This is a genomic window from Sphingomonas sp. (assembly GCF_017304635.1).
GTDB lineage: Bacteria > Pseudomonadota > Alphaproteobacteria > Sphingomonadales > Sphingomonadaceae > Sphingomonas.
This window is the reverse complement of record NZ_JAFKMA010000004.1, coordinates 277,615-371,104: the sequence shown is the minus strand read 5'-3', so window position 1 is coordinate 371,104 and position 93,490 is coordinate 277,615. Positions and strand designations below refer to the sequence as shown.

The following is a 93,490-nucleotide window of genomic DNA, read 5'->3' as shown; positions in this document are numbered from 1 at the left end:
GCGAGGGACTTCACCTCCTGCGCGACCACTGCGAAACCGCGCCCGGCATCGCCCGCGCGCGCCGCCTCGATCGTCGCGTTGAGCGCCAGCAGGTTGGTCTGCCCGGCAATGTCGCGGATCAGACCGAGGATACTCTCGATCGACTTGGCATGATCGCTCAGCGCCTCCGACATGCCGACCGCGGCGCCGGCTTGCGAGCTCGCGCGGTTCGCGATCTCGGCCGCCGCCTCGACTTCGGTCCGCGCATCCTCGATCGCGCGGATCAGCCCGGCCGCCGTCTGCGCCGCCTCGCGCATCGCCACCGCCGACTGCTCCGCCGCCGCCGCCACTTCGCTCGTCTTGCCCAGCATCCCGCGGGCCAGCGTCGTCGTGCTCAACGCATGGTCGAGCAGCCCGGCGCTTTCACCCACCGCCGCGGCGATCGTGCCGCTCAGATCCTCGTCGAACGTCCGCCCCAGCGCTTCGCGCTGCGACCCCGCGTCGAACTCGATATAGGCGGCGTAGAGCGACGCGTAGACGTCGCATTCCAGGCTGCGCAGCCGCGTGAAGACGTCGTGGATGTGCTGCCGCTCTTCCTTGGTGCAATCGTGGCGGCGGCCGAGGATGTCGAGCGCGACCGACGCACCGGCCGAGGTCATCGCCAGCACCACCGTCAGCGGGACGTGCGACGAGATCGCGCCGGCGATGGTGCGCTCGGCCGATTCGACCCAATCCTTGCCGTCGGGATGAAGGAAGCGATTGCGGAGATAGGCGATGCCGAGCTGGACCAGCCGCTCATGATCGTGGTCGAGAAATATCGTCTCGCCGCGGAATTCGTGCCAGTGCGCCCAATGCGTTTCCGAAATCGCCCGCGCTTCGGGTTCGATGATGCTCCAGATCGTCTTGGCCGTCGCGATATCGTCGGCGGAGAAGCCGAACAGGCGCAGCCGCTCGGCGACATCGATGCGACGGCTGATACTGCCCGCCTCGGGCAGGATGCGCGCTTTGGCAGTGTCGACCAACTGAAATCCCCCGAACGTGAGCGTTCGCGGGAATAGTAGCGGGCGAACGAAAACAACCTCTTAACTAGACTCCGGCCCCTTTGCTCGCCCGCTCGATCCGCACCGGCACGCCCTTCGCCGCCGGGGTCTTCGAATCCTTGTCGTGGTACCACAGCGGCACCAGCGGATTGAGTTCGGGATAATAACCGGCGACGCAACCGTCGGGCAGGTCGAACGGCGTCACCGCCAGCCCCTCGACCCGGCGCTCGACATTGTCGCCGGCGTCGCCGATCAGGCTGACCAGCTCGCCACGCCGCAAGCCGTGCTCGGCCATGTCGCGCGGGCTGATGAGCAGGACCATGCGGGTGCCGTGGATGCCGCGCAGGCGATCGTCATGGCCGTAGATCGTCGTGTTGAACTGGTCGTTCGATCGCAGCGTCACCAGGTGGAACCGTCCCAGCGCGTCGCCGACGCCCAGCGCGCTCAGGCTTTCGGGCACGGTGAACTCCGCCTTGCCGCTTTCGGTCAGCCAGATCCGCTCGCGCGCCTTGTTGCCCTTGTAGAAGCCGCCCGGCTGCCACATCCGCGCGTTGAAGTCGTGGAACAGCTCCGGATAGGTTTCCGCGATCTCATCACGGATCAGCGCATAGTCCGCGGTCCATTCGTCCCAGCGCAATTTGTCGCTAGTATACCCCAAGGCTTCGGCGATTCCCGCGACGATCGCCACCTCGGACTTCAGATGCGGGCTGGCCGGCGGGCGCTTGCCCCAGGACCCGTGGATGCAACTGAAGCTGTCCTCGATCGTCACCGCCTGCGGACCGGACGCCTGCACGTCGGCCTCGGGCCGGGCGAGGCAGGGGAGCAGGTACGACACCTTGCCGTGGATCAGGTGGCTACGGTTGAGCTTGGTCGCGACGAACACGGTCAGCGCCTGTTCCATCCACGGCTCCTCGACCGCGCGATGATCGGGCACTGCGCGCACCAGATTGCCGCCCAGGCTGACCAGCGCCTTGACCGATCCGTCGACCACGCCCTCGCACACTTCGACCGTGGTATGTCCCGTGTCGCGCGGGGGTTCGAAGCCGAACTGTTCGGCGATCTTGTCGAGGGGCACGAGCTCGGGCTTTTCGGAGATGCCGACCGTCCGCTGGCCCTGCACGTTCGAATGGCCGCGCACCGGGCACATGCCGGCGCCCTTCTGGCCGATATTGCCGCGCATCAGCATCAGGTTGACGATCATCCCGATGCTCTTGGTGCCGTGGACGTGCTGGGTGATGCCCATGCCGTAGACCGCGATGGTGCGCTCGGCATCGCAATAGACGTCGGCCGCCGCTTCCAGGTCGCCGCGTTTCAGACCGGATTCGCGTTCGATCGCGTTCCATCCGGTCGCCTCGGCCTGCGTGCGGAACGCGTCCCAGTCGTGCGTGTGCTGGTCGAGGAAATCCTGATCGAGCACGCGCGGTTCGCCCGCGGCTTGCGCGATCGCGTCGCGTTCGAGCACCCGCTTCGCCATGCCCATGATCGCGGCGATGTCGCCGCCGGGGCGCACCTGGAGATATTGATGCGCGAGCGGCGTCGGGTGCTGGGTCAGCATCTGCATCGGATTCTGCGGATTGATGAAACGGATCAGCCCGACCTCGCGGATCGGGTTGAACACGATGATCTTGCATCCGCGCTGCGCGGCCAGTTGCAGCGGGTGGAGGAAGCGCGGGCTGTTGGTCCCCGGATTCTGCCCGAAATAGAGGATGCAGTCGCAGCTCTCGAAATCCTCGAGCTTGCAGGTGCCGACCGGCGATCCGATCACCTTCTTGAGACCGACCGACGTGGTCTCGTGGCACATGTTCGAACTGTCGGGCAGGTTGTTGTTGCCGAACCGTCGCGCGAGCAAGGCGTAGAGATAGCTGGTCTCCAGACTGGCCTTGCCGGAGGCGTAGAACACGACCGACTTCGGCGGCAGCGGCCGGAGCGCGGCGGCGATCCCGGCAAACGCTTCGTCCCAGTCGCACGGTACATAGGTGTCGCTGGCGGCATCGTAGCGCAGCGGATGCGTCAGCCGCCCGGTCATCTCCAGGTCGTAATCCTCCCAGCCGCGCAGTGCGCTGACGGTATGCTGGGCGAAGAAGTCAGGCGTGCAGCGGTCGCGCGTCAAATCCCACAACGTCGCCTTGGCGCCGTTCTCGCAGAATTCGAACGTGTGCGGGCTGGCCGGTTTCCCCCACGCGCACGACGAGCACATATAACCTTCGGTCTTGTTCTGGTGCGCTAGCGTGGTGAGCGCGCCGGCGATCGGCCGCTCGCGCCGCGCGACCTTGGCCATGCCCTTGACCGAGCCGAACCCGCCGGCCGACCCGGTATAGCGCACGGTGCCCTCGGCCATCATATTCTCCTCTTCGTCCGATCGTCGCAGCGCGGCGGCGGGATGGCAATCCGTCAGACGCTCTCGACGACGGGCTCGTGATAGGGACAATGATTGAACCGCGCCCGGAAGTCCGCCGAACGGCGATAGGGTTCGTTGCGCGCGCGGTTGATGTTGCCGAGCGGCTGGTGCGCGGCAAGGCCCGTCCAGATACTGAAGCGCATCTCGTCCTGGACCTGCTTCACCAACGCGGGCGCCCAACTGTCCTGATGTCGCGCGCGGAGCGTACCGACACGGCGGAACGGAAACTTCTCCTCGTCCCACGGCACCGTCGAATCCTCGATCGGTTGCTCGTCCAGGTCGTAAGCGAGCTGCACGCCGAATTCCCATTCGGCGTCGATGTCGCGCATCTCGGTCTGCACTTCCTCGCGGATCGCATCCTCGCGGCCGGCGACATCGATGATCTCGCCGCTCAGCGCGGTCATCGCCGGGGCGACCGGGCGCAGGCGGAACTTCGCGATATAGTCGCCGTAGCGAAACGGCGTGACCGAGTAATAGGTCTCGCCCAGCGGCTCGACATTGGGTGCGCCGCCCAGCGTGTCGATCGTCGCCGGCGGTTGCAGCCCGACCGCCTCGATCGCATTGTGCACGCCGCGCAGCGCCGCCGACAGCACCTTCTTGGTGCCCTCGATCCGATCGGTGGTCTTGGCAAGCAACTTCAGATTGCCGAGGAACTTGGCCGCGGTCTTCGCCTGGAACGCCGGCGCGTTCACCATGATGAAGTCCTGCGTCGTGCCGTCCGACCCCGGCAGCCGCTCGCCCGCGACGTCGAGCACCTTGAGCGCGAAACCGCGCGGCAGGCTGATCGCGTCGGGCAGGATATCGCCGGCATTGGTCGACAGGCGGAGAAAGGCGGGATGCGTGCCCGGCGTCGCGAACAGGCCCTGCGCGAGGTCGGGCGGCAAGTCGCCGTCGATCGTCAGTTCACCGCGCAGGATGCCGTGCGCCTTGGCATGGACCGAGCGCACCGCATGGCCGTAATCCTCGGCCGTCTTCTTCAGGATGACGTCGAAGGTTTCGTTGAGTTCGCGGATCGTCTCCGCCTCGTCGGGCTGGACCTGTTCGACGTGCGGGGTGAAACGGACGGGGGCTGGCATCGGCGCGATCTCCTAGAGGCTAAATGGTCGAACGCGCAGGGTTCCTGAATTGCTACACGCAATAATGCTGATCTCGATCAGTCGGTTAGCTTGGCAAGATCGTCGGGGCGGTTGATATTGGGGGGCAGTTGCGCCGCCACTAACGCGATCGGGGTGGCGCCGATCGCCGCCGCCCAGCCCCGGATCGAGCGCGTGCCGTCGGTCGCCAGATGGGCGTCGAGCGCTGCGGCGAGCGTGGCCGGCCAGATACCGACCACCGGCATGTCGGCAAGAAAGGCCGCGTCGTCCCGCATCAGGAGAACATCCAGCAAGGCTCGATCGATCGTCGGCACATCGCACGGCACGGTCAGGATGCGGTCGAACCCCGCGTTTCCTGCGCAATGCAAGGCCGCGTTGATCGCGGCGAGCGGGCCGAGGTCGGGCGCCGGTCGATCGGCGAGCGCCGGCAGATCGCGATAGGATCGTCCGCAGATCACGACGGCATCGACCGTCGCGGCGAGCGTATCGATGACGTGATCGATCAACGGCCGTCCGCGCCAACCGGCCAGCGCCTTGTCGCTGCCGAACCGACTCGATCGCCCGCCGGCCAGCACCGCACCGAGCGTCCTCATGGGTATGCCAGCAAGGCATCGGGGCGCGCGAGGGCGACGAGTCGCAAGCCGGCCGCCTCCGCTCGCGCGACCGCCAGCGCGGTCGGGGCAGAGATCGTCGCGAGCAGCGGACATTGCGCGATCGCCGCTTTCTCGACCAATTCGTACGAGCAGCGTGAGGTCAGCAGCGCGAAGCCGCCCTCCCACGCGGTTCCGGCTCGCAGCATCGCGCCGATCAGCTTGTCGAAAGCGTTGTGGCGCCCGACATCCTCGCGCACCGTCAACACGCGTCCGGCCGCATCGCAGTGCGCAGCGGCGTGCACCGCGCCGGTCGCGGCGTTGAGCGGCTGCGCGGCCGAGAGCGCGCCGAGTGCGGCGAACACCGCCGCCTCCGTTCCCGCAAACCGCACGGTGACGGGCGGCAACGGCCGCATCGCCTGCGCCAGATTCTCGATGCCACACAGCCCGCACGACGATTCGGACACGCGATGCCGCACCCGCTCGACCACGCGGTCGGCGACTCGCGCACCCACGCTCAATCGCACGATCACGCCATCGGGCTGGGGGTGGACCAGGCAATCCTCGACATCGTCGGCACCGTCGATCAACCGTTCGGTCAACGCGAAGCCGTATGCCAGGTCGACCAGGTCGGCCGGGCTGGCCATCAGGACGGCATAGCCGATGCCGTTGACCTCGATCGCGATCGGCGTTTCCGCGGCCAGCGCGCGTTCGACCGACGTGACGATGCCGTCGGCCGCATGGCGATCGAATCGCGTGACGATGCTCGGCGGCGGGACATGCATCGCGCGACGATAGCCTAGAGCCGCGCCAGCGTCGCCGGGTCGCGTTCGCCGCCGTAGAATGCGTCGAGACAGGCTGCGTACGGGTCGCTGCCCTCACCCGCCGCCGCTTCGAACAGGGTCAGGCTCGAGCGCAGCTTGACCGCATCGATCCCGCCCAGGATCGCGTCGGCCGACCGCCGCCCCGCCCAGCCGAGCATCGCCGCGACACCCGCCTCCAGCCGTTCGCGCAACACCGGGTCGGCGAGATAGGCGCGTGCCTCCGCCAGATCGCGGATCGCATAGCGCCGCGCCATGTCGCTCGCGCCCAGCCCGGCGATCTGCGGGAACACGAACCACATCCAATGGCTGGACTTGGCCCCAGCGCGCAGTTCGGCGAGCGCACCATCGATCACGCCGGCTTGCGCGGCGTGGAAACGCGAAAGGTCGGTCATGCGTATCGCAACGATCCGACCGCCTGCCTGCTCCCGATGCCGACGGATTCGACTCGTCGGACGCAAGAACATATCATGAACATATCATCCGATTCGGAGTTCGCGCCATGGCCAAGTTCGGCGACCGCTTCTTCTTCGCGCTCAAGCCCGCCGCCGCCGCGTTGCCGCAGCTGGCAACGGCCCGGCGCGACCATTGTCCCACACACGCCATTCCGGACGAGCATTGGCACGTCACGCTCGACATCCTCGACGACGTCGCCGCGGCGGACAGGCAGTTGGTCGATCGACTCGTCACCGCGGGATCGCGCGTCGAAAGCGATTCCTTCGCCTTTGCGCTGGAGCGGATCGTCGGGCTGGGCGGCTGGATCGGCTTGCGCGTCGGCCGCCGGCCCGCGGCGTTGATGCGGCTCCACGCCGCGATCCGCGCCGCGCTGCTGGCGGTCGGGCTGGCGCCGCGCCGGGACTGGGCGTTCAATCCCCACCTGACCCTGGGCTATCCGCACGGCGCGCCGTTCTCGCACGCCATCGCCCCGATCGGCTGGCAGGCCGAGGAGATCGTGCTGATCCACAGCCATCTGGGCGAGACGCGGCATCAGGAAATCGGTCGCTGGGCGCTGATGCCGGAGCGGCAATTATCCCTGTTCTAACGCTGGCAGCGCCCAGTCGATCGGCGGTTCGCCATGCTCGATCAGGAACGCGTTGGCGCGGCTGAACGGCTTGCTGCCGAAGAACCCGCCATGCGCCGACAGCGGCGACGGATGGACCGACTTTATGACGAGATGCCGCCCGCCGCGATCAACCGAATCGACGAACGCCGCCTTCTTCTGGGCATGGCTGCCCCACAGCATGAAGACGGTCGGCCGCGTCTGCGCGTTGACCAGCCGGATCACCGCATCGGTGAAGCGTTCCCACCCGCGCCCCTGGTGCGCCGCCGCGCGGCCCATCTCGACCGTCAGCACCGCATTGAGCAACAACACGCCCTGCTGCGCCCAATGTTCGAGGAAGCCGTGCCGCGCCGGCGCGATGCCGAGGTCGCTTTCCAACTCGCGATAGATGTTGGCGAGGCTCGGCGGGACGCGGACGCCGAGCCGGACCGAGAAGCTGAGGCCGTGCGCCTGGCCCTCGCCATGATACGGATCCTGCCCCAGGATGACGACGCGGACTCGATCGAGCGGCGTCAGGTCGAGCGCGCGGAACCAGTCGTTGGGGGCGGGAAAGATACGTTTGCCGGCGGACCGCTCAGCAACCAGAAACGCGCGCAAAGTTGACATGTAGGGTTGCGCGAACTCGCCGCGCAACGGCTCCAGCCAGCTCGGGTGCAGCCTGATCTCGCCCATCGCCGTGCTTGACCCCAGCCGGGGTGGCGCTGTCAATGCACGGATGCTGCGACCCGAGGGCGGCGACGGTCCCGCTCATGCGAACGGGACGACCGAGGTGGCGGCGTTGATGAGGGCTGCCGAGCACAGCAGCGCCGCGACGAGCGAGAAGAACGCCTGACCCGAGATCGAACGAACCGACATGACTGATATCCCTTTATGACCGGCCGCCGTTCATTCGGCGGCCTTGCCCAGGACTTTGCACCAGTCGTGCCAATTCTATATGTGATTGTAAAAGCTAGATATTATTTTGACGAGCACAGTAAGGTCGTGATAACCGCCAAACTTTGATGTGCCACCCGCCGACTATTGGCGCGATTTCCTACGCGGCGTCGCGCTCGATCAGGTTCCGGCCGCCGTCCTTCGCGCGATAAAGCAGTCGGTCGGCCCGCCCCATCACCGATCCCAGCGATTCGCCGTCATTATGGGCACTTACCCCGCCGGAAAAGGTGACCGCGCCGAGCGGGGCGTCGGTCTCGCGCAGGCGATAGCGCTTGGCCGCCACGGCATCGCGTGCGGTATCGAGCGTATCGGCCGCGACGTCGACCGCACAACCAGTGAACAGCACCGCGAATTCCTCGCCGCCATAGCGTGCGACCAGATGCTCGCCGCACGCTTCGCGCAACGCGCCGGCGATGACCTTGAGCACACGGTCGCCGACGGCATGGCCGAAGCGATCGTTGACCGACTTGAAGCGATCGACGTCGCACAATGCGACGCAGATCGGCGCGCCGGCGCCGCTCGCCGCTTCGAACGCTTCCTCGAAGGCACGGCGATTGGCGAGGCCGGTCAGCGGATCGGCCTTGGCATCGTGGCGTGCGGTCTCGAGCTCGCGCCGCAACGCGTCGGCTTCCTCGTTGGCGCTCGCCATCCGCGCTTCGGCGGCCCGCACGCGGTCGAGCATGGTGCTCGCCAGCCGCGTGATGTCGATCGCCTGTTCGGCGCCACCGCGCATCGCCGCTGCGCTCGCTTCGAGATCACGACCGAACCCGCGCGTTTCCGCCCGGATCGCGGCGACCGTATCGGCAAAGCCTTCGACCTGCATCTGCGTGCGCGCGACCAGCGCCTGCATCGCTTCCTCGGCATTGCTCGCGTCGACGCCGTCGCCCGGCGACGTGCCGGTCGCGACCGCGCTGCCCAGTTCCTCGATATCGCGCGACGTCAGCCGGACCCCGCCATCGGTGATCTGCGCGACCGCGGCGGCCAGCGGCCCGGTCGGCGCGCTCAGCACGCGATGCACGAAGGCGTAATTGACGGGATCGACGCTCAGCCGATGCGCGAACAGGAAGTCGCCGATCGCTGCATACAGCCGATCGGACACCCCTGGCTTAAGATTGAACTGCGGCGCGCTTGCCACCCATTTGCCCCGATTGCCCGTCCCTGCGGCCAGCCGGATAACGCCAAAGCGCTAAGAATAGGTTGTGCGACCTGTCCGATGGGTCCGCTTATTTGAGCGCGCGCACCGCATCGAGCGTCAGGCGAACATGATCGGCCGCACTCAGGTTCGAATGGACGAACGTGATCTTGCCGTCGCGCGCGATGACGTAGCTGGTGCGGTTGGTGACGGCGCGCAACTGCTTGGTCTCGACGTCCGGGATCATGCGGTCGAGCGCGACGTCATATGCCTTGACCACGCGCGGCCCCGCGCTGGCGACGGTGAACTTGCCCGCGCACTTCTCCTTGCTGAACTTGACCAGCCGCTCGACCGTATCGGTCGACATGCCGATCACGGTCGCGCCCGCCGCCTTGAATTGCGGCATCGCTTCCGAGAAATCATGCGCTTCCTGGTTGCACCCGCCGGTATAGGCGGCCGGGAAGAAATACAGCACGACCGGCCCTTTCCTGAGCTCGTCGGCCAGATGCAGTTTGACGATGTTGCCGTCGAGCGCACCACGCGTGGTGAAGTCGGGCGCCTTCTGCCCCGGCGACAGCGCCGCGGTGGCGGGAAGCGCGATGGCGATCGCGGCGGCGGCGAGGAAGGGACGAAGGCGCATCGGGGCTCTCCTTGAAACGATGGCCGCCTTCCTAGACCGCGCCGGGCCGCGCCGCTAGGGCCAGCCGATGCGCATCACCGACGCCGACATCGCCCTTGCCCACCGCCTCGCCGACGCCGCGGGCGCCGCGATCCGCCCGCATTTCCGCAACGTCGCCGTCGAGACCAAGGACGACCTGTCCCCCGTCACCGCCGCCGACCGCGAGGCGGAGCAGGCGATGCGCGCCTTGCTCGCCGCCGAAGCGCCGCGCGACGGTATCGTCGGGGAGGAGTTCGGCACCAGCGAGGGCGCGACCGGCCGGCAATGGGTGCTCGACCCGATCGACGGCACGCGCGCCTTCATCGCTGGGCGGCCGCTGTTCGGGACCTTGGTCGCGCTGGTCGTCGACGGCTGGCCCGCGATCGGGATCATCGACCAGCCGATCATCGGCGAGCGCTGGATCGGCGCGATCGGCCGCCCGACCCTGTTCAACGGCGCCCCCGCGCGCACGCGCCCATGCCCCAGCCTCGCCGGCGCCAGCCTCGCCACGACCAGCCCGCATCTGTTCGACCCGCACCAGGCCGAGCACTACATGGCGCTGATCGAGACCATCGCCGACGGCAATCTGCGCCAGGGCCCGCTCTATGGCGGCGACTGCTACAATTACGGCGCGCTGGCGAGCGGGCATATCGACGTCGTGATCGAGGCCGGGCTCAAGCTGTACGACTTCGCCGCCCTCGTCCCGATCGTCGAGGGCGCAGGGGGGCATATGTGCGACTGGTCGGGCGACCCGCTGACGGCCGCGAGCAGCGGCGAAGTGCTGGCGATCGGCGATCCCGCGCGGACCGAAGAGGTGCTGGAAGCGCTGGCCTGCGGGCATTGATTCGACGCGCTCCCGCGCGTGGGCGGCGCCGGCCCGCTCCCCCACCCGACCGCCCACAGGATATGCTATCTGGGCGGTCGGGTGGGGGAGCGGGCCGGCGCCGCGACAGACAATCATTGCTTTCTGCGAGACTCGCCGCTATGCGCGCCAGCTTCTCGCAAGCGAGGTGAACGAACCGCCCGGCCACAAGGGCTGCCGCGGCGGTTCCAGTCTCGCTTCAAACGAAAGGACCAAAATGCCCAAGCTCAAGACGAAGAGCGGCGTCAAGAAGCGCTTCAAGCTCACTGCCACCGGCAAGCTGAAGCACGGCGTCGCCGGCAAGCGCCACCGCCTGATCTCCCACAACGGGAAGTACATCCGCCAGAACCGCGGCACCACCGTGCTGTCGGACGCCGACACCAAGACGGTGAAGGCCTGGGCGCCGTACGGCCTGAACTGAGGAGCTAGAGAGATATGGCACGCGTCAAACGGGGTGTAACCACCCGCGCCAAGCACAAGAACATCCTGGAACAGGCCAAGGGCTATTCGGGGCGTCGCAAGAACACCATCCGCATCGCGCGGCAGGCGGTCGAAAAGGCCGGCCAGTACGCCTATCGCGATCGCAAGGTGAAGAAGCGGACCTTCCGGGGTCTGTGGATCCAGCGCATCAACGCCGGCGTCCGCGCCGAGGGCCTGACCTATTCGCAGTTCATGCACGGGCTGAAGCTCGCCGGCGTCGAACTCGACCGGAAGGTGCTCGCGGACATCGCGATGCACGAAGGCGAAGCGTTTAGCGCCATCATCGCGCAGGCGAAGGCGGCGCTGCCCCAGGCCGCCTGAAGAGACCTGTCGCGCGAAGAAATCGGGGCGTCGGTGGTTTGCCACCGGCGCCCTTTTCGTTAAGCACGCCGTCATTCCCGCGCAGGCGGGAATCCAGAATTTTGTCGGCCTGAAGAGAGCGATGGAAAAGCAGCCCTGCGTTTACATGATGGCCAGCCGCCGTCACGGCACGCTCTACATCGGCGTCACCTCGAATCTGGTCGGCCGCATCCTACAGCACCGCGAAGGCAGGTTCGACGGATTCAGCAAGCGCTATGGCTGCGTCCGGCTGGTCTGGTTCGCCGTTGCCGATACGATGGAAGCGGCAATCACGCGCGAAAAGCAGATGAAAAAATGGAACCGTGACTGGAAGGCGCGTCTGATCGAAGAGGACAATCCGCAGTGGGACGATCTGGCGATCGGCCTGGGTTTGCCGCCGTTTATCGCCGATCTGCGATCATCAGAAGAAGCGCTGCTGGATTCCCGCCTGCGCGGGAATGACATTTAGGGACGAAATCGTGACCAATCTCGACCAATTGAAGACCGACCTGCTCGCGCAGATCGACGCGGCGGCGACGCCGGAGGCGATCGAGGCGGTACGCGTCGCCGCGCTCGGCAAGTCGGGCAGCGTGACCGGTCTGCTCAAGACGCTCGGCGCGATGAGCCCCGAGGAGCGTCAGGTCGAAGGGCCGCGCATCCATGGCCTGCGCGAGGCGGTCACCGCCGCGCTGACCGCGCGCAAGGCCGAGCTCGACCGCGCCGCGCTCGACGCGAAGCTAGCGAGCGAGACGCTCGACATGACCCTGCCCGCCGACCTCGCGCCCGCCGGCACGGTGCATCCGGTCAGCCAGGTGATGGACGAACTGGCGGAGATCTTCGCCGATCTGGGGTTCGCGGTCGCGACCGGGCCGGAGATCGAGGACGACTGGCACAATTTCGCCGCGCTCAATATTCCGGACACGCATCCGGCGCGGGCGATGCAGGACACGTTTTATCTCGAGGAACCGAGAGCGGCCGGCGACGGGCAAAGCCCGTCGTCGGACGGCGAGCTTCGTTCGCCGCCGGCAGGGCTCGATTCCTCGCCGATGGTCCTCCGCACCCACACCTCCCCCGTGCAGATCCGCACGATGGTCGAAGTCGCGCGGCGCACGCAGAATGCCGGCGAGGGCATCCGCATCATCGCGCCCGGCCGCGTCTATCGCAGCGACTGGGACGCGACGCACACGCCGATGTTCCACCAGGTCGAGGGGCTGGTGATCGACAAGGGAATCACGCTCGGTCACCTGAAATGGACGCTGGAGACGTTCCTGCGCGCCTTCTTCGAGCGCGACGACGTCGTGCTGCGGCTGCGCCCGAGCTATTTCCCGTTCACCGAACCCTCCGCCGAGGTCGATGTCGGCTTCTCGATCGAGAAGGGCAAGCGCGTAATCGGCGGCCAGGACGGCTGGATGGAAGTGCTGGGCAGCGGCATGGTCCACCCCAAGGTGATCGCCGCCTGCGGGCTCGACCCGGCGGAGTGGCAGGGCTTCGCGTTCGGCTGCGGCATCGATCGGCTGGCGATGCTGAAATACGGCATCGACGATCTGCGTCCGGTGTTCGAGGGCGACGTCCGCTGGCTGAAGCATTACGGGTTCTCGGCGTTCGACGTGCCCACGCTGAGCGGGGGAGTCGGGGCATGAAGTTCACGTTGAGCTGGCTCAAGCGGCACCTCGACACCGATGCATCGATCGATACGATCGTCGACACGCTGACGCGGATCGGGCTGGAGGTCGAGGGCGTCGACAATCCGGCGGCGAAACTCGACGGCTTCACCGTCGCCCGCGTGCTGACTGCCGAGCGTCATCCGCAGGCCGACAAGCTGCAGGTGCTGAGCGTCGATCGCGGCGATGGCGTGCCGTTGCAGGTCGTGTGCGGCGCGCCGAACGCGCGCGCGGGGCTGGTCGGCGTGCTCGGCCTGCCCGGCGCGGTGGTGCCGGCGAACGGCATGGAACTGAAGGTGTCGGCGATCCGCGGGGTCGAATCGAACGGCATGATGTGTTCGACGCGCGAGCTCGAACTCGGCGAGGACCATGACGGCATCGTCGAGCTGCCGGCCGACGCGCCGGTCGGCACGTCGTTCGCTCGATACGCCCATCTCGACGACCCGGTGATCGACGTCAGCATCACGCCCAACCGCCAGGATTGCATGGGCGTGCGCGGCATCGCGCGCGATCTCGCGGCGGCGGGGCTGGGGACGCTCAGGCCGCTCGATGTCCCGGCTGTGGCGGGCGAGGGTGCAGGTCCCGACGTGCGGACCGACGACACCGCTGGCTGTCCCGCCTTTTACGGCCAGGAAGTGCGTGGCGTGACCAACGGCGCGGCGCCCGAGTGGATGGCGCGTTATCTGCGCGCGATTGGGCAGAAGCCGATCTCGGCGCTGGTCGACATCACCAATTTCGTGTCGGTCGATCTGGACCGGCCCTTGCACGTCTACGATAAGGCCAAGCTCAAGGGCGGGCTGGTCGCGCGCAAGGCGAAGCAGGGCGAACAGGTGCTGGCGCTCAACGGCAAGACCTACACGCTGTCGCCCGACATGACGGTGATCGCCGACGATGCCCAGGTCCACGACATCGCCGGCATCATGGGCGGCGAGGAATCGGGCGTGTCCGACGCGACCACCGACGTCGTCATCGAATGCGCCTGGTTTGATCCCGACCATATCGCGCGCACCGGCCAGAAGCTGCAACTGACCAGCGACGCGCGCCAGCGGTTCGAGCGCGGGGTCGACCCGGCGTTCCTCGACGAGGGACTCGCGATCGCGACGCGATTGGTGCTCGATTTGTGCGGCGGGACGGCGAGCGGGGTGACGCGCGCCGGGCAGCCGCCGCTGGAACCGCGCGCGATCACCTATGACACCGCGCTCGCCGAGCGGCTTGGCGGCCTGGCAGTGGCGGCGGATCGCCAGCGCGACATCCTGACGCGACTGGGCTTTGTCGTCGACAGCGACTGGCGCGTGACGATCCCGACTTGGCGTCGCGATATCGACGGCCCCGCCGATCTGGTCGAGGAAGTGATCCGGATCGAGGGCATCGACAAGGTGCCGTCGACGCCGTTGCCGCGCATGCCCGGCGTCGCCCGGCCGACCGCAACCGCGGCGCAGCGCCAGGAGCGCAAGCTGCGCCGTGCCGCCGCCGCGCGCGGGATCGACGAGGCGGTGACGTGGTCGTTCGTCAGCGAACCCGCCGCCGCCGCGTTCGGCGGCGGCGCCTGGCGCCTCGCCAATCCGATCAGCGAGGAACTCAAGGTCATGCGCCCGTCGCTGCTGCCAGGGCTGCTGTCCGCCGCGGCGCGCAACCGCCATCGCGGGGCGGGCAGCGTGCGGCTGTTCGAGCTCGGCCGGCGCTATTTCGCCGGCGCCGACGGCCAGTCGAACGAATGCGCGACGCTCGGCCTCGTCCTCGCCGGGGACAAGCGCATCCGGGGCTGGCAGTCGGGCAAGGCCGCGCCGTTCGACGCGTTCGATGCCAAGGCCGAGGCGCTGGCGCTGCTCGCCGCCGCCGGCGCGCCGGTCGACAACCTTCAGGTGATGGGCCCGGAGTCGGACGGGGCAGCCGATCACTGGCATCCCGGCCAGTCGGGCACGCTGCGGCTAGGGCCAAAGACGGTACTGGCGGCATTCGGCGTGCTGCACCCCGCGACGTTGCGCGCGTTCGACCTCGACGGACCGGTGGCCGCGGTGGAGCTCTACCTCGACGCGATCCCGGCGAAGCGGGGGTCGGGCTTCATGCGCGCCGCTTTCGCCCCGCCGGCGCTGCAAGCCGTCACCCGCGACTTCGCCTTCACGGTGCCGGCCGAGCTCACCGCCGACGCCCTGACGCGTGCGGTACGTGGCGCCGACAAGGCCGCGATCACCGCCGCTCGCGTGTTCGACCGGTTCGAGCGCGACGACGTCCGGTCGATGGCGATCGACGTGACGCTGCAACCCGGCGACAAGAGCTTCACCGAGCCCGAACTGAAGGCGATCGCCGACAAGATCGTCGCGGCGGCCGCGAAACTCGGCGCGGTGCTGCGGAGTTGAGGTTCACCCGGTCGGGCACTGCCGCGACGACCGACGGAGATTGAGATGAAGACAGCCCTCATCACGGGTGCGACGTCGGGGATCGGCGAGGCCGCCGCGCGGGCGTTCGCCGGCGCGGGGTGGCGCGTGGTCGGGACCGGGCGGCGGGCCGATCGGCTCGATGCGCTGGCGAGCGAGCTCGGCGACGCCTTCCACGGTTGCAGGTTCGACGTCACCGACGAAGCGGCGCGCGACGCGGCGCTGGATGCGCTGCCGGCCGATTTCCGTGGGCTCGACCTGCTCGTCAACAATGCCGGTCTCGCGCTGGGCACGGCGGCGGCGCAGGACGCCAGCCTCGACCAGTGGCGGACGATGATCGACACCAATGTCGTCGCTTTGGTGTCGCTGACGCGCAAGCTGCTGCCCGCGCTGATCGAGCGCCAGGGCGCGATCGTCAACCTGTCGTCGGTCGCCGCGACCTACCCCTATTCCGGCGGCAACGTCTATGGCGGGACCAAGGCGTTCGTCCGCCAGTTCAGCCTGGGCCTGCGCTCCGATCTCGCCGGCACCGGCGTCCGCGTCACCTCGATCGAGCCGGGCATGGTCGAGACCGAGTTCACCGCCGTCCGCACCGGCAGCCGGGACGCGTCGGACAAGCTCTATGCCGGCGCACACCCGATGACCGGCGACGACATCGCCGCGACGATGCTGTGGATCGCCGAACTGCCCGCGCACCTCAACGTCAACGCGATCGAACTGATGCCGGTCAGCCAGTCGTTCGCCGGTTTCGCCGTGGCGCGCGACCAATGATTACGATCGGCACCGACGCCCTGACCGCGGCGATCAACCCCTTCGGCGCCGAACTGACGTCGTTGCGCGACGCCGAGGGACGCGAGCTGATGACGAGCGCCGATCCGGCATATTGGACGGGACATGCGCCGATCCTGTTCCCGATCGTCGGCCAGCTGAACGACGATACGCTGCGAGTCGATGGGCGCCCCTATGCGATGAAGAAGCACGGTTTCGCGCGCCGCAGCACGTTTGCGGTCGTCGACCATGCGGCGGATCGCGCGACCTTCCGGTTGCAGGCCGACGACGAGACGCGCGCCCAGTATCCGTTCGATTTCACGCTCGATCTGGCCTTCGCGCTGGCCGGTGCGACGCTGAGCGTGACCGCGACGATCGCCAATCCCGGCGACGTGCCGCTGCCGGCGAGCTTCGGCTTCCACCCCGCCTTCGCCTGGCCGCTGCCCTATGGCCGGCCCCGCGCCGACCACCGCATCGTCTTCGCGTCCGACGAGCCCGGCGAGATCGTCGTGCTGGCCGACGGCCTGTTCGCGCGGACCCGGCCGTCGCCGCTCGACGGCCGCACGCTGCACCTCGCCGACGCGCTGTTCGCGGACGATGCGCTGATCTGGAACCCGGTCGCCGCCCAGAGCGTGACCTATGGCGCGAGCGACGGCCCGTCGCTGCGAGTCGACTTTCCCGACACGCCCGACCTCGGCATCTGGACCAAGCCCGGCGCGGCATTCGTCTGCATCGAGCCGTGGCACGGCCATGCCGATCCGGTCGGCTTCACCGGCGATTTCCGGACCAAGCCCGGCGTGTTCGAGGTCGCGCCGGGCGACCGCAAGACGTGCCGGGTGGCGATCACGCTCCAGCCCTGACCTTGCGCCGCTGCGTCGGCGCGCCATATCGCGGCGCAAGGGGGACGTCGGCATGCTGATCGTGATCGCACTGGGAGTTTGGCTGCTGTTGCACGCCAGCGAGGGCACGCCGACCGGGCGCGTCCTGCATCGCTGGCTGGTCGAGCGCCCGGCGGCGCGACTGTCGCGGATCTCGCGCGGGCAGGTGCTGCTGATGCTGACGCTGGCGGTGATGGTGGTGACGATCATCTGGCTGCTCGAGGATGACGGCCCCGCGCTGGTCGCGTTCGGCCTGCCCGATATCGCCGGGCTGGCGGTGGCGATCGACCTCGGCACCCTGCTCGACGTGGCGCTGGTCGCGGTGGTTGCGTTCTCCACCGTCCGGGTGCGCGCGGCCGGCCGCTGGATCGCCGCGCGGCTCGCCCCGCGTCGCCCGCGCCGGCGGAGCATCCGCATTCGTCGCACTACCCGGCCCGCCAACGACGACGAGGACCGATGGGCGCTCGCCGCCTGAGTCCGATCGCGCTTGCAATGTTGGGTTTCACCTGAAACCCCCTCCTCATCCCCAGCCGATCGCGTCGATGCGCCGATCGGCGCGAACCGCGCTACCCCCGTCAAGTTTGTCAACTTTGGATCGCCTTCCCTCGACCTGAACCCCTGGCGCGGGTAGGAGCGCGCGCATCATGACCGTTTCCGATCGCCGCACCTTCGCCATCATCTCGCACCCCGACGCCGGCAAGACCACGCTGACCGAGAAGCTGCTCTATTTCGGCGGCGCCATCCATCTGGCCGGTGAGGTCAAGGCGCGCGGCCAGAACCGGCGCGCGCGATCGGACTGGATGAAGATCGAGCAGCAGCGCGGCATCTCGGTCACCTCGTCGGTGATGACGTTCGAACGCGCCCAGGAAGACGGAAGCGTTATCACGTTTAACCTGCTCGACACGCCGGGGCACGAGGATTTCAGCGAGGACACCTATCGCACGCTGACCGCGGTCGATTCGGCGGTGATGGTGATCGACGCGGCGCGCGGCATCGAGGCGCAGACCCGCAAGCTGTTCGAGGTGTGCCGGTTGCGCTCGGTCCCGATCATCACCTTCGTCAACAAGGTCGACCGCGAGGGCCGCAGCCCGTTCGAGCTGCTCGACGAGATCGCCGACGTGCTCGCGCTCGACGTGTGCCCGATGTCGTGGCCGGTCGGGATGGGCGGCACGTTCCAGGGCGTGCTCGATCTCCAGAACCGGACGATCAGCCGGCCCGAGGGCGACAGCCGTACCTTCCAGGGCAAGGTCGAACCCGCGCCCGATCTGCCCGCCGATGTCGCCGAGGAAATCGAGCTGGCCCAGGCCGGCTATGCCGCGTTCGATGCCGAGGCGTATCGCCACGGCGACCTGACGCCGGTCTATTTCGGATCGGCGCTCAAGGATTTCGGTCCGGCCGAACTGATCGCCGCGCTCGCGTCCTATGCTCCGCCGCCGCGCGCGCAGCCGGCCGAGCCTGCCCCGGTCACCCCGGACACCGACGAAGTCACCGGCTTCGTGTTCAAGGTGCAGGCCAACATGGATCCGCAGCACCGCGACCGCATCGCGTTCATGCGGCTGGTGTCGGGCACCTTCAAACGCGGGATGAAGCTGACCCCGACCGGGCACGGCAAGCCGATCGCGGTGCACTCGCCGATCCTGTTCTTCGCGCAAAACCGCGAGATCGCCGACGAGGCCTTCCCGGGCGACATCATCGGCATCCCCAACCACGGCACCTTGCGCGTCGGCGACACGCTGTCGGAGCGCGCCGACGTGCGCTTCACCGGTCTGCCCAATTTCGCGCCCGAGATTCTGCGCCGCGTCGCGCTGAAGGATCCGACCAAGACCAAGCAGTTGCGCAAGGCGCTCGACGACATGGCCGAGGAAGGCGTGACTCAGGTCTTCTATCCGGAGATCGGGTCGAACTGGATCATCGGCGTGGTCGGCCAGCTCCAGCTCGACGTGCTCGTCAGTCGGCTGGAGGCGGAATACAAGGTCGCGGCCGGGCTGGAGATGGCACCGTTCGACACGGCGCGCTGGATCTCGGCGGCGGACCCGGCCGACCTGAAGGCGTTCGCCGACCTCAACCGCGCGGCGATGGCCAAGGATCGCGACGGCAACCCGGTGTTCCTGGCGAAGACCGCGTGGGAAGTCGGCTACGTCGCCGACCGTTATCCGAAGGTGAAGTTCGCCGCGACGCGGGAGCGTTAAGCCACCGCTCGCCCCGGCCGCGCGAGCATCACGACCCCACCAATCGTCATCAGTGCCGCGAGGAGGCGAATAGGCCAGATCGGAAACAGCACCAGCGCGACGATCCACACCACCAGCGCGGCCATCAACACGATCGCGCCGGCCACTTGCGATCGCGGCGGGGGCGGCACGTCCGCGCCCTCCTCGACCCAGCCCCGCTTGAGCGGTCGGATCGCCAGCAGCGCGAGCACCGCGGCGACGAGGTAGAGGCACACGCCGATCATCGCCGCGATACCGAGCGACTGGTCGCCATATTTCGCCTTCAGCGCGACCGACAACGCGCCCATCAGCCACGGCCCCAGCCCGAGCCCGAGCAGGTTGTTGATGAGCAGGAACGTGCCCGACGTCCCCGCCCGCATCTTCGCCGGCGCCAGATGCTGCGACGCGGTGATGATCGGCCCCAGCCACAACGTATTGAGCGCGTTCGGGATCAGCAGGACGACCCATGCGAGCATCGGCGTGTGGATGTTGAAGCCCAGGATGAACATCGGCGCGGTAATGAACCAGGCGATCGCCGGCACGCGGGCATACCAGGCGCGGTCGATCTTCCCCAGCCGGTCGGACACCACGCCGCCCAGGAAGATGCCGAGCGACCCGCCGATCAGCAGCAGCGCGCCCATGAACTGGCCGACCTTGACGAGGTCGCTATGCTCGGTCCAGCCGAACTGGACCGCGATGATCTTGGGCGCCCACAACGCCAGGCCATAGCCCGCCATCGAGCTGCACCCCGCGCCAACCGACAGCAGCCAGTACGCCGGCTTGCGCATCAGGATCGGCATCACCGACAGCGGCGACGGCGCGCCCTTCACCGCGACGGCCGGCGGATAACGGTCGCGCACGACCGCGAGAAAGATCGGCGCGACCAGGATGCCGGCGACGCCCATGACGATGAACGCCGTCTGCCAGTTGACGTTCTGCGCGATGTACGCGCCGAGCAGCACGCCGCAGCCGAGTCCGATCGGAATGCCCATCGAATAGATCGCCAGCGCCCGCGCGCGGCGCTCGACGGGGAAGTAATCAGCGATCAGCGCATAGGACGGCGCCGCGCCCCCCGCTTCGCCGGTGCCGACGCCGAGCCGGTACAGGAACAGCTGCCAGAACCCGGTCGCGGTCCCGCACAGGGCGGTGAACCCGCTCCACACCACCAGCGACCCTGCGATCACCCGCGTCTTGCCCCAGCGGTCCGCCGCCAGCGCGAGCGGCACGCCGAGCACCGAGTAAAGGATCGCGAACGCCGTCCCGCCGATCGCGCCGAACTGCGCGTCGTCGAGATTCAGGCTGGCTTGGATCGGCTTCGCCAGGATGCCCAGGATCTGACGGTCGAGAAAGTTGAACGTATAGACGACCAGCAGCATCGCCAGCACCACGCCCGGATAGCCGGGTCGCTCGGTCCGTGTCGTCATTCGCTTTCTCCCCACACGAAAAGGGGCCGGACACGCTTGGCACGCGCCCTGGCCCCTTCCCCCTGTATCAACGCTTTAGAACTTGAGCGAGAAGGTTCCGAACACCTGCCGCGGATTGCCGTAGAAGGCGGTCGCGATGCCTTCCTTGCCCAGCGTCGGGGTGACGCCGCCGGTCGACGTGTAGTTGATCGCGCCGGTCGCCGCGTTGGCGGACAGATACTGATATCCCGACGTCTTGTAATGAACGTTGGTGATGTTCTTGGCGTGCACGCCGACCGAATAGCGGCCACCGCCGAACGTGTAGGTCAGGTTGGCGTCCCACAGGGTGTAACCGGGCTGGTCGAGGAACGGGCTCGCCACCTCGAACTGGTGCGTCAGGCTGCGATAGGCGACCGTAGTCGACGCGTTGACCGCGCCCTCGCCGGCCGGGACGTTGGCCGCGAGCGTGCCCGTGGCGGTCCATTTCGGAGTGTTCTGGAACTGGCGGTATTGCGAGACCTCGGCGCCGGTCGGCCCGATGTAATTCTTGTACTTGGGATCGATGTAACCGATCGCAGTCGACAGCGTAACGTTCGAGCCCGCACCCGCGAACCCGCGCGCCAGCACCGCATTGCCTTCGAACTCGATGCCCTGGATGCGCGCCCTGGCGGCGTTGGTGGTGATGCCGCAGAAGCTCTGCACCCCACCGATCACACACGCGACCGAGCCCGGAATCTGGACGTTGGTATAATCGGCGTAGAAGCCGTCGAGCGCCCAGCTCAGCCGCTTGTCGAGCGCCGAACCCTTCCAGCCGATCTCGTAGCTCTTCACCGATTCGGGCTTGAACAGCAGATAGTTGTAAATGTCCTGATAGGTGCGACCCGCCGCCGCATTGCTGATCGGCGCCGAGGTACCGGAGCCGCGCGGATCGAACCCGCCGCCCTTGAACCCTTCCGAATAGGACACGTAGAACAGGTGGTTGGCATTCGGCTTGAACGCCAGGCTGGCGCGCGGCGTGAATCGCTTGAACGTCGCCTCGCCACGGAAATTGGTCGATGCGCCGAGGTTCAGCGCCGGGTTGCCGCCGAACTCGCTGGTCGCACCATAAAGCGGCCCGCCGAGGAAGTTCGCCTTGTAGATATAGGCGTTACGGTTGTCCCAGGTGTAGCGGCCGCCAAGCGACAGGCTGAACTGCGGCGTGAAATCATAGGTGAAGTCGGCGAACACCGATTCGGTCTCGGTCCGCACGTCGCCGGCCGTATAGGCGTCGAGATTGGCCAGAGTGGTGTTGAGCAGCACGTCGAACCCGGTCGAGGCCTTGGCGCCGAGATAGTAGAAACCGACCAGGCCGTTCAGCTTCGGGCTCGCATAAAGCAGCTGGAATTCCTGGCTGGTCTGCTCGTTGCGATAGACGGCGGGCACGTCGACGTCGACCGACGGAGTCGAATCGAAATCGATCGGCGTGAAGCTGCGATCCTGGCGCCATGCGCTGATGCTGCGCAACGTGAAGGCATCGCTGAGCTTGGCCGTCACCGACATCGACAGGCCGCCTGCCTGGATATCCTGCTTCGGGAAGTTGAGCCCGGCATTGGTGTCGTACACGTTCGAAAGGACCGGCGATCCCGTCAGCAAGCCGGCGAACAGGCGATGGCCGTTGCGCGGCGCCGACATGTCGTGTGTGTAGTCACCGGTCAGGCGAACGAGCAGGCCGCTATCGGGCGTCTCGAACTCGATCGTGCCGCGCCCGGCCCAGATGTTCTTGTTGTAGTTCGGAATATTGAGCGTCAGGTCGCGCCCGAACCCGTCTCGCGTCAGTCGCGCGCCTGACACGCCGACGCGCAGCATGTCGCCGATCGGGGTCGAGACGCTGACGATGCCGTCGGCCTGATTATAAGAGCCGTACGTACCCTTGACCGTCGCCTCGAAATGGTCGGGCAGCCGCTTGGTCACGTACTTGATCGCGCCGCCGATCGTGTTGCGGCCGTACAGCGTGCCCTGCGGCCCGCGCAGCACTTCGATCCGGTCGACGTCGTAAATGTCGAGCACCGCCGCTTGCGGGCGGTTGAGGTACACGTCGTCGAGATAGATGCCGATGCCCGCCTCGAACCCCGGCACCGGATCCTGCTGGCCGACGCCGCGGATGAAGGCGGCAAGGGTTGAGTTGGTGCCGCGCGCATCCTTGATCGTGGTGTTGGGCGACACCGCCTGCAAATCGGTCAGGTCGATCGCGCCGGTCTTTTCGAGCTTGTCGGCAGTGACCGCCGTGACCGCGATCGGCACGTTGAGCAACGTTTCCTCGCGACGGCGCGCGGTGACGACGATGTCGGTCTGGTCGTTGCCATCGGTCGCCTGGCTGGTCGACGGCGCGGCGGCGGTCGGCGTTTCCTGCGCGAAGGCGGGTGAGGCGAAGAGAGCGGCGGCAGCGGCGCCGACATAAAGTGCGCGAGCGCGAGGCGTGCGAATCATCGATATCCCTCCCAAATAGATGTCTCGTCGTCCGGCCAACGAACCGGTTGAACGCTTGTCGGCGATGCGTATAGTGAAACCTGAACCGGGTTTCAACTTCGGTTTGTGGGGAGGGTGCGATCAATGGCGGAGCGTGGCGGATCGGCAACGCCTGTCGAGGCGGAGGGCTCGGAGACGGCGGTCGTGCCGACAAGCGATGCGGCGCGCCCGATCGATGCGACGGCGAGCGCCGGCAAGGCACCGCGGACCGAGCGCGGCCGACGGACGCTGCGTGCGATCCTCGATGCTGCTGCCGCCGAGTTCGGCGACAAGGGGTTCCACGATGCCTCGATCAGCGGGATCACGCGCCGCGCCGGGGTCGCGCTGGGCAGCTTCTACACCTATTTCGACTCGAAGGACGCGGTGTTCCGCGCGCTGGTCCGCGACATGTCGGAACAGGTCCGTGTGACCGTTGCCCCGGCGCTACGCGCCGCATCGAATCAGATCGATGCCGAGCGCGCCGGCCTGCAAAGCTTTCTGGAGTTCGTGCGCGGTCACAAGGAAATCTACCGCATCATCGACGAGGCCGAGTTCGTCGACCCGGCGAGCTTTCGCGCGCACTACGCAACCACGGCCGAGCGTATTGAACAGCGCCTGCGTGCCGCCGCCGAACGCGGCGAAGTGCGTGACGACGTCGATGCCATCCACGCTTGGGCGATCATGGGGATGAACGTGTTCCTGGGGCTACGCTTCGGCGTATGGGACGACGACCGCACACCGAGTGAGGTGGCCTCGACGGTCGAGGACATGCTTCGTCGCGGGCTCGCGCCGCGCGATTAGGTCAGCCGGCGGCGAGCGCCTGCGCGAGCAGCGCGCGGATCGCGGCAAGCGCGGACCAGTCGACCCCTGCGCCGCCGTTCGCGACTGGCGCCGCCGGCGTCGGCACTACGCTCGGGCCGCGCGCTTCGCTTGCCAACAATTTCTGCACGCCGCCGATCGTATAGCCCTGCACGTTCAACAGATCGTCGATCCGCCGCACCAGCGCGACGTCGTCGGGGCGGTAATAGCGACGGTTGCCGGCGCGTTGCAGCGGTCGGAGCTGAGCGAACCGCGACTCCCAGTAACGCAGGATATGTTGCGGCACGCCGGTGTCACGCGACACCTCGCCGATCGTGCGGAAAGCGCCAGCCGCCTTGTCCGGGCCGGCCACGGCCGATTCCGTCAGCCCGCCTGGACGATGCGATCGCGCATCATCTGGCTGGCGCGAAAGGTCAGCACGCGGCGCGGCGCGATCGGCACTTCGACCCCGGTCTTGGGATTGCGCCCGATCCGCTGGCTCTTGTCGCGAAGTACGAAGGTGCCGAAGCCCGAAATCTTGACGTTCTCGCCATTGGCGAGCGCCCCACACATATGGCCCAGGATATCCTCGACCATCTGCGCCGAATCGGCTCGCGACAGCCCGACCTCGCGCTGGATCGCGTCCGCCAGGTCCGCCCGCGTCAAGGTACCCACTTCCGACATTCACGCCCTCCCCAGGTGCTGGATTGCGAGCCTAACACAATGAGGCCGCGCAAGAAAAGAGATAGTTACGCAAGCGTGACGGAACCGTTCCACGATGGGTCAGGTCCGCAATACTGCCGCCCCCCAAGTAAAGCCCCCGCCCATTGCCTCGAGAACGACGATCTGACCAGGCTTGATCCGCCCATCGCGCGCCGCGACGTCGAGCGCGAGCGGTACCGACGCGGCCGAGGTATTGGCGTGCTGGTCGACCGTCACGACGACCTTTTCGGCCGGGAGCGACAATTTGCGCGCGGTCGCGTCGAGGATGCGGGCATTGGCCTGATGCGGCACCACCCAGTCGACATCGGCGGCGGTCAGCCCGGCCAGCCCGAGCGATTCGTCCATAACCGCCGCCAGGTTGGTCACCGCGTGGCGGAACACTTCGCGCCCCTTCATGCGAAGCTTGCCGACCGTGCCCGTCGTCGATGGACCGCCATCGACGTAGAGCAGTTCGTTGTGCCGCCCATCGGCGTGCAGCTTGGTCGACAGGATGCCGGGACCGTCCGCCGCGACCTCCTTCGCCTCCAGCACGATCGCGCCGGCGCCGTCGCCGAACAGCACGCAGGTGGTGCGATCTTCCCAATCGAGGATGCGGCTGAACGTTTCCGCCCCGATCACCAGCGCGCGGGCCGCCGCGCCGCCGCGAATCATGCTGTCGGCAACCTGTACCGCGTAGAGGAACCCCGAGCACACCGCCGCCACGTCGAACGCGACGCAATCGTCGATGCCGAGCATCGCCTGCACCTTGGTCGCGGTGGCCGGGAAGGTCTGGTCGGGTGTCGCGGTCGCCAGCACGATCAGGTCGATGTCCTGCGCGGTCACGCCGGCCGCGGCGATCGCCGCGCGGGCGGCATCGGCGGCCAGCGTGCCGGTCGTCTCGTCGGGTCCGGCGATGTGGCGAAAGCGGATGCCGGTGCGCTCGACGATCCACTCGTCGGACGTCTCGACCGTCTCCGCCAGTTCGGCGTTCGACACGCGCCGCGCCGGCAACGCCGAGCCGGTACCGGTCAGGACAGCGCGCCTCATGCCGCGGCGCCTTCCGGCTCGGCTCCGGCGAAGTGCCGGAGATCCTCGGCGATCCGTCGCGCCAGGTCGTCGCGCACGCTCTTGGCGGCGACCGCGATCGCGTTGGCGACCCCGGTCTCGTTCGCACCGCCATGGCTCTTCACCACCAGCCCGTTGAGACCGAGAAAGACCGCGCCGTTGTGGTTGTTGGGGTCGAGATGATGCCGCAGCAGGTCGGTCGCCGGGCGCGAGATCAGGAAGCCGATCTTGGAGCGCAGCGAACTCGAAAACGCGATGCGGAGCAGGTCGGCAACGAACCGCGCGGTGCCTTCCGCCGTTTTCAGCGCGACATTGCCCGAAAAGCCATCGCACACGATCACGTCGACGTCGCCGCGCGACAATTTGTCGCCCTCGATGAACCCCGAAAAAGTGAGCGGCAGGTGTGTCGCGTCGCGCAATGCCTGCGCCGCCTCGCGAATCTCCTCGGTACCCTTCATGTCCTCGGTGCCGATGTTCAGCAGCGCGACGCGGGGCGATTCGAGGTCGAGCATGGTCCGCGCATAGGCGGCGCCCATGATCGCGAACTGCTCGAGATTGCGCGCATCGCATTCGGTATTGGCGCCGAGATCGAGCACGACGGTATCGTGATCGCCCATGCTCGGCATCAGCCCGGCGAGGGCGGGGCGGTCGATCCCCGGCATCGTGCGCAGCGACAGCTTGGCCATCGCCATCAGCGCGCCGGTGTTGCCCGACGAGACGGCGGCGGCAGCGCGTCCCTGCTTCACCAGATCGATCGCGACGCCCATCGACGTCGTCTTGGCGCGGCGCAGCGCCTGGCCCGGCTTCTCATCACCCGAGATGACGTCGGGCGCGTGGACGATTTCCGAATTGGCGGTAAGGTTCGGGTGCTTCTTCAGCCCCTCGGCGATCGCCGCCTCGTCGCCGACCAGGAAGAAATGCGTCCCGTCATAGCGGCGGCGCGCTTCCGCGACCCCCGCCAGCATCACCGCCAGCCCCTCGTCCCCGCCCATGGCGTCGACGGCGATCCAGGAGCCGGTGGTCACGGTCGCAATGTCCTCGACGGTCAGCCTTCGGCCGAAACGATCTCGCGACCGTTATAGTGCCCGCACGACGCGCACAGGTTGTGCGGACGCTTCAGCTCGCCGCAGTTCGGGCACTCCTGGAACGCCTCCACCGACAGCGAATCGTGCGCGCGGCGCATGCCACGGCGGGAGGGCGAGGTCTTTCTCTTGGGAACGGCCATTGCGGCGACAACCTTCTAGCGTAAGCGCGTTGATCGGAAGCGTTAGGCCCGAAAGCGAACCAGCACAACCGGCGGGTGCCGGCCGCGCGGTCAGCGGGTCTGAACGCGGAAAGGCGCGCCTATAGCGATTTTGCCCGCCGTTGCAACCCGCCGACCGGCGTGGCACGGTCGATCGGTCCATCTGGGGGAATGCGCCATGATCCTGCCCGTCACGCTCGCCATCGCCGCGGCGGTGGCCCTCATCAACCTCTGGCTGGCGCTGCGCGTCACGCGGGTGCGGGTTTATGGCAAGCACATGCTGGGCGACGGCGCCGACCCTGCAGTCATCGCCAAGATGCGGGCGCACGCCAATTTCACCGAATATGCGCCGACGATCGTCATCCTGATCGCGCTGATCGAGCTGGCGCGCGGGCCGAGCCTGTGGCTGTGGCTGGTGGGCGCGGCGTTCATCGTCGCGCGGCTGGCGCATGCGATCGGCATGGATCGGCCGGCGCCCAATCCCTTTCGCCTCGTCGGCGCGCTGGTAACGTGGCTGGCGTTGCTGGCGCTCGCGGTCTGGGCGCTGGCGATCGGGTATCAGGCGAGCGCCGACAAACCGGTGCCGGCCGAGCGCACCATCTATCTCGGCAATCCGAAGGGCTGAGACCCGTCTAGGCCAGCACCGAATCGGCGACGAACGGGTTGCTCGCCCGTTCCTGGCCGAACGTGCTCGGCTGGCCGTGGCCGGGCAGGAACACGGTATCGTCGCCCATTGGCCACAGCCGCGTGACGATCGAGTTGACCAGTTGCTGGTGATCGCCGCGCGGGAAATCGGTCCGGCCGATCGATCCTTGGAACAGCACGTCGCCGACGATCGCCAGCTTCGACGGCGCGTGGTGGAACACGACATGCCCCGGCGTGTGGCCGGGCGCGTGGTGCACCGCAAAGCTGAGCTCGCCTACCGTCACCGCATCGCCCTGGTCGAGCCAGCGCGCCGGCACGAACGACCGCCCCGGCACGCCGTACCGCAAGCCGTCTTCGTCGAGCTTTTCGAGCAGCCAATTATCATCGGGGTGCGGCCCCTCGATCGCGACGCCGAGGTCTTCGGCCAGTTGCGCGGCGCCCGCCGCATGGTCGAAATGGCCGTGCGTTATCAATACCTTCTCGACCGTAACACCATGCTTCTCGATCGCCGACTTGATGAGCGGCACGTCGCCGCCGGGATCGACCACCGCGCCGCGCATCGTCGCGGTGCACCACAGCAAGGTGCAATTCTGCTGGAGTGGGGTGACGGGGATGATGACCGCGCGGAGCGGCGTCGCTGGATCGGCCATGCGGCGGCGGTACGTGGGAAGGCGAGGCACGGCAAGCGCTTGCGGCTCGCGCCATGGCGGGGCATGCCCGGTTGGTGATCGCTCGCGACCGCCCCTTCGTCCTGCTCGACGACGCCCGCGCGACCGGTGCAGCACCGGCGCGGCTGTACCCGGGGCCGGTCGAGGTGATCGCGGCACGGAACGTGGCCGAGGTCGCGCCGGCGCTGGAACGACTGCGCGCTGCCGGCAAGCGCGGCCTGCACGCGGCGGGCTATCTCGCCTATGAAGCCGCGGCGGCGTTCGAGCCTGCGGTTGGCGACCTACCCGCGCCCGATTTACCGTTGCTGTGGTTCGGGCTGTTCGAAAACTACGAGGAGATCGCGCCGGCCGACGTGCCCGCCTTGCTCCCCGATCCGGCCGGCGCGTGGCTCGGCGATCCGCGACCCGATATCGATCGCGCGACCTATGCCGATCGCTTTGCGCGAACGAAGGCACTGATCGAGGCGGGCGACCTGTACCAGGCCAACCTCAGCTGGCGCGCGCGGGTACCGATAGCGGGCGATCCGCTGGCCGCTTACGCGCGGCTCCGCGCCACGGCGCAGGCCGGTTATGGCGCGGTGGTTGCGACTGGTGAGCAGTGGCTGCTGTCGCTGTCGCCCGAACTGTTCTTCGCGCTCGACGACGATCGCCTGACCGCCCGGCCGATGAAGGGCACCGCGCGTCGTGGCGCGACGCCCGATACCGATCGCGCCGCCGCCGCGAAATTGCGCGAGGATGCCAAGCAGCGCGCCGAGAACCTGATGATCGTCGACCTGCTCCGCAATGATGTGTCACGGGTCGCACACGGTGTCGCGGTGCCTAAGCTGTTTGCGGTCGAGACCTATCCGACGATCCACACCATGACGTCGACGATCACTGCGACGTTGGACCCGAAACGCGACGCTGTCGATGTGATCGCGGCGCTGTTCCCCTGCGGATCGATCACCGGCGCCCCCAAGATCCGCGCGATTCAGGCGCTGGCCGAGATCGAGGCATCGAGCGCGCCGCGCGGCATCTACACTGGCGCTATCGGGCGGATCGACGCGGACGGAGATGCGATGTTCAACGTCGCGATCCGCACCTTGGCGATGGCCGACGGCGAGACCGAAGCAGTGGTCGGCGCGGGGGGCGGCATCGTCGCCGATTCGGTCGAGAGTGAAGAATGGGACGAAGCACTGGCCAAGCTCGCCTTCGTCTCCGCCGGCGCGCCGACCGTCGACCTGATCGAGACGATGGCGTTCGACCCTATCGATGGCATCCTCCGCCTCGAACGCCATCTTGCGCGGATGAAGGCGAGCGCACTGGCGCTAGGCTTCGCCTTTGACCGCCACGATGCCCGCAACGAATTGCAGGCGGCGACTTTCCGTCTGCGCGAGGCCAAGCGAATCCGGTTGCTGCTCGCGCGGTCGGGCGCGATCGCGATCGAGGTCGCGCCGATGCCGGCGCCGGTCGAACGAGTCGAGGTCGCGATCGCGCCGTTGCCGGTCGCATCCACCGATTACCGCCTGCGTCACAAGACCAGCGACCGTGCCTTCTACGACGATGCCCGCCACGAATCGGGCACGTTCGAAGTGCTGTTCGAGGCGGACGGCATGCTGACCGAGGGCAGCTTCACCGATCTGTTCGTCGAGCGTGACGGCCTGCTCCTGACCCCACCGCTGGCCGCCGGTCTCCTTCCCGGCGTGCTCCGCGCCGAGCTGATTGAGGACGGTCGCGCGGTCGAGGCGCCGCTGACGCGCGCCGACCTCGCCGACGGTTTCTGGATCGGCAATGCCCTGCGCGGTCTCATCCACGCGCATGTTGCGGTTGCGAAGGTGGAGCCGGCCTGATTATAGGCGCCCCGACATTTGGGGGTTCCGACCATGCAACCATCCGCTGCGCTCAATCGCATCAAGCCGTCGCCGACATTGGCAATCACCAGCCGTGTGCAGGAAATGAAGCGCGCCGGAATCGACGTGATCGGCCTGGGCGCCGGCGAGCCCGACTTCGACACGCCCGACTTCATCAAGGAAGCCGCGATCAAGGCGATCCGCGACGGCCAGACCAAATACACCAATGTCGACGGTACGCCCGAGTTGAAGGAAGCGATCGCGCTGAAGTTCAAGCGCGACAACGCGCTCGATTATTCGCCCGCGCAGATCAGCGTGAATTCGGGCGGCAAGCACACCCTGTTCAACGCGATGATGGCGACGCTCGATCCGGGCGACGAAGTCATCGTGCCGGCGCCGTACTGGGTCAGCTATCCCGACGTCGTGCTGGTCGCGGGGGGCACGCCGGTGTTCGTCGCGGCGGGCGCCGATCAGGGCTACAAGCTGCGTCCCGACCAGCTCGAGGCGGCGATCACCCCCGTCACCAAGTGGGTCATCCTGAACTCGCCGTCCAATCCGACCGGCGCCGCCTATACAGCCGAGGAGCTGCGCGCGATCGGTGCCGTGCTCGAACGCCATCCGCACGTCTGGATCTATGCCGACGACATGTACGAGCACATCGTGTTCGACGATTTCGCCTTCACGACGATCGCGCAGGTGTGCCCGTCGCTCTACGATCGCACGTTGACCGCGAACGGCTGTTCGAAGGCCTATGCGATGACCGGCTGGCGGATCGGGTTCGCCGGCGGCCCCGCCTGGCTCATCAAAGCGATGGCCAAGTTGCAGTCGCAATCGACCAGCAACCCCTGTTCGATCGCACAGGCTGCATCGGTCGCCGCGCTGACCGGCGACCAGGCGTTCCTGAAGGACAATGCCGCCCTGTTCCAGTCGCGCCGCGACCTGGTGGTGTCGATGCTGAACCAGGCGACCGGCATCCGCTGCCCGCGACCCGAGGGCGCGTTCTACGTCTATCCCGACATTTCCGGCCTGATCGGCAAGGCGACGCCCGCCGGCAGGACGATCGCCACCGACGAGGATTTCGTCGGCTATTTGCTCGACGATGCCCGGGTCGCCGCAGTGCAGGGCGAAGCGTTCGGCGTATCGCCGGCGATGCGGATCAGCTACGCCACCTCGGACGACATGCTGCGCGAGGCGTGCGAGCGGATCCAGACGGCGTGCGCCGCGCTGCGGTGACTCTTAGGTTCGGCTGACGCCGAACGGGCGGCACCGGCCCGCTCCCCCACCCGACCTCCCACGGCAGTATCATATGGGAGGTCGGGTGGGGGAGCGGGCCGGTGCCGAACCCAAGATTAACGTCCTCGCCACGGCGCGTTCAGTTCCGGAAACCTATTGTTCACTTCTTGATGGTTGAAGCGAGGGTCGAATTCGCCACCTCGCGGCCGGAAGAAGGGACCGACCGATGAAACATCTTATCAAGTCCGCCACCCTGTGGCGTTTCCTCGGCGGCTTCGTCGCCGGTGGCGTCGGCGTGCTCGCGCTGCATCCGGCGACCGCCGAGCCGGTGGTGCCCGCTGCCAGCCCGATCGCGATCACCGCCGCCCGCTGATTACCCCGCATCCTTGGCCTCGCCGCTCGCGTTCCTATATCGTGCGCGAGCATCGAAGAGGCTGAGATCATGAGCAAGTTCGCCGTTCCCCTGACTGCCGCCGCCGCGACCTTGGCCGTTGGCGCCTTCCTGGTATCGAGCGCCCCCGCCGCGGCCGAACGCGCGGTGCCGATCGCCGCGCCCGCGCACGATGTCCCCGCCGCCGACCAGCCCCATGTCGCCGTATTCGCCGGCGGCTGCTTCTGGGGGATGGAGGCCGTGTTCGAGCGGGTGAAGGGCGTCACCAACGTGACCGCGGGCTATGCCGGGGGTGGTGCGGGCGATGCCACCTACGACCGCGTCTCGACCGAGACGACCGGCCATGCCGAGGCGGTCCGCATCACCTACGATCCGAAACGGGTAAGCTACGGCACGTTGCTCCGCGTCTATTTCTCGATCGCGCACGATCCGACCCAGCTCAACCGCCAGGGCCCCGACACCGGCCCCAGCTACCGCTCGGCGATCTTCCCGCAGAATCCGGCGCAACGCGCGGTCGCGGCCGCATACATCGCGCAATTGAGCGCGGCGAGGTCATTCCCGCGTCCGATCGTGACCAAGCTGGAGACGGGCCGCTTCTACCCGGCCGAGGCGTATCACCAGAACTTCTACGACAAGAACCCCAACCACCCGTACATCGTGCACTGGGACAAGCCGAAGGTCGCCGCGTTCAAGGCCGCCTTCCCGCAACTCGCGAGCTGACGGCAGATCGCCAGGACGCCGCGCCGAACGAAGGCGACGCGGCGTTAATCGAACGAACACGACCCGTCAGTTCGGCGTCCTGCTGTCCTGACGACCGCTGCCGAGCGACGGCGGCGTGGGCGGAGTCGCGCTGCGCGCCTCGCTCACCGCTTCGTCGTACCAGCGATCGAGATCGGTCCGCATCTGGTGCAGCGCGTCGGGATTCAGATAGACCATATGCCCGGCGGGGTAATAGCGAAAGCTCAGATTGGGCTGCTGGTTACGCTCCAGCATCATGTGGCCGAGATCGTTTTCGGTGCCGAAGAACGGCGTCGCCATGTCGTAATAGCCGTTGAGCGACAGTACCTTGAGATACGGGTTCGCGCGCATCGCCGCGCCGAGATCGACGGCAGTATTGGGATTGTTCTGCTGACCGCCGAATCCGCGCACCGGAGCGCGGTGCTTCCAGTTCCAGTCCCACCCGGCGGCGTCACGTGCCGACAGGCGATAGGGCAGGTCGGTCTTGTAGCCCAACGTCGTCGTCACATAGTCGTTGAACGACGCGATGAACGCGCCGGAGATGGCATCGGACGACGCATCGGTCTCCGGGCTGTCGCCGGCGGCGTCGGTGTCCACGCCGGTGTAGCGCGCGTCGAAGCGGCCGATCGTCTGGCGACGGTCGCGCAGCAGTTCCTTCTGGAACCGCGGCAGATCGATGCGCAGGTTGGCGCGTTTGATGAATTCCGGGCTGAGCCCGATCAACTGGCTCATCTGGCTGGCGACCGCGTCCTCCTCGGCTTCGCTGATCGACTGACCCTTGGCGAGCGCGGTGGCGTAGGGGCCCGCCGCGAAGGCACGCGCCTGGGCAACGACGGTCGCGACATCTGCCGGACGGTTGGCGAGGCGATTATGGTACCAGGCCGTTGCCGCGAAGCTCGGCAGATAATTGATGTAGACTTCGTCGAGGCCGGGCTGGCGATATCCGTAGTTCATGATCGAGGACAACAGCACGACGCCGTTCAGCGCCATCCCGCGATCCTGCAACTGGTATGCGAGCGCCCCCGACCGCAGCGTGCCGTAGCTCTCGCCGAACAGGAATTTCGGGCTGTTCCACCGTCCATATTTGGACACGTAGCGCAGGATCGCCTTGGCGAACGCATCGGCATCCTCGTCGACGCCGTAGAATTGCCCCGGCTTCATGTCGCCGAGCGGCCGCGAATAGCCGGTACCGATCGCGTCCAGGAATACCATATCGGTCCTGTCGAGCAGCGAGTCCGGATTGGGGCCGACATCGTAGGGGGCCGGCTTGATGAATTCGGGATTGGCGGTCTTCAGCCGGACCGGCCCGAACGATCCCATGCGCAGCCAGAAGGTCGGGCTGCCCGGCCCGCCATTGTAGAAAAAAGTCACCGGCCGCTTCGTCCCCGGCCGCATGCCGTCGAGCGTATAGGCGGTGTAGAACATGCTCGCGGTCGGCTTGCCCTCGATATCGCGCAGCGTCAGCGTGCCCGCGGTCGCCGTGTAGGGATAGGCGCGCCCGTCGATCGCGACCGAGCCCCGGCTCTTCACTTCCTGCTCGACGACCGGCGCGTTCGCGTAAGCGGCCTCAGCTTCGGCCTTGACCTTGTCGGCGTTGGTCTGGGTGACGCTCTTGTCCGACCCCTTGCCGCCGCCGGACGACGGCGAGTCCTGTGCGACCGCCGGCATGGCGGTTGCGGCCAGCAGTAACATGGCAAGGGAGTGAGCGAACCGCATCGGCAGGCCTTTCGATTGGGACAAAGACGTTGTCGCTATCGATGCGGCCAAGCAGGGCACTTGGCAAGTGCCGGAAATCAGTCGTCTTCGTCCTCGTACCCGACCAGCGCCAACGCGCGCGCCTTGATCTGGCGCGTCATGCACCAGTGGATCAGCGCTTCCTCGCGGCCGTGCGTCACCCACACCTCCTTCGGCGCGATCTCGAGCAGGGTTTCGGTCAGTTCGTCCCAGTCGGCGTGGTCGGAGAGGATCAGCGGGAGTTCGACCAGTTTCTGCCGCGCGCGCTGGCGGACGCGCATCCACCCCGATGCCATCGCGGTGATCGGGTCAGGCAAGCGGCGCGACCAGCGATCGTTCAGCGCGCTGGGCGGGCATATGACGATCCGGCCTTGCAGTTCGGCCTTGGCGACGCCGGTTGCGGGGCGAAGCTCGCCCAGGTCGACGCCGAGCTCGACATACAGGTCGCACAGTCGCTGCAACGCGCCGTGGATGTAGATCGGATCGTCGAACCCCATGTCGCGCAGTTCGCGGATCACGCGTTGCGCCTTGCCAAGCGCATAGGCGCCGACGACCACGCACCGCTCCGGATTGGCGCGGAGAGTCGCGAGCAATTTGTCCATCTCGTCATGCGTTTCCGGATGGCGGAACACGGGAAGGCCGAAAGTCGCTTCGGTGACGAAGATGTCGCATTTGACCGGCTCGAACCGCGCGCAGGTCGGGTCGGGGCGGCGCTTGTAGTCACCCGACACGACGACGGTCTCGCCGCGATGGCGGAGCACGATCTGCGCCGAGCCGAGCACGTGGCCGGCAGGCACGAAGCTGACCTCGATGCCGTTCAGGTCGATGATCTCGCCATAATCGACCGGGATGCCGGTCTGCGGACCATAACGTGTCGCCATGATCGCCAGCGTCTCGGGCGTCGCCCACACCGCCTGGTGCCCGCCGCGGGCATGATCGGCATGGCCGTGCGTGACGAGGGCGCGAGGGGACGGGACCGACGGGTCGATCCACGCATCGGCCGGCTTGACGTAGATGCCCTGAGGCTTGGGATCGATCCAGTCGCCGAGCTTGGCCATGCATCCTATATGGATGGGATGCTTTTGAGTTCCCAGTGATCGACCTTCCTCAGCCCTTGACCGATTGGTTCGCCGCGCGCGGGTGGCGGCCGCGGCGGCATCAATTGGAGATGCTGGCGGCGGCGCGTGGGGGGCGACATGCGCTGCTGGTCGCGGCAACGGGCGCGGGGAAGACGCTCGCAGGGTTCCTGCCGACGCTCGCCGAGCTGATCGAGACGCCGACCGACGTTCTCCACACGCTCTACGTCTCGCCGCTCAAGGCGCTGGCGGTCGACGTCCAGCGCAACCTGCTGACGCCGATCGAGCAGATGGGTCTCGACATCCGGGTCGAGACCCGCACCGGCGACACGCCGAGCGATCGCAAGGCGCGGCAGCGAGTCAAGCCGCCCAACATCCTGCTGATCACGCCCGAATCGCTGTCGCTGCTGCTAAGTTATCCCGACAGTTTCCTGTTGTTCGCCGGGCTCAAGCGGATCGTGGTCGACGAAGTTCACGCCTTCGCCACGGGCAAGCGCGGCGACCTGCTCAGCCTATGCATGGCACGGTTGCAGCGGATCGCACCGGACCTTCGCCGCGTCGCCTTGTCGGCGACGGTCGCGGACCCCGACGCCTATCGCGCCTGGGTCGCGCCCGACGGCGACATCGATGCGGTCGAGCTGGTGCTGGGCGAGCCCGGCGCCGATCCCAACATCGCCATCCTGTTGCCTGAGGGTCGCGTGCCGTGGTCGGGCCATTCGGGCCGCTATGCCGCCGAGCAGGTGATGGCGGAGATCGAGACGCATCGCACGACGATCGTCTTCTGCAACACGCGCAGCCTCGCCGAACTGATCTTCCAGGACCTCTGGAAGGCGAACGCGATGTCGCTGCCGATCGGCATCCACCATGGCAGTCTCTCGAAGGAAGCGCGGCGCAAGGTCGAGGGGGCGATGGCGGACGGCCGACTGCGCGCGCTGGTCGCGACCGCCAGCCTCGATCTGGGTGTCGACTGGGGCGACGTCGATTGCGTGATCCAGATGGGGGCGCCGAAGGGATCGTCGCGACTGTTGCAGCGGATCGGTCGCGCCAACCACCGGCTCGACGAATCGTCGGAGGCGATCCTCGTTCCCGGCAATCGCTTCGAATATCTGGAGGCGCGCGCCGCGCTCGACGCGGTCGAGGAGGGGGCGCTCGACAGTGATCCGTTCCGCACCGGCAGCCTCGACGTGCTGGCGCAGCACATCATGGCGTGTGCGTGCGCCGCGCCGTTCCGCGCCGCCGACCTGCTGCCCGAAATCCAGTCGGCGCTGCCCTATTCGGCACTCGATGCGGAAACGTTCGATCGCGTGCTCGGCTTCATCCGCGACGGCGGCTATGCGCTGAAAGCGTACGACCGATTCAAGCGGTTGGCCGAAGACCCGGACGGCACCTGGCGTGTCAGCCATCCGCGGTTCGTGACGCAGCACCGTCTCAACGCCGGGATCATCGTCGAGGCGACGATGCTCAACGTGCGGTTCAAGAACGGGCGGCTGCTGGGCAAGGTCGAGGAAGGGTTCGCCGCGACGCTCAGCCCCGGCGACACCTTCTTCTTCGCGGGGATCAGTTGCGAGGTGATCCGCATCGACACCGAGGATCTGTTGGTGCGCGCCTCGACGCGGCCGGCGCGGATCCCGACCTATGGCGGGGCGCGAATGCCGCTGTCGACCAACCTCGCCGACCGCGTGCGGCGATTCCTGGCCGATCCGCAGGAGTGGCAGCGTTTCCCCGACGACGTGCGCGAATGGCTGGAGGTGCAATCGGTTCGCTCGCAACTGCCCGAACCCGGGCAATTGCTGGTCGAGACCTTCCCGCGCGAGGGGCGGCAGTACTTGGTCGCCTACAGCTTCGAAGGGTGGAACGCGCACCAGTCGCTCGGCATGCTGGTAACGCGAAGGATGGAGACGATGGGGCTGAAACCGCTCGGTTTCGTCGCCAACGACTATGCGATCGCCTGTTACGGTCTGGAAAAGGTGACCGACCCGGCGGCGTTGTTTTCGGCCGACATCCTCGAACATGAGTTCGTCGACTGGGTGCAGCAATCGCACTTGCTCAAGCGCGCGTTCCGCGAGGTCGCGGTGATCGGCGGGCTGGTCGAGCGCCAGCATCCGGGCAAGCGCAAGACGGGCAAGCAGGTCACCTTCTCGACCGACCTGATCTACGACGTGCTACGCAAGTATGAGCCCGGCCACCTGCTGCTCCAGGCCGCGTGGGCCGATGCCCGCGCGCGAATGACCGATGTCGGGCGGCTCGCCGACCTGCTCGATCGCGCCGCCGACACGATGGTGCATGTCGACCTCGACCGCGTGTCGCCGCTAGCCGTGCCGGTGCTGACGCTGATCGGGCGCGAGAAGGTGGCGACCGGCCTCGCCGACGACGCGCTGCTGGTCGAGGCAGAAGCACTGGCGCAGGAAGCGATGCGGCTGGATTAGACGCCTCGATTATTCGCTTTGAGTACGCCCAAATGAGGCGTATTCTCCATGTCATAATGAAGAGGGGATGGGCCTTTGCCGCCTTGCTGGGCGCCGTGGCCGGACCAGTCGTCGCGCAGACGCAGTCCGCGACCCCGCCTGTCGCCACCGCAACGTCCCCAACCCCCGGCTCGGCGACGGCTCCCACGACCGATAGCGGCTCGCTGATCGTGTTCGGCAACGACGAGCGGCGGATGACGGTGCCGGTCTCGATCGCCAAGAACGGTCCCTTCCACTTCATCGTCGATACCGGGGCCGAACGCACCGTGATCTCGCGCCAGCTCGCCGATCAGCTGACGCTGTCGCCCGGGCGGGCGGTGCGAGTCACCGCGATGGCGAACATCACCAACGTCCCGACCGCGCTGATCCCCAGCCTGTCGGTCAGCCGGATCGCCAGCCCGCCGATCGAAGCGCCGATGATGGAGACCGCCAATCTTGGCGCGGCCGGCATGATCGGTATCGACGCGCTGAAGGGGCATGTCGTGCTGATCGATTTCGACCGCAACGAAATGACGCTGAAACCCTCCAGTCGCCGCGTCCAGCATTACGATCCCGGCGACATCGTGGTACGTGCGAAAAACATGTACGGCCAGCTGATCGTCACCGATGCGCGCTATCACGGCAAACGCATCTCGGTGGTGGTCGATACCGGTTCGCAAGTCACGATCGGCAATAGCGCCCTGCGTAACATATTGAAGACGCCGCCGCAGGACGCTCAGCAGGTCGCTTTGCTGTCGGCTACCGGTGCTTCCTTGCAGGCCGAGCGCGGATTGGTCGATTGGATCGAGATCGGCGGCATTCGGTTCGATCACGTGCCGCTCGCATTCGCCGACGCCAAGCCGTTCGAACGCTTCGGCCTGTCCAAGACGCCGGCGATCATGCTGGGGATGGACACGCTCCGGCTGTTCCGCCGCGTGCGGATCGACTTCGCCAATCGCGAAGTGATGTTCACCATGCCCCGCGGATCGGTCCCCGATTCCGCACCCCGGGGAATCTGACGGGGACTTGCCTGTAACTTTCGATCCAGCCCGGAGACGTTGATGAAGCCGATCGGCCGTGTGTTTGCCCTTGCCGCCGTCCTGTTGGGATCGACCGCCCATGCGCAGGCGCGGCCCGATCAGAAGCCGTTCTTCGATCTCTACAAGGAACTGGTCGAGACCAATACGGTGGTCGATGTCGGCAGCTGCACGCAGGCGGCGGGCCAAGTCGCGGCACGGCTGAAGGCGGCGGGGTATAGCGACCGCGACATCACGTTGTTTTCCGTGCCGGAGCATCCCAAGGACGGCGGTCTGGTCGCGATCCTGCCCGGCAGCGACGCCCGCGCGAAGCCGATCCTGTTGCTTGCGCACATCGATGTCGTCGCCGCCAAGCGTGAGGATTGGGTGCGCGATCCGTTCAAGCTGACCGAGGAAGGCGGCTATTATTACGGCCGCGGCACCGTCGACGACAAGGCGATGGCGGCGATCTGGGCGGATGCGATGATCCGGTTCAAGCAGACCGGCTATCGCCCGAAGCGGACGATCAAGCTCGCGCTGACCTGCGGTGAGGAGACGACCTTCGCGTTCAACGGTGCCGAATGGCTGGCCAAGAACAAGCCCGATCTAATCGCCGCCGAATTCGCGCTGAACGAAGGCGGCGGCGGCCGCTACGACAAGAGCGGCAAACGCGAGATGCTCGCGATCCAGGTCGGGGAGAAGGCCGCGCAGAATTTCACGTTCACCACGACCAATCCCGGCGGCCATTCGTCGCAGCCGGTGCCCGACAACGCGATCTACGAACTGGCCGACGCGGTCGAGGCGGTGCGGCGCTACGAATTCCCGATCCGCTTCACCGACACGACACGCGCGTTCTTCACCGCCGTCGCGGGTGCGGCGACCACGCCGAAGCCGATGAGCGATGCGATCCGGACGCTGCTCGCCAACCCCAACGACGCTGCGGCCGACAGGATCGTCAGCATGGACAAGGCGATGCACTCGACGCTGCGCACGACCTGCGTCGCGACGCTGCTGAGCGCGGGCCATGCCGAGAATGCGCTACCGCAACGGGCGACCGCCAACATCAATTGCCGCATCTTTCCCGGCGAGACGGTCGATGCCACGCTCGCGAAGCTGAAGGAACTGGCCGGGCCGAAGGTGAGGGTGACTGCCAACACCCCGATCCGCCCGATCGGTATTCCGCCCAAGCTCGACCCGAAGATCACCGGTCCGATGAAGACGCTGGCCGACAGATATTTCCCCGGGGTGCCGATGCTACCGTCGATGTCGACCGGGGCGACCGACGGCATCTTCCTGGAGGCGATCGGCATCCCCGTCTATGGCGCGCCGGGCGTGTTCATCGATTCCGACATGGGCGGCATCCACGGGCTGAACGAGCGGATCCGGGTGGAGTCGCTCTATGCCGGGCGTGATTACCTGTACGATCTGTTGAAGGCGTATGCCGGCTGACCGACAGCGGCACCCGGCTGGGTTCGCCGCCATGTGCGGAATAGCGGCGCTGTTCCGCTGCGACGAACCTAGACCGTCACCTGCTCGCCCAGCTCCAGCACCTTGCCTGGCGGGATGCGCAGGAAGTCGGTGGGGTCGCTCGCATTGCGTTGCAGGAACATGAAGATGCGGTCCTGCCAGATCGGCATGCCGACCTCGGCATCGGCCTTCAGCGTGTTGCGCCCGATGAAATAGCTCGCCTTCATCGGATCGAGCGCGAGCAGCCCGGCTTTGGCCGCCGTTTGCAGGTCGGCCGGCACGTCGGGACTTTCCATGAAGCCGTAGCGCAACACGATGCTGGTGAAATTGTCGTCGAGCCGCGTGATGACCAACCGGTCGGCGTCGTCGATCTGCGGGCGATCGGCGGTCTTCACCGTCGCGATCAGATTGGCGGCGTGGAGCACCTTGTTGTGCTTGAGGTTGTGGAGCAGCGCGCCGGGTGCTGCCTCCGGATTGCCGGTCAGGAAGATCGCGGTGCCCTCGACTCGCTCCGGCCCGCGGCGCGCGAGCGCGGCGGCCAAGTCGGCGAGCGGCACGCTCTGGCGCTGTTCGAACGTGCGCACGATGCTCTTGCCGCGCACCCAGGTGTAGATGACGAAACCGATCGCCGCGGCGATCACCAGCGGCACCCAGCCGCCCTCGATCACGCGCAGGATGTTGGCGCCGAAGAAGATCAGGTCGAGCGTCAGGAACGGCGCGATCAATGCGATCGCCCAATGCCGCGGCCAGTTCCAGCGATGCCGCACGACGATGTAGGCGAGGCACGTGGTGATGACCATCGTCCCGGTCACCGCGATCCCGTAAGCTGCGGCCATGTCCGACGAATTGCGGAACTGGATCACCAGCACCAGGATGCCGATCAGCAGCAGCCAGTTGACCGACGGCAGGTAGATCTGTCCGGCATAATCGGCGGAGGTGTTGCGCACCCGCAGCCGCGGCAACAGGCCGAGCTGTACCGCCTGCTGCGTCAACGAATAGGCACCGGTGATGACCGCCTGGCTGGCGATGATCGTCGCCAGCGTCGCCAACCCGACCAGCCACGGGCGGAACGCATCGGGCGCCATCAGGAAGAACCAGTCGGCATTGTCGTTCGGCCCGAATGCCCGTCCCGACGCCTGGATCAGCTCGAGCGACTTAAGCGCGTAGGCGCCCTGCCCGAAATAATTCAGACAGAGTGCCGGCGCGACCAGCACGAACCAGCCGATGCGGATCGGCAGCGGCCCGAAATGCCCCATGTCGGCAGTCAGCGCCTCGGCGCCCGTCACCGTCAGGAACACCGCGCCCAGCACGAACAGCCCGAGCGTGCCGTGATGCGCGAGGAAGGCGACCGCGTGCGCCGGGTTGATCGCGCCCAGAATGTTGGGCTCGTCGGCAATGTGCCACGCGCCGAGCGCGCCGATGACCAAGAACCACAGGATGCAGACCGGGCCGAACAAGGTGGAGACGCGCGCGGTGCCGTGCGACTGGATCAGGAACAGTCCGACCAGGATGGCGATGGTAATCGCCATGATCGTCCCCTCACTGATCGCGTTCTGCATGCCGGGCAACGTGCGCAGGCCCTCGATCGCGGACAGCACCGACAGCGCCGGGGTAATCATCGCATCGCCGTAGAACAGGCTGGCGCCCGCCGCGCCCAGCACGATCGCCGTCATCGACCGCCAGCCGAGCGCGCGCCGCGCGAGCGCCGCCAGCGCCAGCACGCCGCCCTCACCCTGATTGTCGGCGCGCATCAGGAAGATGACGTATTTGACCGTCACCACCAGAAACAGCGACCACAGGGCCATGCTGAGCACGCCGAAGATTTCGCTCGCCACCAGCCCGTCGTCGGCGGTCAGCTTCAGCGCCTCGCGGAAAGCATAAAGTGGGCTGGTGCCGATGTCGCCGAACACCACGCCGATCGCGCCGACCGTCAGTCCGAACAGCGCGGACTTGGCGACGACGTGATGGGAGGAGCCGGAATCGGACGACGCGGACGACATTGACGACGATGGCCTGCCGTGATTGGACGGCGCGCTTTACGCCTGTCGGGGCGTCAGGCAAACGCTTTTATTGCGCCGCACCTAACCTGTTGATCCCGCGACTCGAATGCGGCAAGGGCGGGGCCATGGTTCGCTTTTCGTTCGCCGGTCACGAACTCGCCGCGCTGGCCGACGGCGCGCTGTTCTGGCCGGCCCGGCGCGCCCTGATCCTGGCCGATCTGCATTTCGAGAAAGCAAGCTGGTTCGCGAGCTTCGGGCAGATGCTGCCGCCCTATGACAGCGCGGCGACGCTGGACGCGGTCGAGCGGTTGGTCGCGCAACTGCAACCCGCCGAAATCTGGTGTCTGGGTGACAGTTTCCATGACGTGCGCGGGTGCGAGCGATTGCCGGCGACCGAGCAGGTGCGGCTGCGCACGCTGACCGACGGATGCCGCTGGGTGTGGGTGGTCGGCAACCACGACCGCTCGATCGGCGATCCGTGCGGCGGCGAGGTGATCGACGAGGCGCTGGTCGAAGGACTGGTGCTGCGGCACGAGGCCGATCCCGCCGACGCGCGGCCCGAACTGTCGGGGCATTTCCACCCGAAATTGCGCGTGCGCGTGCGCGGCAAACTGGTATCGCGCCGCTGCTTCATCGCGACCGGCCGCAAGCTGATCCTGCCCGCGCTCGGCGCGCTGACCGGCGGGCTCGACGTCCACCACCCGGCGATCGTCAAGGCGATCGGGCGGTCGGGCGAAGCATTGGTGCCGGTCGCGGACCGGCTGCTACGGTTTCCACTGGCGGCCTGAGAGAGACCCTTCTAGCGCGCCGCTCCGTCGCGGATCGTAATACTTATCCCGCCCTCGCCAACGCCTTCTGCCGGCGGCGCTGGACCGAGCTGCCGATGCCCATCGCCTCGCGATATTTGGCGACGGTGCGGCGGGCGATGCCGAAGCCCTTGGCGTTGAGCAGGTCGACGAGCGTGTCGTCCGACAGGATCGCCTTCGGCTCCTCCGCCGAGATCAACGCGCGGATCGCCGCCTTCACCGCTTCCGCCGACACCGCGTCGCCGCCATCGGCCGCCTGGATCGCCGAGGTGAAGAAATATTTGAGCTCGAACAGCCCACGCGCGCAACTCAGATACTTGTTCGACGTCACGCGGCTGACGGTCGACTCGTGCATCTCGATCGCATCCGCGACCTGACGCAACGTCATCGGTCTCAGATGCGCGACGCCGTGGAGGAAGAACGCTTCCTGTTGCTTCACGATCTCGGTCGCGACCTTGATGATCGTACGCTGGCGCTGATCGAGCGCCTTCACCAGCCAGTTGGCGCTGGCGAGCATGTCGCCCAGCCACGCCTTCGACGCCTTGTCCTGCGGCCCCGCCGACAGCTCGACATAATAGGAGCGATTGACCAGCACGCGCGGCAGCGTGGCGGCGTTGATCTCGATCGCCCAACCCGACTTGCGCCGCGCGACGAACAGGTCGGGGGTCACCGCCTGCATCGCCTCGCCGCCGAACCGGCAACCGGGCTTGGGGTCGTAGTTGCGCAATTCGCGGATCATGTCCGCCAGATCCTCGTCGTCGACGTTGCACAGCCGCCGCAAACGGGCGAGGTCGCCGCGCGCGACGAGGTCGAGATGATCGATCAGCCGCGCCATGCACGGGTCGTAGCGATCCGCCTCCTTCGCCTGGAGCGCGAGACATTCGGCCAAGTCGCGCGCGCCGACCCCGGTCGGATCGAAAGTCTGAATCGTGCCGAGCACGCGCTCGACCTCGACCAGCGGCACGTTGAGGCGCGTGGCCACGTCGAGCAGCGAGGTCTGGAGATACCCCGCCTCGTCGATCAGATCGATCAGATGCTGCGCCACGAACAGAGCGCGCCCGTCGAGCACCTCGCCCGCCTGATGCAACAGATGGTCGGCGAGGCTGAGCGAGGTATCGGCCAAGGCGTCGAGATCAGGACCGTCCTCGGGCATGCCGCCGCTGCTCGCGCCGTTCATCCCCAGCGAGCCGTCGATCCCCGCCTGATCGGTCGCACTGTCGTGGTGGAAGCTCTCCGCCGCGAAATCGACGTCGAGCGCCGCTTCGCCGGTGCCCTCCCCGTTGAGCAACGCGTCGGCGCCGACCGGCTCGTCGGTCGCGACGACCGGTTCGGGTTCGGCGACCGGCGCATCGCCCTCGGGCGCCGCGCTGTCGAGCAGCGGGTTGCGCTCGATCTCCTCGGCGATGAACCCCTCGATCTCCAGGTTCGACAGCGCGAGCAGGCGGATCGCCTGCTGCAACTGCGGCGTCATCACCAAAGATTGCGACTGCCGGAGATCGAGGCGCGGGGCGAGACTCATCTCAGTGCGTCGCCCCGGCGCGGGCCGGGGCCGCCGGCGGCGAGAATACCGAACCCCACCCAGCGGTCCCGGCCTGCGCCGGGACGACGATGAAAGAGGTCAACCGCATGGCTACAGCGAGAAACTCTCGCCCAAATAGAGGCGGCGCACATTCTCGTCCGCGACTAGTTCGGCGGGCGATCCGGCGAACAGCACGCGGCCGTCATAGATGATGTAGCCACGATCGACGATGTCGAGCGTCTCGCGTACGTTGTGGTCGGTGATGAGCACGCCGATGCCGCGCTTCTTCAACTCGACGATCAGGTCGCGGATGTCGCTGATCGACAAGGGGTCGATCCCGGCGAATGGCTCGTCGAGCAGCATGATCGACGGATTGGCGGCCAGCGCGCGCGCGATCTCCGCCCGGCGGCGCTCACCGCCCGACAGCGCCATCGCCGGGGCGTCGCGCAGCCGCGTGAGGCCGAATTCCTCGAGCAACTGGTCGAGCCGCTTGGCCCGCGCGGCCTTGTCGGGTTCGGCAAGTTCGAGCACCGCGAGGATGTTCTTCTCCACGCTCAGGCCGCGGAAGATCGAGGTTTCCTGGGGCAGGTAGCCGAGGCCCAAGATCGCGCGGCGGTACATCGGCAGGCCGGTGATGTCGTCGCCGTCGAGCATGACGCGACCCGAATCGGGTTTCACCAGCCCCATCACCGAATAGAAGCATGTCGTCTTGCCCGCGCCGTTGGGGCCGAGCAGGCCGATCACCTCGCCCTTGCCGACCGACAGCGACACGTCGGTCAGCACCACGCGCTTGTCGTAGCTCTTGGCGATCGACACGACCGACAGCCCGTTCATCGTTGGGGCGGCGGCGATCGGCTCGGGCGGGGTCAGGGTCGCAACGTCGTTCATGGCGGCTCCATCTCTGCCCGCTCGATGGTTAGCGAAAGATTACCGCCGGACCATCTGGCAGGGTTCCTGCATGTGCCCTAGCGCGTGGGTGGACCCGGCGAAAGCGCGCGCGCGACGATCCGCGACTTTTTGGCGATTCGATGCGAGTTTCGGTCGATTTCGCGTGAAATTCGGTCGGGTCGGGCAGCGGTGTTCCATATACCCCAATCCGCCGTCGCGCGATCGCCGGCCTATTTGCTGTCGTTGCGCTTGGGCACCGTGAACGTGCCCGTCACGCGGCCGCCCGAGCTCGAGGTCGTCCCCGGCGTGCCACCGACCGCGCCGCTGCCGCCGTCGATCACCGCCTTGCCGGTATCGAGGTTGATCGTCAGGCGACTGCCGCTCACGGTATTGCCGCCCTGCGTCAGCGTGACGCCGCCCAGCATGATGACGGTGCGACGATTGATGTCATAGACGCCATAGGCGCCACGCGCGGTCTGGTCGGGCCGCGTCACGACCACGTTTCCCGACGCATCGATGCGCGAGGCCTGGGGCGACGCGCCGTTGAGCGCCTGCCCCGAATAGGCGATCGTCATCTTGGACGCGGTCAGCGTCATTTCGGCCTGCACCACCTTGACCCCGCCGGACAGGATCGCGCGGCCCTGCTTGTCCTGCAACTCGATATGACCGGCGTCGAAGTTGAGCGGCGCGTTGGAGTCGTGGCGTTGCTGTGCCACGGCGGCGGTGGCGCCGGCCGTCGCGGCCAGGACGATCAGGGGAAGGGCAATACGCATGTCGGAGCCTATCTCGCGCGTCGCGGGTCGATGCGCAAGCGCGCGTGACCGTCCAGGCTGACCGAGCGGTTGTCGAGATCGGCATGCATCGAATCGGCGGAGAAGGTTCCTTGTCTCACCGTACCGGTAACACCGCCTTCGCTCTGCATCGTCTTGGCCTTCAGGTCGAGCGTCGCTGCGTTGGTTTGCAGGCTGTAGCCCTTGGGTCCGGCGAAGGTGATCGGCCCGTCGATCGCGACTTGCTGGTTGGTCGGGTTGAACCGCCCGCCCGGCGCCCGCAACGTCGCGGGACCGTCGGTCATCTGCAACTGCGCGGCCAGCGTCTGCATGGCGATGATCGGGTCCTTCGCACTCTTCTGCAGCGCGCTTTCCGCGGTCAGCAGGAACGGCTGGCCCTTGTTGTCCTGCCCGCGATAGCTCGCCGTCTGCACCTTCAAACGTTCCTTCGATACCTCGACCTTGTTCTTGTCGAGCACGAAGCTGACTTCCTGCCCGTGCGTCAGCGGCAGGAACACCATCATCGCCGCGACCACGCCGACCGCGGCGGGCAGCACGATGCGCAGCGTCGCGACGAGGTGGTCGTGGTTGCTCCCCGGCGCCGCCCAATGCTGGCGCTTGGACCGGATGTCCCGCGCGAGTTCAGACACGCGCCATCCCCACTACCGCTAGATGCGAGCCATCAGGCATGCGCGAAGATATCGATTTCGGGCCAGCCGGCCAGGTCGAGCTCGGCACGCGCCGGCAGGAAGTCGAAGCACGCCTGCGCCAGCGAAGTGCGGCCCTCGCGCGCCAGCCGGCGGTCGAGCTCGTCGCGCAGGCGATGGAGGAACCGCACGTCGGACGCGGCATAATCCTTTTGCGCCTCGCTCAGTTCCGGCCCGCCCCAGTCGGACGATTGCTGCTGCTTGGAAATGTCGAAGCCGAGCAGTTCGCGTACCAGTTCCTTCAGCCCGTGGCGGTCGGTGTACGTGCGCACCAGCCGCGACGCGATCTTGGTGCAATAGATCGGCCCGGCCTCGATCCCGAGATAATGTTTGAGCGCGGCGACGTCGAACCGGGCGAAGTGATAAAGCTTCACGCGCGAGCGGTCGCTCAGCAACGCCTTCAGATTGGGCGCCGCGTAATCGCTGCCCGGCGCAAAGCGCACCAGATGCTCGTCGGGGCCGCCGTCCGACAATTGCACCAGGCACAGCCGGTCGCGCGGGGTGATGAGGCCCATCGTCTCGGTATCGACCGCGATCGCCGCGCCATCGGCGAACAGGCCGGCGGGAATGTCTTCTTCGTATAGATGTACTGCCATCGCTCAGCGCCTAGTCGCTTGCGGCTTAACGCTCAATGGCCGGGCGCGCGCCCCGCGCCGTCGCGCCGGGCGCGGGCGTTGCGGCTCCAGATGTTGAGCATCTCCACCGCTGCCGAGAATCCCATCGCGGTGTAGATATAGCCTTTGGGAATATGCGCCCCGAAACTCTCGCCGATCAGCACCATCCCGATCATCAGCAGGAAGCCGAGCGCCAGCATCACCACCGATGGGTTGCGCGCGATGAAATTGGCGAGCGGATCGGCCGCGATCAGCATCACGCCGACCGCGACGACGACGGCGACGTACATGATCTGGACGTATTCGGTCATGCCGACCGCGGTCAGGATCGAATCGATCGAGAAGACGATGTCGAGCAGGATGATCTGCACGATCGCGCCGGTGAAGGTCAGCGACACCGCCTTGCCGACGCCCTTTTCCTCGCCCGGCGAATCGTCGTCGACCGAATGGTGGATCTCGGTCGTCGCCTTCCACACCAGGAACAGCCCGCCCGCGAGCAGGATCAGGTCCTTCCACGAAAACGCCGTCTCGAACGCCGGCACGCCATGCTCGTCGAGCGCGCCCGAAATCCCCAGGTCGAACACCGTCGTCTTCAGGCTGATGATCCAGGCGATCCCGGTCAGCAGCGCGAGGCGCATGACGAGGGCGAGCCCGATCCCCACGCGCCGCGCGCGTGTCCGCACGTCTTCCGGCAGCTTGTTCGACAGGATCGAGATGAAGATCAGATTGTCGATGCCCAGCACGATCTCCATCACGATCAGCGTGACGAGCGCCGCCCAGGCGGCTGGACTGGCGAGCAATTCGAGGATCGACATGCCCGATGCTGTGCCTCCTGGGCAACATTCGCGCAAGTATCGCGACCGAAAGCGCCAGAACAGCGACGATTTCGTTCGCGAATCCCCCGTCTTTGCGATAGATGACGATAGAGGCGCTATGTCTGCGCTCGAAGGGCTGCGTCCGTCGTCCGGCGTTTGGGTCCTTGAATGATCGATTGGGCGGACCGGAAAGACGAACAGGGCATGAGTTTCGATAAAGGTGGCCGCGGCAACCGTGGTGGGCGCGGCCGGGACAAGCGCGACAGTTTCGGTGGCGGTGACGATTTCGGCGGCGGCTTCGGCGGCGGCGACTTCGGTGGTGGTGGTTTCGGCGGCGGCGATCGCTTCGGCGGTGGCGGCGGCGGTGGTGGCTATCGCGGCGGCGGTGGCGGCTTCGGTGGTGGAGGCGGCGGCTTCGGCGGCGGCGGCGGTGGTGGTTTCCGTGGCGGCGGTGGCGGCGGCGGGTTCCGTGGCGGCGGCGGTGGCGGCATGCCCCCGCAGGTCGTCGGCGAGGGCACTGGCGTGGTCAAGTTCTTCAACGCCCAGAAGGGTTTCGGCTTCGTCGTTCGCGATGACGGCGGCGAGGACGTGTTCGTTCACATCAGCGCGGTCGAGCAGGCCGGCCTGACCGGTTTGGCCGAGGGGCAGCCGCTCGGCTTCACCCTCGTCGATCGTGGCGGCCGCATCTCGGCGACCGACCTCAAGATCGACGGCGAGCCGATGCCGGTGACCGACCGCGGTCCGCCGCGCGACCGCGACGCCGCGCCGCGCGGCGGTGGCGGCGGTGGCCGCGAGCTGACTGGCGAGAAGGCGACCGGCACGGTCAAGTTCTTCAACGCGATGAAGGGCTTCGGCTTCATCCAGCGCGACGACGGCCAGCCCGACGCGTTCGTTCACATCTCGGCGGTCGAGCGTGCCGGCATGACCAACCTCAACGAGGGCGACCGGCTCGAGTTCGAGCTCGAGGTCGACAATCGCCGCGGCAAATATGCGGCCGTGAACCTGACGCCGCTGCAGTCGTAAGACTTCGGCGATAGCCCTGAGAAAATACCCGGTCCGCGCAACCGCGCGGGCCGGGTTTTTCTTTGCTCCGTCCTTCCGCTTCGTCAGGCGGGACGATCAGGACGCATCCGGAATCAATCGCCCGACTTTGACATCCCCTGATCGGCCGGCGGCGCGCAAATGCCCGACCGGTTCAACAATTCGGTCAGTTCCTGAACGGCCTTGGTAAGGTAGAGGACTTCGGTTTCGCGCAGCTGGTCCAGCTTGTCGTGCAACGCCTCGATCTCCAGCTCCGCCTTGATGTTGATCTTGTAGTCGTTCTCGGCCGCAACGCGATCGATGTCCTGCTGACGATTCTGACTCATCATGATGAACGGCGCCGCATAGGCGGCCTGAAACGACAGCGCGAGATTGAGCAGAATGAACGGATAGGGGTCCCAATGCTCGATGAAGACGGTGATGTTCAACACGATCCAGAAGAGCAGCACCGCCGACTGGATGATGATGAATCGCCACGATCCCATCGTCGCAGCAACGGCATCGGCGATCCGCTGGCCCAGCGTCAGCTGGCGGGCGGTCGGATCGGCGACATGCGCCTCGCGCGCCGTCCGTCGCAGATGCCGGAGGTCTGCGAGCAGCTTCTTCTCCGCTTCCTGCAACTCCTGAGGGGGACGTGTGATCTGCATAGCCAACTCCGTCTGCCGTTCCGACGATAAGCCGGGAGCAGGCGCGCCCTCAATGATTTTCGTGATGGTATCGGGCGGGGCTATCGCCGCCGATAACAGCGCTGTCGGAACCGCGTCATCCGGTCACGTCACCATTCGCCGCAGGGTGTCCAGTCGGTCCGCCTCCGCCGCCGGCTTGTCGGTACGGATGCGGTGGATACGCGGAAAGCGCATCGCGACGCCCGATTTGTGGCGTTTCGATTCATGGATCGAATCAAATGCGACCTCGAGCACCAGCGTCTTCTCGACCTCGCGCACCGGGCCAAAGCGGTTGAGCGTGTGGTTGCGCACGAAGCTGTCGAGCATCTTTAATTCGTCGTCGGTGATCCCCGAATAGGCCTTGCCGACCGGCAGCAATTCGCCATCATCGGTCCAGCACCCGAACGTATAGTCGCTGTAATAGGACGAGCGGCGGCCGTTGCCGCGCTGCGCATACATCATCACGCAATCGGCGGTGAGCGGGTCGCGCTTCCATTTGTACCACAATCCGGTGCGGCGGCCGGCGACGTAATCAGAATCGCGTCGCTTGAGCATCACGCCCTCGATCGCGGCGTCGCGGGCACCGGCGCGGATCTCCTCCAGGGCTTTGAAGTCGGCGGCGTCGATCAGCGCGCTGACGTCGAATCGGTCAGGGTCGAGCCGCGCAGCGAACGTCTCCAGTCGATGGCGGCGGTCGGTCCAGCTCAGCGGACGCACATCCTCGTCGCCATCGAACAGGATGTCGTACAGCCGCACGAACGCCGGGAAGTCGGCCAGCATCTTGCCCGACACGATCTTGCGCCCCAGCCGCTGTTGCAATGCGTTGAAGCTTGCGGCCCCTCCGCCTTCCTCCAGCGCACCGCCCTGCACCTCGCCCTTCACCATCAACTCGCCGTCGAGCACGCCGGGCGTCGCGAACGCGCTTGCCACCTCCGGGAAGCTCCCGGTGATGTCGTCGCCCGCGCGGCTGTAGAGCCGAGTCTCGCCGCCGACATGGACAAGCTGCACGCGGATACCGTCCCACTTCCACTCGGCGGCATAGTCGGTGAGGTCGACGCGCAATTCCTCGAGCGGATGGGCGAGCATGAACGGGCGGAACACCGGCACGTCGGCGGCGGTCGGCTGTACGCCCCGCCCCTCGACCCAGTCGAACAATTCGGCATAGGGCGGGCGGATCGCGTGCCACACTTCTTCGACGGCATCGACCGCGACGCCGAACGCCTGCGCCAGCGCCGTCTTCGCCAGCCGCGCCGACACGCCGATGCGCAACGCCCCGGTCGCCATCTTGAGCAACGCGAACCGCTCCTCGGCATCCATCCGATCGAGCATCGCGGCAAGCGCGGCCGGGGCGTCCGACCGCGACAGCGTGTTGAGCGTATCGACCACCGCCGCCACCGACAGCGGCTCGCCGGCGCCATCGTCGGTGCCCGGCCACAGCAGCGCGATCGTCTCCGCCGTGTCGCCGACATAATCGCGGCTCATCCGGAACAGGACGGGATCGACGCGCGCCTCGATCAAGCCGCGGATCACGGCGGGCTTGACCGCCGGCAGATCGAGGTCGCCGGTCAGCGCCGCCATCGCCCAGCCGCGATCGGGATCGGGCGTCGCCTTCAGGTAATCGCCGATCAGCTTGAGCTTGGCGTTGCGCGACCGCGTGTAGATCAGCGAATCGAGAAGCTGCGCGAAGGCGTGCATGCCACGTCAACCGAGCGCGAAACCAGGAGTTCCGCCGCCCGTTACGCCGCGCTAACGGTCCCGCCATGCGCAAGTTGCTGATCGTCGTTCTCGCCCTGTTGCTCGTGGGCATCGGGCTGTTCCTGTTCGGACTGAGCGAGGCGCGGCGCGACCCGCTGGTGCGACAGGCGATGCTGTCGCTGCCGAATTGGCCGGCCGATGCCAAACCGATCCGTGCCGTGCTGATGAGCGACATCCATGTCGGGTCGTGGGCGATGGATGCGACGCGACTGAACCGCATCGTCGGCCAGGTCGCGGCGCTCAAGCCCGATATCGTCTTCATCGCCGGCGATTTCATCAACGGGTCGCGCGCCGATAGTGCGGCTGCGATCGGCCCCGCTTTGATCGCGCCGCTCGCCCGGCTGAAGCCGCCGCTCGGCATCGTCGCCGTACTCGGCAATCACGACAACTGGACCGGCGCGACAGCCGTTCGCGAGCAGTTGCGCCGCGCCGGGGTCACCGTGTTGGAGAACGAGACGCTGGTACGCGGTCCGCTCGCGATCGGCGGGGTCGGCGACCAATTCTCACATCACGCGCAGGTCGCCGCCGTCGTGGCGCAGTTGCGGCAACAGCCCGGAGGGCACCTGTTCCTGACGCATTCGCCCGGCATCGCGCCGTTGCTGCCCGACGCCAGCGTCCTGCTGGCCGGGCACACGCATTGCGGTCAGGCGCGTATCCTCGGCTGGTATCCAGGGCGCCAGCCGTACGAGAAGCGCTATCGCTGCGGCATCATTCGCGAGGGCGCGCGCACGGTGGTCGTCACCGGCGGGCTCGGTACCAGCAGCGTGCCGATGCGGATCGGCGTGCCGCCCGACATCTGGCTGCTGACGCTGGGGCGCTAGGCGGTTCGGCCGACCCCGAGCTGGAATCAGGCGCGGTGTTCGGCGATGTCCTTCGGTCGCGCAGCGTCTCGCTGAAATTTGCGGCTGCTGTGATCGCCCCGTTAGATCAGGCGGAACGCCGACAGCGCGATCCAGGCGCCGGCGACCAACAGGATGGCGCCAAGCACGATGCCGATCGCGCGACGCGGCAGTTGCGCCAGCACGATCTCACCGGCGATCGCCGCGCCGCTCAGCACGATGCCGCCGCCGATCGCGCCGCCGATGCCGGCCAGCGCAGGAACGCCGCCGGCCGCGATCGCAAAGGTGACGAAGCCGGCGCGGTCGCCGAGACCGCTCGCGATCAGGCGGACGATCGTGGTCGTAAAGGGGCGGTGAACGGTATCGATCGTCACCGGCTTGAACGGCACCAGCGCCGTCGCGCCCGCCGCCAGCAAGGTCATCGCGAGCAGCAGGCGAGCGGCGTTGGGCGAGAGATGCGGCGCGACCAGCAGGCCCGCCGCCGCGGCGACACCCTGCGTGGCGGCCATGGCCAGCCAGACGCCCGCCACCGTCGCGCCGATTCGCTGCGACCGGTCGCTGATGACCGCGACCAGCCCCGGCGAGGGATCGCTCGCGCGAACCAGCAATGCCGCGACCAGCGCAGCCATCAGCGAATCCATCGGGGGCCGTTAATGCGCCAGCCGGACCGCCGCCGCGGCAAGGTAGATGCCGGTGCAATCGGCGTCGCTGCGCTCGCAACCGATCGCCTCGCGCATCATCGCGATCCAGCCGTCGATCACCACGCCGCGTTCGCCTCGCGCCAGCGCCGCCTCGATCGCGCGGGCCAGTGCCACCACCGGCAATCGCCCCTCGGCTTGCGCGGTGCAGCGGATCGCATCGACCGCGCCCGCCATCTCGGCCGGGCGGGCATGCCCGGTCATCATGCTCAACCGCGCGACACTGGCGGCGAGATCGTGTGCCTGTATCCCCATCGCCCGAACTCCTGTTGGGACGAATCGGAGCTTGCGCCGAATTGGTAAACGGGTGCTTAAGCGGGCCGGGTTGCCGGTCGAGTCACGTCGACGAACGGTTCCACACCCCGAACTTGACAAAGCGCCGGGCACCGGGCATTGGCCCGCGCCTGACAAGCGGCGGCGCGTTTCCGCCGCTTTTGCATTTCACAGATACAGGATTCGGGTCATGGCCAAGCCGACCACCGTCAAGATCAAGCTCGTCAGTTCGGCCGATACCGGCTTCTTCTACGTGACGAAAAAGAACCCGCGCACGCAGACCGAGAAGCTGTCGTTCCGCAAGTACGATCCCGTCGCGCGCAAGCACGTCGAGTTCAAGGAAGCGAAGATCAAGTGACGTAGCAGGCGGCCGTCAGGCCGCCGCCATGTCGTCCCCGCAAAAGCGGGGATCCAGGGCCGCGAGGGATTCCCCGCGGCTCTTTTCGTGTCCGCCGAAGCCCGGCGCCGGCAAAGCCGCCGCCGTCGACCGGATCGGGCTTTGCCCGTCCGTCGCCTGGGCTGCGCGCGCGTTATCGCGCAACCCTGATGAGCTAACGCTCATCATGGGCGAGCAACCCGGTCACTTCATCCACGAATCGCACCACCGAGATCGGCTTAGACACGTACGCATCCGCCCCCGCCGCGCGGATCCGCTCCTCGTCCTCGCGCCCGGCATAGGCCGTCACCGCCATGATCGGCGTCGCGCGCAACGTCGGATCGCGCTTGATCTGCTCGATCAGCTCGAGCCCGCTCACATGCGGCAACTGGATGTCCATCACGATCAGGTCCGGCGCGAACGCGCGAGCACGCTCCAGTGCCTCGCGCCCGTCGCGCACCGGCTCGGTCGCGAACTGGTGCGCGCGCAACAGGTCGCAAAACAACTTCAGGTTGAGCTCGTTGTCCTCGACAACGAGCACGCGCTTTGCCACGGGGGTTTCGTCCTCCATGTCGGTCACGTCTTCCATCCCGCCCACGATAGCAATGCCCGCGCCAGACGCCAGCCACGATCCCGCGACGCTCGCGCTGCATGCGCTGGCGTGGACGCTCGCCGAGCCGCAACGCGCACAGCGGCTGCTCGACACGACCGGGCTGTCGGTCGCCGACCTGCGCCAATCGGCCAGTGATCGCGCGACGCAAGCGGCGTTGCTCGGTTTCCTCGCGGCGCATGAACCCGACCTGGTCGCCTGCGCCACGGCGATCGGCGTCTCGCCCGCGGCTTTGGTCGCCGCCTACACGGTACTCGACGCATGACGCGGCCGCTGCTCATCTGCGACTGCGACGAAGTCCTGCTCCACATGGTGCGGCATTTCGGCACATGGCTGCGCGAGCGCCACGACATCGCCTTTGCGCACGAAAGCGGCAGCTTCGTCGCGATGACGCACGCCGACGGCAGCCCGGTCGAGCACGAACGTATCTGGGGCATGCTCGACGAATTCTTCCCGGCGGAGATGGAGCGCCAGACGCTGGTGCCCGGCGCGGCCGAGGCGCTGGCGACGATCGCCGAACGCGCCGACATCGTCATCCTGACCAACCTGGGCGACCATTGCCGCGATCATCGCATCGCGCAGCTCGCCACGCACGGCATCAACCACCGGGTCGAGACGAATCGCGGCGGCAAGGGCGGTCCGGTCGCCGCGCTCGTCGCCGAATATGGCAATCCGGTCACGGTGTTCGTCGACGACCTGCCCGGCCACCACGAATCGGTTGCCAATCACGCCCCCACGGTGCACCGGCTGCACCTCGTCGCCGAACCGGCCATGGCGCCCAACGTGCCGCCCGCGCCGTTCGCGCACGCCAGGATCGACGAGTGGGAGGGGGCCCGCAACTGGATCGTCCAGCGTTTCGCCGACAATCTGCCAGCCAACACAGAGGGAATAACCGCATGACCGACCGTATCGACCGCAAGCTGGAGGAAATGGGGCTGAGCCTGCCCGCCGCCGCCGCGCCGGTCGCTTCCTACGTGCCTACCGTCGATGCCGGCGGCCTGCTGCACATTTCCGGGCAGCTGCCGTTCAAGGACGGCAAGGTCGTGACCGGCAAATTGGGCGACGGTGTCGACAAGGTCGCGGGTCAGGAAGCCGCCGAATTGTGTGGGCTGATGCTGGTCGCGCAGATCAAGGCGGCGCTGGGCGGCGACCTCAGCCGGGTCGAGCGCATCGTCAAGCTGGGCGTGTTCGTCAATTCGGCGCCCGACTTCACCGACCAGCCGGAAGTCGCGAACGGCGCGTCGAACCTGATGGAAGCGCTGTTCGGCGATGCCGGCAAGCATGCCCGCAGCGCAGTCGGCGTCGCCGCCCTGCCGCGTGGCGCGGCGGTCGAGGTGGACGCGGTAGTCAAGCTTCACGCCACGATCTAGCGCGGGCTAGATCGCGCCAAGCATGCCGCGCGACCGGCGCTGGCGAAGCCCGCAATCGACGACGCGGCTTGGCCGCGGCGCCCTCACTTTCCACAATGCCGGACTTGTCCCGGCATCTGCCCATCCGCATATCCGACGCATGCAGGATCGGCGGCACGATGAACCCCGGCACGAGGCCGGGGTGACGAAAAGGCGCGGCGGATGAGCCGTGCCTCCGTCACCGCGCGCATCGCCAATGGCGTGTCCGGCATTCCGGCGGCGCAATGGGATGCCTGCGCCGGGACCGCCAATCCGTTCATCGGCCACGACTTCCTGTCGATCCTCGAACAATCGGGGAGCGTCGGACCGGGCTCGGGCTGGCAACCGCTGCCGATCATCGTCGACGGAGCGGACGGCGCGCCGGCGGCGATCGTGCCGGCCTATGGCAAGAGCCACAGCCAGGGCGAATATGTCTTCGACCATGCCTGGGCCGATGCGTGGGAGCGGGCGGGCGGGCGTTATTATCCCAAGCTTCAGATCGCGGCACCGTTTACCCCGGTGCCGGGCCCGCGATTGTTGTTGCGCGATCCGGCGCAAGCCTCCGCGCTGATCGCGGCGATCGAGGCCGTCACCGACCAGAACCAACTATCCTCGGCGCACGCTACCTTCGTCGCGCCCGACCAACTGCCGCTGTTCGAAGCGGCAGGCTGGTTGATCCGCACCGGTACGCAGTTCCACTGGCGCAACCACGGCTATCGCAGCTTCGAGGACTTCCTGAGCGCACTGTCGAGCCGCAAGCGCAAGTCGATCCGCCACGAGCGGGCGAAAGCGGTCGAGGGCCTGACGGTCCGCCACCTGACCGGTCGCGACCTGACCGAGGCACAGTGGGACGCGTTCTGGGGATTCTACCAGGACACGGGCAGCCGCAAATGGGGCCATCCCTATCTCACCCGCGCCTTCTTCTCGCTGCTCGGCGAGCGGATGGCGGACCGCACGCTGCTGATCCTGGCCGAACGCGACGGGCGGCCGATCGCCGGGGCGCTCAACCTGATCGGCGCCGACACGCTCTACGGCCGCTACTGGGGCGCGACCGAGGACGTGCCGTTCCTGCATTTCGAACTGTGCTATTACCAGGCGATCGATGCCGCCATCGCGCGCGGCCTGACCACGGTCGAGGCAGGTGCGCAGGGCGAGCACAAGCTCGCGCGCGGCTACGTCCCCGTCCCGACCTGGTCGGCGCACTACGTTCCCGACCGCAATTTCCGCCGCGCGATCGCCGATTTCCTCGAACGGGAACGGGACGGCGTGGCGGACGACCGCGACCATCTCGCGAACTTTACCCCGTTCAAACGCGGTCAGTAGAGCGGGACGGTCGCTCGCGGCGGGATCGGGAAGTCGCTCCGCCGGCTTTCCGGCACGACCTCGATATGCGTCACCTTGAACAGCATGCTGGTGCCGTCCTGCCACACCGGGGTCAGGTCGGACGCATAGCGGATATGGTAAGGCGGCGGCTGGATCAGCCAGACGTAATCGAACGCCGCGCGCGGAAACAACGCGAGGCTGCGGTCGATCGGCCGCCACCATTCGCGCGCGCACTGCGATTCGGTGACGATCTGCGACGGATCGTGCGAGAAGCGCGCGGCGGCATAATAGCGCGTCGTCAGTAACTGCGCGCCAGGCATCGACCATTGGTCGTTGGTGTAGGCCAGCCGGCGCTCCAGCGCGAGCGCGGGGAAATGCTCGAGCCGGCTCATCTTCCAGTCGACGTTGCAGTCGTGCCCGACGAAGCTGACCAGCCGCGCGCCGACCGGCACCTGGTCGAGCGCCTTCAACTGGCGATCATAGACCTGAGCGAATTGCAGGAAGCTGACCGTGGTCGCCGCCGTGCGCACCACGACGAACACCAGTCCCAGCACGGCGAGCTGTGCCATCGTCCGCCGCCGCCGCGCCTGCGCGAGGTCGCGGAGCTGGTCGGCATCGAGCCCCGGATGCCGCGCCGCCAGCGCGTCGAGCGCGGCGAACCCGGCGCGCGGCCGGATCGCGATGATCGCGATCGCCAGCATGAACGGCGCCAGCCGCATGTCGGCATAGGCCGACCCGAACACGATCCGCGGCAGGAACACGAACACCGCCAGCAGGAACAGCGCCGACAGGCCGAGATTGCGCGAATATTCGATCGCCGGGTCGCGGAATGCCTTGTACAGCACCAGCGCCATCACCGCGACCGACGCGATGTCGAACGCCATCCAGCGATCGCGCAGCATCATCGTCAGCCACGTGATCTTCGCGCGCCAGTTGAACCAGTCGCCGGTCTGTCCGGTAACGTGATCGCCGCTTCGCCATGCGACCATCAGGAACAGCGGCAGGATCAGCGGCAGGCAGTGCAACCCGCCGCGGAACCATGCCAGCGCCCAGCGTCGGGCGCCATCCCTGCTGATGGGGCCGAACTGCTGCGCCGCCGCTTCCTCGCCCAACTCGTCGCGCTTGATGCGGTCATGCTCGCGGACCATCTCGGCGGAAAAGGCCAGCACGCCGAGCACGCCCCAGCCGAACGTGTGGCAGACCCACAGCGCGCACGACAACGGCACGAACATGGCAGCGCGGAACCGCATCCGTCCCTGCCGCGCCAGCCGCAGCCACCAGGCGAACGCCGGCAGCGCGAGCGCCATCGACAGTTCGAAATTGACGAAACCGAACTGGAACGGGAAGCAATAGGCGATCGGCAGCGCGAACAGCGCGGTGGCCGGAATCCGCCCATGCACCTCGCGCGCGATCCACAACAGCCCGACGACGATCAGCGGCGGGATCGCCAACACCACCAGCTTGACGGTCAGTTCGAGTCCCAACAGCGGCCCGAAGATCTCGACCAGCAGGTCGACGCCGAGATTGCCGATCAACGCCCACTGGAAATTGTACCAGTCGCCCAGCCAGCCGTAGCGGTGCAGATCGAGCTGGACGCGGTAACGTCCCATATGCCCCGGCAGGTCGACGAGCGGCGGGATCGCCGGCCACAACAGCGGCACCATCGCCAACAACGCCATCGCCACGACGAAACGCCGCGTCTGCCACCATCGCACTGTGCCGCCGCCGGTCATCGCCGCGCTTGTAGGCGGCGAGACGTGGCCGCCGCAAGCGACCAATCAGCGAACGCGATAGAACCTCATCGGGGTATCGCGGAGCGGCACGGGGACGAGCCAATCGGGCGGGCGGTTTGCCCGCAACGCTGCGGCAAGGCTGTCGGGATAGGCGCGGCCGACATGCAGTTCGTCGAAATCGTTCGGGCACCACAACACGTAATTCACCTTCCACGCCCGAGCGATCGCTATCGACTGATTCGGGGGCGACAGGAAGAAGCGATACATCGCCATGTTGCCCTGGTTGCTGCGATGGTATCCGGCGCCGACCGTCGAATGGCGGGTGTCGCCGATCACGTATGCCGCGACGCTGGTGCCGGCCATGATGACGCCGGCCGGATAGCGGTCGACCTGTGCCCAACTATCGCCCGCGCTGCATTTCACGCGTGTCGTTGGCAACGCATCGGCCGACGCAGCACTGGAACTCGGCGCCGCGACGTGCACAATCCGCCGCGGTAACTCGGAATAGGACATGCCGGCGCAGGCCAGCCAGGCGGCGATCACCGCCGGCGTCTGCCAGCGCGTCCGCCGTCGCGCCGCGAGTACGACCCCCGCCAGTATCGGCGCTGCCAACGGTGCTCCGATATAGGCGCTGCGCACCTGAAACAGCATCAGTCCCGCCGATACCAGCACGACCGCGGCAACCGGCAATGTCACACCCCATTGGCGGGGTGCACGATACAGCATCCATATCGCCGCCATCGCGCCGACGGTCATGAGCCCGCCGATCGCCAGGATACGCGTCACCTCGATTTGGCGGAACAATCCGTTGGCCTCGTCGATGAACGGCAGGAAATTGGCGCGAAGGAACGGGTCCATCACGCCGTAGGGCCCGTTCACGCAAGCGGGGAAGGCGATCACGGTGGCAACGACGGTCAGCGCGCCCAGCGCCAACCCGCTGCCGGCGCGCCATCGCCAGTTGGTCAGTCGTGGCGTCGCGAGCGCCAGCGCGCCAAGCGCAGCCGCGCCGATCAACGTCCCGGTCGACGACGCGGGAGTGAATGCATCGCAATAATTCGGCGACCAGAAGTCCGGCCGCAAGAAAATCAGAAACGCGAGAGTCGTCGCGCCGAGCCCGACGGCAAATCCGCCGAGCCGCGCCCGTTCGCGAACGCCGAAAACGATCCAAGCCAATGCCATCGCGCCGATCAGCACGGCGATCTGCAACGCGGTTTCCAGCCCCACGACCAGACTGACCGCCGTCACGGCGCCCGCCGCCATGCCGTTGCCCCAGGTCGGCTTGCGCATTTGCAACAGAACGAACAGCTGGACGAGGACGACCTGCAACGCGTGATGATCGATCCGCCCCGGGATGAAGACGGTCGTCCCCGGATACGCGAGCGCCATCAGCACGATCGCGACCGGACCGGCCGATGGCCCCCACAGCCGCCGAGCGATCCGCGCCGACAGATAGAGAGCGGCGGCGAACAGCAATGCCGGATACGTCAGCACCGCGAACAATTCGGCACCGTGCCGCCCCACGATCGGCGTTGCCGCCAGGATCAGCGCCGCAATGCCGATATCGTTGACGCGCGACCAATGCATCGGCGCGCCGAGCGGCGGCGCCATACGATGCTGCGTCCAGTCGTTGATCCCCTGCCCGCCCAGCCAGTCGCGCACCTGCGCCAACCGCATCACGTCGTCCGGATCAGGCAGCAGCATCCGGCTGAGTTGCCACCAATCGTGGATCGCCCAGCCGAGTGTCAGGATCACGGCCAGCGCGATCGCGACGGCAAGGTCGAGTCGGCGGTCGCGGCGAATCCGGGCCGCCGCCTCGATCGGTTGCATTATACTCACCGAGGGCTGGTCAGCGCGACAGAATCGCCACAAAATGCAGGCGGCGCCCGAACAACCACGAGAACGGCCGCGGGTACAGCGGCAGCCGAGTCGTGAACTCGCTCGCCCCTAGCCGCAATCGCTGCCAGATCGCCTTCCACTCGCGATGCGAAAGATAATTATAGGGCAGGCGCACGCCATGCGCGGCATTGCCTACCCAATCCATGAACCGCAGCGTCGGGCCGGCGGCAATGCCGTCGCGCAGATGGTCCTTGATGACGACCATCGGCGCGACGCGTGCGATCTCGGCCAGGACCAGCGCAGGGTCGTCGGTGTGATGCAGCACGTCGACCACCATTGCCGCGTCGAACGCATTGTCCTCGAACGGGATGTGCGATCCGTCATATTCGGTAACGGGGATGGCGGTATTCGGGCGGACGAGCACGTCGATCCCCTCGATCCGGACGTCCGGTCGCTGCAGCATGACCAATTGCGCGAGATCGCCGCTGCCGCAACCGACGTCCAGCACGCGCGCACCTTGCGGCAGTCGTTCGGCAATCGCGGTCGCCAGGCATCGCACGCGCCGATCGAATACCAGCTTTCCATGAACCGACGCGAGCATAGTGATCCCCTTCGTTGTCGAAACTCCCGAACGAAGATGACCGGGATTGGTTAATACCGGGTTGAAGGGGATGTACCGGCCTGATCGATCGCGCCGGCGAGCGTTAACCAAAATTTTCCCATCGATACGGCACAGGAATGCGTCCGAAGGGGGAATCCATGTCCGCAGCATCGCTGTTGAAATCCTATCCGACGCCGAAACACCGGTCGACGGCGCCGACCGCCGAACCAACGATCGAGCTGTCGATCGTCATGCCTTGCCTCAACGAGGCGGAGACGCTGGCGGTGTGCATCAAGAAGGCCCAGACTTTCCTGCGCGAGCACGACGTCGCCGGCGAAGTGCTGGTCGCCGACAATGGCTCTACCGATGGGTCGCAACAGATTGCGAATGCGATGGGCGCACGGCTCGTGCCGGTCAGCGAACGCGGTTACGGCGCGGCACTGATCGGGGGGATCGCGGCGGCAAAGGGCCGGTACGTCGTCATGGGCGATGCCGACGACAGCTACGATTTCACCGCGCTGATGCCGTTCGTCGAGACGCTGCGCGATGGCGCCGACCTCGTCATGGGCAACCGCTTCCGCGGCGGGATCGCCGATGGCGCGATGCCGCCGCTGCATCGGTATCTCGGCAATCCGGTGCTGAGTTTTCTCGGCCGCACCTTTTTCGACATTCCGGTCGGCGATTTCCATTGCGGCTTGCGCGCGTTCAATCGCGACAGCATCCGCGCGCTCGGCCTGGCGACGCCGGGGATGGAGTTCGCGAGCGAGATGGTCGTCAAGGCGGCGATCGAGAAGCTCGACATTCGCGAGGTACCGACCACGCTCCAGCCCGACGGGCGCAGCCGGCCGCCGCACTTGCGCACATGGCGCGACGGCTGGCGGCATCTGCGCTTCCTGCTGATCTACGCGCCGAAGTTCCTGTTTCTTTACCCCGGCGTCACGTTGGGCTTGAGCGGGGCGGCTGGGTTGGTCGCACTGATGCCGGGCGACCTGCACGTCGGCGAGGTCGAGTTAGGCGTGCACACGATGATCTTCGCCGCGATGGCGGTGCTGATCGGGGCGCAGTTGATCGGGCTGAGCGTGATGGCCCGCCGCTACGGCACGATCGCCGGGATGTGGCCCGAAAGCGGCGTCATGCGCCGCGTGCGCAACTGGTTCTCGGTCGAGCGTGCCTGCCTGCTCGGCGGTGGCATGCTCGCGGTCGGGATCGGCGGCGCGGTGAGCGCGACCGCGATCTGGGCGACGAAAGGCTTCGGCGCGCTCGATCCCGCCGCGCTGATGCGGCTGACGATTCCGTCGATGGTGTTCGCGTGCCTGGGCGTGCAGATGGCGGTGACCGCCTTCTTCATCGGCCTGCTCGATCAGCCACGGCGCTGAGTATTTGAGGACACGCCGAGAAGCGTCCTACGGTATCGCCTCAAAATAGTTCACCGATCGCGACGGCCCAGCAGGCGCAACCGCAACGCGTTGAGCTTGATGAAGCCCGCGGCGTCGCGCTGGTCGTAGGCGCCCTGGTCGTCCTCGAACGTCACCACTTTCTCGCTGTAGAGCGAATTCGGCGACTTGCGCCCGACGATATAGACGCCGCCCTTGTAGAGCTTGAGCCGGACGGTGCCGGCGACCTTTTCCTGGCTGTAGTCGATCGCCGCCTGCAGCATCTCGCGCTCGGGCGAGAACCAGAAGCCGTTGTAGATCAGCTCGGCATAACGCGGCGCCAGTTCGTCCTTCAGATGCGCGGCGCCGCGGTCGAGCGTCAGTTGCTCGATCCCGCGATGCGCGAGGTGATAGATCGTGCCGCCCGGCGTCTCGTACATGCCGCGCGACTTCATGCCGACGAAGCGGTTCTCGACCAGGTCGAGCCGGCCGATGCCGTGCCTCTTGCCGAGTTCGTTGAGCTTGGTCAGCAACGCCGCCGGGCTCAGCGCCACGCCGTTGACCGCGACGCCGTCGCCACACTCGAAATCGATCGTGATGAATTCGGGCTCGTCCGGCGCGTCCTCGGGATTGTCGGTGCGCGAATAGACGTAGTCGGGCACTTCCTCCCACGGATCCTCGAGCACCTTGCCCTCGGACGAGGTGTGGAGAAGGTTGGCGTCGGTCGAGAACGGCGCTTCGCCGCGCTTGTCCTTTGCCACTTGGATCTGGTGCTGTTCCGCGAACTCGATCAGCTTGGAACGGCTGGTCAGGTCCCATTCGCGCCACGGCGCGATCACCTTGATATCGGGCGCCAGCGCGTAATAGCCGAGCTCGAACCGGACCTGGTCGTTGCCCTTGCCGGTCGCACCGTGGCTGACCGCGTCGGCGCCGACCTGACGCGCGATCTCGATCTGGCGCTTGGCGATCAGCGGCCGCGCGATCGAGGTGCCGAGCAGGTACAGCCCCTCGTACAGCGCGTTCCCCCGCATCATCGGGAAGACGTAGTCGGCGACGAATTCCTCACGCAGATCGTCGATGAAGATATGCTCGGGCTTGACCCCGGCATCCAGCGCCTTCCTGCGCGCCGGCTCCAGCTCCTCGCCCTGGCCGAGATCCGCGGTGAAGGTCACGACCTCGCAATTATACGTCTGCTGCAACCACTTGAGGATGACGCTGGTGTCGAGCCCGCCCGAATAGGCCAGGACGACCTTGTTGATCTTGCCGGCGTCGCCGGCGGGGCGGTTGATGTTGGAGGAGTCGGTCATGCGCGCGCCTCTAGGTTCCATCGCCGCGATCGGCAAGCGGTGCGGGTCAGACGGTGCGGGCGATCCGCCGTTCCTCGTCGTTCATGTAATCGCGCGTGATCGGCAACGCGTTGCGGTCGCGCGCGAATTGCAGCTGGAAATTGACCATCCCGCCATACAGGAAACTGACGCACGACCCGGCGAGGTAGAAGGTCCACATCCGGAAGAACGGCTCGTCGTACAATGCAACGATCTTGTCCCGGTTGGCGGTCGCGCGGTCGTACCAGTCGCGGAGGGTGTAGGCGTAGTGAAGCCGCAACACCTCGCAATCGGTCATGTAGTAGCGCAGGCCCTCGTAACCCTTCGCGATCTCCGACAGTGCGGGGATATAGCCGCCGGGGAAGATGTAGCGCGCGGTGAACTCGTCGGTCACGCCCGGCGCGCCAGCGCGGCCGATCGTGTGGATCAGCATCACGCCGTCGGGGATCAACAGGTCGCGGCACTTGCGAAAGAAGGTGCGGTATTGCGGCGGCCCGACATGCTCGAACATGCCGACCGAGACGATCCGGTCGAACGTGCCGGTCAGGTTGCGATAGTCGATTAGTTCGAACTTCACGTGATCGGCGACGCCGGCCGCCACGGCCCGCTCGCGCGCCAGCCGGATCTGCTCGTCGCTGAGCGTGATGCCCAGCACGTCGACGCCGTAGGTTCGGTGCAGGTACAGCGCCATCCCGCCCCAGCCGCAGCCGATGTCGAGCACGCGCATGTCGGGCTTCAGCGCCAGCTTGGCGGCGATATGCGCCTTCTTGTCGAGCTGCGCCTGTTCCAGGCTCTCGTTGTCCGGATCGAGGAAATACGCGCAGCTGTACTGGCGGTCCTCGTCGAGGAAGAGATCATAGAGCTGGTTGCCGATATCGTAGTGATGCTTGACGTTCTGGCGCGAGACGCGCGTCCGGTTGAACTGGTCGAGCTTGCGCCGCACCCAGGTGACGCTGCGCGCCGCCAGATTGGGATCGAGCGCGCCGGTCTCCGCCTCCCAACGGTTGTTCTTGGTCGCCAGCGCGAGCAGCGCCATGACGTCACCGCGTTCGATCGTCAGCCGGCCCTCGATGAACGCCTCGGCCACGCCGAGCGCCGGATCGCGCAGAATGCGGCCCGGCGTGGCGCGATCGGCGAAACGGATCGCCACGTCGGGATGATCGGGATCGGGCGCGCCGAAGGTACGGACGGTCCCGTCGGCATAGGTGACGGTCAGCGTGCCGCGCCTGAACGCACGGGAGAAGAAGCGGTCGATCAGCGCCATGATGGCGTGCAGCTAATATCTGATTACGGCGGCGAAAAGACCCGATCCGCTTTCGATCAGATTCCGGCGTACCAGTCGTAGCCGATCGCATCCTCCCAATAGCCGCCCTGTCCGCCCCCGATCCCGTCCAGGCTGGCGACCGCGTCGATCGCGCTGACATATTTGGCGTGCTTGTAGCCGAGCTGGCGTTCGACCCGCAGCCGGACCGGCGCGCCGTGTCCGACCGACAGGCGCTTGTCGTTCATCAGCAAGGCGAGGATCGTCTGCGGGTGGAATGCGTCGATCAGGTCGATCGATTCGTAATAGGGCGCGCCGTTGTAGAGGTCGGCGCAGGTGAACACGACGTAGCGCGCCGCATCGCGCAGCCCCGCCGCCTTCAGCACGGCGCCGAGCATCGGCCCCTGCCACTTGCCGATCGCGCTCCACCCCTCGACGCAGTCGTGCCGGGTGATCTGCGCGCGTTGCGGCATCGTCGCCAAGTCGCCGAGCGACAGCGCCAGCGGCCTGGCGACCAGCCCGCCGACCCTGACTCGCCAGTCGGCGAAGTTGGCCGCGGCATGCCCGTTATAGTCGGCCGTGTTCGGGTTGCTGGTGCCGTTGATGCGGAAGATCGGCGACATCTGGTCGGCGCGGAATTCGGGCGCCAGCGTGCCGCGATCCATCATCGCGCGTTGCAGCCCCTGATTGATCTTGTCGCCCGAAAACAGTATCTTGCGGAAGCCCGGCTGGTCGGCGAGCTTGTCGCAACCCGACAGCAGCAACCCGGCACTCGCCGCGCCGAGCCCGACCAGCCGCCGCCGCGTGACCAACGTCACCGATCGTCCTCCGGCACGCGCCACCAGCCAGTCAGCATCGACCGCACCTCCCCGATCGGCCCGGCCAGGATGACCAGCGCCAGGTGGATGACGATGAACGCGACCAGCGCGGACGCCGCGATGAAATGGATAGACCGCGCCGACTGCCGCCCGCCGAACAGCTCGAGCAGCCACGGCCACGCCGCATCCATCCCCGGCGACAGCGCCAGCCCGGTCAGGATCATCAGCGGCAAGATCAAGAAGATCACCCCGACATAGGACAGCTTTTGCAAGGTGTTATAGCGCGCCGGGTCGTCGGGATTGAGGAAATCGAACCGCGCATGCGCCGCCGCGTCGGCGATCAGGTGGCGGGGCGCGACCTCCTTCGCGCGGACGCGCAGGTCGCGCTGGAAATGGCGGTTGATGAGGCTGGCGACCATGAACGCCAGCAACGCGAACCCGAGCACCAAGGCGAAGGTGAGGTGCCAGCGCCGCGACAGAGCGAGGTTGTAGTTGCGGGGAATCGTGAAAATTCCGGACCGCATCCAGTCTTTGTAGGACGAAAGATCGAGCCAGGCATGGTCGAAGTTGGCGCCATACGCGCCCCAATAGAGTCGCGGGTGCGCGTTGAGGATGCCGATCCCGCTACCGATCATCACGAAGATCGTGACCGCCGTCAGCCAGTGCCACAACCGCGTTGCCAGCCGGTGGCGGTACACATGACCCGGAAGTTGGCGAAGGTTGCGCGCAACCGTTTCTTCTGCGTCGGACGCGGAGGCGGATGCGGCGGGCACCGCGCGATCCTACGCCGCTTCGGCGCGGTAGGACAGCGGATTCAGTGGTACGCGCGCCAGAAGAACACGACCGTCGTCACCCCCGTCACCAGCAGCGTCCAGACTCGCACCGCCGGCGCCGGCAGTACCTTCCCGACTCGCGCGCCCGCCCAGCCGCCCAGGATCGCCCCCGCCATCATCGGCAGGCACGACGCCCAGGCGACCATGCCCGCCACCACGAACACGATCGCCGCCGCCGCATTGGCGATCGCGAGCATCAGCGTGCGCGGCGCGAACAACTCGCGCGGGGTGTGTCCCGCCAGCAGGCCGTAGGTCGCAGTCGTCATCAGCCCGACCCCACCCCCGAAATAGCCGCCATAGACGCCGAGCAGCGCCTGCGCCGTCAGCAGCGTCCGCCGCCCGATCGTGATGCGCTCGTGCAGCCACGCCGCCGCGCGCTTGCCGAACGCCAGCACGACAAAGGCGTAGAGCACCAGCCACGGGATAATGACGTCGAACGCATGGCTGGGCGTCATCACCAGCAGCAGGCTGCCGACCAGTCCGCCGGCGAAGGTGATCGCCGCCAGCGTCGCGACCGGCACGCCGGCGAGCGGCCCCAATTCGTCGCGAAACGCCCAGGCGCTGGTCGCGGCACCCGGCAACAAGGCGACGTTGCTGGTCGCATTGGCGATGTTCGCCGGCAAGCCGATCGCGAGCAGTGACGGCAGGGTCGCGAACGTCCCCCCGCCCGCCAATGCGTTCATCGCCCCGCCGACGAACCCGGCGGCGGCGACCAAGGCGACATGCAGAACCGATCCGACCACAGGCCGTCGATAGCGCGACAGCGGCCCCGCCGGGAACCCCGCCCTCGCTTTGTCGCAACGAACCGGCATCCGGCCGCTTCGACGATGGAAAAACACGCGATCTTAATCGCTTGGTCACCAATCCGGGTGAGGGTGGGGTGATGAGAAAAGCGCTGATCGTGCTGTTGGGCGCGCTGCCGCTGGTGAGCGGTTGCGGCGGGTCCGATTCGGGGGGCACCGCGACGACGACGGCGGGCGGCGGCCCGATCGTGGCACCGGCCCCGACGCCCACTCCGACCCCGGCTCCCGCCCCGACGCCGACGCCGAGCCCCACCGCCAGCCCGGTCGGCTTCGCGGCGCAGGCGGCGGCGTTGTACGACGTGCTGCCCAACGCCACGACCTGCAACGCGGGCGTGCTCAAGGCGTCGGTCAAGCAGGATTTCCTGACCTGGCTCAACGGCGTCCGCGCGCTGCACGGCCTGCCCGCGGTCAGCTATTCGGCGGTCGAGGACAATCAGGAAGCCGCCGCCGCGCTGATGATGGCGGTCAACAAGGCACTGAGCCATACGCCGCCGACCAGCTGGCTATGCTATTCGAGCGACGGCGCGACCGCCGCGGGATCGAGCAACCTGATCGGCGGCTGGGGCACCGGCCTCAGCTTCTCGACCGAGGACGACGCGCTCGCCGGCTGGCTGCGCGAGACCAACAGCGCGTCGATCGGGCACCGCCGCTGGATCCTCGACCCGTTCCTCGGCCAGGTGTCGTACGGCCGCGCCGCGATGGTCCTGCCCGACGGCACGCGCGCCAGCACGTCGGCGATGCGCGTGTTCAACTTCGCGAACGGGGTGACCGTCACCGGCAGCATCCCGGCCTTCGTTGCCTATCCCTATCACGATTATCCGTCGCGCTATTTCCAGGCGGGCGATTACCTGTCGTTCACCGCGATCGCCAATGCGAGCGGCGCGTTCGGCGCCAACACCGGCGTCAGCTTCGCGCACGCCACGATCGGCGTGAGCGGCCCGTCCGGCTCGCTCGCGGTCAGCGACGTCGCCAGCGACAATGACGGCTATGGCGTCGCCAACAGCGTGCAATGGCATGTCGCGGGGTTGCAGGCGGGCGTGACCTATACCGTGACGATCAGCGGCGTGACCGGCGCGCCGCAGACGAGCTACAGCTACACGTTCCGGATGACGTAGTCTGATCCGCTAACGCGGATGGCTGCGCCGGCCCGCTCCCCCTCCCGACCGCCCATAGGGTACGATGTTTGGGCGGTCGGGAGGGGGAGCGGGCGGGCGCAGCGACTAACCGAGCGCCGCCAACTTCTCCTCCGCCAGCCGGTCGAGTTCGGCGCGCGACTTGCGCTCGGCGGCGGTCTTCAGCTGGCCGCATGCCGCATCAATGTCGCGCCCGCGCGGCGTGCGGACGGGGGCGGAAATGCCGGCCTCGAACACGATGTTCGAGAAAGCGCGCACCCGTTCGGGTGTCGACGTGTCGTAGGGCGCGCCCGGCCACGGATTGAACGGGATCAGATTGACCTTCGCCGGCAGCTTGTACTTGCGGATCAGCCGGACGAGCTCGCGCGCATCCTCGTCCGAATCGTTCTTGTCCTTCAGCATCACGTACTCGAACGTGATCCGCCGCGCGTTGTTGGCGCCGGGATAATCGGCGCACGCCTGGAGCAGTTCCTCGATCCCGTACTTGCGGTTGAGCGGCACGATCTCGTCGCGGATCTCCTTGGTCACCGCGTGCAGCGACACCGCGAGGTTGACCCCGATCTCCTCGCCCGCGCGCGCCATCATCGGCACGACGCCGCTGGTCGACAGCGTGATGCGCCGCTTCGACAGCGCGAGGCCGTCGCCGTCCATCACGACGTGCAGCGCGTCACGGACATTATCGAAATTGTAGAGCGGCTCGCCCATCCCCATCATCACGATGTTGGTCAGCATCCGTCCCTCGGAACTCGACGGCCATTCGCCGAGCGCGTCGCGCGCCAGCATCACCTGGCCGACGATCTCCTGGCTCGTCAGGTTGCGCACCAGCCGCATCGTCCCGGTGTGGCAGAAGCGGCAGTTGAGCGTGCAACCGACCTGGCTCGACACGCACAGCGTCCCGCGATCGGCATCCGGGATGAACACCATCTCGTAATCCTGCGCATCTGGCGCGCGGAGCAGCCACTTGCGCGTGCCGTCGGTCGACACCTGCGCCTCGACCACCTCCGGCCGGCCGATGACGAAGCGTTCCTCGAGCCAGGGATGCTGCGCCTTGGCGATGTCGGTCATCGCCGCAAATTGCGTGGCGCCGCGATTGTAGATCCAGTGCCAGATCTGCTTCGCGCGCAGCTTCGCCTGCTTCGCGTCCATGCCCGCGGCGAGCAGCGCCTCGCGCAGTTCCGCCTTGGCCAGCCCGACCAGGTCGACCCGCCCATCCTCCCGCGCGACGCTCGCGCGCGGCACGGGCACGGGATCGATGTGCCCGGGAATGGGCATCGGGGCGGCCGAGACTGTCTGCATGCCCGCCACTTAGGGCAAATCGCGAGCATTTTCCACCGCCGCGTGTTAGGACGATGGCATGGCCCTTCGCATCGCCACCAACGTCGTGATGATCTGGGCGATCGGGATCGTGTGGATTTGGCTACGCCCCCCGGTCGCGGTGAGCGTCGTGCGGACGATCGGCGCCCTGTTGATGGCCGTTCCCTTCGCCTGGCTGATGGACCTCCGATGGTTGGCGCAACGCCGGGCTCGGTTGCGTCGAGAGCAGGTGTTCAAGGACGATCGCCGCGGATCGTAACGCGGCTCGTCACCGCCGGCACGCCAGCGCGGCGGCGTCGATCGCGGTGGCGGCGCCGGCGAGGGCGTAGCTGTCGGCGAAGGGGGCGCCGGCGCGGTCGACACCCTCGACGCTCATCGAGCGGCCTTCGCGCATCGCGGCGGAGATCGCGGCGTCGGTGCGCGCGTCGGGCGCCCAGGCGTCGCTGCCGCTCGCGGTCAGGTCGAAACGGCGCTCGCCGATCGACAGGGTGACGCGCGGCGCCGCGCCGAGCGCACGGCTGAGGCGGACGTGGAGCTGGCCGCGGACGTTGCGGCCGGGCCAGGTCGCGATGCTGGCGAAGCCAGCGCGGTGGCTGGGGTCGACCGGCTGCGCGATCGCGTAGCAGCGGGCGGGCTCGGCGTCGCGAAAGGCGCCCCAGCCGCCGAACACGCCGATCGTGTCGCGCGCGCCCGCGGCCAGCGCCAGCGCCAGCACAACGCTCACACTCGCTCCCCACCGCCGCCGAGATGGACGATCGTCTCCACCCCGCGCTCGATCATCACCAGCGACCCCTGCGGCAGATGCGGCGCGGCCGGCGCGCCGAACCGTTCGATCGCCGGCGCGTCGGTCATCACGCCCCGCATCACCCGGCTGGAGATGCCGTGCATGATGACCAGCCGGTCGCCGTCATCGTCTTGCGTGTCGGCGAGCCAGCCGGACACTCGCGACACGATGTCGGGGTAGAGCTCGCCGTCGGGCGCCGACAGCAGCAGACCGCTCGATCGGTCGATGACGTCCCCCGCTTCGGCGATGACGTCGGCATAATAGCGCCCGCCCCAGCCGCCCATGCCGATTTCGGTCAGGCGCGGGTCGGTCTTCGCATCGTGCCAGTCGAGCCCGAGATGCTCGGCCATCACCGCCAGCGTCTGGAGCGCACGCCCGGTCGGCGACGCCCACAATATCAGCGCGGGCCGATCGCCCAGCGCAAGCTGCAACGCCTCCCCCATCTCGTCGGCCTGGAGGAAACCGGCCCGGGTCAGCGGCGTATGCGCCGCCTCGCCCTGTAGCCGCCCGGCCGCGTTGAACACGGTTTCGCCGTGCCGCGCGATGAAGTCGCGGCCCTTCCTCGTCGTCGTTGCGCGCATGGTCCCCACCGCCCGCGTTTCAACCCCCTGTGGCGCGAAAGCAACGGATTTCCGCGTTTATCTGAGGTTCATGCAACTTCGCGCGTCACCGACCATTTGGCGTTCCCCGCGCCGTTGACCCCCGGCGGCCCGGGTCAGGAATGATGGAGTATTATATGCGTCAGTTCGTTTTCGCCGCCGCCAGTGCCGCCGCGCTGGTCACCGCCGCCCCGGCCTTCGCGCAGGATGGGCCGCCGCCGTCCGATGCGACCTTCACCGGTTTCCGTGCCGGCGCGATCCTCGGCTATGACCGGTTACAGCCGGGCAAGGTGCCCAATTCGTCGATCGACGACAGCAATTCGGCCGACGGCCTGACCTATGGCGGCGACGTCGGCTACGACATTTCCAGCAACCGCTGGGTGTTCGGTGTCGAGGGCGAAGTCACCGGCTCGACCAGCAAGGTCACCAACAACCCGTCCGCCGCCGGTGCGCTCGGCTATGGCCGCGTCAAGGCGGGCCGCGACATCTATGGCGGCGTCCGCGCCGGCTATCGCGTCGCCCCGGCGACCCTGATCTACGTCAAGGGCGGCTACACCAACCAGCGGCTCGACCTGGTCGCGTCGAACGGCACGACCGAGACCGGCCAGCACTTCAACCTTGACGGCTGGCGCGCGGGCATTGGCCTCGAACAGTCGATCGGCACCAACACCTATGCCAAGATCGAGTATCGCTACTCGAACTACGGCCAGGCGCGGCTGGAATATGCCAATGGGTCGAACACCAACAACTTCTCGGTCGATACCGACCGCCACCAGGCGGTGGTCGGCGTGGGCTTCCGTTTCTAAGCGTTGAATTGATGGCGGTGCCGGCCCACTCCCCCACCCGGCCGCCAGATCATATCCTAGATGGGCGGCCGGGTGGGGAGTGGGCCGGCACCGCCGCCCGCGTTAGCGGGCACAGGGACTAAAACCTGTTGATATCGGGGGTCGGAGCGCTTGCTCCGGCCCCTTTTCGCGTTAAGGACTAGAGACGGCGAGTTGCCCCTTGGCGGGGCCCCGGGGGATGATTGAGATGAAGGCGACGATCGAACGCGCGACCCTGCTCAAGGGGCTGAGCCACGTCCAGTCCGTGGTCGAGCGCCGCAACACGATCCCGATCCTGTCCAACGTGCTGATCGAGGCAAGCGCGGACGGATCGCTCAAGCTGATGGCGACCGACCTCGACCTCCAGATCAACGAAAGCGTCGCCGCCGCGGTCGACCAGCCGGGTGCGACCACCGTCTCCGCCCACACGCTGTTCGACATCGCGCGCAAGCTGCCCGAGGGATCGCAGGTCAGCCTGACCGCGGCCGAGGGCAAGATGCAGATCGTCGCCGGTCGCGCGCGGTTCCAGCTCGGCACGTTGCCGCGTGACGACTTTCCGGTGATCGCGGAAGGCGAGCTGCCGACCCAGTTCGAGCTGCCCGCCGAGACGCTGAAGCAGATCATCGACAAGACGCGCTTCGCGATCTCGACCGAGGAAACGCGGTACTACCTCAACGGCATCTTCTGGCACGTGGCGGACGACGGCCAGCCGGTGCTGAAGGCGGCGGCGACCGATGGCCACCGCCTGGCGCGCGTCACCATCCCGCGGCCGGACGGCGCCGACGGGATGCCCGACATCATCATCCCGCGCAAATGCGTGGCGGAACTGCGCAAGCTGCTCGACGAGATCGACGGGTCGGTCGGCGTGTCGCTGTCGAACTCGAAGATTCGCTTCGACATGGGGCAGGCGCTGCTGACGTCGAAGCTGATCGACGGCACCTTCCCCGACTACAGCCGCGTCATCCCGACCGGCAACGACAAGATCCTGAAGATCGACCCGCGCAGCTTCGAGGAGGGCGTCGACCGCGTGTCGACCATCGCCACCGAAAAGACCCGCGCGGTCAAGATGGCGCTCGATCGCGACAAGATCACGCTGTCGGTGACCAGCCCGGAAAACGGCACCGCCGCCGAGGACGTGCCGGGCGATTACGCCGCGCAGGGGTTCGAGATCGGCTTCAACAGCCGCTACCTGCTCGACATTCTCGGCCAGATCGAGGGCGACATGGTCGAGGTGCATCTGGCCGATGCCAGCGCACCGACGCTGATCCGCGAGAACGACAAGGCGCCGGCGCTCTACGTGCTGATGCCGATGCGCGTCTGAGCGAGGGAGACGCCACGCCCAGCGCACGCCGCAGCGCGCCGCACGCCGTGCCGGAGGGTGCGAAATTCGCGGCCGTGATGCGCTACCCGGCCCGATTCGGCCCATTTCGGGTAACCCGGGTGCGAAAGCGCTGGCCGTCCGCCCTGCCGGGATGGCAGGAAGCCGCGCCATGATCGACATGTGGCAACGGCTGGGCGAATAGCGACGATGCCGCGGCCGATGACTCGTTTGCTGGCGGAAATGCAGACCAGCATCATGACGACCGCGTTGCCGCTGATGGACGGCAATGTCGAACGCTTCGGAATCTACGTCCTGATCCTGCGCCAGTCGCTGCGCGGGTCCGATGCCGGCACGCCGGTCCTGTCGGTGTCGAGTTCGCTCGGCCTGCCGTTCGAGACGACGCGGCGCCACGTCCAATCGCTGATCGCGATGGGGCTGTGCCGGCGCATCGCCGGCGGCATCGTCGCCACCGACCATTGGCGCGACGATGGCGAGATCCAGGAGCTGTGCGAACTGGCGCACGATTGCTTCGTCCGCTTCATCGCCGACTTGCAGGCGGTCGAGCCGCTGTCGCTGCAAGGGCGCCCGTCGACCGTCTACGACTGGACCGCGGGCTTGCAGACCGCGATCGACCTGATGCTGTCGGTGGCGGAGACCAACCGCAACGCGCATCGCGACTGGCTCGACCTGGTGCTGTTCTCCACCCTTTTGTGCGCGAACCATCGCGCGACCGCCGACGGCTCGTTCGCCGATGCCGCGGTGCCGCTGCGCGCGATCAAGGTCGCCGAACTGGCGCGCGCGCTGTCGCTGGCGGGGAGCACGGTCCAGCGGCGGATCGCGGGCATGCACGCGGCCGGCATCGTCGAGAACCGGCGCGACGGCATCGTCGTCTCGCCCGAGTGGCTGGCCAACGATCTGGCGCACGACACCACCGCCGCGACTCAGGTCAACATGCGGCGTGTGCTGGCGACGCTGGAGGCGAAGGGCTTTCCGTTCGTCGACCCGCCGCTCGCCTATCGCCGCGGGCGCCCGCCGGCGGCGGCGATGGGGCTGCGCTTGACTTTGTGAGCGAAATCCTTATTGACACTCATGTCAGTAAGGATTTCGCTCATGGCCACGCTCCCTCCGTTCCCCGGCACGACCGGACGCCGCGACTGGAAGACCGCGTTCGACGCGATCAAGAAGCTGCTCGCGAACGGCGACGACACGACGCAGGTGTTCCGCATCATGCGCGCGCTGAACGTCGGCAACGCGCCGATGAACTATGCCCGCTTCATCGCCACCGAAACCGGCGGGCGGATGGCGTACGAGCGCAAGGAACTGGCGCAGGTCTTCTCGCAGCCCGGCTATGCCCGCCAGTTCGCGCCCGGCACGGTCGGGGCGGCGTACAACCACTTCCTCGAATCGACCGGCTATTCGGCCGACGGCCTCGCCGAAGTGTCGAAGATCAACCAGGAAGAGGACATGCTCCATCCGTATGCCTGGATGGGCCGCCGGGTGCGCGACACGCACGACATCTGGCACGTGCTGACCGGGTACAAGGCCGACGAAAGCCTGGGCGAAGCGGCGCTGGTCGCGTTCAGCTATGCGCAGGTCGGCGGGCTGGGCTGGGCGTTCATCGGCGGCGCGGCCGCGCTCAAGAGCCGCAAGGTGACGGGCAACAACCTGTTCGCGAAGGCGGTGTGGGAAGGCTACAAGCGGGGCCGCAAGGCCCGATGGCTGCAAGGCGAGGATTACGAGCAGCTGATGCACGAACCGATCGACGCAGCGCGGGCGCGGCTCGGGCTGGCCGAGCCGGTCGCCTATCTCAAGGCGCAACGCGAACTGGGCGAGGAGATGGCCTCCTACCTCAGCCAGCGGCGCGACGCGAACGCGGTGCCGGAGAAGCTGGCGGCGTAAGCGGATCGCGCCGACCGCGCATCAGCATGTGGCGGCATGACGTCACTGGCGAGATTCCGGCGTTCTTCGGCCAGTTTAACCACTCCGGCGAAGGCTAGGGTCCAGGTGGAAAGGCTGTCGCAAAGTCGCGCTGATGCCCATCGCGAGAGTCGCCAATTGCGATCGGGGCGAGCTTCGACGGCAGCGTCAGGCTGAGGACGACCGTGCCTGCGGTCGTCACGCCGCCGCCGTTTCGGCTTTCTCCGAAGAGCGGCTAGAGACCGCAGCAATGCTCTCGCGCCTGGTCCTGACCGATTTTCGCAACCACGCCGCCGCCGCGTTCGCGCCAGGACCGGGCTTCGTCGTGCTGACCGGCGACAATGGCGCGGGCAAGACCAACGTGCTGGAGGCGGTGTCGCTGCTCGCGCCGGGCCGGGGCCTGCGCCGCGCGCCGCTCGCCGACATGGCGCGGCAGGGCGGGAGCGGCGGGTTCGGCGTCGCCGCGACGATCGACGGCGATGTCGAGATCGGCACCGGCACGCTGGCGACCACGCCCGAGCGGCGGATCGTGCGCGTGAACGGCGCGCCCGCCGCCGCGACCGCGCTGGCCGAATGGCTGACCGTGCTGTGGCTGACGCCGGCGATGGACCGGCTGTTCGTCGAACCGGCGAGCGAGCGCCGCCGTTTCCTCGACCGCCTGACGCTGGCGCTCGCACCCGGTCATGCCCAGCACAGCAACCGCTACGAAGCGGCGATGCGCGCACGCAACCGCCTGCTCGCCGAGGAGACCGACGATACCGCGTGGCTCGCGGCGCTGGAGGCGCAGATGGCCGAGCATGGCGCGGCGATCGACGCCGCCCGGCGTGAGACGGTCGCGGCGCTCGGCGCGCGACTGGCCGATCGCGCCGGCGATGCCTTCGCCCGCGCCGGGCTCGCGCTGGAGGGATGGGAGAATGCGGGCGATTTGGTCGCCGACCTCGCGGCCGGGCGTCGCCGCGATGCCGCCGCCGGGCGCACGCTGATCGGGCCGCATCGCAGCGACCTGCTCGTCACGCATCTCGACAAGGGCCAGCGCGCGGCCTTGTGCTCGACCGGCGAGCAGAAGGCGCTGCTGCTCGGCCTCGTCCTCGGCCATGCCGACCTCGTCGCGGAGCGCACCGGTCGGCCGCCGATCCTGCTGCTCGACGAAGTGGCCGCGCATCTCGACCCGGCGCGACGCAGCGCGTTGTTCGATCGTCTCGCCGCGACCGGCGGTCAGGTCTGGATGACCGGCACCGAAACCGCGCCGTTCGCGCCGACCGAACAAACCGCCGCGACGTGGTTCACCCTCGCCGCGGCGGTCTAGCCATCGAATTGTCGCAGTCGACTACGCGACTACTTGAGTGGCGGTCCGACGCCGACGCAACGTGCCGCCCATCAGCCCGAACCCGGCGATCAGCATCGCCCAGCTCGCCGGTTCCGGCACCGCCGCCACGCGCGACACCGTCACGTTGTCGAGCGCCGCGCCATAGGCCGTGCCGGTGGTCGACGAGAAGGTCAGCGTCGTCGACGCGCCGATCGCCATGAAATTGTACGTGAACTGCGTCCAGCCCATCGACGACGCCGACTTGCCGGTCGTATCGAACGAATAACCCGCCGCCCGGCCGCCATCGGCCCAGACGTTCAGGGTCTTGGTCGTCGGCGAGCCGTCGGTGTTGCCCGCGAGCAGGAACGTCACCTGATAGGTCGCGCCGGCGACCGTATCGAACGTCTGCGCGATCGAGCCCGGGCCGTTGCCCGACATATCGAGGCTGCGCGAACCGTTGCCGGCCTGCCAGTACGAACCGATATAGTCGATCGACCCGCTCGTGACGGTCCACCCGGTGATCGAGGAGGAATCGCCGGCGTTCAGCGTGGTGAACGTGCCGGGCGAGATGCCGGATTCGAAGCTGCCGTTGGTGAAGGCCGCCGCGTGCGCGGTGCCGGATGTCAGGACGACGGCAGCGACCGCGGCCAGTAGAATACGCATACAAATCCCCTTTACCCGGAACGATCCGGGTTCGTGGCATTAACGTCGTCTTAACTGGATTGGTTCCGCACTTTTTGTGCGGTGCGTCACATGCACCCCGCCGCCCGCGCCCGAGGCCCATTTCGCTTCCGTTTCACCCTCCGCGACCCTATATGCTGGGCATGGCAGAAGACCCCAACAAGAACGATTACGGCGCCGACGCGATCAAGGTGCTGAAGGGCCTGGACGCGGTACGCAAGCGGCCCGGCATGTATATCGGCGACACCGACGACGGCTCCGGCCTCCACCACATGGTGTTCGAAGTGTCGGACAATGCGATCGACGAGGCGCTGGCGGGGCATTGTGACCGTATCGACATCGCGCTCAACGCCGACGGGTCGGTGTCGGTCACCGACAACGGCCGCGGCATCCCGACCGGCATCCATCCCGAGGAGGGCGTCAGCGCGGCCGAGGTCATCATGACTCAGCTCCATGCCGGCGGAAAGTTCGAGAACACCAGCGACGACAACGCCTACAAAGTGTCGGGCGGGCTGCACGGCGTCGGCGTCTCGGTCGTCAACGCGCTCAGCGAATGGCTCGACCTGACGATCTGGCGCGACGGCGAGGAGCATTACATGCGCTTCGCCCATGGCGACGCGGTCGCCCCGCTCAAGGTCGTCGGCCGGGCCGCGCCCAGCCAGAAGGGCACGCGCGTCACCTTCCTGCCCAGCCCGGCGACGTTCAAGATCACCGAGTTCGATTTCGAGAAGCTGGAGCATCGCTATCGCGAGCTCGCCTTCCTCAATTCGGGCGTGCGGCTGTTCCTGACCGATGGCCGCCACGAAGAGCCGAAGACCGTCGAACTGTTCTACGAAGGCGGCATCGCGGCGTTCGTGAAGTGGCTCGATCGCACGAAGACGCCGCTGTTCCCGGAGCCGATCTCGGTCGCCGGGCAGCGCGACGATATCGGCATCGACGTCGCGCTGGAGTGGAACGACAGCTATTACGAAAACGTGCTGTGCTTCACCAACAACATCCCGCAGCGGGATGGCGGCACGCATCTGGCGGCGTTCCGCTCGGCGCTGACGCGCACGCTCAACGCCTATGCCGACAAGTCCGGCCTATTGAAGAAGGAAAAGGTGTCGCTGACCGGCGACGACATGCGCGAAGGGCTGACCGCGATCGTCTCGGTCAAGCTGCCCGATCCCAAGTTCAGCTCGCAGACCAAGGACAAGCTCGTCTCGTCCGAAGTGCGCCAGCCGCTCGAAAGCCTGCTCGCCGACAAAATCGCGGAGTGGCTCGAGGAAAACCCGCAGAACGCCCGGGCGATCGTCCAGAAGGTGATCGACGCCGCCGCCGCGCGCGAAGCCGCGCGCAAGGCGCGCGACGCCAGCCGCAAGTCGGTGATGGGCACCGGCGGGCTCCCGGGCAAACTGCACGATTGCCGCGAGCGCGATCCGGCCAAGTCCGAACTGTTCATCGTCGAGGGCGATTCCGCCGGCGGCTCGGCCAAATCGGGCCGCGACAGCGAGTTCCAGGCGATCCTGCCGATCCGCGGCAAGATCCTGAACGTCGAACGCGCGCGCACCGACCGCATGCTGTCGTCGAAGGAGATCATCAGCCTGATCCAGGCGATGGGCACCGGCATCGGCCGCGACGAGTTCAACCTTGACAAATTGCGCTACCACAAGATCGTCATCATGACCGACGCCGATGTCGACGGCGCGCATATCCGCACGCTGCTGCTGACCTTCTTCTACCGCCAGATGCCCGAACTGATTGAGGCCGGGCACCTGCTGATCGCGCAGCCGCCGTTGTACAAGGCGACGCGCGGCAAGGCGGTCGAGTATCTGAAGGACGAAAGCGCGCTCGACGATTATCTGGTGCGCAATGGCACGCAGGCGACGTCGCTCGACGGGATCGGTTCGGGCGAGCCGCTGTCCAAGCTGGTCGAGCATGCCCGGCGGATGCGCACGCTGATGCACTACGTGCCACGGCGCTACGACCCGGTCATCATCGAGACGCTGGCGCTGGGCGGGGCGCTCGATCCCGAGATCCTGCGCGACGACCGCGCTTCAAGGCTCGCCGAAGTGACGCGGCGGCTCGACCAGGGCGATCCCGAAGCGCGCTGGACCGCGCGGATGACCGAGGATGGCGGCTTCCACTTCGAACGGGCGTGGCGCGGCGTGACCGACCACCACATCGTCGAAGCGGCGTTCGTCACTTCGGCCGAGGCGCGCAAGCTCCACGCGCTCGCGGGCGAGGAAGCCGAGCTCTATGTCGGCGCGCGCAAGCTGGTGTCGGTCAAGGGCGCGGCCCCGATCGAGGAGACGCCGGCCGACGCGATCGACACCGAGGGTGACGAAGCGGAGGACGAAGCGCTCGTCATCGGCAAGGGCGAAACATTGGTCGCGCGACCGTCGCAACTGCTCGACGCGGTGCTGGCGGCGGGGCGCAAGGGCCTCGCGATCCAGCGCTACAAGGGGCTGGGCGAGATGAACGCCGAGCAATTGTGGGAAACCACGCTCGACCCGACCAACCGCTCGATGCTGCGCGTGGCGATCGACCAGGCCGATGTCGCCGACGAGATCTTCACCCGGCTGATGGGCGACGTGGTCGAACCGCGCCGCGAGTTCATCCAGGACAATGCGCTGAGCGTCGCGAATCTGGACGTCTAGGCTCGTCTCTTAACGGACCCAATTAGGCTTTCTTTGGCCTCAATTGGACGGTTGTTGGACTCGATTAAGCTGGCGCCGCGCAATGACGGGCATCCGCGAGCTATGCGGGAATGCCCGGCGAGGCTCGACTGGCCAGCCCATTTTGGTCGACCGGCTAGCCGCCGACGGAGCCTACAGCGACCTGCGTCGGCGGTCTGGGCGATTGGCCGACGCCGACCCACAGGGTCGCCATAATGATACCCTCACCGCTTGGTGATCGATGTCAGCCTTCCAGTCTTGCCGTCCCAATCAAAGGCGAAGTCGACCTTGTCTCCGACCTTCAGCCGATCGAGCGATCCAGGCTTGCCGGAGAACGTCATCGTCATCGCCGGCCATCCGAGCTCGGTCACCGGTCCGTGCTGCAGCGTGACCTCGCCGGAAGCGGCATCGATCTTGGTGACGGCCCCGCTGCCGCGGCCGGACTTGGCCTCTGCCGACATGTTCATGCCCGCCATCGACCCGCTGTCGGGCCCAGCTGCCTGTGGCGCCGGCTTGCCGCACGCGGCGACCGCGAGTGGCAGAGCCACCGCGAGCAACATCCTCTGACTCATTTCGCTACTCCTTCGTTGGGATTGGAATGATGGCCGCCCGGTCGCCGCAACAGCAGGTATGCAGCCGGGATCACGAGCATCGACAGCAGCGGGGCGGTCAGCATGCCGCCGACCATCGGCGCGGCGATGCGGCTCATCACCTCGGAGCCCGTTCCGGTCCCGACGAGGATCGGCAGCAGGCCGGCGAGGATGACCGCGACGGTCATGGCCTTCGGGCGGACCCGCAGCAGGGCCCCCTCGCGCACTGCGGCCTCGAGCGCCTGCCCATCCGGCGAAGGTCCGCAGTCGGCCAGTGCGTGCTTCAGGTAGATCAGCATGACCACGCCGAATTCCGCCGACACGCCGGCGAGCGCGATGAACCCGACCCCGGTTGCGACCGACTGGTTGTAGCCGAGCAGGTAGAGCAGCCACACGCCCCCGGTCAGCGCGAACGGCAGCGTGCCCATCACCAGCGCGGCCTCGTCGAGCCGCCGGAACGTCGCGTAGAGCAGCAGGAAGATGATCAGCAGCGTCGCGGGCACGACGATCTTCAGCCGCTCGACCGCGCGCTGCAGGAACTCGAACTGCCCGGTGTAGCTGACGCTGATCCCGGGCGGCAGCTTCACCTTGGCGCCGATCGCCTGCTGGAGATTGCCGACGATGGTCGTCAACGGCGCGCCGCGGCCGTCGACGTATATCCACGTCACCGGCCGGCCGTTCTCGGTGCGCAGCATCGGCGGCCCGTCGCCGACCGAGATGTCGGCCACGGTCCCGAGCGTCACCTGTTGCAATGACGGGGTGAGCACCGGCAGGTCGCGCAGGGCGTCGATGTTGTCGCGCAGCTCGCGCGGATAGCGCACGCTGATCGGGTAGCGCGCGAGGCCCTCGACGGTCTGGCCTACCGTCTCGCCGCCGATCGCGCTCGAGACGACCGACTGGACGTCGGCGATGTTGAGCCCGTAACGCGCTGCAGCCGCGCGGTTGATCCTGACGTCGATGTAGCGTCCGCCGGTCAGTCGTTCGGCCAGCGCCGAACTCACACCGGGCACGGTCTTCGCCACCTGCTCGATCTCCCGCGCCGTCGCGTCGATCTCGGCCAGGTTCGAGCCTGAGACCTTGATCCCGATCGGGCTCTTGATGCCGGTCGACAGCATGTCGACGCGGTTGCGGATCGGCGGGATCCAGAAGTTGGCGAGCCCGGGCACCCTGACTGCACGGTCCAACTCGTCGATCAGCTTCGCCTGCGTCATGCCGGGCCGCCACTGGTCCTTCGGCTTGAAGCGGATCGTCGTCTCGAACATCTCGAGCGGCGCGGGATCGGTCGCTGTGTCGGCGCGTCCGGCCTTGCCGAATACGCTCTCCACCTCGGGCACGGTCTTGATCATGCGGTCGGTCAGCTGGAGCAGCTGGCCCGCCTTGGCGGTCGAGATGCCAGGTAGAGCCGAGGGCATGTAGAGCAGGTCACCCTCGTTCATCTGTGGAATGAACTCGCCGCCGAGCTGGCTGATCGGCCAGATGCTGGTCGCGAACACGAGACCGGCGATCACCAGCGCCTTCTTCGGCCGCGCCAGCACCCAGTCGAGCGCGGGCCGATAGACACGGGTGAGCACGCGGTTGATCGGGTTGGCGCCTTCCGAAGGGATGCGTCCCCGGATCAGGTAGCCCATCAGCACCGGGATCAGCGTGATCGAAAGGATCGCCGCTCCGGCCATGGCGTAGGTCTTGGTGAAGGCGAGCGGCGCGAACAGCCGTCCCTCCTGCCCCTGGAGCGAGAAGATCGGCACGAACGAGAAGGTGATGATCAGCAGCGAGAGGAAGAGCGCAGGGCCGACCTCGACGGCGGCCGCCGTGATGACGCGCCATCGCTCCGTCCCGTCCAGCGTTTCGTCGGGATGATCGCGATCCCAATGTTCGAGATGCTTGTGCGCGTTCTCGATCATCACCACCGCCGCATCGACCATCGCGCCGATCGCGATGGCGATCCCACCCAAGGACAGGATGTTGGCGTTGATTCCTTGGACGCGCATCGCCATGAACGCCGCCAAGATGCCGAGCGGCAACGTCAGGATCGCGACCAGCGCCGACCGCGCGTGCCACAGGAACAGCCCGCAGACGAGCGCGACGACGATGAACTCCTCGATCAGCTTGCCGGTGAGGTTGTCGACCGCGCGGTCGATCAACCCCGAACGGTCGTAGGTCGTCACCACCTCGACGCCGGGCGGCAGACTCTTCTTCAACTCGGCGAGCTTGGTCCGCACGCCGTCTATGACCTCGCGCGCGTTCTTGCCCTGGCGCATGACGATGACACCGCCGGCGACCTCGCCTTGGCCGTTGAGTTCGGCGACGCCGCGCCGCATGTCGGGACCAACTTGGATCGTAGCGACGTCGCCGAGCGTCACCGGTGTGCCGCCAACGGTCTTGAGCGGGATCGCCCGGAAATCGTCGAGCGAGGCGAGGTAGCCGGTCGAGCGGACGATGTATTCGGCCTCGGCCATCTCGAGCACCGAGCCGCCGCTCTCCTGGTTGCCGCGCTTGAGCGCCTCGATCACCGCTTCGTGCGTGATGCCGTAGGATGCGAGCTTCTGCGGATCGAGGATGACCTGATACTGCTTCACCATGCCGCCGATGCTGGCAACCTCGGCGACGCCCGGCACCGTCTTCAGCTCGTAGCGCAGGAACCAGTCCTGGATGCTCCGCAATTGCGCGAGGTCGTGGTGGCCGGTGCGGTCGACCAGCGCATATTCGTAGATCCAGCCAACCCCGGTCGCATCGGGGCCGAGGGACGCCTTCGCGCCCTCGGGCAACCTGCCCTGCACCTGGCTCAGATATTCGAGCACGCGGCTGCGCGCCCAGTAGAGGTCGGTGCCCTCGTCGAACAGCACGTAGACGAAGCTGTCGCCGACGAACGAATAGCCGCGCACGACGCGCGCGCCGGGGACGGACAGCATCGTCGTCGCGATCGGATACGTGACCTGGTCCTCGACGATGCGCGGTGCCTGCCCCGGATAGGTTGTCCGTATGATGACCTGCACGTCCGACAGGTCGGGCAGCGCATCGACCGGTGTCGAGCGCACCGCGCCGATGCCGACCGCGACGAGCGTGAGCGCCGCGAGCAGGACGAGGATGCGCAGCCGGACCGACGCCTCGATGATCCGGGCGATCACTTCGCGTTGCCCGAGATCGGACGCGCCGCGATGCCGGTCAGGCTCGCTTCGCTGTCGAGCAGGAACTGGCCCGAGGCGACGACCTTCTCGCCAGCAGCGAGTCCGGCGAGGATCTCGGTCTGGCCGCCGGCGTCTCGCCCGATCCGGACTTCGGCGGGGCGGAAGCGGCCCTTGCCGTCAGCGAGCATCACCAATGTGCGCTTGCCGGTGCGGATAACCGCCTCGCTTGGGACCAGCAGCGCCGACCGTGACGTGTCGCCGAGATGAACGGTCGCGAACATGCCGGGCCGCAGCCGTCCGTCGCGGTTGGCGAGCTCGATGCGCACGGTCAGCGTCCGGCTGTCGGCCTGCGCGGTCGGCAGCACGGCGATCACCCGGCCGGTGAAGCGTTCGCCGGGGAACCCCGAGAGCTCGGCGGTGGCCGCCTGGCCAACCCGCACGTCGGCGGCGCGCACTTCGGGCACGGCGGCGTTCAGCCAGACCGTGCCGAGGCCGTTGATTTGGGCGAGGGTCTGCCCCGCCGCGAGCGTCACGCCGGCACGCGCGTCGAGCGTGGTGATGACGCCGCCGATCGGGGTGCGGATCGTGGTCATGCCGCGTCCGCCCGTCGCGCCGCCGGGTGCGCCGAGCAGCCGGAGGCGCTGTCGCGCGGCCGCGATCAGCGCCGGATCGCCGGTTTTCGCCACCGCGGCGTATTCGCCTTGGGCACCGCCCCATTCGGGCACCAGGACATCGGCGATCGGCGCACCGGCTCGGATCACGTCGCCAGGCGCCCGCCCATAGACGCGTTGGACGAATCCGGCGGCGCGCGCCTGGATGATCGCGACGTCGCGCTGGTTGAAGTCGATCGCGCCGGTGACGTCGAGCGAACCGGCGAGCGTGCCGTTGGTTGCCGTCGCCAGCCGGATGCCGAGGCTCTGCATCGACGACGGATCGATCCTGACGCCCGGAACAGCGGTCGGACCGCCGCTGTCGTCGGCGTATTTCGGGACCGTCTTCATCCCCATCGAGGAGAGCGAATCCGGGTTGTCATAGTGCTCGCCGGGCACCATCGGATCATAGTAATAGAGCGGCTTGCGCCCGGTGTCGGCGGTCGCCGATGCCGCGCCGCGCGATCCGGCGAGATAGTAGCCACCTGCGCCGGCCACGAGCGTGACGGCGGCGAAGGCGGCGGCGAGCTTCGATCGCTGAAGCGAATTGAGGGTCATAGGTCGGTGTTCCCGAACAGGAGGTTGAGCCGGACGCCGTCGGCTGCGACGGTCGCTTCGCGGTCGAGCGTCTCGAGGATCGCGTCGGCGAGCGCGGAATGGGCGTCGACTAGGTCGACCAGGCTGGCGCGGCCGGCGGCGTAGCTCGCCACTTCCAGCGTCACACGCTCCTGCGCGAGTGGCTGGAGCACGTCGCGCGCGCGCATCCACTGGGCGTGGTGCATGACGTGGTCGGCGAGGCCGGCCTCGAGGTCGGCGGTCAGCGCGCGCAAGGCCGCGTCGGCGTCGGCGCGGGCGCTGCCGGCATCGGCGGCGCGCGCGGCGATCAGCGGATCCTGCCGGCGCTTCTTGAACAGCGGCAGCCCGATCGTCACGCCTGCCGACACATAGTCGCCGAAACGCGGGTCGCGCCGCTGGTAGGACAGGTCGAGGCCGAGGTCCGGGCGGCGATCCGCCTGCGCGAGCCGCAGGTCGGCGTCCGCCCGGCCGGCCTGCGCCGTCAGCAGTGCGAGCGAGGGGTGGCGTTCGAGCCCCGCTCGGAGCCTCGCCGGATCGACGGTCAGGTCCGGAACCGCACCGGCGATCTCGGGGTCGGCCTCGCCGGTCCAGCGGGTCAGGTCCGCCTTGGCGCGCGCGACCGCCGACACCAGCTCGTCGCGGCGATCCTGCAGTCGGGCGAGCGCCGCGCGTCCCGCAAGCGTCTGCGCCGGACGGGCGTTGCCCGACGCCACTGCGCTGGGGGCCGTCCGGACGATGCGGCCGAGCCTGGCGAGCACGTCGTCGAGCGCGGCGAGCCGCCGCTCCGCATAGGCTAGGTTGATCCAGGCGATCGCGGTCTGCACCTCGACCGTGCGGATCTCGACGAGCGTCCCGGCGTCGGCGACCGCGATGTCGGCGTCGGCCCGCCCGCGCTGGGCGCGGCGCTTGGCGAGGTTGGGGATGTCCTGCGAGACGCCGACCCTCGCCCAGGTGAAATTATCGCGCGAGGGCTGGAATGCCAGCGCCCCCGATATCGGGAAGCTGTCGATCCCGAGCGCGAGCTTGGGATCGGGTAGCTGGCCGGCAGCGATGCGGGCCGAGCGCGTCGCGTCGGCGCTGAGCGCCTTGGCCTTCACCGAGGGAGCGCCCGCCTTCGCCTTGGCCAGCGCATCGTCGAACGTCAGCGGTCCGGCCAGCGCCGCCGATGGCAGCGCCGCACCGAGCAGCAATATGCATAGTGCCTTCATCACGGTCTCCCGTTGGATGGGAAGCGACGCGGTCCATCGCGCGGAAGCGCAGCCGATGGGTCCGACCACCGGCTGCGCCCCGCGTCGACGACCCGTTCAGCCTCTTGGGTCGGCGCGATCCGTAGCTGACATGCCCATGCAGGCGGATGCCTGCGCCTGGCTGCCGCGCATCATCGGGCAGTCGCAGGCCGAGGCCATCGGCCTGGCGTCGCCGACCCATACGCGGACCGGCGCGCGCGTGGGCGCGCGGGGACCATAGGACGGCTGGGTTCGCCACTCGAAGTGGCCGGTCTGCGGAGAGGAGGTCGTGTCGGCGAACGCCGGAACGGCCGAGGCGGACGAGGCAAGCGCGGCCGCCATCGCGGCTGCGCGGATGTAGATGTTCATGGTGATTTCCTTGGTTGTGACGCGGCGGGGCGTCGGACGGTCACCCTGCGGCGCGTGCTGGGCACGACACGGCGGGGCGCGTTCCGGCGCCGTTCGGTTCAACCAAGGAGTGTGGGGGGCTCGGGTTCCGGTGCGGTCGTCCTGCCGTGCAGAGCCGCTATGGCCGAGGGTCGGTCCAGCCGCTTGCTCGCGACGCTGGGGGCGATCGCGGAAGTTCCGTCGGCGAGCATCAGGCTGGCGCCCGAGGCCATCATGGCGATGCATCCGCCCATGCCGCACTTGCAGGGCTTGTGCTCGGCGTCCTTTGACATCTTCGCCATGCAGTCTGGCATCGCCGCCATGTCGGCCTGCGACATCTTCGCCATGCTCATCGCGGCCATCGGCGGCGTTGATGCCTGCACCGGCCGGCCGGCGAGGCCGACGATGACTCCCAGGAGGAGAAGCAGGGTGGCGATGCGCTTCACGTCTTCATCCTGTGGCGTTGCGGTCGGGCTGTCAATCGGACCATCCCTGTCGTTCGCACGGCGGACCCGAGCGGTTACACTCGAGATCCGCGGCAGCGGTGCTTTTCACCGGACCAATGGATCTCAACCCATGACCTCCTCGAGCAGGAGCAATCCCAGGAAGCCGACGAAGAACATCGCGCTGATGAGCGGGCTGTCGGGCTTGGCGTGCGCCTCTACCAGCAGTTCCTCGGTGACCAGGTAGAGCAGCGCGATTAGCCCGAAGCTGAGGAACCCGGCGATGACCGCAGGCGGGAAGCCGGCGACGGGCGTCGCCAGCAGGACGCCGACAGGCAGCAGCAGCCCGAGTCCCGCAGTGGTCGCCACGATCCTGGCCTTGGACCGCACCGTCGCCCCCAGCTCCTCGGTGACCGTCACGCCGAGGAAGAGCACCTCAAGCGTCAGCGCCACCGTCAGGAGGATGCCGGCCTTGGCTCCGGCGATGAACGCCAGTCCGAGCACCAGCCCGTCGATCAGGATGTCGGTGCCGACCGCGCCGAGCATCCCGAGCGGTCCCTCGAACCGGCCCTCGAGCGACTTCAGCGACAGCATCGCGACCACGCCCGCGGCACCGCCGATCAGCGTCGCGGCCGGCGACCCACCGTGGACCACCTGCGGCAGGATCTCGGCCGCCGCGGCGGCGAAGACGACGCCCGCAGCGAGATGCTGGATCGCGCTGGACAGCTTCGGACCCGGCGGCCGCAGCACCGCGACGACCGCGCCCGCCAGGACGGCGAGCAGGGGGAACACCGTGTAGGTCAGTGCCAGCATCGTGGATTCCCTCGCGAATGGGTCTTGCAGCTACCGATGTGCGCCGGTCTGGGCCGTTCGTCGACGGTGGGGTCGCGCAAGGCGATCAAGCGCCGTCCTTCCGTCCGAAGCACCGCGTCGGCCGTTGGGCCTGGCCGGTCATCGCGCTCATACGACGTGGTCGGGTTCGAGCGGGCAGTCGGCGTCCGGATCGGTCTCGATCTGGATCGTCGCGTGGTCGATCTCGAACCGCTCCTTCAGCGCCGCCGCGAGCTGGGCGGTGTAGGCGTCGCCGGGATAGCCTTCCGGCACCAGCAGGTGCACCGTCAGCGCGGTCTCGGTCGTGCTGAGCGGCCAGACGTGCAGGTCGTGGACGCCCTTCACGCCGCGCTGCTTGCGCAGGAACGCGCCGATCCTCGCCGGATCGACGCCGGGAGGCGCCGCCTGCAGGCTCATGTTCACCGAATCCCGCAGCAGCCCCCAGGTGCTGATCGCCACCACCGCGACGATCACCAGGCTGGTGACGGGGTCGATCCACGTCACGCCCGTCAGGACGATGATGAGACCTGCCACCACGACGCCGGCCGACACGCCGGCGTCCGCCGCCATGTGGAGGAACGCGCCCCGGATGTTGAGGTCGCCCTTGCGCCCGCTCATGAAGAGCAGCGCGGTGGCGCCGTTCACCACGATGCCGATGGCGGCCACGATCATCACGGTCGTGCCGGCGACCGGACTTGGTTCGGCGAACCGCCGGACCGCCTCGACCGCGATCACGCCGATCGCCACCAGCAGCAGCAGCGCGTTGAGCAGCGCGGCGAGGATCGATGAGCTGCGCAGACCGTAGGTGTAGCGCCCCTTCGGCGATCGCCTCGCGAGCGTCGCGGCGCCCCACGCGATCAGCAGCCCGAGCACGTCGCTGAGGTTGTGGCCCGCGTCGGCGAGCAGCGCGACCGACCCGGCGATCAGCCCATACGTCGCCTCGACGACGACGAATCCGACGTTGAGCGCCGTGCCGATCGCGAACGCCCTGCCGAAGCGCGCGGGGGCGTGGCTGTGTCCGTGCCCGCCATGGGCGTGGCCGTCGCCCCCGTGGTCGTGCCCCGCGTGGTCGCCGTGGTCGTGGTCCTGCAAAGCCTTTTCCCCTCCTGCCGCGCTCATCGCCCCGTCTCCACCATGTTGTCGCCGCCCAGGACCTCGACCGCCTCGAGCGTGATGAGGCCGATGCCCGAGATGTCGGCCAGTCCGTCGACGAACGCGCGAAGCCGCGCATCGTCGTCGACGATCTCGATCACGAGCGACTGGTCGTCCTCGAGGAAGTGCTTGCGGTGCTCGTGCGCCGAGTGGCCGAACCCGAACAGCGCGCGCAGCACGGTCGCGCCCGCCATCTTCGCGTCGCGTGCGCGCGCCGCGACCACCTCGAAGACCTTGCGGTCGCCGTAGAAGGCGGCTTCGTCGGTGTAGATGCGCAGCAGCTTCGTCATCCTCGTCATTTCCGTGTCCCTTCCTTTTCCCGCCGCGCTCAACGCGAGCCGTCCACCGCCTTGAACAACAGCCAGACGGCCACCGTCGCGATCGCGAACACCGTCCAGGACCAGGCGACGCGGTGATCCAGCACGGTGACCTCGGTCGAGCCGAGCATCTGGGCGCCGGTCCCGCCGTCCTCGTGCACGAGGTTGGCGATCACGAGCGACGTCACCGCGCCCGCGGCGAGCGACTTGATCACGGCCATGCAGTTCCTCCTCTTCCTGTCGTCCCGGGACGCGGATGCCGCCGCGTCATCGTCCCGCTCCCTCGATCGCGGGCGATGCCGGCCGGCGGCGCTCGATCGCCCCGAGCACGACCTTGGAGATGGCCGGCAGCACGAGCAGCGTCAGCACCGTGGCGGCGACGAGGCCACCGATGACGACCATCGCGAGCGGCTTCTGCACCTCCGCGCCGGTGCCGTGCGCGAGCGCCATCGGCACGAACCCGATCGCCGGGACGAACCCGGTCATGATGACCGGCCGGACGCGCTCGAACGTCCCGTCGATGATCGCGCGGCTTAGCTCGACGCCGTCCTCGAGCCGTTCCCTGATGGCGCTCATCACCACCAGTCCGTTGAGGACCGCGACGCCGGCCAGGCAGATGAACCCCACCGCCGCCGACACCGAGAACGCGATGCCGGTCATCAGCAGCGTGAACACGCCGCCCGCCAGGCCTAGCGGCACAGCGGCGAACACCGCCAGCGCGCGTGCGAACCCGCCGAGCGCGAAGTAGAGCAGCGCGAAGATCGCCGCGAAGCAGATGGGCACGACGATCGAGAGCCGGTCGGACGCCGCCTGTAGGTTCTGGAATTGCCCACCCCATTCGAGGTAGGAGCCCGTCGGCACGCCGACCTTCTCGACCTTCGGCATCGCCTCGGCGACGAACGAGCCGACGTCCCGTCCGCGCACGTTCGCCTGGATGACGATGCGGCGCTTGCCGTTCTCGCGGCTGATCTGGTTGAGGCCCTCGCTGAAGCGGAACTGCGCCACCTGCCACAGCGGGACCGAGCCCCGCCGCTCGGTCTGCTCCGGCGGCAGCAGGACGGGCAGGTTGCGCAGCGCGTCGAGGTTGTCGCGCGACGCCATCGGCACGCGGACCTGGACCGCGAAGCGGCGGTCCCCCTCGAACACCAGTCCGGCCTCGCGGCCGCCCATCGCGGCGGCGACCGTGTCGGCCACCTCCTCGACCGTCAGGCCATAGCGCGCGATCGCCGCCCGGTCGAACCGGACGTCGAGCGTCGGCGATCCGCTGGTCTGCTCCGCCTTCACGTCGGCCGCGCCCGGTATGGCCTGGAGCGCCTTCACGATGTTGGCCGCCGATGCGCTCATCTTGTCGAGGTCGTCGCCGTATAGCTTGATGGCGACGTCGCCGCGCACGCCGGCGATGAGTTCGTTGAAGCGAAGCTGGATCGGCTGGCTGACCTCGAACGCGTTGCCGATCTGACCGCCGGTCTTCTCCTCGATCCGCTTCAGCACGTCGGCCTTGGTCTCCACCCTGGCCGGCCACTGGTCCTGCGGCTTGAGGATCACGAACCCGTCCGAGATGTTGGACGGCATCGGGTCGGTCGCCACCTCCGCCGTGCCGGTCTTGGAGAACATCAGCGCCACCTCGGGCAGGCTGGTGACCGCCCGCTCGACGCCGCGCTGCATCTTCAGCGACTGCTCCATCGAGACCGAGGGCACGCGGCTAGACGCGAGCGCCACGTTCTTCTCGTCGAGCTGGGGGATGAACTCCTGTCCCAGGAACCCGAACGCCAGGATGGCGGCCGCGAAGAAGCCGAAGCCGGCGGCGATGAACGGCCATGGCCGCGCCACCGCCTGCTCGAGGATCGGCGCATACCGCTCCTTGATGCGGGCGACGATCCACACCTCCTTTTCCGCCACCTTGCCGCGGATGAGCAGCGCCACCATCGCCGGCACGAACGTCAGGGCGAGGATGAACGCCGCCGCCAGCGCCAGCATGATGGTGATCGCCATCGGCGAGAACGTCTTGCCCTCGACCCCGGTGAACATCAGCAGGGGGGCGAAGGCGAGGAAGATGATCGCCTGGCCGAAGACGGTCGGCTTGATCATCTCCTGGCTCGCCCGCATCGTCTCCTCCAGGCGTTCCCGAAGCGCTAGCAATCGTCCTTCCCTGTGTTGTCGCTCGGCGAGGCGTCGCAGGCAGTTTTCGATGATGATCACCGCGCCGTCGACGATGAGACCGAAGTCGAGCGCGCCCAGGCTCATCAGGTTACCGGGCACCCCGAAAGCGTTCATCCCCATCGCCATCATTAGGAACGAGAAGGGGATGATGAGCACGGCGATGATCGCCGCGCGCACGTTCCCGAGCAGCAGGAACAGCGCCGCGGCGACCAGCACGGCCCCCTCGGCGAGGTTCTTCTGCACCGTTCCGACGGTCGCATTGACGAGCACCGAGCGGTCGAGCGTCGTCGTGACCTTGATGCCAGGCGGGAGCGACTTCGTGACCTCCGCAATCTTGTCGCCGACGCTGCGGGCGACGATGCGGCTGTTGCCGCCGATCAGCATCAGCGCGGTGCCGACCACGACCTCGTGCCCGTTCATGCTGGCGGCGCCGGTCCGAAGGTCGCCTCCGATCCGCACGGTCGCGACGCTCTTGACCGCGACCGGCACGCCGCCGCGCGTCGCGATGATGGCGTCGGCGATCTCGTCGATGTCCTTGATGCGGGCGTCGCCGCGCACAAGGAACGCCTCGCCGCCGCGGTTGAAGAAGTTGGCGCCGACCGAGAGGTTGGCGGCCTCGAGCGCCTTCGCCAGCTCGGAATACGAGACGCCGTAGTTGCCGAGCTTCACCGGGTCCGGCTCGACGACGTAGGTCTTCTCGTATCCGCCGATCGAGTCGATGCCGGCGACGCCCTGGACGGTGCGCAGCTGCGGCCGGATGATCCAGTCCTGCACCGTGCGCAGGTAGGCGGAACGCGACACGTCGTCGGTCAGTCGGTCGCCCTCGGGGGTGAGGAAGCTGCCGTCGGACTGCCAGCCGGGCCTGCCGTTTATGACCTTGGCGCCCCTGCCGCCCGGGTTGGTGAAGTCGACCGCATACATGAAGACCTCGCCGAGGCCCGTAGTGACCGGGCCGATCTGCGGCTGGACGCCGTCCGGCAGGCTGTCGCGGGCCTGGGCGATCCGTTCGCTGACCTGCTGCCGCGCGAAGTAGAGGTCGGTCTTGTCGGTGAAGATGGCGCTGACCTGGCTGAACCCGTTGCGCGACAGCGAGCGGGTGGTCTCAAGGCCGGGAATGCCGGCCAGTGCCGTCTCGATCGGGAAGGTGACGCGCTTCTCGATCTCGATCGGCGACAGCCCGCGTTCCACCGTGTTGATCTGCACCTGGTTGTTGGTGATGTCGGGAACGGCGTCGATCGGCAGCCGGGTCAGCTGCCAGGCGCCGACGCCGGCGACGACGAGGAAGAAGGCCACGACGGCCCAGCGCGCCCGGACGGACAGCGCCATGAGGTTGGCGATCATGGCCTATTCCTCCTCGCCGGCGGACTTGCCGAGCTCGGCCTTGAGCAGGAAGGCGTTGGTCGTCGCGACCACCTGTCCTGGCTGCAGGCCGTTCACGATCTCGATGCGGCCGGCGCTACGCTGACCGGTGGTGACCGGCCGGGCGCGGAATCCCTGCGGCGTGCGCACGAACACGTTGTCCCGGCCACCGAGCGACTGGACCGATTCCTCGGCGACCACGATCGCGGTCGACCCGGCCCCGCGGCTCGGCAGCAGGCGGACGCGCACGGCGAGGC

92 protein-coding genes (1 of these 92 cut by a window edge) are annotated in these 93,490 nt (G+C 67.5%); 37 read left to right on the top strand and 55 right to left on the bottom strand.

Going from position 1 to position 93,490, the window contains the following annotated elements:
* The 6 genes from J0I47_RS13615 to J0I47_RS13590 form a co-directional block, all read right to left on the bottom strand.
* Window positions 1-1,001, bottom strand: a 1,001-nt coding sequence (locus J0I47_RS13615) for a methyl-accepting chemotaxis protein (protein WP_294047529.1), incomplete at its 3' end; no start/stop codon positions are given.
* 64 nt (window positions 1,002-1,065) lie between these two features.
* Window positions 1,066-3,357 carry an FdhF/YdeP family oxidoreductase gene (locus J0I47_RS13610; RefSeq protein WP_294047528.1) on the bottom strand — a complete coding sequence of 764 codons (2,292 nt, stop codon included), beginning with the start codon at window positions 3,355-3,357 and terminating at the stop codon, window positions 1,066-1,068.
* 53 nt (window positions 3,358-3,410) lie between these two features.
* Window positions 3,411-4,493, bottom strand: coding sequence for a catalase family protein (locus J0I47_RS13605; RefSeq protein ID WP_294047527.1), 1,083 nt, complete (start codon window positions 4,491-4,493; stop codon window positions 3,411-3,413).
* Between the two features lie 77 nt (window positions 4,494-4,570).
* On the bottom strand, window positions 4,571-5,104 hold the full coding sequence (locus J0I47_RS13600; protein ID WP_294047526.1) for a molybdenum cofactor guanylyltransferase: 534 nt from the start codon (window positions 5,102-5,104) through the stop codon (window positions 4,571-4,573).
* Window positions 5,101-5,886, bottom strand: a complete 786-nt coding sequence (gene fdhD, locus J0I47_RS13595) for a formate dehydrogenase accessory sulfurtransferase FdhD (protein WP_294047525.1) — start codon at window positions 5,884-5,886, stop codon at window positions 5,101-5,103. Before fdhD ends, J0I47_RS13600 begins: the two co-directional genes overlap by 4 nt.
* A gap of 14 nt (window positions 5,887-5,900) precedes the next feature.
* Window positions 5,901-6,317 carry a DUF1810 domain-containing protein gene (locus tag J0I47_RS13590; protein WP_294047524.1) on the bottom strand — a complete coding sequence of 139 codons (417 nt, stop codon included), beginning with the start codon at window positions 6,315-6,317 and terminating at the stop codon, window positions 5,901-5,903.
* 107 nt (window positions 6,318-6,424) lie between these two features.
* Between J0I47_RS13590 and J0I47_RS13585 the strand changes: the two genes are divergently transcribed.
* Complete coding sequence (locus J0I47_RS13585) at window positions 6,425-6,964, top strand: 2'-5' RNA ligase family protein (RefSeq protein WP_294047523.1); 540 nt, start codon at window positions 6,425-6,427, stop codon at window positions 6,962-6,964.
* Here the strand turns inward: J0I47_RS13585 and ung are convergent.
* From ung to J0I47_RS13570, 3 genes are all read right to left on the bottom strand, one after another.
* Window positions 6,950-7,654 carry a uracil-DNA glycosylase gene (gene ung / locus J0I47_RS13580; RefSeq protein ID WP_294047522.1) on the bottom strand — a complete coding sequence of 235 codons (705 nt, stop codon included), beginning with the start codon at window positions 7,652-7,654 and terminating at the stop codon, window positions 6,950-6,952. The genes J0I47_RS13585 and ung overlap by 15 nt on opposite strands.
* Window positions 7,655-8,015: 361 nt before the next feature.
* Window positions 8,016-9,014, bottom strand: a complete 999-nt coding sequence (locus J0I47_RS13575) for a GGDEF domain-containing protein (protein WP_294047521.1) — start codon at window positions 9,012-9,014, stop codon at window positions 8,016-8,018.
* 124 nt (window positions 9,015-9,138) lie between these two features.
* Window positions 9,139-9,687, bottom strand: coding sequence for a peroxiredoxin (locus J0I47_RS13570; protein ID WP_294047520.1), 549 nt, complete (start codon window positions 9,685-9,687; stop codon window positions 9,139-9,141).
* Window positions 9,688-9,754: 67 nt separating this feature from the next.
* Between J0I47_RS13570 and J0I47_RS13565 the strand changes: the two genes are divergently transcribed.
* The 10 genes from J0I47_RS13565 to J0I47_RS13520 all read left to right on the top strand — a co-directional run bounded on the left by J0I47_RS13565 (window position 9,755) and on the right by J0I47_RS13520 (window position 19,257).
* Complete coding sequence (locus J0I47_RS13565) at window positions 9,755-10,549, top strand: inositol monophosphatase family protein (protein ID WP_294047519.1); 795 nt, start codon at window positions 9,755-9,757, stop codon at window positions 10,547-10,549.
* Window positions 10,550-10,784: 235 nt separating this feature from the next.
* A complete protein-coding gene (gene rpmI / locus J0I47_RS13560; RefSeq protein ID WP_066588206.1) occupies window positions 10,785-10,988 on the top strand; it encodes a 50S ribosomal protein L35 in 204 nt (67 codons plus the stop codon).
* A 14-nt stretch (window positions 10,989-11,002) separates the two neighbouring features.
* Window positions 11,003-11,368: a 50S ribosomal protein L20 gene (gene rplT / locus J0I47_RS13555; protein ID WP_294047518.1), complete on the top strand. Its 366-nt coding sequence runs from the start codon at window positions 11,003-11,005 to the stop codon at window positions 11,366-11,368.
* A 121-nt stretch (window positions 11,369-11,489) separates the two neighbouring features.
* Window positions 11,490-11,855, top strand: a complete 366-nt coding sequence (locus tag J0I47_RS13550; RefSeq protein WP_294047517.1) for a GIY-YIG nuclease family protein — start codon at window positions 11,490-11,492, stop codon at window positions 11,853-11,855.
* Window positions 11,845-13,026 (top strand): phenylalanine--tRNA ligase subunit alpha, encoded by a 1,182-nt coding sequence (gene pheS, locus J0I47_RS13545; protein ID WP_294047516.1) that lies wholly within the window; start codon window positions 11,845-11,847, stop codon window positions 13,024-13,026. The genes J0I47_RS13550 and pheS overlap by 11 nt, the downstream gene beginning before the upstream one ends.
* Complete coding sequence (gene pheT, locus J0I47_RS13540) at window positions 13,023-15,404, top strand: phenylalanine--tRNA ligase subunit beta (RefSeq protein ID WP_294047515.1); 2,382 nt, start codon at window positions 13,023-13,025, stop codon at window positions 15,402-15,404. The genes pheS and pheT overlap by 4 nt, the downstream gene beginning before the upstream one ends.
* A gap of 45 nt (window positions 15,405-15,449) precedes the next feature.
* Window positions 15,450-16,193: an SDR family NAD(P)-dependent oxidoreductase gene (locus J0I47_RS13535; protein WP_294047514.1), complete on the top strand. Its 744-nt coding sequence runs from the start codon at window positions 15,450-15,452 to the stop codon at window positions 16,191-16,193.
* The gene (locus J0I47_RS13530) at window positions 16,190-17,050 is read left to right on the top strand and encodes an aldose 1-epimerase family protein (RefSeq protein ID WP_294047513.1); all 861 of its coding nucleotides are present in this window, start codon (window positions 16,190-16,192) and stop codon (window positions 17,048-17,050) included. The genes J0I47_RS13535 and J0I47_RS13530 overlap by 4 nt, the downstream gene beginning before the upstream one ends.
* 52 nt (window positions 17,051-17,102) lie before the next feature.
* Window positions 17,103-17,543 (top strand): hypothetical protein, encoded by a 441-nt coding sequence (locus J0I47_RS13525; RefSeq protein ID WP_294047512.1) that lies wholly within the window; start codon window positions 17,103-17,105, stop codon window positions 17,541-17,543.
* 169 nt (window positions 17,544-17,712) lie between these two features.
* Window positions 17,713-19,257 (top strand): peptide chain release factor 3, encoded by a 1,545-nt coding sequence (locus J0I47_RS13520; RefSeq protein WP_294047511.1) that lies wholly within the window; start codon window positions 17,713-17,715, stop codon window positions 19,255-19,257.
* Here J0I47_RS13520 and J0I47_RS13515 read toward each other — a convergent pair.
* Both J0I47_RS13515 and J0I47_RS13510 read right to left on the bottom strand, forming a co-directional pair.
* Entirely contained in the window at window positions 19,254-20,699 is a 1,446-nt protein-coding gene (locus J0I47_RS13515; RefSeq protein ID WP_294047510.1) for an MFS transporter, read from the bottom strand. The two genes, J0I47_RS13520 and J0I47_RS13515, sit on opposite strands and share 4 nt — an antisense overlap.
* 75 nt (window positions 20,700-20,774) lie before the next feature.
* Window positions 20,775-23,144 carry a TonB-dependent receptor gene (locus tag J0I47_RS13510; RefSeq protein ID WP_294047509.1) on the bottom strand — a complete coding sequence of 790 codons (2,370 nt, stop codon included), beginning with the start codon at window positions 23,142-23,144 and terminating at the stop codon, window positions 20,775-20,777.
* A gap of 123 nt (window positions 23,145-23,267) precedes the next feature.
* Here J0I47_RS13510 and J0I47_RS13505 point away from each other — a divergent pair, with 123 nt between their 5' ends.
* Window positions 23,268-23,963, top strand: coding sequence for a TetR/AcrR family transcriptional regulator (locus J0I47_RS13505; protein ID WP_294047508.1), 696 nt, complete (start codon window positions 23,268-23,270; stop codon window positions 23,961-23,963).
* A 1-nt stretch (window position 23,964) separates the two neighbouring features.
* Here J0I47_RS13505 and J0I47_RS13500 read toward each other — a convergent pair whose 3' ends face one another.
* The 5 genes from J0I47_RS13500 to rpmF form a co-directional block, all read right to left on the bottom strand.
* Window positions 23,965-24,333: a MerR family transcriptional regulator gene (locus tag J0I47_RS13500; protein WP_294047507.1), complete on the bottom strand. Its 369-nt coding sequence runs from the start codon at window positions 24,331-24,333 to the stop codon at window positions 23,965-23,967.
* Window positions 24,334-24,344: 11 nt separating this feature from the next.
* Window positions 24,345-24,644, bottom strand: a complete 300-nt coding sequence (locus tag J0I47_RS13495) for an integration host factor subunit alpha (RefSeq protein WP_294047506.1) — start codon at window positions 24,642-24,644, stop codon at window positions 24,345-24,347.
* A gap of 99 nt (window positions 24,645-24,743) precedes the next feature.
* Window positions 24,744-25,709: a beta-ketoacyl-ACP synthase III gene (locus J0I47_RS13490; protein WP_294047505.1), complete on the bottom strand. Its 966-nt coding sequence runs from the start codon at window positions 25,707-25,709 to the stop codon at window positions 24,744-24,746.
* On the bottom strand, window positions 25,706-26,752 hold the full coding sequence (gene plsX, locus J0I47_RS13485; RefSeq protein WP_294047504.1) for a phosphate acyltransferase PlsX: 1,047 nt from the start codon (window positions 26,750-26,752) through the stop codon (window positions 25,706-25,708). Before plsX ends, J0I47_RS13490 begins: the two co-directional genes overlap by 4 nt.
* Window positions 26,753-26,772: 20 nt before the next feature.
* A complete protein-coding gene (rpmF, locus tag J0I47_RS13480; RefSeq protein WP_294047503.1) occupies window positions 26,773-26,952 on the bottom strand; it encodes a 50S ribosomal protein L32 in 180 nt (59 codons plus the stop codon).
* Window positions 26,953-27,148: 196 nt separating this feature from the next.
* On the opposite strand from rpmF, the gene J0I47_RS13475 reads away from it, so the two are divergent.
* Window positions 27,149-27,595, top strand: a complete 447-nt coding sequence (locus tag J0I47_RS13475) for an MAPEG family protein (protein ID WP_294047502.1) — start codon at window positions 27,149-27,151, stop codon at window positions 27,593-27,595.
* A 7-nt stretch (window positions 27,596-27,602) separates the two neighbouring features.
* Here the strand turns inward: J0I47_RS13475 and J0I47_RS13470 are convergent, their stop codons facing one another.
* Complete coding sequence (locus J0I47_RS13470) at window positions 27,603-28,265, bottom strand: MBL fold metallo-hydrolase (RefSeq protein ID WP_294047501.1); 663 nt, start codon at window positions 28,263-28,265, stop codon at window positions 27,603-27,605.
* A 53-nt stretch (window positions 28,266-28,318) separates the two neighbouring features.
* Here J0I47_RS13470 and pabB point away from each other — a divergent pair, with 53 nt between their 5' ends.
* The 4 genes from pabB (at window position 28,319) to msrA (ending at window position 32,456) form a co-directional block, all read left to right on the top strand.
* Window positions 28,319-30,112, top strand: a complete 1,794-nt coding sequence (gene pabB / locus J0I47_RS13465) for an aminodeoxychorismate synthase component I (protein WP_294047500.1) — start codon at window positions 28,319-28,321, stop codon at window positions 30,110-30,112.
* A 33-nt stretch (window positions 30,113-30,145) separates the two neighbouring features.
* Window positions 30,146-31,345 (top strand): pyridoxal phosphate-dependent aminotransferase, encoded by a 1,200-nt coding sequence (locus J0I47_RS13460; RefSeq protein ID WP_294047499.1) that lies wholly within the window; start codon window positions 30,146-30,148, stop codon window positions 31,343-31,345.
* 226 nt (window positions 31,346-31,571) lie between these two features.
* Window positions 31,572-31,718 (top strand): hypothetical protein, encoded by a 147-nt coding sequence (locus J0I47_RS13455; RefSeq protein ID WP_294047498.1) that lies wholly within the window; start codon window positions 31,572-31,574, stop codon window positions 31,716-31,718.
* A 69-nt stretch (window positions 31,719-31,787) separates the two neighbouring features.
* On the top strand, window positions 31,788-32,456 hold the full coding sequence (gene msrA / locus J0I47_RS13450; RefSeq protein ID WP_294047497.1) for a peptide-methionine (S)-S-oxide reductase MsrA: 669 nt from the start codon (window positions 31,788-31,790) through the stop codon (window positions 32,454-32,456).
* A gap of 66 nt (window positions 32,457-32,522) precedes the next feature.
* On the opposite strand, the gene J0I47_RS13445 is transcribed toward msrA, so the two are convergent.
* Window positions 32,523-34,190 (bottom strand): peptidase S10, encoded by a 1,668-nt coding sequence (locus tag J0I47_RS13445; RefSeq protein ID WP_294047496.1) that lies wholly within the window; start codon window positions 34,188-34,190, stop codon window positions 32,523-32,525.
* A 77-nt stretch (window positions 34,191-34,267) separates the two neighbouring features.
* Window positions 34,268-35,266: a ligase-associated DNA damage response exonuclease gene (locus tag J0I47_RS13440; protein WP_294047495.1), complete on the bottom strand. Its 999-nt coding sequence runs from the start codon at window positions 35,264-35,266 to the stop codon at window positions 34,268-34,270.
* A 35-nt stretch (window positions 35,267-35,301) separates the two neighbouring features.
* Here J0I47_RS13440 and J0I47_RS13435 point away from each other — a divergent pair, with 35 nt between their 5' ends.
* The 3 genes from J0I47_RS13435 to J0I47_RS13425 are packed head-to-tail and all read left to right on the top strand — an operon-like array spanning window position 35,302 to window position 40,193.
* Window positions 35,302-37,710 carry a ligase-associated DNA damage response DEXH box helicase gene (locus J0I47_RS13435; RefSeq protein WP_294047494.1) on the top strand — a complete coding sequence of 803 codons (2,409 nt, stop codon included), beginning with the start codon at window positions 35,302-35,304 and terminating at the stop codon, window positions 37,708-37,710.
* 56 nt (window positions 37,711-37,766) lie between these two features.
* Window positions 37,767-38,747 (top strand): aspartyl protease family protein, encoded by a 981-nt coding sequence (locus J0I47_RS13430; protein WP_294047493.1) that lies wholly within the window; start codon window positions 37,767-37,769, stop codon window positions 38,745-38,747.
* Window positions 38,748-38,789: 42 nt separating this feature from the next.
* Window positions 38,790-40,193, top strand: a complete 1,404-nt coding sequence (locus J0I47_RS13425) for a M20/M25/M40 family metallo-hydrolase (protein WP_294047492.1) — start codon at window positions 38,790-38,792, stop codon at window positions 40,191-40,193.
* Between the two features lie 68 nt (window positions 40,194-40,261).
* On the opposite strand, the gene J0I47_RS13420 is transcribed toward J0I47_RS13425, so the two are convergent.
* The gene (locus tag J0I47_RS13420; RefSeq protein WP_294047491.1) at window positions 40,262-42,211 is read right to left on the bottom strand and encodes a potassium transporter Kup; all 1,950 of its coding nucleotides are present in this window, start codon (window positions 42,209-42,211) and stop codon (window positions 40,262-40,264) included.
* A 125-nt stretch (window positions 42,212-42,336) separates the two neighbouring features.
* On the opposite strand from J0I47_RS13420, the gene pdeM reads away from it, so the two are divergent.
* Window positions 42,337-42,999, top strand: coding sequence for a ligase-associated DNA damage response endonuclease PdeM (pdeM, locus tag J0I47_RS13415; RefSeq protein ID WP_294047490.1), 663 nt, complete (start codon window positions 42,337-42,339; stop codon window positions 42,997-42,999).
* Window positions 43,000-43,042: 43 nt separating this feature from the next.
* Here the strand turns inward: pdeM and rpoN are convergent, their stop codons facing one another.
* The 6 genes from rpoN to J0I47_RS13385 all read right to left on the bottom strand — a co-directional run bounded on the left by rpoN (window position 43,043) and on the right by J0I47_RS13385 (window position 48,330).
* Window positions 43,043-44,536, bottom strand: a complete 1,494-nt coding sequence (rpoN, locus tag J0I47_RS13410) for an RNA polymerase factor sigma-54 (RefSeq protein WP_294047489.1) — start codon at window positions 44,534-44,536, stop codon at window positions 43,043-43,045.
* A gap of 111 nt (window positions 44,537-44,647) precedes the next feature.
* Complete coding sequence (lptB, locus tag J0I47_RS13405) at window positions 44,648-45,370, bottom strand: LPS export ABC transporter ATP-binding protein (protein ID WP_294047537.1); 723 nt, start codon at window positions 45,368-45,370, stop codon at window positions 44,648-44,650.
* A gap of 284 nt (window positions 45,371-45,654) precedes the next feature.
* Window positions 45,655-46,197 carry an LptA/OstA family protein gene (locus tag J0I47_RS13400; protein ID WP_294047488.1) on the bottom strand — a complete coding sequence of 181 codons (543 nt, stop codon included), beginning with the start codon at window positions 46,195-46,197 and terminating at the stop codon, window positions 45,655-45,657.
* An 8-nt stretch (window positions 46,198-46,205) separates the two neighbouring features.
* Window positions 46,206-46,844 (bottom strand): LPS export ABC transporter periplasmic protein LptC, encoded by a 639-nt coding sequence (lptC, locus tag J0I47_RS13395; protein ID WP_294047487.1) that lies wholly within the window; start codon window positions 46,842-46,844, stop codon window positions 46,206-46,208.
* Between the two features lie 32 nt (window positions 46,845-46,876).
* A complete protein-coding gene (locus J0I47_RS13390; protein WP_294047486.1) occupies window positions 46,877-47,497 on the bottom strand; it encodes a ribonuclease D in 621 nt (206 codons plus the stop codon).
* A gap of 32 nt (window positions 47,498-47,529) precedes the next feature.
* Window positions 47,530-48,330, bottom strand: a complete 801-nt coding sequence (locus J0I47_RS13385) for a TerC family protein (protein WP_294047485.1) — start codon at window positions 48,328-48,330, stop codon at window positions 47,530-47,532.
* A gap of 204 nt (window positions 48,331-48,534) precedes the next feature.
* Here J0I47_RS13385 and J0I47_RS13380 point away from each other — a divergent pair, with 204 nt between their 5' ends.
* Window positions 48,535-49,353 carry a cold-shock protein gene (locus J0I47_RS13380; protein ID WP_294047484.1) on the top strand — a complete coding sequence of 273 codons (819 nt, stop codon included), beginning with the start codon at window positions 48,535-48,537 and terminating at the stop codon, window positions 49,351-49,353.
* A 113-nt stretch (window positions 49,354-49,466) separates the two neighbouring features.
* Here J0I47_RS13380 and J0I47_RS13375 read toward each other — a convergent pair whose 3' ends face one another.
* Entirely contained in the window at window positions 49,467-50,018 is a 552-nt protein-coding gene (locus tag J0I47_RS13375) for a DUF1003 domain-containing protein (RefSeq protein ID WP_294047483.1), read from the bottom strand.
* A gap of 123 nt (window positions 50,019-50,141) precedes the next feature.
* A complete protein-coding gene (locus tag J0I47_RS13370) occupies window positions 50,142-51,731 on the bottom strand; it encodes a cisplatin damage response ATP-dependent DNA ligase (protein WP_294047482.1) in 1,590 nt (529 codons plus the stop codon).
* Window positions 51,732-51,796: 65 nt separating this feature from the next.
* Here J0I47_RS13370 and J0I47_RS13365 point away from each other — a divergent pair, with 65 nt between their 5' ends.
* Window positions 51,797-52,612 (top strand): metallophosphoesterase, encoded by an 816-nt coding sequence (locus tag J0I47_RS13365; RefSeq protein WP_294047481.1) that lies wholly within the window; start codon window positions 51,797-51,799, stop codon window positions 52,610-52,612.
* Between the two features lie 101 nt (window positions 52,613-52,713).
* Here J0I47_RS13365 and J0I47_RS13360 read toward each other — a convergent pair whose 3' ends face one another.
* Window positions 52,714-53,271, bottom strand: a complete 558-nt coding sequence (locus J0I47_RS13360) for a hypothetical protein (protein WP_294047480.1) — start codon at window positions 53,269-53,271, stop codon at window positions 52,714-52,716.
* 9 nt (window positions 53,272-53,280) lie between these two features.
* A complete protein-coding gene (locus tag J0I47_RS13355; RefSeq protein ID WP_294047479.1) occupies window positions 53,281-53,583 on the bottom strand; it encodes a hypothetical protein in 303 nt (100 codons plus the stop codon).
* A 208-nt stretch (window positions 53,584-53,791) separates the two neighbouring features.
* Here J0I47_RS13355 and rpmG point away from each other — a divergent pair, with 208 nt between their 5' ends.
* Entirely contained in the window at window positions 53,792-53,959 is a 168-nt protein-coding gene (gene rpmG, locus J0I47_RS13350) for a 50S ribosomal protein L33 (RefSeq protein WP_046348982.1), read from the top strand.
* Window positions 53,960-54,152: 193 nt separating this feature from the next.
* Here rpmG and J0I47_RS13345 read toward each other — a convergent pair whose 3' ends face one another.
* Complete coding sequence (locus J0I47_RS13345; protein WP_294047536.1) at window positions 54,153-54,530, bottom strand: response regulator; 378 nt, start codon at window positions 54,528-54,530, stop codon at window positions 54,153-54,155.
* 52 nt (window positions 54,531-54,582) lie between these two features.
* Here J0I47_RS13345 and J0I47_RS13340 point away from each other — a divergent pair, with 52 nt between their 5' ends.
* The 4 genes from J0I47_RS13340 (at window position 54,583) to J0I47_RS13325 (ending at window position 57,298) form a co-directional block, all read left to right on the top strand.
* Window positions 54,583-54,852, top strand: coding sequence for a DUF3572 family protein (locus J0I47_RS13340; RefSeq protein WP_294047478.1), 270 nt, complete (start codon window positions 54,583-54,585; stop codon window positions 54,850-54,852).
* Window positions 54,849-55,487 (top strand): HAD family hydrolase, encoded by a 639-nt coding sequence (locus J0I47_RS13335; protein WP_294047477.1) that lies wholly within the window; start codon window positions 54,849-54,851, stop codon window positions 55,485-55,487. Before J0I47_RS13340 ends, J0I47_RS13335 begins: the two co-directional genes overlap by 4 nt.
* On the top strand, window positions 55,484-55,957 hold the full coding sequence (locus tag J0I47_RS13330; RefSeq protein WP_294047476.1) for a RidA family protein: 474 nt from the start codon (window positions 55,484-55,486) through the stop codon (window positions 55,955-55,957). Before J0I47_RS13335 ends, J0I47_RS13330 begins: the two co-directional genes overlap by 4 nt.
* A gap of 201 nt (window positions 55,958-56,158) precedes the next feature.
* A complete protein-coding gene (locus J0I47_RS13325) occupies window positions 56,159-57,298 on the top strand; it encodes a GNAT family N-acetyltransferase (protein WP_294047475.1) in 1,140 nt (379 codons plus the stop codon).
* On the opposite strand, the gene J0I47_RS13320 is transcribed toward J0I47_RS13325, so the two are convergent.
* Genes J0I47_RS13320 through J0I47_RS13310 form a run of 3 tightly spaced genes read right to left on the bottom strand, consistent with a single transcriptional unit; the run spans window position 57,292 to window position 61,639 of the window.
* The gene (locus tag J0I47_RS13320; protein WP_294047474.1) at window positions 57,292-59,031 is read right to left on the bottom strand and encodes a hypothetical protein; all 1,740 of its coding nucleotides are present in this window, start codon (window positions 59,029-59,031) and stop codon (window positions 57,292-57,294) included. The genes J0I47_RS13325 and J0I47_RS13320 overlap by 7 nt on opposite strands.
* A 45-nt stretch (window positions 59,032-59,076) precedes the next feature.
* Complete coding sequence (locus J0I47_RS13315) at window positions 59,077-60,867, bottom strand: hypothetical protein (protein ID WP_294047473.1); 1,791 nt, start codon at window positions 60,865-60,867, stop codon at window positions 59,077-59,079.
* 10 nt (window positions 60,868-60,877) lie between these two features.
* Entirely contained in the window at window positions 60,878-61,639 is a 762-nt protein-coding gene (locus J0I47_RS13310) for a class I SAM-dependent methyltransferase (RefSeq protein ID WP_294047472.1), read from the bottom strand.
* On the opposite strand from J0I47_RS13310, the gene J0I47_RS13305 reads away from it, so the two are divergent.
* Window positions 61,627-62,844, top strand: coding sequence for a glycosyltransferase family 2 protein (locus tag J0I47_RS13305; RefSeq protein WP_294047471.1), 1,218 nt, complete (start codon window positions 61,627-61,629; stop codon window positions 62,842-62,844). The two genes, J0I47_RS13310 and J0I47_RS13305, sit on opposite strands and share 13 nt — an antisense overlap.
* 50 nt (window positions 62,845-62,894) lie before the next feature.
* Here J0I47_RS13305 and J0I47_RS13300 read toward each other — a convergent pair whose 3' ends face one another.
* The 5 genes from J0I47_RS13300 to J0I47_RS13280 form a co-directional block, all read right to left on the bottom strand.
* Entirely contained in the window at window positions 62,895-64,148 is a 1,254-nt protein-coding gene (locus J0I47_RS13300; protein WP_294047470.1) for an argininosuccinate synthase, read from the bottom strand.
* Window positions 64,149-64,194: 46 nt separating this feature from the next.
* Window positions 64,195-65,430, bottom strand: coding sequence for a cyclopropane-fatty-acyl-phospholipid synthase family protein (locus J0I47_RS13295; protein ID WP_294047469.1), 1,236 nt, complete (start codon window positions 65,428-65,430; stop codon window positions 64,195-64,197).
* Window positions 65,431-65,486: 56 nt separating this feature from the next.
* Window positions 65,487-66,245 carry a molybdopterin-dependent oxidoreductase gene (locus J0I47_RS13290; protein ID WP_294047468.1) on the bottom strand — a complete coding sequence of 253 codons (759 nt, stop codon included), beginning with the start codon at window positions 66,243-66,245 and terminating at the stop codon, window positions 65,487-65,489.
* Complete coding sequence (locus tag J0I47_RS13285) at window positions 66,242-66,943, bottom strand: cytochrome b/b6 domain-containing protein (RefSeq protein ID WP_294047467.1); 702 nt, start codon at window positions 66,941-66,943, stop codon at window positions 66,242-66,244. The genes J0I47_RS13290 and J0I47_RS13285 overlap by 4 nt, the downstream gene beginning before the upstream one ends.
* 116 nt (window positions 66,944-67,059) lie before the next feature.
* Window positions 67,060-67,821, bottom strand: coding sequence for a sulfite exporter TauE/SafE family protein (locus J0I47_RS13280; protein ID WP_294047466.1), 762 nt, complete (start codon window positions 67,819-67,821; stop codon window positions 67,060-67,062).
* Window positions 67,822-67,961: 140 nt separating this feature from the next.
* Here J0I47_RS13280 and J0I47_RS13275 point away from each other — a divergent pair, with 140 nt between their 5' ends.
* Window positions 67,962-68,996, top strand: coding sequence for a CAP domain-containing protein (locus tag J0I47_RS13275; RefSeq protein ID WP_294047465.1), 1,035 nt, complete (start codon window positions 67,962-67,964; stop codon window positions 68,994-68,996).
* Between the two features lie 105 nt (window positions 68,997-69,101).
* Here the strand turns inward: J0I47_RS13275 and rlmN are convergent, their stop codons facing one another.
* Window positions 69,102-70,310: a 23S rRNA (adenine(2503)-C(2))-methyltransferase RlmN gene (gene rlmN / locus J0I47_RS13270; protein ID WP_294047464.1), complete on the bottom strand. Its 1,209-nt coding sequence runs from the start codon at window positions 70,308-70,310 to the stop codon at window positions 69,102-69,104.
* A gap of 58 nt (window positions 70,311-70,368) precedes the next feature.
* Between rlmN and J0I47_RS13265 the strand changes: the two genes are divergently transcribed.
* Window positions 70,369-70,587: a hypothetical protein gene (locus J0I47_RS13265; RefSeq protein ID WP_294047463.1), complete on the top strand. Its 219-nt coding sequence runs from the start codon at window positions 70,369-70,371 to the stop codon at window positions 70,585-70,587.
* A 9-nt stretch (window positions 70,588-70,596) separates the two neighbouring features.
* Here the strand turns inward: J0I47_RS13265 and J0I47_RS13260 are convergent, their stop codons facing one another.
* Window positions 70,597-71,052, bottom strand: coding sequence for a hypothetical protein (locus tag J0I47_RS13260; RefSeq protein ID WP_294047462.1), 456 nt, complete (start codon window positions 71,050-71,052; stop codon window positions 70,597-70,599).
* Entirely contained in the window at window positions 71,049-71,693 is a 645-nt protein-coding gene (locus J0I47_RS13255) for a histidine phosphatase family protein (RefSeq protein ID WP_294047461.1), read from the bottom strand. Before J0I47_RS13255 ends, J0I47_RS13260 begins: the two co-directional genes overlap by 4 nt.
* A gap of 155 nt (window positions 71,694-71,848) precedes the next feature.
* Here J0I47_RS13255 and J0I47_RS13250 point away from each other — a divergent pair, with 155 nt between their 5' ends.
* The 5 genes from J0I47_RS13250 to recF all read left to right on the top strand — a co-directional run bounded on the left by J0I47_RS13250 (window position 71,849) and on the right by recF (window position 77,079).
* Window positions 71,849-72,517: a porin family protein gene (locus J0I47_RS13250; RefSeq protein WP_294047460.1), complete on the top strand. Its 669-nt coding sequence runs from the start codon at window positions 71,849-71,851 to the stop codon at window positions 72,515-72,517.
* Between the two features lie 226 nt (window positions 72,518-72,743).
* Entirely contained in the window at window positions 72,744-73,856 is a 1,113-nt protein-coding gene (gene dnaN / locus J0I47_RS13245; RefSeq protein WP_294047459.1) for a DNA polymerase III subunit beta, read from the top strand.
* Window positions 73,857-74,075: 219 nt separating this feature from the next.
* Window positions 74,076-74,924 (top strand): hypothetical protein, encoded by an 849-nt coding sequence (locus J0I47_RS13240; RefSeq protein WP_294047458.1) that lies wholly within the window; start codon window positions 74,076-74,078, stop codon window positions 74,922-74,924.
* Between the two features lie 42 nt (window positions 74,925-74,966).
* Window positions 74,967-75,755, top strand: coding sequence for a Coq4 family protein (locus J0I47_RS13235; protein ID WP_294047457.1), 789 nt, complete (start codon window positions 74,967-74,969; stop codon window positions 75,753-75,755).
* A 268-nt stretch (window positions 75,756-76,023) separates the two neighbouring features.
* Entirely contained in the window at window positions 76,024-77,079 is a 1,056-nt protein-coding gene (gene recF / locus J0I47_RS13230) for a DNA replication/repair protein RecF (RefSeq protein ID WP_294047456.1), read from the top strand.
* Window positions 77,080-77,100: 21 nt separating this feature from the next.
* On the opposite strand, the gene J0I47_RS13225 is transcribed toward recF, so the two are convergent.
* Window positions 77,101-77,742: a choice-of-anchor C family protein gene (locus J0I47_RS13225; protein WP_294047455.1), complete on the bottom strand. Its 642-nt coding sequence runs from the start codon at window positions 77,740-77,742 to the stop codon at window positions 77,101-77,103.
* A 161-nt stretch (window positions 77,743-77,903) separates the two neighbouring features.
* Between J0I47_RS13225 and gyrB the strand changes: the two genes are divergently transcribed.
* On the top strand, window positions 77,904-80,399 hold the full coding sequence (gene gyrB / locus J0I47_RS13220) for a DNA topoisomerase (ATP-hydrolyzing) subunit B (RefSeq protein ID WP_294047454.1): 2,496 nt from the start codon (window positions 77,904-77,906) through the stop codon (window positions 80,397-80,399).
* A 242-nt stretch (window positions 80,400-80,641) separates the two neighbouring features.
* Here gyrB and J0I47_RS13215 read toward each other — a convergent pair whose 3' ends face one another.
* The 12 genes from J0I47_RS13215 to J0I47_RS13160 form a co-directional block, all read right to left on the bottom strand.
* Window positions 80,642-80,989 carry a copper-binding protein gene (locus J0I47_RS13215; protein WP_294047453.1) on the bottom strand — a complete coding sequence of 116 codons (348 nt, stop codon included), beginning with the start codon at window positions 80,987-80,989 and terminating at the stop codon, window positions 80,642-80,644.
* Window positions 80,986-84,132 (bottom strand): efflux RND transporter permease subunit, encoded by a 3,147-nt coding sequence (locus tag J0I47_RS13210; RefSeq protein WP_294047452.1) that lies wholly within the window; start codon window positions 84,130-84,132, stop codon window positions 80,986-80,988. The genes J0I47_RS13215 and J0I47_RS13210 overlap by 4 nt, the downstream gene beginning before the upstream one ends.
* Window positions 84,129-85,340, bottom strand: a complete 1,212-nt coding sequence (locus J0I47_RS13205) for an efflux RND transporter periplasmic adaptor subunit (protein ID WP_294047451.1) — start codon at window positions 85,338-85,340, stop codon at window positions 84,129-84,131. Before J0I47_RS13205 ends, J0I47_RS13210 begins: the two co-directional genes overlap by 4 nt.
* Window positions 85,337-86,566 (bottom strand): TolC family protein, encoded by a 1,230-nt coding sequence (locus J0I47_RS13200; RefSeq protein WP_294047450.1) that lies wholly within the window; start codon window positions 86,564-86,566, stop codon window positions 85,337-85,339. The genes J0I47_RS13205 and J0I47_RS13200 overlap by 4 nt, the downstream gene beginning before the upstream one ends.
* 96 nt (window positions 86,567-86,662) lie before the next feature.
* Window positions 86,663-86,953 carry a hypothetical protein gene (locus J0I47_RS13195; RefSeq protein WP_294047449.1) on the bottom strand — a complete coding sequence of 97 codons (291 nt, stop codon included), beginning with the start codon at window positions 86,951-86,953 and terminating at the stop codon, window positions 86,663-86,665.
* Window positions 86,954-87,051: 98 nt separating this feature from the next.
* On the bottom strand, window positions 87,052-87,417 hold the full coding sequence (locus tag J0I47_RS13190) for a hypothetical protein (RefSeq protein ID WP_294047448.1): 366 nt from the start codon (window positions 87,415-87,417) through the stop codon (window positions 87,052-87,054).
* Between the two features lie 123 nt (window positions 87,418-87,540).
* Window positions 87,541-88,227: a transporter gene (locus J0I47_RS13185; protein WP_294047447.1), complete on the bottom strand. Its 687-nt coding sequence runs from the start codon at window positions 88,225-88,227 to the stop codon at window positions 87,541-87,543.
* A 147-nt stretch (window positions 88,228-88,374) separates the two neighbouring features.
* Window positions 88,375-89,364, bottom strand: coding sequence for a cation diffusion facilitator family transporter (locus J0I47_RS13180; RefSeq protein WP_294047446.1), 990 nt, complete (start codon window positions 89,362-89,364; stop codon window positions 88,375-88,377).
* Window positions 89,361-89,696, bottom strand: a complete 336-nt coding sequence (locus J0I47_RS13175; protein WP_294047445.1) for a DUF190 domain-containing protein — start codon at window positions 89,694-89,696, stop codon at window positions 89,361-89,363. The genes J0I47_RS13180 and J0I47_RS13175 overlap by 4 nt, the downstream gene beginning before the upstream one ends.
* A 29-nt stretch (window positions 89,697-89,725) precedes the next feature.
* Complete coding sequence (locus tag J0I47_RS13170; RefSeq protein WP_294047444.1) at window positions 89,726-89,935, bottom strand: hypothetical protein; 210 nt, start codon at window positions 89,933-89,935, stop codon at window positions 89,726-89,728.
* A gap of 46 nt (window positions 89,936-89,981) precedes the next feature.
* Window positions 89,982-93,215: a CusA/CzcA family heavy metal efflux RND transporter gene (locus tag J0I47_RS13165; RefSeq protein ID WP_294047443.1), complete on the bottom strand. Its 3,234-nt coding sequence runs from the start codon at window positions 93,213-93,215 to the stop codon at window positions 89,982-89,984.
* A gap of 3 nt (window positions 93,216-93,218) precedes the next feature.
* Window positions 93,219-93,490, bottom strand: the final stretch of a protein-coding gene (locus J0I47_RS13160) for an efflux RND transporter periplasmic adaptor subunit (RefSeq protein ID WP_294047442.1). The gene runs 889 nt beyond the window's last position; the window shows 272 of its 1,161 coding nt (coding positions 890-1,161); its start codon lies beyond the right edge, outside the window; the stop codon is at window positions 93,219-93,221.

Excerpts from the sequence above, each read along its gene's own strand:
- J0I47_RS13610 (WP_294047528.1), bottom strand. The coding sequence starts at position 3,357 with ATGGCCGAGGGCACCGTGCGCTATACCGGGTCGGCCGGCGGGTTCGGC.
- J0I47_RS13605 (WP_294047527.1), bottom strand. The coding sequence starts at position 4,493 with ATGCCAGCCCCCGTCCGTTTCACCCCGCACGTCGAACAGGTCCAGCCC.
- J0I47_RS13600 (WP_294047526.1), bottom strand. The coding sequence starts at position 5,104 with ATGAGGACGCTCGGTGCGGTGCTGGCCGGCGGGCGATCGAGTCGGTTC.
- fdhD (WP_294047525.1), bottom strand. The coding sequence starts at position 5,886 with ATGCATGTCCCGCCGCCGAGCATCGTCACGCGATTCGATCGCCATGCG.
- J0I47_RS13590 (WP_294047524.1), bottom strand. The coding sequence starts at position 6,317 with ATGACCGACCTTTCGCGTTTCCACGCCGCGCAAGCCGGCGTGATCGAT.
- J0I47_RS13585 (WP_294047523.1), top strand. The coding sequence starts at position 6,425 with ATGGCCAAGTTCGGCGACCGCTTCTTCTTCGCGCTCAAGCCCGCCGCC.
- ung (WP_294047522.1), bottom strand. The coding sequence starts at position 7,654 with ATGGGCGAGATCAGGCTGCACCCGAGCTGGCTGGAGCCGTTGCGCGGC.
- J0I47_RS13570 (WP_294047520.1), bottom strand. The coding sequence starts at position 9,687 with ATGCGCCTTCGTCCCTTCCTCGCCGCCGCCGCGATCGCCATCGCGCTT.
- J0I47_RS13565 (WP_294047519.1), top strand. The coding sequence starts at position 9,755 with ATGCGCATCACCGACGCCGACATCGCCCTTGCCCACCGCCTCGCCGAC.
- rpmI (WP_066588206.1), top strand. The coding sequence starts at position 10,785 with ATGCCCAAGCTCAAGACGAAGAGCGGCGTCAAGAAGCGCTTCAAGCTC.
- rplT (WP_294047518.1), top strand. The coding sequence starts at position 11,003 with ATGGCACGCGTCAAACGGGGTGTAACCACCCGCGCCAAGCACAAGAAC.
- J0I47_RS13550 (WP_294047517.1), top strand. The coding sequence starts at position 11,490 with ATGGAAAAGCAGCCCTGCGTTTACATGATGGCCAGCCGCCGTCACGGC.
- pheS (WP_294047516.1), top strand. The coding sequence starts at position 11,845 with ATGACATTTAGGGACGAAATCGTGACCAATCTCGACCAATTGAAGACC.
- pheT (WP_294047515.1), top strand. The coding sequence starts at position 13,023 with ATGAAGTTCACGTTGAGCTGGCTCAAGCGGCACCTCGACACCGATGCA.
- J0I47_RS13535 (WP_294047514.1), top strand. The coding sequence starts at position 15,450 with ATGAAGACAGCCCTCATCACGGGTGCGACGTCGGGGATCGGCGAGGCC.
- J0I47_RS13530 (WP_294047513.1), top strand. The coding sequence starts at position 16,190 with ATGATTACGATCGGCACCGACGCCCTGACCGCGGCGATCAACCCCTTC.
- J0I47_RS13525 (WP_294047512.1), top strand. The coding sequence starts at position 17,103 with ATGCTGATCGTGATCGCACTGGGAGTTTGGCTGCTGTTGCACGCCAGC.
- J0I47_RS13520 (WP_294047511.1), top strand. The coding sequence starts at position 17,713 with ATGACCGTTTCCGATCGCCGCACCTTCGCCATCATCTCGCACCCCGAC.
- J0I47_RS13515 (WP_294047510.1), bottom strand. The coding sequence starts at position 20,699 with ATGACGACACGGACCGAGCGACCCGGCTATCCGGGCGTGGTGCTGGCG.
- J0I47_RS13510 (WP_294047509.1), bottom strand. The coding sequence starts at position 23,144 with ATGATTCGCACGCCTCGCGCTCGCGCACTTTATGTCGGCGCCGCTGCC.
- J0I47_RS13505 (WP_294047508.1), top strand. The coding sequence starts at position 23,268 with ATGGCGGAGCGTGGCGGATCGGCAACGCCTGTCGAGGCGGAGGGCTCG.
- J0I47_RS13495 (WP_294047506.1), bottom strand. The coding sequence starts at position 24,644 with ATGTCGGAAGTGGGTACCTTGACGCGGGCGGACCTGGCGGACGCGATC.
- J0I47_RS13490 (WP_294047505.1), bottom strand. The coding sequence starts at position 25,709 with ATGAGGCGCGCTGTCCTGACCGGTACCGGCTCGGCGTTGCCGGCGCGG.
- rpmF (WP_294047503.1), bottom strand. The coding sequence starts at position 26,952 with ATGGCCGTTCCCAAGAGAAAGACCTCGCCCTCCCGCCGTGGCATGCGC.
- J0I47_RS13475 (WP_294047502.1), top strand. The coding sequence starts at position 27,149 with ATGATCCTGCCCGTCACGCTCGCCATCGCCGCGGCGGTGGCCCTCATC.
- J0I47_RS13470 (WP_294047501.1), bottom strand. The coding sequence starts at position 28,265 with ATGGCCGATCCAGCGACGCCGCTCCGCGCGGTCATCATCCCCGTCACC.
- pabB (WP_294047500.1), top strand. The coding sequence starts at position 28,319 with ATGGCGGGGCATGCCCGGTTGGTGATCGCTCGCGACCGCCCCTTCGTC.
- J0I47_RS13460 (WP_294047499.1), top strand. The coding sequence starts at position 30,146 with ATGCAACCATCCGCTGCGCTCAATCGCATCAAGCCGTCGCCGACATTG.
- J0I47_RS13455 (WP_294047498.1), top strand. The coding sequence starts at position 31,572 with ATGAAACATCTTATCAAGTCCGCCACCCTGTGGCGTTTCCTCGGCGGC.
- msrA (WP_294047497.1), top strand. The coding sequence starts at position 31,788 with ATGAGCAAGTTCGCCGTTCCCCTGACTGCCGCCGCCGCGACCTTGGCC.
- J0I47_RS13445 (WP_294047496.1), bottom strand. The coding sequence starts at position 34,190 with ATGCGGTTCGCTCACTCCCTTGCCATGTTACTGCTGGCCGCAACCGCC.
- J0I47_RS13440 (WP_294047495.1), bottom strand. The coding sequence starts at position 35,266 with ATGGCCAAGCTCGGCGACTGGATCGATCCCAAGCCTCAGGGCATCTAC.
- J0I47_RS13430 (WP_294047493.1), top strand. The coding sequence starts at position 37,767 with ATGAAGAGGGGATGGGCCTTTGCCGCCTTGCTGGGCGCCGTGGCCGGA.
- J0I47_RS13425 (WP_294047492.1), top strand. The coding sequence starts at position 38,790 with ATGAAGCCGATCGGCCGTGTGTTTGCCCTTGCCGCCGTCCTGTTGGGA.
- J0I47_RS13420 (WP_294047491.1), bottom strand. The coding sequence starts at position 42,211 with ATGTCGTCCGCGTCGTCCGATTCCGGCTCCTCCCATCACGTCGTCGCC.
- pdeM (WP_294047490.1), top strand. The coding sequence starts at position 42,337 with ATGGTTCGCTTTTCGTTCGCCGGTCACGAACTCGCCGCGCTGGCCGAC.
- rpoN (WP_294047489.1), bottom strand. The coding sequence starts at position 44,536 with ATGAGTCTCGCCCCGCGCCTCGATCTCCGGCAGTCGCAATCTTTGGTG.
- lptB (WP_294047537.1), bottom strand. The coding sequence starts at position 45,370 with ATGAACGGGCTGTCGGTCGTGTCGATCGCCAAGAGCTACGACAAGCGC.
- J0I47_RS13400 (WP_294047488.1), bottom strand. The coding sequence starts at position 46,197 with ATGCGTATTGCCCTTCCCCTGATCGTCCTGGCCGCGACGGCCGGCGCC.
- J0I47_RS13390 (WP_294047486.1), bottom strand. The coding sequence starts at position 47,497 with ATGGCAGTACATCTATACGAAGAAGACATTCCCGCCGGCCTGTTCGCC.
- J0I47_RS13385 (WP_294047485.1), bottom strand. The coding sequence starts at position 48,330 with ATGTCGATCCTCGAATTGCTCGCCAGTCCAGCCGCCTGGGCGGCGCTC.
- J0I47_RS13380 (WP_294047484.1), top strand. The coding sequence starts at position 48,535 with ATGAGTTTCGATAAAGGTGGCCGCGGCAACCGTGGTGGGCGCGGCCGG.
- J0I47_RS13375 (WP_294047483.1), bottom strand. The coding sequence starts at position 50,018 with ATGCAGATCACACGTCCCCCTCAGGAGTTGCAGGAAGCGGAGAAGAAG.
- J0I47_RS13370 (WP_294047482.1), bottom strand. The coding sequence starts at position 51,731 with ATGCACGCCTTCGCGCAGCTTCTCGATTCGCTGATCTACACGCGGTCG.
- J0I47_RS13365 (WP_294047481.1), top strand. The coding sequence starts at position 51,797 with ATGCGCAAGTTGCTGATCGTCGTTCTCGCCCTGTTGCTCGTGGGCATC.
- J0I47_RS13360 (WP_294047480.1), bottom strand. The coding sequence starts at position 53,271 with ATGGATTCGCTGATGGCTGCGCTGGTCGCGGCATTGCTGGTTCGCGCG.
- J0I47_RS13355 (WP_294047479.1), bottom strand. The coding sequence starts at position 53,583 with ATGGGGATACAGGCACACGATCTCGCCGCCAGTGTCGCGCGGTTGAGC.
- rpmG (WP_046348982.1), top strand. The coding sequence starts at position 53,792 with ATGGCCAAGCCGACCACCGTCAAGATCAAGCTCGTCAGTTCGGCCGAT.
- J0I47_RS13340 (WP_294047478.1), top strand. The coding sequence starts at position 54,583 with ATGCCCGCGCCAGACGCCAGCCACGATCCCGCGACGCTCGCGCTGCAT.
- J0I47_RS13335 (WP_294047477.1), top strand. The coding sequence starts at position 54,849 with ATGACGCGGCCGCTGCTCATCTGCGACTGCGACGAAGTCCTGCTCCAC.
- J0I47_RS13330 (WP_294047476.1), top strand. The coding sequence starts at position 55,484 with ATGACCGACCGTATCGACCGCAAGCTGGAGGAAATGGGGCTGAGCCTG.
- J0I47_RS13325 (WP_294047475.1), top strand. The coding sequence starts at position 56,159 with ATGAGCCGTGCCTCCGTCACCGCGCGCATCGCCAATGGCGTGTCCGGC.
- J0I47_RS13320 (WP_294047474.1), bottom strand. The coding sequence starts at position 59,031 with ATGACCGGCGGCGGCACAGTGCGATGGTGGCAGACGCGGCGTTTCGTC.
- J0I47_RS13305 (WP_294047471.1), top strand. The coding sequence starts at position 61,627 with ATGTCCGCAGCATCGCTGTTGAAATCCTATCCGACGCCGAAACACCGG.
- J0I47_RS13310 (WP_294047472.1), bottom strand. The coding sequence starts at position 61,639 with ATGCTGCGGACATGGATTCCCCCTTCGGACGCATTCCTGTGCCGTATC.
- J0I47_RS13300 (WP_294047470.1), bottom strand. The coding sequence starts at position 64,148 with ATGACCGACTCCTCCAACATCAACCGCCCCGCCGGCGACGCCGGCAAG.
- J0I47_RS13295 (WP_294047469.1), bottom strand. The coding sequence starts at position 65,430 with ATGGCGCTGATCGACCGCTTCTTCTCCCGTGCGTTCAGGCGCGGCACG.
- J0I47_RS13275 (WP_294047465.1), top strand. The coding sequence starts at position 67,962 with ATGAGAAAAGCGCTGATCGTGCTGTTGGGCGCGCTGCCGCTGGTGAGC.
- rlmN (WP_294047464.1), bottom strand. The coding sequence starts at position 70,310 with ATGCAGACAGTCTCGGCCGCCCCGATGCCCATTCCCGGGCACATCGAT.
- J0I47_RS13265 (WP_294047463.1), top strand. The coding sequence starts at position 70,369 with ATGGCCCTTCGCATCGCCACCAACGTCGTGATGATCTGGGCGATCGGG.
- J0I47_RS13255 (WP_294047461.1), bottom strand. The coding sequence starts at position 71,693 with ATGCGCGCAACGACGACGAGGAAGGGCCGCGACTTCATCGCGCGGCAC.
- J0I47_RS13250 (WP_294047460.1), top strand. The coding sequence starts at position 71,849 with ATGCGTCAGTTCGTTTTCGCCGCCGCCAGTGCCGCCGCGCTGGTCACC.
- dnaN (WP_294047459.1), top strand. The coding sequence starts at position 72,744 with ATGAAGGCGACGATCGAACGCGCGACCCTGCTCAAGGGGCTGAGCCAC.
- J0I47_RS13240 (WP_294047458.1), top strand. The coding sequence starts at position 74,076 with ATGACTCGTTTGCTGGCGGAAATGCAGACCAGCATCATGACGACCGCG.
- J0I47_RS13235 (WP_294047457.1), top strand. The coding sequence starts at position 74,967 with ATGGCCACGCTCCCTCCGTTCCCCGGCACGACCGGACGCCGCGACTGG.
- recF (WP_294047456.1), top strand. The coding sequence starts at position 76,024 with ATGCTCTCGCGCCTGGTCCTGACCGATTTTCGCAACCACGCCGCCGCC.
- J0I47_RS13225 (WP_294047455.1), bottom strand. The coding sequence starts at position 77,742 with ATGCGTATTCTACTGGCCGCGGTCGCTGCCGTCGTCCTGACATCCGGC.
- gyrB (WP_294047454.1), top strand. The coding sequence starts at position 77,904 with ATGGCAGAAGACCCCAACAAGAACGATTACGGCGCCGACGCGATCAAG.
- J0I47_RS13215 (WP_294047453.1), bottom strand. The coding sequence starts at position 80,989 with ATGAGTCAGAGGATGTTGCTCGCGGTGGCTCTGCCACTCGCGGTCGCC.
- J0I47_RS13205 (WP_294047451.1), bottom strand. The coding sequence starts at position 85,340 with ATGACCCTCAATTCGCTTCAGCGATCGAAGCTCGCCGCCGCCTTCGCC.
- J0I47_RS13200 (WP_294047450.1), bottom strand. The coding sequence starts at position 86,566 with ATGAAGGCACTATGCATATTGCTGCTCGGTGCGGCGCTGCCATCGGCG.
- J0I47_RS13195 (WP_294047449.1), bottom strand. The coding sequence starts at position 86,953 with ATGAACATCTACATCCGCGCAGCCGCGATGGCGGCCGCGCTTGCCTCG.
- J0I47_RS13185 (WP_294047447.1), bottom strand. The coding sequence starts at position 88,227 with ATGCTGGCACTGACCTACACGGTGTTCCCCCTGCTCGCCGTCCTGGCG.
- J0I47_RS13180 (WP_294047446.1), bottom strand. The coding sequence starts at position 89,364 with ATGAGCGCGGCAGGAGGGGAAAAGGCTTTGCAGGACCACGACCACGGC.
- J0I47_RS13175 (WP_294047445.1), bottom strand. The coding sequence starts at position 89,696 with ATGACGAGGATGACGAAGCTGCTGCGCATCTACACCGACGAAGCCGCC.
- J0I47_RS13170 (WP_294047444.1), bottom strand. The coding sequence starts at position 89,935 with ATGGCCGTGATCAAGTCGCTCGCCGCGGGCGCGGTGACGTCGCTCGTG.
- J0I47_RS13165 (WP_294047443.1), bottom strand. The coding sequence starts at position 93,215 with ATGATCGCCAACCTCATGGCGCTGTCCGTCCGGGCGCGCTGGGCCGTC.